Genomic DNA, 108,844 nt, shown 5'->3' with positions numbered 1-108,844 from the left:
GCTGGGTCCGGGTGTGCTCATCAGCAGCAGGACGGTCAGCACATAGGTTATCCAGGTCTCAATGCTCATTTTTTGCCCGGCGTCCCGTCGAATTTCTTCTCAATGTCGCTCCAGCAGTCGATGTAGTCATCCTGCAGTGGGGCCTCGGTCGCGGCAAAGGCGGTCAGGTGCTGCGGGAAGCGGGTTTCGAACATGAAGGACATGGTGTTCTCCAGCTTATCCGGCCCGAGGTTCGAATTTGCCGCTTTCTCAAAGGCTTCCTTATCCGGTCCGTGCGGAATCATCATGTTGTGCAGGCTCATGCCACCGGGGATAAAGCCCTGCGGTTTGGCATCGTACTGGCCGTAGATGTTGCCCATCAGCTCGGACATGATGTTCTTGTGGTACCAGGGCGGGCGGAACGTGTCCTCCATCACCATCCAGCGTTCGCGGAACAGGACAAAGTCGATATTTGCCGTCCCCGGCTGGCCTGAAGGCGCGGTCAGCACGGTAAAGATCGACGGATCAGGATGGTCGAACAGGATCGCGCCGACCGGACAATAAGTGCGCAGGTCGTATTTATAGGGTGTGTAGTTGCCATGCCATGCCACAACATCCAACGGGCTATGACCGATCTTCGTCGTGTGGAACTGCCCGCACCATTTTATCGTTACCGTCGAGGGCACCTCGCGGTCTTCAAACGCTGCCACCGGGGCCTTGAAATCACGCGGGTTGGCCATGCAGTTGGCCCCGATCGGCCCGCGCCCGGGCAGTTCGAATTTCTGCCCGTAATTCTCACAGACAAAGCCGCGCGCCGGGCCTTCCAGCACCTCCACCCGATAGAGCAGCCCACGCGGGATGATGGCGATTTCCTTGGGCTCCAGATCGATGATGCCCATTTCCGTGGCAAAGCGCAGACGGCCCTCCTGCGGCACCACCAGCAACTCGCTGTCAGCCGAGAAGAAATAGTCATCCACCATCGACTCGGTAACCAGATAGATATGGCTGGCCATGCCGACCTGCGTATTCACGTCTCCGGCGGTGGTCATGGTGCGCATACCGGTCAGCCAGGTCAGACCCTCATCCGAATGTGGCACCGGATCCCAGCGGTATTGTCCCAGCGAAATCACGTCCAGATCAACGCAAGGGGCCGATTTCCAATAGGGCAGGTCGATTTTCTCATACCGATGCGAATGCTTCACCGAAGGCCGGATGCGATAGCACCATGTACGTTCGGGAGGATTGGCGGTGAAGGCTGTGCCGCTCAGCTGTTCGCCGTAAAGGCCGTAGTTACATTTTTGCGGGCTGTTCATCCCTTGCGGCAGCGCGCCGGGCAGGGCTTCGGTCTCAAAGTCATTGCCAAAGCCGGGCATATAGCCGGGATGGGTGCCAACAGGCGTACTGGCCTGGGTCATCTTATGCGGATCGGTGGGGCGATTCATCGGACGCTCCTTCAAGTTGCTGCTTGTCGGATAATAGTTGATTTTGTAACTAACAAGAATGACCCAGCAGAATAATGACGAAAAAGATGAGTTTGATCTGCGAAATTTCCTGCCATTCCTGTTGAATCAGGCGGCCGAGGAAAGCTCGCTCGAGTTCCAGCGCGTCTATAAGAACCGCTATGGTATGCTGCGCACCGAATGGCGGGTGCTGTTTCACCTTGGCAATTATGGCGAGATGACCGCAAAGGAGATCGGGCTGCGGGCCAAAATCCACAAGACCAAGATCAGCCGCGCGGTGCGCAGATTGGAACAGCGCCGTTATCTGCAACGTTTGCGGGATGAGAACGACCGGCGGTCCGAGCAGCTGTCGCTGACACATTCGGGCCAGGCCGTGTATCGTGAGCTGCGCGACATAGCACGCGACTATGACGCAAAGCTGGCGGCGCGCTTCGCCACCGGCGAGGCGGCGCTTTTGCGGATGATGCTGCGCCGCTTGGCCGAGATGGATTGACGCACTGGTAATTTGAGGCCGCCGCGCCCAGATCAACAGCAGAACGGACACAGGAAGGTGAAATGACAGCCACGGACCCCAACGCGGCGAAATCCCATGCTTTGATCGACTGGCTTGTGACACGCGGCCTGGAAGGGGCGGACAAAGAAGCGCTGCTGGATGGCTATTGCAATCAACTGGTCGAGCTAGGCGTTCCGCTGATGCGGTTTCACGCGGCCCAACCGGCGTTGCATCCCGTCTATGGCGGCACCGGCTACAGCTGGTATCAAGGACGCGGCGGGGATTTTCAGACCTTTGAATACACCGAAGAGCCCAGCGAGGTCTGGAAGAGCAGCCCGCTCTTCGTCATCCTCAACGATGATGTCGACTCCGTCCGTGAACGATTGGTCGACCAGAATGAACCCAGCCGTTTTCCCCTGCTGAACGAACTGCGGGAACACGGCGCGACGGATTACTACGCCACCGGCGTCAGTTTTGATGTGCCAACCCATCGCGGTGCGCGAGATGCAAAAAGGGCCATAAACGGTGTGCTTATGTCTTGGGCCAGCAATGCGCCCGAGGGATTCCGCGACGATGATCTGGAGCTGATCAATAGCGCGCTGCCTCATTTAGGATTGGCGCTGAAGTCAGCTTCGAATGCGCGCGTATCGAAGGATCTGATGCGTGTCTATCTGGGGCGTGATGCCGGGCAGCGGGTCTTGTCTGGCGAGATCCGCCGGGGATCATTGCAGCAGATCGATGCGGTGATCTGGAACTTTGATCTTGAAGGCTTCACCAGCCTGTCCGAGGATTTGCCGGGCACCGAGGTCATCGACATGCTGAACGATTACCTCGCCGTGGTGGTGGAGGTGGTGCATCAATGCGATGGCAACATCCTGAAATTCATGGGCGACGGCGTGATGGCGATGTTTGACGTCGGCGAGATCGATGCCGATGCCCGCGCGGCGCTGGGTGCGGTGACCCTGTTACAGGACCGGATGGCCGAATTGAACGCGCAGCGCACATCCCATGGCCAGCCTGTGTCGAACTACACATTGGCCCTGCATTCGGGTGAGATCCTCTATGGCAATATCGGCTCTGACACCCGGCTGGATTTCACTGTAATCGGTCCTGCAGTCAACCAGACAGCACGGATCGCGGGGATGCATCGCTCACTGGGGCAGCGCATCCTGATCTCGGACGACGTCGCACGCGCGGCGCAGCCCTGCGAACAGGAACTGATTTCGGTCGGGCGTTACATGCTGCGCGGAGTGGCAGAGCCGAAAGAGCTGTTTACGGTGTATGGCGCAGGCGGCGGTGAGAGATAGCGCGATCTGTATCCGCAGAAGTGGGAACTGCCGAGTTTTCGCAATCTTATGACCGGGCAATCGGGACGCAGTATGCGCCAAAATGATCTAGAAATCGATCTCAACACCCGGCAGGTTCAGCTCTTTCATCATGTCGCGCAATTCCTGCCGCGCGGCGATGTTCGAGATGTTGAGCTGTTTGACCCCGATATCCTTGAGGTCCAGCAAGGTCAGGCCACGTGGGAACAGCTCGCGGAAAATGACCCGCTCGGAAAAGCCCGAGGCGATGCGGAAACCGATGCGCTGTGACAGCATCTCGATCGCGCGTTGCATCTTCTCCTTGTTGACCATGCGCTGGGTCCCGACCCGGTTGCGCACGACCACCCAGTCAATCGGCTTCAGCCCCGCCTGCGCGCGCAACTGGCGAGCATTCCAGACCATCTCGGAATAGACAGATGGTCCAAGGATTTTCTCGCCCTTGGAATCGATCCGCGCCAGCAGATCGAAATCGATGAAACTGTCGTTCAGCGGCGTGATCAGCGTATCGGCCAGCGAGTGCGCCACCTGACTCAGTCGCGTATGCGAGCCGGGGCAGTCGATCAGGATAAAATCGCTGTCGCTTTCCAGTTCCGCCACAGCGGCTGAGAGGCGATGGTCATAGATGTTCTCGCCCGGTTTCAACATGCTGGCGTCGATCTCGGGTAGATCGTGATGGCGCGGGCTGGGCAGGGACAACTCCGAGCCATTTAGGAAGTTCAGGCGGTTTTCAAAATAGCGCCCCAGACTGCGCTGGCGCAGGTCCAGATCCAGGGTGCTGACCTTGTGCCCCAGCCGCGCCAGAGCGGTGGCCACATGCATCGACACGGTCGATTTACCTGCGCCGCCCTTTTCGTTCCCGACCACAATGATATGTGCCATGCCTGTATTCCCAAGTCCCGCCGTGTTTGCCCACACGTTGTTGCCTGCCACTATATGTTGTGTGGACGGCGAAGGAAAGGACCTCGGGCGTCTCTGAGGGACAATATCAGAGACGATTTTGGAAAACCAAGCAGCGGGCGGGGCTTAGCGCGAACACTTGTCAAATTGCCCCCTCTGTTTCACTGTCCGGACATGGCAACCGCGATCGAGGACTGTCTTTGGATCACCTGTTTCTGAACGTCCTGAACGTGGTTTTGCCGGTGCTGATCTGCGCTGGAATCGGTTATGGGCTGGCCCTGATCAAAGCTCCGTTCGACAACAAAGTTATTGGCGGGATTGTCTCGAAGGTGGGATATCCGACGCTGATCATCTCTCATCTTTCGACCACAAAGATCGCGGTCGGGACTTTTCTGGACCTCATGACGGCGGCTGCTCTGGCCATCGCAGGCTTCGGCGTGATGGGGTTTGTGCTGCTCAAGCTGCTGCGGCTGCCGGTCCGCGCTTTTTTGACCCCGTTGATGCACGGCAATGTGGGCAACATAGGCTTACCGATCACCCTGTTGGCGCTGGGTGACGCGGGGATGGCCTACACAATGGCCTTTGTGGTGGTGGTCCTGATCAGTATTTTCACTGTTGGCATGTGGATACCGGCCGGGGAGTTTTCACCCAGGAAGCTTGCGACCTCTCCGATCATCTACGCGGTGGCCTTGTCTCTGGTGCTGATGGCGACGGGTCACAGCTTGCCGCAGCCGATTTCCAAGTCCTTTGACATTCTGGGCGGGCTTTCAATTCCGCTGATGTTGTTGACGCTTGGGCATACCCTGGCGACACTGCGCATCAAAAGCCTTGGCCGTGCCGTTCTGCTGACGGTTTTGCACCTAGGGCTGGCCATCGTCATCGCCAGCACATTGGTCTGGACGTTCGGATTTACCGGGGCGGAACGCGGGGCGGTCATTCTCTGTTGCCTGATGCCATCATCCGTGGCGACCTATCTGTTCATCGACCAGCACGTGCCTGAATATGCGCCGGATGTGGCCGGCTTTATACTGGTGTCGACACTGGCGACGATCCTGGTGCTGCCGCTGGCGTTGTCCTACTGGATTTGACGCCCTATGCCTGAACGTAGAAAAATGCTTTAATGCCCGTGTGTTAAATTGGCGGCGCGCTGCGATGGCGCGCGGCTTTCTGCAGGGGGGAGCAATGTCGACCAATCAACCCGATGGCGGATCTGTTGCGGGTGGCGCGCGCATGGTGCTGCTGATGACGGCCATTTGCATGATGGTTGTCGGGTTCAACACCACGGCCGTTGCAACCATCCTGCCCAATCTCAAGGCCGAGTTCGATCTGACCCCCTCGGGCCTGCAATGGGTGATGGCGGCCTATACGGTGGCCAGCGCGACGCTTGTGACCATCGTCAGCCGGTTGGGGGATATCACCGGCAAGATGGGCGTGTTTTTCTTTGGTATGATCGTCTTTGCTGTCGGATCGACCCTTGCCCTGATTTCGCAGGATGCGACGATGATCCTGATTGGGCGCGGTGCGCAAGGGGCAGGGGCTGCGGCGCTGTTCGGTACATCCCTGTCCATCCTGACCGCCGCCACGCCCGAGGACCAGCGTGCAAGCGTCACCGGTGCCTGGGGAGCGATTGTCGGCCTTGCCATCGGCGTCGGCCCCATCGTTGGCGGCGCCTTTGCGCATTATGTCAGTTGGAGAGCCGTGTTCGCCACGGATCTGGTGCTGCTCGCCATTGCCTTTGTGATCGGGCTGCAAGTCAGCAAACACAAATATGTCCCGGACATGCGTCAGGCCGATGCCAGATTCGACTATGCCGGGGCTATTGCCATGATCCTGCTTCTCGGCCCACTGTCCTTTGCACTCAGCAATGGGGAAAGCAGGGGGTGGGGGACGGCCCTGACATTGGTTCCGCTGGCTGTTTCGGCCTGCGCGGTGGTGGCGCTCGTCCTGACGTCCCGACGCAGCCGGGACCCGCTGATCGAGCTGCGATACTTCCGTCATCCTCGCTACTTCATGGCGGCGGCCGGAATGTTCTTCACCGGCTTCACGCTTTTTGCCTTCTTTGTCTACTTCAATGTCTTCGTCCAATCGCCCGATGCATTCGGATACTCCGCGATTGGCGCAGGCAGTGCGATCCTGCCGCTCAGTATCAGCATGTTCATCATATCCGTCACCGCGCCGCGATTCCTGGCGCCCTACAGCTTTCAATGGCCGGTCGCGCTGGGCATGGGGTTCATGGCCTGTGGATTTCTGCTGTTGATGACGACCACGAACACCACCAGCTATTCGGGGATATGGTGGAAACTGGTCATCGTCGGGATCGGTCTGGGGATCGGCTTTTCGCTGCTGCCCCGCCTCGGTCTGCGCCTGCTGCCCGAAGAACATGTCGGCCAGGGATCAGGCGTGATCAACGCATTCCTGTATTTCGGAGCGACCCTGGGCGCGGTTGTCGGAGGACTGGCCGAATCCATCACCATCCGCCGAGGGCTGTCCGAGGTCATCGATGCATTGCCCGCAGGGTCCACCCAACGTGCCGACCTAGCCCATGCTCTGACGCATGGCACTCCCAGTCAGGTTCAGCAACTGATCACGGGGCTGGACCCGGATAGCGGCGCACAGCTGGCCAAAGCATTGCGCGATCTTCAGGATAACGCCTTTGACAGCGCAATGCTGGTCGCTGCAATCGCGGCAATCGTGGCGATGCTGCTTGCGCTGATGTTGCTGAAGGGACCCGTCCCACCTGTTCACAGCGCGGTGGATCTGACCAGGGACTGACGGCCCAATGGTTCCCTTGTGACGACCGATCAATCGGCCTAAGCTTTTGCCATGTGTGGAAAATTTGCAGCCGGTCATCTGACGCAGCGGGAAATGCTGGCGATTATCGAATATTTTCTCTACGGCAAGGTCTCGCCTCATCTGCCCGAACAACTGCCTTCGGGCGGGTACAATGTGTCTCCCACCAATCGGGTTGGTATTGTCCGTTGGGACGGTGAGAGGGCTGAGTTGGCCACGGCGCGCTGGCAGATCAAGGACCCGCGCAGCAAGAAGCCGATGATCAATTCGAAGATCGAAAATGTTAGCTTCTGGCAGGAATATTGGAACAAGGGGCGCTGCCTTATCCCAGCGCTGGGCTATTATGAATGGCCCAAGGATCAAGGCCATGATTGCCCGCTCTACATCACGGTTCAGCGCAACGCCCCAGCAATGTTCTTTGCCGGGTTCTATCGAACCGTTGACGGCAGCCACAGCTGCACGATCCTGACCCGCACACCCAGCCCGCAGATCGCGCATATTCACAACCGAATGCCGGTGATCCTAACCCCGGATGAGATCGAAAACTGGCTTTCCGGCGTTACGACGGCGCAAGAGGCGCAGCAATCGTTGGGCACACATTACGAGGGCCGGTTTGAATATCACACCGTAAAACCCATCAAGCGCGGTGCCGAGGGCGAGGATATGATCGAGCCGTACACACCCCCTGTACAGACTAGGTTTGATTTCTGAGCCTGATGTAAAACGCGGCAGGCTAAAACAAAGAAGGCCGCCCAAAGGGACGGCCTTTCGCATGTCAAACGGCTTAGGCTTAGAAACCCAGACCTTCGTATTTCTTCTTGAACTTCGACACACGGCCGCCGGCGTCCATCAGACGCGCGCCGCCCCCGGTCCATGCGGGGTGCACGGAGGGGTCGATTTCCAGGGCCAGCTGGTCGCCCTCGGCGCCCCAGGTGGATTTCATCTGAACCACGGTGCCATCGGTCAGTTTGACGTCGATGACGTGATAATCGGGATGGATGTCTTTTTTCATCTTTCCGCTCCTTACGCCTCGGCGCCAGCCTTGGGCTTGTAGTTGGTGACCTCTGCGATACGTGCGGATTTACCACGACGGGTGCGCAGGTAGTACAGCTTGGCGCGACGGACGCGGCCACGGCGGACAACGGTGATGCTGTCGATGTTGGTCGAGTACAGCGGGAACACACGCTCCACGCCTTCGCCAAACGAAATTTTGCGGACGGTGAACGATCCGGCGATGCCTTCGCCGTTCTTGCGCGCGATGCAGACGCCTTCGTAGTTCTGCACACGGGTGCGCGACCCTTCGGTCACCTTATAGCCGACACGGATGGTGTCACCGGCTTTGAAGTCGGGGATGTCTTTCCCCAGGGCGGCAATTTGTTCCGCCTCAAGCTGTGCGATCAGGTCCATCGCATTAACTCCTATCTGCTCGTGGTTGGTCCACGAAGTTTGGGCACGGCCTGAGAGCTCTTGGTCTTCATCGGGTCCTGCGTACAGCCCGCCAGAGATCAGATCGAATGTTCCTTTGGTCCGGTCCGCCCTGACGCGCCTTGGCTGAAGAAAGCCGGGCGTCACGCCATGATGCAAACCAAAACACCGGAGTCGCGCAAAGCCACACCGGATTGCGGTGCTTTACGGGCTTTGAGGGCAGGGATCAAGCCTAAACTGCTATAATTCGCGACCTGTGGCGGTGGGTTTTTGCCGTCGCGCAAAAGTATCGTTGCCTTGTCCGCCCGATCAGGCATTTTGGAGGCAATTACAAGAGCAGATTTGAGATATTCCAGATGATGCGCAAAGCCCTCCTGCTGGCTGCCATAGCCCTTGCCGTTCTCTCCTGCGGTCGCCGCGGCCCCGCCCCCCAGACCGTCGAGCCTCAGGCCTTTGCGGACACGACGCCTCCTGCAGTGATCTTCCCTGCGTTCGGGGATGCCGACCCGCACCCGTGGGAAGGGCGGCATCCGGGGCATTATCCGGTGCATGGTCTGGACGTGTCGCGCTGGCAGGGTCCAATCGACTGGCGCACCGCCCGTGCTTCGGGCGTCAGCTTTGTCTTCATCAAGGCGACTGAAGGCGGGGACTTCACCGATCCGATGTTTGAAGAGCATCGGCGCGGGGCACAGGCGGCAGGTGTGCCGTGGGGCGCTTACCACTACTACTATTTTTGCCGTCCCGCGGCGGAACAAGCCCGGTGGTTCATCCGCAACGTGCCCAGAGGGGCCGACCTGCCGCATGTCCTCGATATGGAGTGGACGCCTCATTCCAAAACCTGCACCCTGCGCCCCGATGGCCGCACGGTGCGGTCCGAGGCGCAAAAGTTCCTCGATATCCTCGAACGTCACTATGGCCGCCGCCCGATCGTCTATACGACCGTGGATTTCTATCAGGACACCGATATCGGTCGCCTGCCCAAAACCGAGTTCTGGTTGCGCTCGGTCGCGGGCCATCCCCGCAACGTCTATCCGCGCGCAATCTGGCGGTTCTGGCAGTACACCGGCACCGGGCTGGTGCCGGGTGTGCAGGGCAAGGTGGACATCAACACCTTCAACGGCGCGCCTGAAATCTGGGCGCGGTGGAAGGCGGGGACACCTTAAGTTGTTGGCACGCCATAGGTTTCGATTGTGCCACCACTCACAAGGTGGTCAAGCCGACGCACACGCTCCTCTCCGACCGAATCTCGCAGCCAGAAACGCTCACCAGCAGTCAGGTCGCGGCGCTCGAACCCACGTTCGGTCATGCAGCGATCGACCTGATCAATTTCACCCTGACGGCGCAATTCATGCCGACCGGTATAGGCGGTAACTGAACCGACCAAAACCGATGACATCAGAATGAAAGCAGGGTATGCACCAATCACAGCAGCATTGCCGCCGATATCCGCTTCTGAGGCACAATACTCAACCGCCACCCGGGCCGAGTGCAGGTTATGCCCCGCCTGCGTGGGTACCGACATTTCAAGAGGTTTGGTCGTGCAGGCCGAAACCCCAAGCACAGCCAGACAAATGATTTTCTTAATCTAACAATCCGTGATACGGGGTTGGAAATTGATTTAAGCAACATCTTTTAGATGAGTATTTTTAAGTTTCATCAGCCACAAGATGTGTTCAAAGAAACCCCAAAGCTGCGACCTGCGGGCCACACTTTGTTCGTCAATCGGACGTTTCGTTCTGTGTCTTGCGATAGTTCTCCCACAAATCAGGCCGCCGCTCGCGGGTGATCTGTTCGGACATGTCGTGGCGCCATTCGGCGATACGGCCATGGTGGCCGGACATCAGGATATCCGGTATCGCGCGGCCTTTCCATTCGGCGGGACGGGTGTATTGCGGATGCTCCAGCAGGCCCGAGGAAAAACTTTCCTCCTCTGCTGACGCCTGATTGCCTAGAACGCCGGGGATCAGCCGTACCGTGGCGTCGATCAGGGCCTGCGCGGCGATCTCGCCCCCGGTCATGACAAAATCGCCCAAGCTGACTTCCTGCACGCCGTAGTGTTCCAGCACGCGCTCATCGACGCCCTCGAACCGACCGCAAAGCAGCGTCATGCCATCGCAGCGCGCCAGGTTCTGCATCATCCGCTGGTCCATCCGGCGGCCACGTGGGCTGAGGTAGATCAGCGGCCAGTTACCCTGGATACCCGCCATCGTGTGCTCGATGGCCTCGCCCAGTACATCGGCCCGCAAGACCATGCCCGCGCCTCCGCCCGCGGGGGTGTCATCGACATTGCGGTGCTTGCCGACGCCGAACTGACGCAGATCGACGGTTTCCAGCTGCCACAATCCTTCCTGCAGCGCCTTGCCCGTCAGGCTTTCACCCAGAACGCCGGGAAAGGCAGATGGGAACAGCGTGATGATCTTGGCTTTCCACACCCCATGCAGGTCTGGGCTGGGGTTCATCAGTTCGCGCGGCTTCAGGGTCGGGCGGATGGCTTTGCGGCCATGAGATTTTGCGGGCGTGTCTGTCATGATGTGCCGATCAGATCCGTTTGAACGCGTTCAACCAAAGCCGCCTTTTGATCGATCAGCGCCGTATCGTCCAGAGCGGATCGGTTCATTTCCAGCATCCGTGCCAGCACGTCTTCGGGCAAGCCGGTATTCGCGCGGGTTGGGCCAACCAGTTGCGCGGCCTCTGCTGCGGGCAGGTCCAGAAAATCGGCAAAGGGTGTTCCGGGGCCAAAGGGACGCGTGCGCAGATCCTCAAGCCATTGGCTGCGCACCTGAACCGAGGGCAACCGGCCCCTGATCTCTTCCGCGACGGATAGCGGGGACGCGACAGGTGCCATGCGATGGCGGAACGTGTCGAAATCCAGAACCATGCGCGTGCGATGCAGGTCATGAGCCCAGAGGCTACGTAGCCAGCTCTCACGCTGGCGCAGTGACAGGTAGAGCGTGATCTGAAGCTCTTCCTGTGCGAACCGTTCGCGGACCAGATCGATCAGACAGGTGGCCAGCTCCGGCGCTGCCTCATACCCGACGGCCAGATTGCGGCTGGGTCGCAGGCCCGAGAAATTCTCTTCGCTCAGCACCAGCCCGCGCTTGTGGCCGAAAGTCAGCGATTTCAGAAACTGCCGCATCTGATCGCTGAAATCGCTCAGCGCGCCGGGCGTGCCATAGAGCGAGTAGCGCGTTGCAGCCTCGGACAAGCCGGAATTCCGCGTGCGATAGGGCAGGACCAGTGCATGATGCGGCCAGATCAGCGCTCGGTTCTCAAACAGAAAGGATTGTGCCGCCGTCGTCCCGGTCTTGTGCAGACCCAGATGCAGCAGCACGCGGCGCATTACAGCAGGCCTTCGGGCGGATCGGCGATGATACGGCCCCTGTCCAGATCAACCGTGGGCACTGCCTCCAGCGTGAAGGGCAGCAGGACCGTGGCTTTCAGGCCAGGGCCGTGCAACTCCAGCAAATCCGCGGCACCGTGGTTCTGAACGGACTTGACCCGCCCCAGCAGGGTGCCGCCGGTATCATAGACCTCCAGCCCGATCAGGTCGGTGTGATAGAACTCATCATCCGGCAGAGACGGCAGCTGATCACGCCGCGCGTAAAGACGCAGGCCGTTGAGCGCATCCGCCTCCTCCTTGGTCTCGACCCCACCCAGCCGGGCGGAGAAACCGTTCTTGATCGGGCGGGTCAGAACGACCGGATAGCGTTCTTTTCCCTCTTCGTCGGTCAACGGCGAATAAGCCTCGATATCTTCGGGCACAGCGCAGAAGCTTTTCAGCCGCACCTCGCCGCGCACGCCATAGGATCCCGCAATGCTGCCGACGCAGATCAGATCACTCATTTGAGCCTTCCGTTACACATAGTCCGCCCCGCCATTGCCCGACCCCTTCGCAGGCCTCGCGCTGGTTCGAGCGTTCAAAGAACACGCCCACAATAAAGGCGATCATCAGCAGGATGGGAAGCCGTAACAATCCGAACATGTCTAGCGTACCTCGACGGGCAGGGTGTCGGTGCGGTCTTCCCAGCCGACCTGTTCCAGTTCCGGCGTGTCCGATACGGTCTCGGGCACGCCCACGCAGAAGTAGCCGATCAGACGCCAGGTTTCGGGCACATTCAGATCTCGGGCCATGCGGTCGGGTTCAAGGATCGACACCCAGCCCAGCCCCAGCCCTTCGGCGCGCAGTGCGAGCCAGAACAGGGTGATGGCCGAAACAACGGAATAACGCCGCATCTCGGGCATGGTGCCCGCGCCCAGTCCTTGCCCCTTGTCGGTGGCATCGTCGCAGAATACCGCCAGTTGCACCGGGGCCTCTTGCATGCCCGACAGTTTCAACTGGCTGTAGAGCCGAGCCTTTTCGCCGGAATAGCCCTCCAACGCCTCAGCATTCGCGCTTTGGAAATTCTTCAATGCCGCGTCCCGCGCGGCGTCACTTTTGACGCGGATCACGCGCCAGGGTTCGCTCAGCCCCACCGAGGGGGCCAGCCGAAACGCGTCGAGGCAGCGCGTCAGCACTGCCTCGTCTACCGCATCGGTGCGGAACCGGCGCACATCACGCCGGAGCCGCATCAACAGATCGAACTGCGTGCGAAAATCGTCGGTAAAAGCCTGATCCTGCACGCGTCCGCCTGCTTATTCTTCTGCAGCAGCTTCGGCAGCCTCAGCAGCCTTAGCAGCTTTCTCTTCCGCGCGCTCCTGAGCTTTCTTGCCCGGGGTACCCTTGTTGGGGTTGTTGCGCTCGGCCTTGTCGCGTGCGCCAGCTGCTTCCAGCATGCGTGCGATACGGTCGGTGGGTTGAGCGCCCTGATCCAGCCAGTACTGGATGCGCTCCATGTTCATTTTCACGCGCTCTTCGCTGTCTTTCGGCAGCAGCGGATTGTAGGTGCCCAGCTTTTCGATGAAACGGCCATCGCGCGGCATACGGCTGTCAGCCGCAACAATGCGATAGAAGGGACGCTTTTTCGAGCCGCCGCGGGCGAGACGAATTTTCATTGCCATGGTGGTATCTCCTTTAGATGGCGTTTACCGGGATCGTTTCCGGTTAATTCTGATGTTTCTTGTGGTGTCGGATGACTTCCTGAATGATGAAATTCAGAAAAGCCTTGGCGAAATCGGGGTCCAGATCGGCCTCTTTCGCCAGGTCTTCTAACCGTGCGATCTGCGCGGCCTCGCGCGAAGGATCGGACGGGGGAAGGTCGTGTGCGGCCTTGAGCTTGCCAACAGCCTGCGTGTGCTTGAACCGCTCGCCCAGCGTATAGACGAGGATCGCGTCCAGCCGGTCGATGCTTTCGCGGTGGTCCTTCAACAGCGCGGCAGCCTGTGTCACGGGGTTGGTCATTGGCCGGTCCTTTCGGTGGTCAGGTCGATCTGCGGATGGCGCCAGATCTGGGCGCGTTTGCCCAAAAGTTCAGCATTCTCAAGTTCCAGCGATGCGCCAAGCCGTTCGGCCAAAGCGCGTGAGCGGTCATTGGCATGGGCGATGTACGAAATCACACCGTTCAGACCCTGATGCCTTGCCGCGTAGTCACGCGCAGCCGCCGCAGCCTCAAAGCCCAGACCTTTGCCCTCGGACTCGGCCATCAGGGTCCAGCCCAGCTCGGGTTCGGCCCAGCCGGGCACGTAGATCATGCCGGCCCAGCCAGCAAACGCGCCGCTGGATTTCTCGGTCAGGTGCCAAAGGCCATAGCCCCGCAACGCCCAATGGCCCAGCCGGTTCGACAATGAGCTCCAGCACTCGAATTCGTTCTTGGGGCCGCCAACCATATGGCTGCGCTCGGTCGCGAAGAACGCGGTCATCGCGGGCAGGTCATCCAGTTGCGGCGCGCGCAGGATCAGACGCTCGGTCTCGACGGTGGGGATGGTGAAAGAGGTCACGCGTAGGCCTCCATTCCGCCATTCACAAGATCGGCAGGCGCCGGATGCCGCCAGATTTCGGTCTTGCCGAACTTGGGGTGTTCATAGTGATATTCGAACTGCGCCCCCAGACGTTTGGCCACAGCCTTGCTGGCGTGATTGTCGAGATCAATGAGCGAGATCGCAGTATCCCAGCCCAGCACATCATAGGCATGCGTGCGTGCGGCCAGCGCGGCCTCGGTCGCATAACCCTTGCCGGTGGCGTGGTTCATCAGCGTCCAGCCGACCTCAGGCTCAGGCCAGCCTTCGGGGAACCACAGGCCGATGCGACCGACATAAGCGCCGGTGTCTTTCTCATCGACGCTCCAGTACCCATAGCCGCGCAGCGCCCAATGGCCCAGCAGCGAGGCGACCACCCTCCAGACCTCATCCCGGCGCAATGGCCCGCCGACAAACCTTGCGGCATCGCTGGCGAAGAACGCGGTGTCAGCGTCCAGATCAACCTCGGACGGTGCACGCATAATCAGGCGCTCGGTCTCAAGAACGGGGATGGGCAGCGAGAAGCTCATGACCGCACCTCTCTGTAACGCCAGACATGCTGATCCGCTCCGATTGCGCGCTCAGCCACTGCGTCTCGCGATGCGCCCAGCCGTTCGGCCAGTGCGTTCGATCGGGTGTTGCTGGCAGACACGTAGCTTACGAACTGCCCCGATCCGAGGAGATTAACGCCGAAATCGCGCACGGCAGAACAAGCCTCAGTCGCGTATCCCTGCAAGCGGTGATCCGCGTCGATCATATAGCCAAGCTCGGGCTCGCGATCGTCCCATTCGAGGCCCAGAATGACGAAGCCAATGGCCCGATCATCTTCTTTCAGGGTGACGGCAAACAATCCATGCCCATGCAGAAGCCAACCGGACGTATAGTAAGAGAATTCGGTCCAGGCTTCCTGCTCGGTATCGCCAAAGCTGTCTTTGCAGATCGACGTCCATACCGGCAGATCGTCCAGTGTGGGTGCGCGCAGAACCAGCCGCCGGGTCTGAATGACCGGCAGGGCCGCGCGATACTGCGCCGCTGCCATCGCCGCCTTACCGGACGGGGGCTGGGTGCAGCGTGCTGGTGTCATTTTTTCTTTCCGAACCCGCTTAGACCCGGGGGCAGGGCCATGCCGCCGCCCAGTCCGGGCATGCCGCCGGGCATCTTGCCACCCATCGCTTTGGCGGCTTGTTCCAGCGCCTTGGGGTCCATGCCTGCGGCCATTTCCTCGGGCGAGGGGCCGCCTTTGCCGAACATGCCTTTCATGGCCTGTTTCAGCATCTTGCCTTTGCCCATCTTGCCCATTTTCTTCATCATGTCCGACATCTGCCGGTGCATCTTGAGCAGTTTGTTGAGGTCGCTGACCTCCATCCCCGAACCCGCGGCGATGCGCTTCTTGCGGCTCGCCTGCAACAGCTGCGGATTGGCGCGTTCGCGTTTGGTCATCGACTGGATCATGGCGATCTGCTGGCGCAGGATCTTGTCGTCCAGACCGGCCTGATCCATCTGCTTGGCCATTTTGCCCATGCCCGGCATCATGCCCATCATGCCCTGCATACCGCCCATCTGGATCATCTGTTCCAGCTGCATCTTCAGGTCGTTCATGTTGAACTGACCTTTGACCATGCGCTTCATCATGCGCTCGGTCTGTTCCATCTCCATCGTTTCCTGGGCCTTTTCGACCAGGGCAACGATGTCGCCCATGCCCAGAATACGTCCGGCAATCCGGTCCGGCTCGAAGGTTTCGAGGGCGTCCATCTTCTCGCCCATACCGACAAAGCGGATCGGCTTGCCGGTCACCGCGCGCATCGACAGGGCCGCACCGCCGCGCCCGTCACCGTCCATCCGGGTCAGAACCACGCCCGAGATACCGACCTTGGCGTCGAACTCCTCGGCGACCTCAACGGCGACCTGACCGGTCAGGCCGTCGACCACCAGCAGCGTTTCACGCGGGTCGACCACGTTGCGGACCTGCTCGACCTCGTCCATCAGGACTTCGTCGATATGCAGACGGCCCGCAGTGTCGAGCATGTAAACGTCATAACCACCCAGCGTCGCCTGCTGCTTGGCACGCCTGGCGATGTCGACCGGTGTCTGACCGGGAACGATCGGCAGCGTGTCAACACCAACCTGCGTGCCCAAAACAGCAAGCTGATCCATCGCAGCCGGGCGATAGACGTCGAGCGAGGCCATCAGGACCTTCTTGCCCTCTTTTTCTTTTAGGCGTTTGGCGAGTTTACCGGTGGTGGTGGTCTTACCCGAGCCTTGCAGACCGACCATCAGGATCGGGGCTGGCGGATTGTCGATCTTCAGCGCGCCGGGGTCTTCTTCGCCACGCAGGGTATCGACCAGAGCGTCGTGCACGATCTTGACGACCTGCTGGCCGGGCGTGATCGATTTGGTCACCGCCTGACCGGTCGCCTGTTCTTGTACTTTCTTGACGAATTCGCGCGCCACCGGCAGCGAGACGTCGGCCTCAAGCAGGGCAACCCGAACTTCACGCAGGGCGGTTTTGACGTCTTCTTCGGACAGCGCACCCTGTTTGGTCAGCCGGTCAAAGACGCCGGAAAGGCGTTCGGATAGATTTTCAAACATGCCTTCGGCCTCCTATGCCGGTTCTCGAATGGCGCTTCTCAGATAAGAAGCACCGGTTAAATACACAATTGCCCCCACGGGCGAAACTCGCTGGTGGGGGGCGATCCCTGAACGACTCAAGGGACCGGAAGGTCAGACGCTTCCGGATGTTTGGGGTCCTCTACGCCCAAGCGCCCCCTGAGTCAAGGCAAGCGCTTTGAGCAAAAAGCTATGTTGGGCTAACGTCCTCGCGTCGGGGTCAAGTTTGGAGATCAGTGATGAGTCAACCATTTCCCAGGCGCACCAAAGACTATGTTGGTGAAGTCACCAATACCGACATCTGGTCCAGCTTCGAAATCCGCCCGGATGACATCTTTGTCTGCACGCCGCCCAAGTGCGGCACCACGTGGACGCAAACCCTGGTCCGTATGCTGATCACCAAAACCGCAGATCCCGCGATCTACAACAATCGGGTCTCACCCTGGCTGGATTGCGGGTTCAGAGACCGCGAGGAGCAGGACACGCTATTAGCGGCGCAGACGCACAGGCGCTGCATCAAGACCCACACGCCGCTGGACGGGATCACCTATTCCTCGGACGCCACCTACCTTGTGGTGCATCGCCACCCGGTCGACGTGCATTTCTCGCTGCGCGCCCATGTGGCGAATATGAAAGACGACTGGCTGGACTACCTGTTCCCCGAGGATATGTCCGAAGCCTTCGCGATGTTCCTCGACCGACCCGCCTCATCCAAAGGCACCGATGATCTGACGCTGGCCTCGTTCGTCCATCATTATCGGTCGTTTCGGCAGTTCAGGCATCTGCCGAACATCCATTTCCTGCATTACGCCGAACTCAGCCGGGACTTGCCGGGGCAGGTGGCACGGCTCGCCGGGATTATGGGGACGGAGATTGAACCGGCGTTGATCGACGAGATAGCGCAGGCTGCAAGCTTTGGTTCGATGAAAGAGAACGCCAGACATGCGTCGCAACAACCCGGGTTCAAAAGCGCGTTTCAGGACTATGCGCAGTTCTTCGCCTCGGGGACCAGCAACAAGTGGCAGGGCAAGCTGACCGCAGATGATATGGCCCGATATGATACGCGCCTGTCCGAGATGGTCACCCTGGCTGAGCGGGCATGGCTGGAGCACGGACAAAACCCATGACTGTCAGGCCTGTTCCCGGGCTTCGTCCTGCTTACGCGCGGGCAGCCAGGCGTTGACCGCGTCAACCATTTGATGCGCGCCGCGCCCGTTCGAGAATGCCTCGACGATCGGATGCCGTCCGGCGCTCATGCCTTTGTCGAGTATCAAGACAGGACGATAGAGGGTCGATGTCCTCTTGTTGCTACGCGATGTGGTGCTTTCGATCTCTGCGTGCGACAGGTTTGAAAGCTTGTGCTCGACTGCGTCATAACCAAAGACCGATTGCCTGCGGATGAGGATGCTGTCCTTGTTGCGATCCAGAATGACTTGCACCCGGCGGACGAAGACACAGAACGCTCCGACACCCATTCCTCCGCCGAAAAGTGCGAAGAAGATACCGAACAAGATACTCTCACCACCCTCGCTGACCATGAACAGGCCAGCGCCGACGAAGGCCAGAATGAATAAGACCAGCGTGATGCCGATGAACCAGGGCGTATCTGACAGGATCAGCTGGTTCGGTGTATTTCGTGTAACTTTCATGGCGGCACGCTAGCACCGAACGCCGCACCTGTCGTGGCTTGAATTTGCACGGCCGTTGCGCGATGAGCGCGTCAGACAGGAGGTTCCCATGGACGCATCATCTGCCTTTCAGGATACATTGCCGCTCAGCTCGGATGCGCTCTTGGCGCGGCTGGACGATTGGGGGCTGCCCTATCGGTTGCACACCCATATCCCGCTGCGCACGGTGGAAGACGCCAAAGGGGTCGAGGACCAGTTCATGGTGCCGGGCGAAAACGCGTTGCGGCTCAAGAACCTTTACCTGCGCGACAAGAAGAAGCGGAACTATCTGGTGACTCTCGAACAAAGCCGCGAGATCGATCTCAAGGCGCTGGGCGCTGAGCTGGGGATCGGAAACCTGTCCTTTGGTTCGGCGGATCGCTTGTTTCAGAACCTCGGCATTCGCCCCGGCGCGGTCACTCCGCTGGCGATGATCAACGGGGTGCAGAATGACGTGCGCTTTTTCATGGATGCCACCGCGCAGCAGGCAGACATCATCTATATGCACCCTCTGGTGAATGACCGGACCGTCGCGCTGAGGCGCGATGATCTGATGTCATTCTTCGACAAGATCGGGTGTGAGGTGACTTGGCTGCCCTGATCACGCCTCAAGCGCTTCGTTCAGTGCGGCAGCGACATGGGCGGCAGACGGGTTGATGAACAAATGCCCATCCGCCTCGAACACCGGATCGTCCAGATTGTCGGGGAAGGCCAAAGGCAATTCGGTGCAGGCCAGCAGGACAGCCGTACCGGATGAGGCGTGTTTGTCGCAAAAGGCCAACAAGCGAGAGCGGGCGGTGCCGGACGCGCCGCCATAAAAATCGCTGTCGATCATCGCCTGCATCTCGGCAATCTCGGGCTCGGGCAGCCGGGGATTTGCGGTGACGCCTTCTTTGGCCAGTCGATCGGCATAATTGCTGGCCTGCATGGTGACCGTCGTGCCCAGAACCAGCGCCTTGGTCGCACCGGTTGAAGCGGTCGCGTCTGCAGTCGCATCGAAAATGCTGAGAATGGGCATCGAAACCCCCTCACGGATCGCGTGAAGGCGCGCATGGGGCGTGTTGGAGGCGATGATGCCGAAATCACATCCGGCGTTTTGCAAGGTCAACAGCGCATCGCGGAACACGGCGTCGAAGGCGGCCCAACTGACTTCATCTCCGGCCACACCTCGCAACGCACGGGTTTTGGCCTGCGTGACTGACTCGATGGTCATAGGCGGGATGGGCAGCGGCGACCCGTGGCCGCGATCTGCGAAATGCCGGCCTGCGCCCTCCGCGATGGCGCGGTAATAGTCGACGGTTGAGGCCCAACCCACGCCGCCCAGTATCCCGATCTTCTTCATGTGAAACGCCCAATCTGCTGATCTGCCTTAGCGCAGACTGGACGTTTCCGTCAGAAATGGCCAGAGGCTCAGGCCGCCAGTTCGGTGACAGCTTTCTGCGCGCTGGACAGCGCGGCCTCGGGATCCAGCGCCATACGGTCAGCCGCGATGACCTCGACATCGTGGATGCCGATGAAGCCCAGAACGTGGCGCGCATAAGTGGTGGCAAAGTCGATCTCGGAACCAACCGCCGTACCGCCCGAGGCAACAGCGAGGACGGCGCGTTTGCCTTCCAGCAGGCCTTTGGGGCCTTCCTCGGAATAGGCGAATGTCACACCGGCGCGGGCGACCAGATCGATCCAGGCCTTGAAGGCCGCTGGGACCGAGAAATTGTAGATCGGAAGGCCGATGACGATGGTGTCCGCGTTTTGCAGCTCGGTCACCAGTTCATCCGACAGGGCCAGCAGGTCTTGCTGCACCGCGTCGCGCTGATCTGCCGGGGTGAAATTGGCGGCAATCCAATCCTCGGTCAGCAGGGGCAGGGGGGTCGCAAGATCGCGACGGATGACGCGCCCGGCTCCAAGGTGGCGCACCACGCGGTCGGACAGGTCGCGGGTGGCGGATCCGGTGCGGCGGGCCGAGGCGTCGATATGCAGGATGGTCTTGGTCATTCGATGGGTCCTTTGTTGCAGGAATGCTTAACGTCATTCGAATATGAGCGTTGCATCCGCGAACAAAACTCAGATATACCCACAGATATTGTTGGAATTTGCACAGTGGAACAGATGCAATGGACAATTGGGATGAAGTGAGAACCGCCTATCAGGTGGCCCGTATGGGAACGGTCAGCGGTGCGGCGGATGTTCTGGGCGTTCACCACGCCACCGTGATCCGCCATATCGACGCGATTGAGGCACGGCTGGGCGTCAAACTGTTCCAGCGCCACGCGCGCGGCTACACGCCAACCGAGGCTGGTGAGGATCTGCTGCGCGTGGCTCAGGCGACCGAGGATCAGTTCAACCAACTGGTTGGCCGCATGAAAGGGCGCGGCGATGATGTCTCGGGCGAGCTGGTGGTGACGTCGCTGGCCTCGCTGGCCCCTTTGATCGTACCGACGCTCAGCGAATTCCAACGGACACATCCGGGTTTGATCGTGCGCTACCTGACCGGCGACCGGCTGTTCCGTCTCGAATATGGCGAAGCGCATGTGGCCATCCGCGCCGGGGCCGCGCCGGATCAGCCAGATAACGTGGTGCAGCCCTTTATCCCGCAAGAGATCGGCTTGTTTGCCAGCAAGACCTATATCGCCCGCCACGGCAAACCCACCGGTGTCGAGGATTTCGGCAACCACCACTTCGTCGGCAACGATGACGAAAACAGCCGCGCGCCGTTTTCCCGCTGGCTGCGCGCCAATGCGCCCGAGCAATCGATCACCTTCCGCTGCACCAACAACTTCTGCATGCGCGAAGCCGTTCTGGCCGGGGCCGGCATCGGTTTCATGGCCCGGTGGGAGGCCGCGCGCGACCCCGATCTGGTCGAGGTGATGGAGCCTCTGCCCGAGTGGTCGGGCAAGCTGTGGCTGGTGACCCATGTAGATCTGCATCGCACCACCAAGGTACAATCCTTCCTGTCTTTCCTGAAAGATCAGTCCAAGGGCTGGCTGCCGTGACACCGCAGGCACGCGGCCATCTGGCCATGCTGGTATTCTCGGCGCTGGTGGCGGGCAGCTTCTCGCTGGGCTCGATGGTAGCCAACGAGATTGCACCCTCGGCGATCACGGCGGCGCGCTTTGCAATTGCGGCGGTGGTGATCGGCGTCGCGGCGCTTGCCACGACGGGCATTTCGCGCAGCGCGGCACAGGCGCCCTGGCGCTATCTGGTGCTGGGCGCACTCTTTGGTAGTTATTTCGTTTTGATGTTCTATGGCTTGAAAACCGCACCGCCGGTCAGTGCGGCGGCGGTCTTTACGCTGACCCCGGTCATGTCGGCACTGGCCGGATGGGTGCTGCTGCGCCAGATCACCACCCCGCGCATGGCACTGGCCCTGTCGGTCGGCGCGGTCGGGGCGCTTTGGGTCATCTTCCGGGCCGATTGGCAGGCCTTTCAGGCTTTCGAGATCGGGGTCGGAGAAATCATCTATTTCTGGGGCTGCGCCGCGCATGCGATCTATACACCGATGGTGCGGCGACTGAACCGAGGTGAACCCGCGGTTGTCTTCGCCTTCGGCACGCTGCTGGCCGGGTGCCTGATCCTGACCCTGTGGGGCTGGTCCGATATCCGGGCCACCGATTGGGCGAACCTGCCGGGGATCGTCTGGCTGACTCTGATCTACATCTCGCTGTTTGCGACAGCCGCCAGCTTTGTTCTCGTGCAATTTGCGGCACTGTGCCTGCCCGCCGCCAAGGTCATGGCCTATACCTACCTGATCCCCAGCTGGGTGATCCTGTGGGAGATCTCGCTGGGCCGGCCTGCGCCGACCGCGCTGGTTCTGGTCGGCGCGGTCCTGACCGCCGTGGCCCTGTTGTTGCTGCTGAAGGGCGAGGACGCCCCGGCCAATACCGCCCCCATTCAGGAATAGCCCTCTCTGCCCGTATCTGATCCCTTTTGAGGCAGGTCAAAGCCATTACATTCGAATTTCTCTATGCATTGAGCAGAGGAGGAAGACGTAATGTTCAAACATATCATGATCCCGATTGACCTTCATATGCCGCCTGAGATCGAAAAGGCGGTTGCGGTCGCCTCGCAATTGGCCAAATGGCAGGGTGCCAGGATCACCATTGTCAGCGTGACCGGAACGCAGCCCGGCGACGTTGCCCTGAAGAAAGACACGATAGAGGAAAAGCTGAACGCCTGCGCCCGCGAAATCGCCGAACAAAGCGGGGCCGAGGTTCATACGCGCAATATCCATTCGGTCGATGTCGCGGTGGAAGTCGACGGAGACCTGACCCGGACCGCAGAAGAAATCGATGCCGATCTGATTGTCGTGGGAACCCACGCGCCGCGCATCACCGATTATCTGTTTTCCAGCCATGCCGGCTATCTGGCCAAACATGCCAGTATGTCTGTCTTTGTCGTGCGCTGACGCCTAGGGCTCTTCCGAGGGCAGTTCGACCTCAAGAAACCGCTCGAACGCATCCAGATTGACCGGTTCGAATTGTCCGAACCCCTGCATCCAGACCGAGGCGGCGCGCAGCGCATCGGGTTCCAGCTTGCACCATTTGACCCGCCCGCGTTTCTCCTGAGAAATCAGACCTGCCTTGGTCAGGATCACCAGATGTTTCGAAATCGCGGCCAGTGACATCTCGAACGGTTCAGCCACGTCGGTGACGGCCATGTCATCCTCAAGCAGCATCGCAAGGATGGTGCGTCGGGTCGGATCGGCAAGGGCCGCGAATACGGTGTCGAGATCACTGGGCATGGTCCCGCTGAACCATAGCCTTTGAGTTTGGTCAACCATTTGGTTGAATATGCGAATTCGCCCCGGTCTGCGTGCTGAGGTTGTCCCGAGCCTCTATCGGGCTTTGTGTGTGCAAGATTTTTAGCATAAAAATCTTATACTTAGCGGCGGCGAAGGTGCGACTTATACGCCGTTGACTCTGCGCGCGCACCGCCTTAGCACCTAGCCTCAAGACAGTGCGAGGAAACCGCCCGTGACCGATGACGACCAAAAGCAGCGTATGGCGCAGCTTGAGGCCAAGATCGAAGCGGCGAAAAAGGCGAAACAGCCTAAGCCCCGCGCAGATGCTGACGTATCCGGGGGCGAGCTTGCCTGGAGGATGGTCATCGAAATGGTATCCGGTCTGGGGATCGGATTTGGCATCGGATACGGGCTGGACAGCCTGCTCGGGACGATCCCGATCTTTCTGGTGCTATTCACATTGCTGGGCCTTGTCGCGGGCGTGAAGGTTATGCTCCACAGCGCGAAAGAGGTTCAAGAGAAACAAGCGGCCGCAAGCGCGACCGAGAAGGACGAGAGGGACTGAACGTGGCAACCGAGACCACCGCAGAAAAAGGCAGCAGCCTGGCTTTCCATCCGATGGACCAGTTCATCGTCAAGCCGCTCTTTGGCGACGGTGCGATTGCCTGGTACACGCCCACCAACGTGACCCTGTGGCTGTTCCTGGCGATTGCGGCGATCTTTGCCCTGCTGGTGCTCAGCACCTCGAAGCGCGCGATTGTTCCGACGCGGATGCAGTCGGTGGCCGAGCTGGCCTACGGTTTCATCTACAAGATGCTGGAAGACATCTGCGGTAAGGAAGGCGTTAAGTACTTCCCCTATGTCATGACCCTGTTCATGTTCATCGTCTGCGCGAACTTCTTGGGCATGCTGCCCATGTCCTTCACAACTACATCGCATTTCGCCGTGACCATCCCGCTGGCGCTGGCCGTGTTCCTGACCGTGACCGTATTGGGTTTCGTCAAGAACGGCGCAGGCTTTCTGGGCCTGTTCTGGGTCTCCAGCGCGCCTCTGGCGCTGCGTCCGGTTCTCGCGATAATCGAGCTGATCTCGTACTTCGTACGTCCCGTCAGCCACTCCATTCGTCTTGCCGGTAACGTCATGGCAGGCCACGCCGTGATCAAGGTGTTCGCAGGCTTTGCTGCGATTGCCGTGATCTCGCCCGTGTCCGTTCTGGCGATCACTGCAATGTATGGCCTCGAGGTCCTCGTGTCCTTCATCCAGGCCTACGTATTCACCATTCTGACCTGTGTTTATCTGAAAGATGCGCTGCATCCTTCGCACTAAGGTCCGATACCCCAACATCGAAACTTCCAATTCGTAAGGAGACACATCATGGAAGGCGATCTCGCACACATCGGCGCAGGCCTGGCAGCAATCGGTTCCGGCGCAGCCGCAATCGGGGTGGGCAACGTTGCAGGCAACTTCCTGGCCGGCGCCCTGCGCAACCCTTCGGCGGCTGCTTCGCAGACCGCAACCCTGTTCATCGGTATCGCGTTCGCAGAAGCGCTGGGCATCTTCGCATTCCTGGTCTCGCTGCTGCTGATGTTCGCCGTATAATCTGCGGAACCTGATCCTTACGCGCGGATGGGCCCAAGCCATAGCGGCCCATCTGTTGTAAAGACAACGTTTCGACGGAGGACATCATGGCGACTGAACCCATTGCTGAAGAAGTAGTAGGCACATGCGTTGATTCCAGCGGCTACGCCGTCGGGATGCCGCAGCTCTGCTTCGATTGGTTCCCCAACCAGATTTTCTGGCTGGTCATTACGCTGGTCGTCATCTTTCTGGTCCTGTCTCGCGTGGCTCTGCCCCGCATCGCGGCAATTCTGGCGGAACGTCAGGGGACCATTACAAATGACCTGGCTGCGGCCGAAGATCTGAAGGCCAAGGCGGTCGAGGCCGAAGAGGCCTATAACAAGGCGCTGGCCGATGCCCGTTCTGAGGCACAGCGTATCGCAGCGGAAGCCCGCGCCGAAATCCAGTCTGGTCTGGATGACGCGATTGCAAAGGCGGATGCGGAAATCGCTGCAAAAGCGGCTGAATCGGAAAAGGCAATTGCCGACATCCGTGCCGGTGCGCTGGAAAGCATTCAAGTGGTTGCCAAGGATACGGCGGCTGAACTGGTCACTGCACTGGGCGGCGAGGCGGATGCCAAAGCCATCGACAGTGCCATTGACGCGCAGATGAAAGGATAAGTGACATGCGAAACACTCTTGCCCTTATCCTGACCCTCGGCATCGCCAGCCCCGCGTTGGCCGCAAGCGGCCCGTTCTTCTCGCTTGCCAACACCGACTTTGTGGTCACTCTCGGCTTCATCGTCTTCATCGCGGTCCTGTTCTACTTCAAGGTCCCCGGCATGATCGGTGGTGCGCTGGACAACCGGGCCGACGGCATTCAGGCCGAACTGGACGAAGCTCGCGCCCTGCATGAAGAAGCACGCAGCCTGCTGGCCTCGTATGAGCGCAAGCAGCGCGAAGTTCAGGGTCAGGCCGATGCCATTGTCGCCGCCGCCAAAGAAGACGCGGTTCTGGCAGCTGAGCAGGCCAAGGTTGATCTGGAGAAGTCCATTGCACGCCGTCTGGCCGCTGCACAGGATCAGATCGCATCGGCTGAGGCGTCTGCCGTGAAGGAAGTTCGCGATCAGGCCATCACCGTTGCTGTTTCGGCAGCCAACGCCGTGCTGGCCAAGCAGATGACTGCCGCTCAGGCGAACAAGCTGATCGATGCGTCCATCGCGGATGTCGGTGAAAAGCTGCACTGATCGCCTGGATCATATGATTTGAAAAAAACCCGAGGGTCTCAGACGCTCGGGTTTTTTTGTTTGTTAACGTGTCGATCGTGAGTGATCAGACCTCGCCGGTCTCGTGCTTCAACCGCTGCTGTGCGATCTCTTCATTGTGCAGGGCCTTCTGCTGATCGGCCATGCAGCCTTTGACAAAGTTCAGATGATCCTCGACCGCCTGCCGGGCGCCCTTTGGGTCACGGTCCTGCAGGGCCGTGTTGATGGCACGGTGTTGATCCAAAATAGCTTCCCGAGTGGTGCGCTGATGGAACATGACCTGACGGTTGTAGAACACGCCCTGCCGCAGCAGATCAAACATCGAGCGCATCATGTGCAGCATCACCACGTTATGGCTGGCCTCAATGATCGCCATGTGGAACTGGGCGTCCAGATGTGCCTCTTCATCGGTAGCATTACGCGCATGGGCGGCTTCCATCTTGTCCAGAATGGTCTGCACCACTTTCAGGTCGCTGTCCGAACCCATCCGGGCGGCCCGCTCGGCCGCCAGCCCCTCCATATCACGCCGGAACGAGAGATAGTCGAACACCGCCTCATCATGATTTCCAAACAGCCGGATCAGCGCGGGAGAAAAGGCTGATCCCAGAACCTCGGCCACATAGATGCCCGATCCGGCCTTGGCGGTCAGCAACCCTTGCTCCTGCAGGTTTGATATCGCCTCGCGCAGCGACGGGCGCGACACGCCCATCCGTTCGGCCAGTTCCCGTTCCGAGGGCAGGCGTTCACCGGGGCGCAGAATGCCGCGCAGGATCAGCAGCTCGATCTGGCGCATGACGGCCAGCGACAGTTTTTCGGTCTGAACTTTGTGAAAGGGCATGAGATCTACACTGGAAATTGGTCAACTCACATGACCATGTCTGGGCCGGGTGTTCAAGCGGCTCACAGGGATTGAAACATTAGGTCAGCATTATTGACATAAGAGGTGTTTTGCCTAATCTTCACCACAAGGGCAGAGGAGGCCCGTAACGATGGATCAACTCTATGCCACCCGCGCATCCCGGATGAAGGCATCTGAAATCCGCGAGTTGCTGAAACTGCTGGGCGAGCCCGGTATCATCTCCTTCGCAGGCGGTATTCCTGATCCGGCCCTGTTTCCGGCAGAGGCTTTTGCTGAGGCGTTCCAAAATGCGCTCGGATCCGATCAGCGGGCACAGGCGCTGCAATATTCAGTCAGCGAAGGTTATGCGCCGCTACGCGACTGGCTGGTCGGCTACATGCGTGGGATCGGTGTGGACTGCGATATCGATAACATCCTGATCACCTCCGGCTCGCAGCAGGCGCTGGACTATCTGGGCAAACTGTTCCTGTCTCCGGGTGATACGGCTCTGGTCGGCTGGCCCACCTATCTGGGCGCGCTCAACGCTTTTGATGCTTACGAGCCGCGCTTTGATCGGCTCAGCATCAACGGTAATCGCAGCGCCGCCGAATATCGGGAAGCTGCCGAGGGCAGCCCGATCAAATTCGCCTATCTTTCTGCCGATTTCGCCAACCCGACGGGTGAGACGGTCGACCTGCGGGGCAGAGAGGCGCTGCTGGATCTGACCGAAGATCTGGGTTGTGCGATGATCGAAGACGGCGCCTATCAGGCGCTGCGCTATGACGGTGACCCGATCCCGCCAATTCTGGCTTTGGAGCAGGCCCGCAAAGGCTCGATTGAAAACTGCCGGACGATTTATTGCGGCAGTTACTCGAAAACCCTGTCGCCCGGGTTGCGCGTTGGTTGGGTGGTTGCCGCGAAACCGGTGATCTCGCAACTGGTGCTGCTGAAACAGGCCGCTGATCTGCATTCCTCGACCATCAACCAGATGGCCGTATGTCAGGTGGCACGGGACTGTTTCGACACGCATGTCCCCATGCTGCGCCGCACCTACGCTGCCCGCCGCGATGCGATGCTGGAGGCCCTGGCCCAGCATATGCCGGATGGCGTCGACTGGACCCGGCCCGAGGGTGGCATGTTCATCTGGGTTACCCTGCCCAAGGATGTGGACGGGGCTGACCTGTTGGCCCGCGCGCTTGAAACGGTCAAACTGGCCTTTGTCCCCGGGCAAGCCTTCTACCCCGACGACACTGGGGCCAACACGATCCGGCTGAGCTTTTCCAACTCGGATGAGGACACGATCCGCGAGGGCATCCGCCGTCTGGGCGAGGTGCTGCGCACCTGAGGCGGGAAAGGTTTCATTAACCATATTGCCGCTAAAACAGCGGCATGATCCGTCTGCTCGCCTTCCTGCTCCTTGCCGCTTGCTCGGGCGGCACGCCTTATTTTCGCGACCTGCCCGCAACGCGCGTCGCGGTGAATGGCAGCGTCTTCGACGTTCGCATCCGCAATGAGCTGGCGGAGGCCGTCCGCGTGAACCCGCAATACGCCCCGCGTCTGGGGCCGATCCGCGACCGGGCCGCGCTGGCCATGGCGCAGGTTTCAGGCTGCCCGCTCCTGGACGTTCTGGGCGACGCGGCGGTCACCGTGGGGGTGCTGGGCTGCGACCGCGAACTGGGGGAAAAGCTGGTTTTCGGGGCGCTCATGATGCGGTCTTATGAATGCGTCAATTATGGCTATTCCGGCGGCTACGGATATCAGGTTTTCGAATGCACACCTTACTGAGATGCGCGAAACCCTGCGTAGTTTTGCCAAGATATTGTGGATAACTCGACCAGATGTCCCATATCCTGCGCATTCACGTTGACACCTCCCCCATCCCTTGCGCAGACTTCCGAACCATAGGAATCATACCAAGAGCAGCCATTGCGCTTTAGCAAACTCAAACTGACCGGCTTCAAAAGCTTCGTTGACCCGACCGATCTGATCATCGCGGACGGGCTGACCGGAGTCGTCGGTCCCAATGGCTGCGGCAAATCCAACCTTCTGGAAGCGCTGCGCTGGGTGATGGGCGAAAACCGCCCCAAATCCATGCGCGGCGGCGCGATGGAAGATGTGATCTTTGCCGGTGCCGCCACCCGGCCCGCGCGCAATTTTGCCGAGGTGGTCCTGACCATGGACAACTCGGAACGTTTGGCGCCATCCGGCTTCAACGACAGCGACCAGTTGGAGATCGTCCGCCGCATCACTCGCGATGTCGGCAGCGCCTACAAGACCAACGGCAAGGACGTGCGCGCCCGTGATGTGCAGATGTTGTTCGCCGATGCCTCGACCGGCGCGCATTCGCCTGCGCTGGTGGGACAGAACCGCATTGCCGAACTGATCAATGCCAAGCCCCGCGCCCGCCGCCGTATTCTGGAAGAGGCTGCGGGCATCTCGGGCCTCTATCAGCGTCGCCACGAGGCTGAGCTGAAGCTGAAAGGCACCGAGGCCAACCTGACCCGCGTCGATGACGTGCTGGAACAATTAGGCGGGCAGTTGGCGCAACTCGCCCGTCAGGCCCGTCAGGCTGCCCGCTACCGCGAGATCGGGGAACAGCTGCGTCAAGCCGAAGGGATGCTGCTCTATCGCCGTTGGAAAGAGGCCGACATGGCCCGTCAGGCGGCCGAGGAAAAGCTACGCGACCGGATCACCGAAGCCTCGCGCGCCGAGGCCGCCGCACGCGAATCCGCTGCCAAACGGGCCGAGATCGAGGAAACCCTGCCGCCCCTGCGCGAGGAAGAGGCCATTGCCGCCGCAGTCCTGCAGCGCCAGCAGGTGCAGCGCGATCAGCTGTCGGATCAGGAAACCCGCGCGCGCCAGACCATCGAGACTCTGACCAACCGGATCCAGCAATTGGGCAACGACATCGAACGCGAATCCGGCCTGAACCGCGATGCGGGCGAGATGATCGAACGGCTGGAATGGGAGGCGCGCGAGCTGGCCAAAGCCGCTGAGGGTTATGACGAGAAGGTCGCTGAAGCTGCAGAAGTTGCGCGCGAGGCCGCGTCGGTGCTGCAGGATCGCGAAGATCACCTGTCGCAGGAAACCGAAGACATGGCCCGTCTGGTGGCCCGCCACCAATCGGCGCAACGACTGGTAGAAGACAGCCGCAAGACCCTGGCTCGGTCCGAGGGTGAAGAGGAAAGGGCCCGCGCCGCTGTGGACGAGGCGCGCAATGCGCTGGCCCGCGCCAGTGAGGCCTTTGAGACGGCGCAAGAGGGCGAGGAAGAAGCCCGCGAAGCCGCCGAGGCCGCCGAGGAAGCACTCGCTGCTGCAGATGAGCTGCGCAACGACACGCAGGCGCGTGAGGCTGAGGCGCGAGCAAAGCGCTCCGAGGCTGAAGGCGAGTTGGGCGCAATCCGCGCCGAAACCACAGCGCTTGCCAAGCTGGTGGAACGCGACACGGCTGAGGGCGGGCAGGTGCTCGACCTGCTGCGCGTGGCAGCGGGCTATGAAAAGGCACTGGGCGCGGCGTTGGCCGATGATCTGCGTGCGCCGCTGGTCGAAGGCGACGGGCCGTCGGGTTGGGTGCAGGTTGCTGGTTATGACAGTGACCAACCTTTGCCGGATGGGGCTGAACCGCTGGCCCTGCATGTCTCTGGCCCCGACCGCCTCAGCCGCCGCATTGCGCAGATCGGGTTGGTTGATGCGGATCAGGGCGCGCGTCTGCAGGCGTCGCTGAAACCGGGGCAACGACTGGTTTCGCGATCGGGTGATCTGTGGCGCTGGGACGGGTTCCGCGCCTGGGCCGAGGATGCGCCAAGCGCCGCCGCCCTGCGTCTGGAACAGCTCAACAAGCTGGAAGCGTTGAAGCAGGAACTCGCCCGTACCGAGGCACAAGCCGATGGCGCCCGCGCCGCGCATGAAACACTCTCGCAGCAACTGGCCGACGTCACCGAAGCCGACCGCCGCGCCCGCGAAGCCCGTCGCGCTGCCGATCAGCGCATGGCTGAAACCGCACGGATGCTCAGTCGGGCCGAGGCCGACCGCAATCTGGCGCAGGGCAAGCTGGAAACTCTGACCCTCGCCGTCGACCGCCACAAGGAAGACGCCATGTCCGCCCGCGCCCAGCTGCGTGAGGCAGAGGGCGCGTTGACCGGACTGGGCGACCTCGACAGCGCCCGCGCGCAGGTCGAAGACATCAAACAGACGGTCGAGGCAGCGCGGATCACCATGCTGACCCACCGCTCGACCCATGACGAGCTGCGCCGTGAAGGCGAGGCTCGGACCCGGCGTTCGCAAGAGGTCACCAAGGACCTCAGCGGTTGGCGGCACCGGTTGGAGACGGCGGAAAAGCGGATCTCCGAACTGGCCGAACGCAAGGAAAGCTCTGAGGATGAGCTCTCGGACGCCATGGCGGCCCCCGGCGAGATTGCCGAGGCGCGGGAAGAACTGAACGAGCTGATCGAAACCGCCGAGGCCCGCCGCGCCGAGGCCGCCGACAAGCTGGCCGAGGCCGAAACAGCGCAGCGCGAGGTCGTGCTGGCGGAACGCGAAGCGGAACGTCTGGCCTCGGAAGCCCGCGAAACCCGCGCAGCGGCCGAGGCGCGCTGTGATGCGGCCAAGGAAAGCGTGGTTGCGGCAGCTGAGCGGATTGCCGAGGATCAGCAACTGACGCCCAACCAGTTGCTGAACCAGCTCGACACCAACCCCGACCAGATGCCCGCCGCCGACGCGCTCGAGGCCGAGGTCAATCGCCACAAGCGCCAGCGCGACGCGATGGGCGCGGTGAACCTGCGGGCTGAAGAGGACAGCAAAGAAGTTCAGGAAGAGTTCGACACGCTGAACGGCGAAAAGGCAGATCTGGAAGAGGCCATCAAGGCCCTGCGCAGCGGCATCGCCAGCCTCAACCGCGAGGGTCGTGAACGCCTGCTGACCGCGTTTGAACAGGTGAACTCGAACTTCGCGATGCTGTTCAAGCACCTCTTTGGTGGCGGTGAGGCCAATCTGGTCATGGTCGAAAGCGACGATCCGCTGGATGCGGGCCTTGAGATCATGTGCCAGCCACCGGGCAAGAAACTCTCGACCCTCAGCCTGCTGTCGGGCGGGGAACAGACGCTGACGGCAACCGCGCTGATCTTTGGCGTCTTCCTCGCCAATCCCGCGCCGATCTGTGTGCTTGATGAGGTCGACGCACCGCTTGATGACGCCAACGTCACCCGCTTCTGCGACCTGCTGGACGAGATGTGCCGCCAGACCGACACCCGCTTCCTGATCATCACCCACCACGCGGTGACCATGGCGCGGATGGATCGTCTGTTCGGTGTGACCATGCAGGAACAGGGCGTCAGCCAACTGGTCTCGGTCGACCTGAAAAAGGCCGAACAGATGGTCGCCTGACCTTTCACCTCAACGTTATGAGCTGTTTTATCTGTCTTGGGTTAAGCTGGCTGCATGACCCGTTACCTCATCCTCGCCCTCATGACCGCTACGCCATTGGCGGCTGCCGAATGGTCCACCAAACCGGGCGACGTGCCCCTTAGCCCGCAAGAGCTGGAGGCGCTGGCCGGTCAGACACTGACCTTCTACGACGACGGTCAGTCCAGATTCTCGGCCGGGGGTGCCTATTCCTACACCTACGCCAGCGGAGAATCCGCCTTTGGAACCTATTCCATCGCCGAAGACGGCAGCGTCTGCATCGCCTATCGCAACGGATTCGGGCGGTGCGATCTTTATGTGCACAGCGGCGAGAGGCTGATCCTGATCGACGAGAAAGGAGATCGCTATCCGGTGCGGCCGGAATGAAGCGGAAATGCACCGTCAACCATTTCCTCCAATGCCCACTATGCCGAGAAAAATCTCGATTCCGATAATGCGTTGATTGACCGGAATGCGACTCGGTGAAAACGATCGATCCATACTCTGACGCAGCTGTCGCCATATTTCTGGTACCGTTCCGTGCTAACGATCAATTGTGATAAAACAGTCCGTTATCCGATCATCGAGGCTACGCGTCGCCAGCATACATATTTTGTGGGTCTGCGTCGGGCTGATATGGCCTGTACTATACCTATTCTCTATTCACCCGACTGATCATATCGGGGGAGTTTTCAAAGTGCTTTTTGCTCTTTGCGCTTTGGTAGGAGGGGCTTTTGCATTGAGCGAGGGACGAAGAACATGGCGTGTTTTAAACACACCGGGAGACTGGAAAGCCACAATAGGTGCTGGCAGGCTAAAGTGGGACGCAGCCATACCTTGTGAGAATTTACCTTTGGACATTGCACTTGGGGATATTGCAAAGGCATTAAGGCTGGAAACTCTCTGTACAGGCAAAGACAGCGATGGTGAGTACACCGAAACCAGGGAACGCTTCGAGCTTCATTTGACCGATGACCGAGTCCTGACCTTTGATCGCGAAGCAGCAGGCATCAACCCCCATCGGGTTTTTCTGGAACTTGCAAAGCATGGTATTCGTTATGAATTGTGGTCTCAGGATCGCACCAAGAGTAGCGTCAATACGTCCAAGATTTTTCAAAGCGTGTATTGAGCTACACCAACGTCAAAGCAGTCATTTAAAGCAATCGCCGCATTTGGAACTTTGGGCTTGATGCAGACACCGCGTCACAACCGCTCCAACAACTCCGCCGTCGGCCACGCATCCGCAGGCAGTCCTAGACGCTGTTGTTCGGCCTGCACCGCTGCCCGCGTCCCCGCGCCCAGAATGCCGTCGATCTTACCCACGTCATAGCCGCGCGCCTGCAGCTTGCTCTGCAGCTGTTTCATCTGCGCGCCTGACAGTCCCGGGGCAGGATTGCCTGCGTCATAGATCTGCGCACCCTCCAATCGCGTGCCGAAGTAGGCGGCGGTCAGGACGTAAACGAAGCTCTGGTTCCATTCGAAATAGACGTCGAAATTCGGATAGGCGAGAAAGGCAGGCCCCTTGTGCCCCTGCGGCAGAATCAACGAGGCAGGCAGGTTGGCCAGTGATCCGTTGCGCGCCTTGACGCCCATGGCCTGCCAGTCAGAGATCGACCGCGGTTTGCCCGGACCGGACAGCGACCAGTCTATCTGCGCGGGCACCGTCACCTCCTGCAGCCAGGGTTGACCCGGTTGCCAACCCAGATGCGACAGCATCTTGGCCCCGGACATCAGCGCGTCGGGGGCAGAAGTTTTCAGCGAGACCTGTCCATCCCCATCGCCGTCAACACCGTTGTCCAGAATGTCCTGCGGCAGCATCTGCACCATGCCGATCTCTCCGGCCCATGCGCCGGTGGTGCGGGCAGGGTCGAAATTGCCTTGGCTGTACAGTTGGATCGCCGCGAAAACCTGCGGGCGGAACAGCTCGGGTCGGCGGCAGTCATGGGCCAGCGTCACCAGCGCGTTGCGGGTGTTGAAATCACCCTGAAACGCGCCGTAATCGGTCTCGAAAGCCCAAAAAGCCAGCAGAACACCGCGTGAGATGCCGTATTCCTGCTCGATCCGGTCGAAAACCGCGTCGTATTTGCGCGACATCGCCTTGCCCCGGTCGATCCGGTTTTGCGAGATCAGGCGGCGTGAAAAATCGATGAACGGTTTCTGAAACACCCCCTGCGCCCGGTCGGCCTTCAGCACTGCGCCATCCTGCTGCACACCCTTGAAGAAGGCGTTGACGGTGGATGTTTCGAATCCGCGTTGCACCGCTTCGGATTTCAGGCCTTTCACGAAACCATTGAAGCCTCCTCCACATTGCGCGAAGGCGGGAGAGGTCAGCAGGGCGGTGGCCACGAGGGCAGAGAGAAAACGCATGCGGCGTCCTTCAAAAGATAAAGTTCAGCCCAACCCACACCGACACGACGCCAAGCGCAAGCCCCCAGACGCGCCACAGCATGTCACATGCGCGGAAAACCTCCGCCGCGCCGATCTCACGCGGGGCATTGCCGTTGACCCAGGCCAGATCGCGCATCTGCCCGTCATAGCTGCGCGGCCCGGCCAGCGCGACGTTCAGCGCGCGCGCCATCGCGGCCTCGGGCCAGCCCGCGTTGGGCGAGATATGGCGGCGTGCATCCTGCACCATCTCGCCCCACCGCGCCCATTGACCGGACAGCGCCACGATCATCAGGAATGTCAGCCGCGCCGGGATCAGGTTCAGCACATCATCCAGCCGCGCAGCCGCCCAGCCGAAAGCGCGGTATGTCTCGCTGCGATAACCGATCATGCTGTCGGCGGTGTTGACGGCCTTGTAGATCAGCAGCCCGGGCAAGCCTGCGACCAGAAACCAGAATGCCGGGGCAATCACTCCGTCGCTCAGGTTTTCGGCGGCACTTTCGGTGGCAGAGCGGGCGATCTGAGCCTCGGTCATATCCCGTGTGTCACGCGAGACGATCATCGCAACCTGCGTCCGCCCCTCGGCCAGCGAGGCGCGCAGGCCGTCGCCCACGGCGCACACATGCTCGACCAGAGATTTCTGGGCCAGCAGGATTGCGCAGATCACTATCTCGACGACGGGACCGAGCAGCGCGAGGCCCCGGCCCAGCAGGTAGGCCCCCATCACCAGCAACAGAACAACGGCAACGCCCTTGATCCGCCGGTGCGCGCCATGGTTCAGGCGTTTGTCCAGCCAGCCGATCACGTTGCCGATCATCACCGCCGGGTGGCGGATGCGTGACCACAGCCAATCGGGTTCGCCCAATGCGGCGTCCAGGCACAGCGCGCACACCAATACGAAGGCGGTGCTCACAGCGCCGCCTCCAACCGTGCCCAGCCATCCGCAGGCGGCAGCCCGAGGCGCAGGTAGGTGTCGGAGTAGGGGAAAATGCGGCTCCAGATATGCGCACGGGCCAGCCGATCCTGCCACGCAGCGGCGTCATCCACATCATAGAGGCGAAACAGGCTGGTGCCTCCGACCAGCCGCGCGCCATTGGCCGTGACAAGCTGGTCCAACCGCGCCGCTTCGTCAGCCAGACGAACGCGGGTGGCCTCGGCCCACATGGTATCGCGCAACGCCTGCGCGCCGATCCGCAGGGCAGGGCCGGACACCGCCCACGGGCCGGTCAGGTCATTCAACCGTGCGATCAGGTCCGGCTGACCGATGGCGAATCCCAGCCGCAGACCGGCCAGGCCCCAGAACTTGCCAAAGCTCTTCAGCACAACCACGCCGGGCCGCCCCGCGAGATGGATCAGCGACGCCTCCGGGGCGATATCGCAGAAGCTCTCATCGATAACGGTCAGAGGGGCATCGGCGTCAGCGTCCTGCCAGATACGCCCATCGGGGTTGTTGGGGTGGACGATCACGCGCGCGTCGGCTGGCCCGCTGTCCTGCACTGTCCAGCCCTGCGCGGCAAAGGCCGCCGCGTGTTCGTTGTAGGTTGGCTGGGTAATCTGCACACGGCCCGTTTCGGCCAACACAGGAATGCGCGCAATCACTGCCGAGGCTCCGGGGGCTGGCAAAATCGCCGCCCCGTCCGGCACGCCCCAGAAAGCGCGCGCCGCATCCGTCAGCTGCTCGAACGCACCATGGTCGGGCAGTTCCATCCAGTCCGAAGGCTGCAGACCGGATACTGCGTAAGGGTGCGGGTTGATCCCGGTTGACAGGTCGATCCAGTCGCCCCGCGCGCCACCATAGCGGGCCATGGCTCCGTCCAGCCCGCCGCCATGATCGCGTGCGGCCCGAGGGTTCAATCTGTCATCCTGTTCAGCCATCTGCCCCTGCCGGAATCGCCGTGTTGCGCTGCTTCAAGCGGATTTTTGCCGCTCACACAAGTGAATCCGCCGGATCACAGCCCTGTGCAGGCGTTGTTAACACTTTGTTAAGGAAATCGCGTGATCACGGACCATAGGGGTCGGCACCACTCACCCATATCACGTGCCGAGGTTGTTGCAAATGAAAGTACTGATTGTTGAGAGTAACCCCGACCTTGGTCGGGTCTGGCAACGGCATCTGCAAAGGCAGGGGGCCGAGGTCACTTTGGTCGAAACGCAAGAGGCCGCGATACTCGCGCTCTATGGCACCGACTTTGATATCATCGTGCTGGATCTGGTTCTGGAAACCGGCAGCGCGCTGGCGGTGGCGGACTTTGCCAGCTACCGCCGTCCTGACGCGCGGGTGATCTTTGTCACCAACACCACCTTCTTTTCGGACGGGTCCATCTTTGCCCACAGCGCCAATGCCTGCGCCTATGTCCAAAGCTCGACCCCGCCCGAGGATTTGGCGGCCATGGTGGAACACTACGCCGCCGGGCGCTGATCCCGCCCATGAGGTTCTGAATAATCCAGCACCGGGTTTACCGGAATGATCCGATGCGGATTGATGCTGTCATGGCTGTAGTGATAGTGGCGCACGATGTGGTTCATGTTCACCGTCTCCGCCACGCCGGGCCACTGATAAAGCTCCCGCGTGTAGGCCCAGAGGTTCGGGTAGTCCACCAGCCGCCGCTTGTTGCATTTGAAATGCAGGTGATAAACCGGATCGAACCGGATCAGCGTGGTGAACAGCCGCCAATCGGCCTCGGTCACGCGATCACCCATGAGATAGCGGTTCCGGGACAGACGATCCTCAAGCCAGTCCAGCGTGTCGAACAGCGGGCCGATAGCGGCGTCATATGCCTCTTGCGAGGTGGCGAAACCGCATTTGTAGACACCATTGTTGATGTCGGAATAGATGCGTGCGTTGACCTCTTCGATCTCGTCGCGCATCGCTGTAGGCCAGTAATCATCAGCGTTGCCGGTGATCCCGTCAAAAGCCGAGTTGAACATGCGGATGATTTCCGAGCTTTCGTTCGAAACGATGGTCTTCTCCACCTTATCCCACAGGATCGGCACGGTGACACGGCCAGAATAGTTGGCATCGGCGCGGGTATAGATCTGATGGGCGAAATCATGTCCGAACAGCTTGTCCCCCGTTGCGCCATACGCATCCGTCTCAAAGGTCCAGCCCTTGTCCAGCATGTCAGGATGCACGACCGAGACCGAGATGTGATCGCTCAGCCCCTTCAACTCACGAAAGATCAGCGTGCGATGCGCCCAGGGGCAGGCGTGCGAGACATAGAGGTGATAACGCCCGCTTTCCGCCTCGAACCCGCCGCGCCCCGAGGGGCCGGGCGCGCCATCGGCAGTGATCCAGTTGCGAAACTGTGCGGCTGAGCGTTTGAACGCCCCGCCGGTGGATTTGGTGTCATACCAGGTGTCATGCCATTCGCCGTCGACAAGCAGGCCCATCATCATTCCTCCGCATTGCGATTGAGGCAAAGATAGGCCGTCCCGTGCCGCGTTCCTATTTCACCATGCGCGCATCTGGCCTGCATGCGTGCACAGGCAGAGGCGGGACGACTGCGCAACAGATCACGAATCCTCTGCCCCAAGTGACGCAGTTCACTGGATTTTTACACAATCTGGTCCAGAATAGAGAGAGTTAAGGGGGGAAGTTTATTATGAGTACCTATGTTTCCAAGGAAATTCGCGCCGAATTGGACGCCGCCCGAATCGCTACGTTGAAGAAATCCAGCCGTTTGCGGGTGGAAGTGGGCGACAATACCTTCAAAATTCTGACATTGTGGAAGGATGGCTTCACGGTCGAGGCCGAAACCACGCCGCGTCTGCGCGGGCTGGTCGATATCTATGACGGGGCCAACCACCTCTACCAATGCTTGATCATCGCGGATGAGGAAGCGGCGGGTGAGATGCGCTATGAATTCAAGCGCAACACCGTGGCCGCCGATAAGGCACCGCTGGATTTCTACCGCGCGCCGGATGCGCCGATCGCATTGCTTGAATCCCGCGACTGAAGCGCAGCTCTTGACCCGTGGCACGAACACCCCGCCGCGCCTTCGGCGGTCCGGAAGCTTTGGTGCCACAGGATTCTCAGGTATCGGGTCGGACGGTTTATTCGGGGGCCGTCAGGGTCAGGTGCACGGGGGCCAGACCATCAATGCCGCCTTCGATTCGGTCTCCGACGACCACGGGCCCGACCCCGGCGGGTGTTCCGGTCAGAATCAGATCGCCGGGACGCAAATGATAGAAACCCGACAGATGGCAGATCAGTTCGTCGATCTTCCAGACCAGCTCTGACAAGGTGGCATCCTGTTTCATCTGCCCATTGACGCTCAGATAGATGCGCTTGTCACCCGATGGGCTCCAGTCATCGGCGCGGGTCAGCGGGGCAAAGACCGCGCCGTTTTCCACATCCTTGCCCAGATCCCAGGGGCGCTGTTTGTTGCGTTCGCGGATCTGCAAGTCGCGGCGCGTCATGTCCAGGGCACACCCATAGCCAAAGATCGCCGCGTGGGCCTGCGCGGCTGTGGCCTGGAAGACCGGCTTTCCGATTGCAACGGCCAGTTCCATTTCATGATGATAATTCTCGGTGCCCGCCGGATATGGCACATGTGCCCCGGTCAAAACCGCGTTAGGCGCTGATTTTGTGAAATAGAACGGAGCTTGCCGATCCACCTCATGCCCCATCTCGGCGGCATGGGCAGCATAATTGCGGCCCACGCAGAGAATTCGCCCTATCGGATAGGTCGCCTGTTCCCCCTGTACCGGGATGTCTGGGATGTCTGGAAGCGTAAAAAGGGGGTTGGGCATGATGGCCTCCGTTCAGTCTCAGACGGGATTTATTGCAAATCGCCAAAGGCAGCTTTCAACCGCGTGCAGGCTTCTTCCACCCGCGCACGTTGCGTGGCCAGATTGAAGCGCTCGAAGGTTTCTCCGCCGGTGCCGAAACCGGGGCCTGAGGATGTGGCGATCCGCGCGTCTTCGCGCAGGCGTTTCACGAATTCATCGTGATTCATCCCGGTGCCCGAGAAATCGACCCACGCCAGATAGGTTGCCTGCAAGGGCATCGACCACAGTCCCGGTATCTCGGCGATGGTGGCATCGAACAGTTTCCGGTTCGCATCCAGATGGGCGACCTGCGCGTCGACCCATTTAGCCCCTTCCGGCGAATAAGCGGCGGTGATCATCGCGACGCCCAAGGCGCTGGGGTCGTAATCCAGCGTGGTGATCCGGTGCCGCATCTCGGCCCGTAGCTTGGCATCCGGGATGATCATGTTGCCCGTACGCTGGCCCGCGATATTGAACGTCTTCGACGCAGCGGTCAGGGTCACGGTCCATGGGCGTGCATCCGGGGCAGCTACATCCATAGGCACGAAAGTATTGCCCGGGTAGACCAGATCATGGTGAATCTCGTCCGAAACAAGGATCAGCCCGTTACGCTCGGCAAACGCCGCCACCGCGCGCAGTTCCTCCGGCGTCCAGATCCGCCCCGAGGGGTTCTGTGGCGAGCACCACAGCAACAGCTTTTCCGACCCGTCCAGCCGCGACTGCGCATCGTCCAGATCAAGCGCGTAAGTTTCACCCTCACGCACCAACGGGCATTCGACCACACGGCGGCCGGATTTGTTCACCTTATGCGCAAACTCATGGTAAACGGGCGTGAAGATCACTACGCCATCATCGGGCTTGCTCCAGACATCCAGACATAGGGCAATCGCGTTGCCCAGTCCTTGCGATGTCAGAATCCAATCGGTGTCGATCTCCCAACTATGGCGAGTCTTCATCCACCACTGGACCGCATCCAGATATTCAGGATGCATCCACGAATAGCCAAATGCGCCGTGATCAGCCGCTTTCCGTACCGCCTCGATCACGCAAGGGGCCGTGGCATAGTCGGAATCTGCCGTCCACATGGCCAGCCCATCCTCGGGCGAGACGCCGTATAGCTTCTCCATCTTGTCCCATTTCGAGCTGTTGGTGCCCCGGCGGTCGATCAGGTCGTTGAAAGTCATGTCATCTCCATCTGTCGAGGCGAAAGCTAACCTCAAATCCGCCATGTGCAAGGGGGCCGTTGCGGTGGCGGGCGCGATGGCCTAAATCAGCCCCATGAAACGCAATATCCTGATCCATCCCGATCCCCGCCTGAAAAAGGTCTGCGCGCCGGTGGCCGACATTACCGACGATCTGCGCAAACTGGCCGATGACATGCTGGAGACGATGTATGACGCGCCCGGTATCGGCCTTGCTGCGCCTCAAATTGGCGTGCTGGACCGGCTGATCGTGGTGGACTGCGTCAAGGAAGAAGGCGAAGCGCCGCGCCCGCTGGTGATGTTCAACCCCGAGGTCATCGCCTCTTCGGACGAGACCAATGTCTACGAGGAAGGCTGCCTGTCGATCCCTGAGCAATATGCCGAGGTCACGCGCCCCAAGACCGTGGACGTGACGTGGCTGGACCGTGATGGCAATCTGCAGCAGGAAACCTTTGATGATCTCTGGGCGACTTGTGTGCAGCACGAGATCGACCACCTGAACGGCAAGCTGTTCATCGACTATCTCAAACCGCTCAAGCGCCAGATGATCACGCGCAAGATGCAGAAGCTCAAGCGTGAGAAGGCCCGTACATGACGGTACGGACCTGCCTGCCGTGGCCCGACAAACGCCTGCGCACCAAGGCCGAGGACGTCTCTGAGATCACCGACGAGATCCGCGCCATCTGGGATGACATGATCGATACGATGGAGGCGATGCCCGGCGTCGGCCTTGCCGCGCCTCAGATCGGAGTGATGCTGCGGTTGGCCGTCGTGGATGGCTCAACCGAGCGGGGCCGCGCGGTGCGTCTGGCCAACCCGGAAATCCTTCACAGTTCCATCGAGCTGCGCGAGCATGAAGAGGCCAGCCCGAACCTGCCCGGAGTCTCCGCCACGGTCAAACGCCCGCGCGCGGTGACGGTGAAATTCCTCAACGAACAGGGCCAGATCGACCGCCGCGATTTCGTCGGCATCGAGGCCACCAGCGTGCAGCATCAGATCGACCATCTGAACGGGCGGATGTATTTCGACCGGCTCAGCAAGGTCAAACGCGACATGCTGTTGCGCAAGGCAAAAAAACAGGGGTAGCGATGCGCGTCATCTTCATGGGAACCCCCGATTTCTCGGTCCCGGTGCTGGATGCGCTGGTCGAGGCCGGGCACGAGATCACCGCTGTCTATTGCCAGCCCCCGCGCCCCGCCGGTCGTGGCAAGAAAGACCGCCCAACCCCGGTGCATGCCCGCGCCGAGGCGCTGGGTCTGGAGGTGCGCCACCCGACCTCGCTGAAATCTTCCGAGGAACAGGCCACGTTTGCTGCGCTCAACGCCGATATCGCCGTGGTCGTCGCCTATGGCCTGATCCTGCCGCAACCTGTTCTGGATGCGCCGACCCATGGCTGCCTGAACATCCACGCCAGCCTGCTGCCCCGCTGGCGCGGTGCCGCGCCGATCCATCGTGCGATCATGGCGGGCGACGCCCAGACCGGCATTTGCATCATGCAGATGGAGGCCGGGCTGGACACGGGCCCCGTTCTGCTGCGCGAGGCCACTGATATCGGACCCGAGGAAACCACCGTGCAACTCCATGACCGCCTGTCGGGCATGGGTGCGGCGCTGATTGTTGAAGCACTGGAAAAGCTGCCCTCCCTGACCCCTGAGCCACAACCCGAAGAGGGCGTCACCTACGCCGCCAAGATCGACAAATCCGAGGCGCGGATCGACTGGTCCGCCCCCGCCGTCGAAGTTGATAGAAAAATTCGCGGCCTCTCTCCGTTCCCGGGCGCGTGGACCGAAATCGAAGGTGACCGGATCAAGCTCCTCGCTTCGCGGCTGGCTGAAGGGCAGGGAACCCCGGGCGAGGTGCTGGACGACCAGCTGCGCGTGGCCTGTGGCGAAGGCGCGGTGGAACTGCTGCGCTTGCAACGGGCGGGCAAAGGCGCGCAGGATAGGGAAACGTTTCTGCGGGGCTGGCCCATCCCGGTCGGCACCCGCCTGTCATCGGAGTAAAGCCAGATGTTCATGATCCTGATGGGCACCGTCGTGATCGCCGGGATTGTGGGCTACCTGTCGGAAAAGACCGGCTTCACCCATAACGGCTATCTGCAGTCGATCATCATCTGTGTCGGCGGGGCTTTTCTGTTCTATTTCGTCCGCATCATGTTCGGCATCAGCTTTGGCCCGCCCGGACTGGACGCGGTGCTGTCCTCGATCGGCGCGCTGATCATCGTCCCCACCCATTGGAGGAAGTGACATGCCCATCGTCGCCCTGATCATCATCGGAGCCGCCGCAGGCTTTCTCGCCACCCGCCTGATGCGGATCGAGGCCGATATCCCGACCACGATGTTCATCGGCATCATCGGCGCGCTGGTGGGCGGGTTGATCCTGCGCACGCTCATCACAGTGATGGGGTGGCTGTCGGGTTTTGTTGGGGCCGTGCTGGGCGCGCTCCTGGTGATCTGGCTCTGGCAGACATACCTGCGGCGCTAACGCGCCTCGCAGGTGGCAGTCGACCCCAGACGCGGAGCCTTGCGCGAGGTCATGTCGAACTGGTTTGCCTCGGCAGCGGTCATCCAGTGCATTTCGTCCTCCGAGGCCACATCCAACGTGAACCAGTAGAAACCGGGATCGACGCCGATATCCTTGAAATAGTCCAGATAGCGGTCATGTTCCGGGTGATCCTCGGGCAGATCTGCGGCTACATACCCGCCGCCGCCCCAGCTGTGAACACCCACGCAGGCGCCGGGTTCCAGCACCCGTCGATTGCCCGCCAGAAACAGATCTGTCCCGCCCGAGGCGACCAGCCCGTCCGACGGCACCACCGTATCGAACCCTTCCTCGCGCACGACACGGCTGAAGACCACGTTCGCGTCATCATCGACCGAGCCTTCGATATTCTGCAGCACCAGCGTCTTGATCCCGGGGTTTTCCGCGATCACATCTTCAAATGCGCTGAGCGTTGTGTGGTCGATTGTGCCGCTGGCAACGATCTGCTCTCCCTCGGTTGTGAAGCTGACCGGGTTATACGGGTCCGCGCAGGCTGCAAGTAACGACAATGCGGCGAACAGGTGGAAATATCTGAGAACCATCGCGTGTGTCCTTTACCTCATCGCCGGGGTGGTCGGGCCTTGTAAACCGGCAATTGCCAGCCAAACAACAGTGAACCGGCGCGCAGCGCCCAGCAAACCAATGCGCACAGACCCAGCGCAATCAGCCCCTCCAGCCCAATGCGGGTCGCCAACACTGCGGCCAGGGCCCCAGCAAAAGCGCAGGAGACATAGAGCTGGCCCTGTTTCAGCACCAGCGGCACCTCGTTGCAGACCACGTCGCGCATCAACCCGCCCAGACAGCCAGTAGTAACCCCCATCAACACGACGATGACACCGGACTGACCCAGCGACAGAGCCGCACCGGTACCGGCGGCCACTGCAATGGACAGGGCAAAACTGTCGAGCCAGACCAACCAGTTGTATCGGCTTTCCACCAGATGCGCGGTGAAGAACACCAGCACCGCCGCCCCGCAGGCGATCAGGATGTAATCGGGCTGACCGACCCAGAACACCGGATGCCGATTCAGCAGAAGGTCCCGCATGGTGCCACCGCCAACTGCCGTCAGGCAGGCGATGAAGGCGAACCCAACCAGATCCAGCTGCGCCCGGCTGGCGACCAGCGCCCCGGTCAGCGCAAAGACCAGAACCGAAGCATAGTCCAGCAGGGCAAGCCCGTTCACGCCTGCGCCTTCTTGGGTTTGAACGGGGCCATGCCCGCGCGGGCCAATTGGTCGGCCCGTTCGTTCTCGGGATGGCCCGCATGGCCTTTGACCCATTCCCAGGTCACCCGATGCCGCTCTTGCGCCTCATCCAGCCGCTGCCACAGGTCGACATTCTTGACCGGCTTCTTGTTCGAGGTCTTCCAGCCGTTCCGCTTCCACCCGAAAATCCACCCCGTAACACCGTTCTTCACATAGGCGCTGTCGGTGACGATGGTGATCTCCGAGGCGCGCTCCAGCGTCTCCAGAGCGCTGATTGCGGCCAGCAGTTCCATCCGGTTGTTGGTGGTCTCGGCTTCTCCGCCGTTCAGCTCGCGCTCTTTCAGAACGGTCTCACCGTCCATCGCGCGCAGCAGCACGCCCCAGCCGCCGGGGCCGGGATTGCCGGAGCAGGCTCCATCGGTATAGGCAAACAAATCAGGCATGGGCAAACACCAGAATGAACCCGTCATAAGATCCGGCCAGCCCCTTGCCCACACCCTGCACGGCACGATCAATGGCGAACCCGGCGGTGGTCAGAGCGTCTTCGATCTGGGCCTCGGTATAATAGGTGTAATAACGATCCAACTCGTCGCGATGTTCACCCGTGCCCAGTTTCATTCCCAGAAACAACTGGCCGCCGGGTTTCAGCGCACGGTGGATGGCGCTCAGATGACGCGGGAAATCCGCGCGCGGTGCGTGCAGCAGCGAAAAGCTGGCATAAACACCGTCATATTCCGCCACTTCGGTGACATCGTCGAACGTGCCCAGATGCGCGTCCACGCCGTTGCCGCGCGCGTGCTCGACAAAGGCGGGCGTGGCATCCAATGCCCGCACCTTCAGCCCTTGCCGCATCAGGAATGCGCTGTCCGATCCGGGGCCTGATCCCAGATCCAGCACATATCCACCTTCGCCAACGGCATCGGCAAAAGCCTGCCGCGCCTCAAGCTGCTCGGCGGGCAGGGGCATGCTCAGATAGTCCGACACCCGGTTGGTATAGGCATTGATTGTCCGGTCATCACTCATAGGTAAACTCCCACGGCAAGACAGGCGAGCACGATGGCGGTCAGCAAGATGCGCAGTCGCATCCACCAGACCGGGGTCAGTCGCCAGTAAGAAAACAGTGCGTCCAGCAAAAGCAAGCCCGCAAACCCGTACATCAGGTTGGTGCCCGCACTAACCGGGCCTCCGCCGGTCTTGAGGAAAGCCCAAAGCGCGGGCAGGACCGAGAGCGTATAACAGGTCGCGGCCTTGCTGCCCGAGGTCTTGGTGGCGAACCCCCACAGAACGCCGGACATGAAGCTCAGGATCACCGAGCCATAGAACAGCTGAACATATGGCCCCACGAACCGCGACCCCAGCGCCTGTCGGCCCCAATCGTTCAGGTCGCCATTCAGATAGGTCAGCGCCCCCCAGACAAACGGGATCAGCCCGGCCAAACCAAGAAACAGTGGCGCGCGGGGGATACCGCTCATGCTGGCTCCCGCAATACGCGGGGGACCTTGAACTCGACATTCTCGACGGCGGTCTCGACCAGTTCGACAGTGACCTCGTAGTGGTCGCGGAACGCATCGATCACCTCATTGACCAGCACCTCGGGGGCGGATGCCCCGGCGGTGATGGCAATGCTCGAAATCCCCTCCAGCGCCCGCCAGTCGATCTCGGTCGCGCGCTGTACCAGCTGCGCATACTCGCAGCCCGCGCGCGAGGCGACCTCGACCAGACGGCGCGAGTTCGACGAGTTCGGTGCGCCGACCACCAGCAACGCATCGGATTTCGGCGCAACCGCCTTCACCGCTTCCTGCCGGTTGGTGGTGGCATAGCAGATGTCTTCCTTATGCGGGCTGACGATGGCCGGGAAGCGCGCCTCAAGCGCAGCGATGATATCCTTGGTGTCGTCGACCGAAAGTGTCGTCTGGGTGACAAAGGCCAGCTTGTTGGCGTCGCGCACATTCACCTGTGCCACATCCTCGACCGTTTCGACCAGCAACACCTCACCCTCGGGCAGTTGCCCCATGGTGCCGACGGTTTCGGGGTGGCCCTTGTGGCCGATCATGATCATCTGCAGCCCGGCATCCGCATGGCGCTGCGCCTCGACATGCACCTTTGAGACCAGCGGGCAGGTGGCGTCGACATAGATCATTTCGCGCTGCTGAGCAGTGGCAGGCACCGACTTCGGCACCCCATGAGCCGAGAAAATCACCGGGCGGTCATCGGGGCACTCATCCAGCTCCTCGACAAACACCGCCCCCTTGGCGCGCAGACCGTCAACGACGAATTTGTTGTGCACGATTTCATGCCGCACATAGACCGGAGCCCCCCATTTCTGCAGGGCCATTTCCACGATCTTGATGGCGCGATCCACACCGGCGCAGAACCCGCGCGGGGCGGCCAGATACAATGTCAGCGGCGGCTTTTTCATTCGGCGTTCTCCTCGACCGAACACCTAGGTCTTTTCATTGCCATGGTCCAGACAGGAGCGCGTCATTTACCTGACATGAATCACTGTTAGCAAAGGGGTGTTTTCAGCACCTATCCCTTTAAAAGTGGTGCGGCCAGGGCTTCTGGCCCTGGCCGCACATAATCCGTCAAACCCCATGGGTGAGTGAGTGGTGGGGTTTGGTGGAGTTACTGACCGCCGGCAGCCGCAATGCTGCGCGGCTCGGTCGGCATTTCACGCGGAGGTCGGCCGATCACGTCGCGCAGGTCCTCCAGCTCGATGAAGTTGTCCGCCTGGCGGCGCAGCTCGTCTGAAATCATCGGTGGTTGGCTGCGAATGGTCGAGACGACCGAAACGCGTACGCCCTGACGTTGCAGGCTGGCAATCAGCGGGCGGAAATCCCCATCGCCCGAGAACAGCACGATATGATCCACGCGCGGTGCCAGTTCCATGGCATCGACCGTCAGTTCGATATCCATATTTCCTTTGACTTTCCGACGCCCCATGCTGTCGGTGTATTCCTTGGCCGGTTTGGTGACCATGGTGAAGCCGTTATAGTGCAGCCAGTCCACCAGGGGCCGGATCGGGGAATACTCGTCGTTTTCCAGTAGCGCTGTGTAGTAGAAAGCTCTAAGCAGTTTGCCTCTGCGCATGAATTCCTGACGCAGCAACTTGTAGTCGATGTCAAAACCCAGTGCCTTTGCGGCTGCATAAAGATTCGAGCCGTCGATGAACAGCGCTAGCCGTTCGTCCTTGTAAAACATAAAAATGGTCCTTCCGGTATAAGCCACCGCACCGTGAGCTCCGTGAGTGTAAATTAATTGGTCAGTGCAATGGTGCGCTTAAAATAGGCCTTTTGGCTTACATCGCAAGTATTCTCTGGTCCGAATGTGGGGTCCGAAGTGGTCAAATCATTGTCAAAAGCAGTCATCGCGCTGGGTGCAAATCTCACTCTGAGTGATAATGAGCCCGAGGTGACACTCAAGCAGTCTTTGCGCGCAATGGTTAACGTAGGGTTAATGATTCGCGCCCAAAGCCGGTTTTTTGCCACCCCCTGCTTTCCGGCGGGGGCAGGGCCGGATTATGTCAACGCTGCGGTTCTGATCGAAACGGACCTCACGCCGCAGGCGGTTCTGGACCTGCTGCACCGTATCGAACATGAGTTTGGCCGCGCCCGCGAACAGCGCTGGGGGATGCGCACGCTGGACCTCGATCTGGTCTGCTGGGGAGATCTGGTGTTGCCCGATCAGGCCGAATATCACCGCTGGCTGACCCTGCCGCCCGAGGATCAGGCCAAATCCGCGCCGGATCAGCTGATCCTGCCGCATCCCCGCCTGCAGGACCGCGCTTTTGTGCTTGTTCCGATGGCGGATGTTGCTCCCGATTGGTGCCATCCCGTGCTGGGCCGGACCGTGACGCAGATGGTTGCCGCCTTGCCGCCCGGGGATGTGGCCGAGGTCAAGCCTCTGTGATCCTCGCATTTGCGGCATTTCCTGCTTGTCAAGGCGGGGATTCGCGCTTAGATAAACCCCTTCCTGCCACGGATTCATTTACGGAGAGCGCCCCATGGCCCGCGTTACGGTCGAAGATTGTGTAGACAAGGTCCCGAACCGGTTCGAACTGGTGATGCTTGCAGCCCACCGGGCGCGCGAGATTTCTGCCGGTGGCCCGATCACCGTTGACCGCGACAACGACAAGAACCCCGTTGTCTCGCTGCGCGAAATCGCCGACGAAACCCAGAGCGCCGATGAATTGCGCGAGCGTCTGATCGAGGCCAACCAGACTCAGATCGAGGTTGATGAGCCCGAAGAAGATCAGATGGCGCTGCTGATGGGTGCGGAATCCGACAAGCCCGCGGATGACGACATGTCCGAAGAAAAGCTCCTGCGCGCTCTGATGGAGGCTCAGGGCCAGGGGTAAATCCCAGCGACAAAGGTGCGGACCGGATGATTTCAGCAGAAGACCTGATTGCGCTGGTCCGCAATTACAATCCCAAGACAAATGCTGAACGCATCGCTCGGGCCTATGAGTTCGGGATGCAGATGCATGAGGGGCAGTTCCGCCATTCCGGCGAGCCCTATTTCTCGCACCCCGTTGCCGTTGCCGCCATCCTGACCGAACAGCGTCTGGATGATGCGACCATCATCACGGCCCTGCTGCACGACACGATCGAGGACACTAAGGCCAGCTATGGCAAGGTCTCCGAACTGTTCGGGGAAGAGGTCGCCAAGCTGGTCGATGGCGTCACCAAGCTGACCAACCTTCAGCTGTCCAGCCGCGAAACCAAACAGGCCGAGAATTTCCGCAAACTTTTCATGGCGATGTCCAAGGACCTGCGGGTTATTCTGGTCAAGCTCGCCGACCGTCTGCACAACATGCGCACGATCAAGGCGATGCGCCCCGAAAAGCAGGTACAAAAAGCGCGCGAGACGATGGATATCTACGCGCCGCTCGCAGGCCGCATGGGTATGCAGTGGATGCGCGAGGAGTTAGAAGACCTCGCCTTCCGCGTCCTGAACCCCGAAGGCCGCCAATCGATCATCCGGCGCTTTATCACCCTGCAACGTGAAACCGGCGATGTGATCCATCGCATCACCGGCGACATGCGCCACGAATTGGAAAAAGCCGGGATCGAGGCCGAAGTATTCGGCCGCGCCAAAAAGCCTTATTCGATCTGGCGCAAGATGCAGGAGAAGGATCAGGGCTTCTCGCGCCTTTCCGACATCTACGGATTCCGCATCATCACCCGGACCGAGGAAGACTGCTATCGCACCCTCGGCGCGATCCACCAGCGTTGGCGCGCGGTGCCCGGGCGGTTCAAGGACTACATCAGCCAGCCGAAATCGAACGGATACCGCTCGATCCACACCACTGTATCGGGCCGCGACGGCAAACGGGTCGAGGTTCAGATCCGCACCCGTCAGATGCATGACGTGGCCGAAACCGGCGTTGCGGCGCATTGGTCCTATCGTGACGGTGTGCGTTCGGAAAACCCGTTTGCGGTCGATCCGGCCAAGTGGATTTCCAACCTGACCGAGCAATTCGACAGCGAGGATGATCACGAGGATTTCCTCGAAGCCGTCAAGCTCGAGATGTACTCGGACCAGGTTTTCTGCTTCACCCCCAAAGGCGATGTGGTGAAACTGCCGCGCGGGGCAACGCCGATTGATTTCGCCTACGCGATCCACACCCGCATCGGCCATGCCTGCGTCGGCGCCAAGGTCGATACGATCCGCGTGCCGCTGTGGACGCGCCTCAAGAACGGGCAGTCGGTGGACATCATCACCGCCGACGGCCAGATGCCCCAAGTCACATGGCTGGAGATTGCGGTCACCGGCAAGGCGCGCACCGCCATCCGCCGGGCCCTGCGCGAGGTGGACCGCGAACGCTTTATCAAGCTGGGCAAGGAACTCGCCCGCGCCGGGTTCGAAAATCTCGGTCGCAAGGCCACCGACAAGGCGCTGGACACCGCCGCCAAACACCTGCGCCTGAAAGATCGTCATGAATTGCTGGCCCGGCTGGGCAGCGCCGAGCTTACGGCCCATGAGGTGGTCGAGGCGGTCTATCCCGAACTGACCAAGGATGACGGAGATGCGATCTCTCCCCGTCGTGCGGTGATCGGGCTTGAACCGGGTCAGAAATTCGACCGTGCACCCTGTTGCCAGCCGCTGCCGGGTGAGCGGATCGTCGGCATCACCTTTCGCGGCAAGGGCGTTGTGGTGCATGCCATCGACTGTGATCGTCTGTCTGAATATGAAAACGAACCCGACCGCTGGGTCGATCTGCACTGGCATTCGGGCACCCACCCGGCGGTCTATGGCGCGACGCTCGATCTGACCATCGGCAACGATGCCGGGGTGCTGGGGCGCATTTGCACATTGATCGGCGAGAAAAAGGCCAATATCTCGAACCTCGAATTCGTCGACCGCAAACCGGATTTTTACCGCCTGATGATCAATGTCGAACTGCGTGACCTTGAACAGCTGCATTCGCTGATGCTGATGCTTGAGGCCGAAAGCGATGTTGCCGCGGTCGAACGGTATCGGGAAAGCGCGAAACCCGCTGTCGCGGCTGGCTGAGAAGGGGTGATCACGAGTGGTTTTCAAGCGCCGAGATCGCCGCTCAGCCGTTCAGATTGCGTCAGAGTTCGTCTATCCGCGCGGTGGATGGACCCGCGCCTTTCACTATGTCAAACACCGGGTCCGCCGCCTGCCTGACAGCCCCGAACGCATCGCGCGCGGCATCGGGGCAGGGGTGTTCGCCTCGTTCACGCCTTTCTACGGCTTGCATTTCCTGGTCGCCGCAGTCCTGGCCCGCCTGCTGAACGGCAATATTCTGGCCGCGCTCAGCGGCACGTTCTTCGGCAATCCCCTGACCTATGTGCCGATTGCGGTCATCAGCCTGCAAACCGGGCATTTCATGCTGGGCACCAAGTTCCGCAAGCATGACACGGACGGGCTGATGGGGAAGTTTGCCGATGCGATGGGCGATCTCAAGGACAATTGCATCGCCATGTTCACGGATCGTGAAGCCGACTGGCACGGGCTCAGCCGGTTCTATGACGATGTGTTCTTTCCCTACATGATCGGCGGCGTCATTCCGGGCATCGTGGCCGGGGTGATCTGCGCCTATCTCAGCCTGCCGCTGATCCGCACCTATCAGCAGCGCCGCCGTGCCAAGATCAAGGCGAAGTTTGAACAAATCAAACGCCTTGCACAGGCAGAGGCTGACGTTCTTCCAACAAAACCACTAGGCTCGACCTCAGGGACAATGAAGGATTCGAAAGATGTCTGACAACCATTTGCGTCTGGGCGTGAATATCGACCACGTGGCCACCATCCGCAACGCCCGTGGCGGGGCATACCCTGATCCGATCCGCGCCGCGAAACTGGCCGAAGAGGCTGGGGCCGACGGCATCACCGCCCACCTGCGCGAAGACCGGCGCCATATCTTGGACGCCGATATCGAAGGGCTGATGGAGGCGCTGACCGTGCCGCTCAACTTCGAGATGGCCGCGACAGACGAGATGCAGAAAATCGCCCTGCGTCACAAGCCGCACGCCGTCTGCATCGTCCCCGAAAAGCGCGAGGAACGCACCACCGAAGGCGGGCTCGAGGTTGCGCGCGAGGAAAACAAGCTGGCGCATTTCATTGCACCCCTGCGCGATGTGGGCTGCCGCGTCTCGATCTTCATCGCCGCCGACCGACGCCAGATCGACGCCGCTCACCGCATCGGGGCCGAGGTGATCGAGCTGCACACCGGCGCCTATTGCGACTTCCATGCCGAGGGCAAACTGGATGATGCCGCGCGCGAACTGGAAGCCCTGCGCGAGATGTCCGCCTATGCCCATTCGCTTGGGTTGGAAGTCCACGCCGGCCATGGTCTGACCTACGACACCGTGCAACCGGTGGCGGCCTTCCCCGAAGTGCGCGAGTTGAACATCGGCCACTTCCTCATCGGCGAAGCCATCTTCCGCGGCCTCACCCCAGCGGTCCACGAAATGCGCCGCCTGATGGATGAGGCGCGGGAATGATCGACCTTACTTCACTGGCTATCACAGCACTTGCTTTTTTCGTCGTCGCAGTCTCACCCGGCCCTGCAAATATTTCCAACGCCGCGGTGGCGATGAGCTTCGGGCGTAAGACCAGCCTTATCTATGGCCTGGGCCTGTCCTGCGGTCTGGTATTCTGGGGGCTGGTTGCTGCAAGCGGAATGGGCGCGGTTCTGCAAAGCTCGCTTTATGTTCTGATGATGCTCAAGGTGCTGGGTGGGTTGTATCTATTGTGGCTTGCATGGCAGTCGGGACGCTCTGCGCTGCAATCTGACGCGGCCAGAGTTTCCATCCCCGCCAAGGGCAAATGGTTCTGGCGCGGGCTTTTCCTCAACCTCTCCAACCCGAAATCGGTTGTCGCATGGATGGCGGCCTTGTCAGTAGGCCTCGGGCCTGAGGATGGGCTGCTCTCGGTCGTCGTCGCGACGCTGATTTGCATGCTTGCAGGTTTTCTCAACAATTTCCTCTATTCGATGTTGTTCTCGATAAGCGGCATGATGGCCGGATATCGCCGCTTCCGTCGTTGGATCGACGGAGTTGTCGCCGGGTTGTTCGCCGTTGCGGGTCTGGGATTGATCAGATCGGCCTTCACGCGATGATCACCACTGGTTTTATAGCAATCTGGATCGCCTGGTTGATGGCCGGAGGGTCACCGGGCCCCGCCACCATGGGCATCGCCGGAACCGCCATGAACGAGGGCCGTACTGCCGGTCTGGCCTTTGCGCTGGGCATCTGCGCGGGCTCTGCTGCGTGGGGCATAGCCGCAGCGTTGGGGCTGTCGGCGATCATGCTGGCCAATGTCTGGGTGTTCGAGGTGATCCGCTATATCGGCGTCGCTTATCTGGGTTGGCTGGCGTTCAAGGCCCTGCGTCGTGCGCTGTCCTCGGATGAGGTCGCGCTTGGCAAGCCGGTTACCGGTTCCTTGCCCACGATCTTTGCCAAAGGCGCAGCCATCCACCTGACCAACCCGAAGGCGATCCTCAGCTGGGGGTCGATCTATGCCATCGTCGCCCCCAACGATGCCAGCCTTGCCATGCTGCTGGGCTATTTCGCCATGCTCTATGCGGGCTCATTGTTGGTCTTCATCGGCTACGCCTTCCTGTTTTCGTCTGCGCGGATGGTCAACGCCTATCGCCGCGCCCGCCGCTGGTTCGATTTTGCCTTCGCCGGTTTCTTCGGCGTGGCCAGCTACAAAATTTTCACGGTGAGGTTGTCATGAAGGCAATTACATATCGCGGCTTTGGTCCCGCATCCGACGTTCTCGAACTAACCGACATGCCCACGCCCGACCCCGCTCCGGGCGAGGTGTTGGTGCGCGTCCATGCCAGCGGTATCAACCCCTCTGACGTCAAGCTGCGCGGCGGTGCGCGTCCGGGCGCGGTGATGCAATTCCCGGTGATCACCCCCCACTCGGACGGGGCAGGGGTGATCGAGGCGGTTGGCGAAGGTGTCGATCCGGCCCGCGTGGGTGAGCGTGTGTGGATCTGGAACGGCCAATGGCAACGCGCATTTGGCACCGGGGCCGAATATATCGCGCTCCCCTCCGATCAGGCGGTGCATCTGCCCGACACCACCAGCTTTGCCGAAGGTGCCTGTTTCGGCATCCCCGCCATGACCGCGTGGTATGCGCTTTTCGCCGATGGCCCGATCACCGATCAGACCGTGCTTGTCACCGGAGGTGCTGGCACCGTCGGGCGCTACGCCTGCCAGATGGCTGCGCTGGGCGGGGCACGGGTGATCACTACCGTCAGTTCTGACGAGAAAGCCGCCCATTCTGGCGCTTCCGAATGGATCAACTACCGCACCCAAGACGTGACCGAGGCGGTGATGGACCTGACGGATGGTGCCGGCGTCGACCGCATCGTCGAGGTTGATTTCGCCGCCAACCAGACGGCCTCGCTTGCGATGATCCGCCCTTGTGGCACGATCGCCAGCTATGCCTCGGCCTCACAAATGAAGCCCGAGTTGGATTTCTACGGCTTCATGTTCAAGAACATCCGTCTGCATATGCTGATCGTCTATCAGTTGGACGCCATTGCCCGCCGCCGCGGCGAGGCACAATTGGGCGCATGGTTGGAGCAGGGCGCATTAACCCACGCCGTCGTCCCGGGCGGAGGATTGGCGGATGCGGCCAAAGCCCACGCAATGGTCGAGGCCGGGCAAAAGCTCGGCACCGTGGTGCTGGAGGTCTGATACTATTGACCAATTGGCAGGGCCAGGAACCAGTCGGCGACCCGATCTGGCCAATCGCTCTGCCGCCCGTGACCATGTGGGCCAAGCGACAGAACGACTGATCCGGCTGTGCAGTTGGACCAGTGCTTGTCCCAGTTTGGCCCTTCGGTTTTTACCTTGTTTGCCATCTGCCCGCAGCCGTTTGTGCGGTTCAGAATGCCGACGGATTTCATGACGCTGCCTTGCTCGAAATGCAGGCCGCCAAAGACTGCCTCGCGCCCTTCGAAGGGGACGGTGCGATCCGCAAAGCCATGGCTGTGATGCATATGCACGGGGCCGCTGCAGCGCCGCCACATCGGTTCCCAGAACGCGCCAGAGGCCGAGGCGTAGGCGGCCGCAAACTCGTGATCGGTGCAAGCCTTGTCCCATACCATAGACCCGCCGCGCGAATAACCTGCCAACAGGATTCTGCCCGGATCGAGATTAAACCGTGCCAGAGCATCTTCTTTGATCTTTTGCAGAGCAATCAAATCATCCCTAGGCCAGCGGTGCCCATCGTGCACACCCCAATCCAGGATTTTTGGATTGCCGACATCAACCTGTCCGTCGGGGGCGATGAATGCGATGCCACGGCTGGTAAAGGCATCGACCAGTGCGGCGCGATTGACGGCTGCGTTTGCCGTCGCTGCATAGCCGTGCAAGAAGATGACACTCGGCGCGTTCTCGGGATTTTCAGGTAAAACCACCCGATAGCTCAGCGCGTCGACGCGGCAGGGATCTGCCTCGGAGCCACAAGGCTGAGGCTCGGCCAGCACAGGGACAACTGGGCCAATGGTGAGTGCAAGGATTGAAATGAACGCCTTTCTCAACATGGCCAGCTCCACCAGACTACACAAAACAGGTCGACTGTAGCACATGACCCGCGATCTGCTTGCCATTGGGTCTCATTTAAAGTTGATTGGCACCACCTTAGACTTGAGAAACGCATGATCCTGGGCATCGGCACCGACCTCGCCAATATTGACCGCATTCAAGGCACGCTCGACCGCTTCGGCGACCGGTTTCGCAACCGCGTCTTTACCGAAACCGAACAGCGAAAGGCCGAACGCCGCCACGACACCGCAGGCACCTACGCCAAGCGCTGGGCCGCGAAGGAGGCGTGTTCCAAGGCGCTGGGCACCGGCTTGCGCATGGGCATCGCGTGGAAGGATATGGCGGTGACCAATCTGCGCACCGGCCAACCCGTCATGCATGTCACCGGCTGGGCCGCCGAACGCCTGAACGAGATGACCCCCGAAGGTCATGAGGCAATCATCCACGTCACCCTGACCGACGATCACCCCTGGGCGCAGGCCTTTGTGGTGATCGAGGCCCGCCCGCTTCACGAAGCGCCCGCGCAGCCTTGACTTGCCCCCAACCGACCCGCATGTAGCACCCCAACCACGCACAGACTGGAGAGAGCAGTATGGCCGAGGAAGCCAAATCCGGAAACGCCGTCTGGGAGACGATCAAAACCATCGTCTACGCCCTGCTGATCGCGGGCGTTTTCCGCACCCTGTTCTTTCAGCCGTTCTGGATTCCGTCCGGCTCGATGAAGCAGACCCTGCTGATCGGGGATTTCCTGTTCGTCAACAAGATGGCCTATGGCTATTCCTACGCGTCCTGCCCCAGCCTGATCATCCCCAGCGTCGGACTGAACATCGACGCAGAAGATATCTGCGGCTGGATGAAAGGCGACAACACCCGCATTCTGGGCGGCGAGCCTGAACGCGGCGACGTCATCGTTTTCCGCCACCCGGTCACGGGCCGCGACTATATCAAGCGCCTGATCGGCATGCCGGGTGACCGGGTTCAGGTGCGTCAGGGCCAGATCATCCTGAATGGCACCCCTGTGCCGCAACAACCCGATGGCGTCTTTAGTGAATTGGCCGAACCACAAGGCCCGCAAGGCCTGCGCCCGCGCTGCGAAAACGGCCCCGTAGGCTTTGGTGGAGAATGCGAAAAGACCCGCCTGATCGAAACCCTGCCCAATGACGTGTCATACGAAGTACTGAACATCGGCAATCAGGGGTCCGACAATACCGGCATCTACACCGTGCCCGAAGGTCACTATTTCTTCATGGGCGACAACCGCGACAACTCGGCCGACAGCCGCCTGCCGCAATCTGCTGGCGGGGTCGGTTACGTCCCATACGAAAACCTGATCGGTCGCGCCGACCGCATCATGTTCTCCTCTGCAGGCCGGTCGATGCTGTTCTTCTGGACATGGCGCGGTGATCGCTTCTTCAAGGCGGTCAATTGAAGTTATCGGCCGATATAAAGGCATTCCAGCAGCGATTGGGGTACGAATTCTCCGACCCCGAACTGCTGGTGCGCGCGCTGACCCACGGGTCGGTGTCTTCGCCCACGCGCCCTGACAATCAGCGGCTCGAATTTCTGGGTGATCGCGTACTGGGCCTTGTCATGGCCACGGCCCTGCTCGAAGCCGACAAGAAGGCCTCCGAAGGCCAACTTGCCCCCCGTTTCAACGCGCTGGTCCGCAAAGAGGCCTGCGCCGATGTCGCCCGCCAGATCGACCTCGGAGCAGTTCTGAAACTGGGCCGGTCCGAGATGCTGTCTGGAGGCCGCCGCAAACAGGCTCTGCTGGGCGACGCGATGGAAGCGGTCATCGCCGCCATCTACCGCGACGCAGGCTTCGAGGCGGCCCGAGACGTCATCCTCGCCCTCTGGGGCGACCGCATCCACAAGGTCGAGGCCGACGCGCGCGACGCCAAAACCGCTCTACAGGAATGGGCGCAAGCACGCGGCCAGAAACCGCCTGCTTATGTTGAGGTCAAACGCACCGGCCCCGACCACGCCCCCATCTTCACCATCGCCGCCCGCCTGCAGGACGGCACCGAAGCGCAAGCCACCGCAGGCTCTAAACGTCAGGCTGAACAGGCGGCGGCCAAAGCACTTCTGGATTCGCTGACGCAATAGCAACACCATCCACCCCGGCACCGGATCCCTCCTTCATTTGGCCAAGAATATCTCAGGGGGTTTGGGGGGCTGGCCCCCCAATCGATCGGGTTGGCGCAGCCAGTTCGATCTTCAAGCAACCCGAAGAAATCCGGTCAGACCCGTTTTCTGGCGTTCAATCACATGACAATGAAACGCCCAGCCACCGGGATTGTCCGCGACCAGGCCGATCTCGACCGTCTTACCCTTCGACGGCAACATCGTATCCGTCATCAGGTCAAGCACTCCCGCAGCAGTTTCGCTGCCCGGGAGAAACCCGTGACGTCTCACGTCTTGCCTCACTGAAAGGATGATCGCTTGGCTGGCTTTGGCGCGGCGCACCACCTTGACCCAATCCACAGGCCGGGTCGCAATGCGACAAATCCCTCTGGCCCGCCCGGGCATTCTGCTATAGGGGTGCGCACTTGCAAACAGGATCGCAGAACACATGACCACACGCGCCGGATTTATCGCCCTGATCGGAGAGCCCAACGCAGGCAAATCCACCCTTCTGAACCGCATGGTCGGGGCCAAGGTTTCGATCGTGACCCACAAGGTGCAAACCACCCGTGCCCGCATCCGGGGCGTGGCGATGGAAGGTGACGCGCAACTAGTCTTTGTCGACACCCCGGGCCTCTTCAAACCCCGCCGCCGTTTGGACCGTGCGATGGTCGCCGCCGCTTGGGGCGGGGCGGCTGATGCGGATGTGGTCGTGCTGATGGTCGAGGCCCATCGCGGCATCACCGAAGGGGTCGAACGCATCCTCGAAGGGCTCGAAGAGATCGGGCAGGGCCGCACCATCGCGCTGGCGATCAACAAGATCGACAAGGTTCCGTCTGAGAAGCTGCTGGCCCTCACCAGCGACCTGAACGCACGCTATCCCTTTGCCGAAACCTTCATGATCTCGGCCGAAAAAGGCCACGGCGTCGACGATCTGCGCAAATGGCTCGCCTCGGAACTGCCAGAAGGCCCATGGCTTTATCCCGAAGACCAGATCGCCGATCTGCCGATGCGCATGATCGCCGCCGAGATGACGCGCGAAAAGCTGACCCTGCGCCTGCATCAGGAACTGCCCTATCAGCTGACGGTCGAGACCGAGAACTGGGAAGAGCGCAAAGACGGCTCGGCCAAGATCGATCAGGTCATCTACGTTATGCGTGACGGCCACAAAGGCATCGTGTTGGGCAAACGGGGCGAGACCATCAAGGCCGTCAGTCAGGCGGCGCGGGCCGAACTCGAAGAGTTCCTCGACCGCAAGATCCACCTGTTCCTGCAGGTGAAAGTCCGGCCCAACTGGCTGGAGGAATCCGAGCGTTACTCGGAAATGGGTCTGGATTTCAAAGACGGCAACGCATGACTGAGGCCAAGAATTTTCGCCGAAAATTCTTATGTCCAGCGGCGAGGTCCGCGCGATGACCCGGCTGACTGCGGAATTTTGGGTTCATGCCTATCTCGCTCGGCTTCGGTTTCAGGAAATCCCGGCCTTCGTCGTGGTCCATGGCGATGACACTGCGGGCGCGGTGCTGGTCAAACTCAATACGCTCGACGGTCAGGCAATAGCATTCCAACGCAGTTTCGACCTGATGAGCGGCGAACGAAAATGGGTGGAACTCTCCAGCGGCCCCGAGGCTGATGTGGATGCCGCCGTTACCAGACAACGCAGCTTTGACCCTGATCTCTGGGTAGTTGAGGTCGAAGATCGTCAGGGGCGGCACTTGCTGGGTGAAGAAGGGCTTGAATAAACCCCGCTGGATGGGCCTTTGACGCGCGGATCAAAGCGGCTATTTTGATGCTGAACCCGGGCGGTCAGTACCGGCCTGACCTTAGTATGGCGCAAGACGATGAGGTATTTGTGTGGCTGAAACGATTGCTGAGAAACTGGAAAAATCGGAACTTGGCCACTGGATGCAGCGGTTCGAGGGTTTCATGGTCTTTGTCGGCGTCGTCGGTCCATTCGCCACGCTTCCGCAGCTGATCAAGCTCTACTTTACCCACTCGCAACACGCGACGGGTCAGTCGCTGCTCTCGTGGTCGCTCTATGCCGCACTGTCGTTTCTGTGGTTCGCCTATGGGTTGGTGGTGGGAAAGTTGCCCATCTATGTGGGCAACGGGATCTCGATGGTGCTGAACCTGCTGATGGTCATCGGAATTCTGATCCACGCAGGTATGACGTTCTGAAGAACAGCTTCACCCTTCGTCGCCGAGATAGACAAAACTCATCTTGTTGCCATCCGGGTCGCGCGCATAGGCTCCAAAGAAGTTCGGGCCATATTGGGGGCGATCGCCCGGATCACCTTCATTCGTTCCGCCATTGGCGAGCGCCGCCGCATGCGCTTCTCGCACTTCCGCTTCGCTTTGACACAACAGGCCAACCATATTGCCGTTCCCGACGGTCGCCGCTTCTTTGTCAAACGGCGTTGCAACCCACATCGATCCGCCGTCGCGCAGCCCATAACAGACAGCGTGCGGCATGTATTCGGCGATAACTTTCCCACCAATCCGGGGCACAACCGCGTCATAGTAAGTGCGTGCTTTGGCGACGTCGTTTGAACCGATCATGACATAGTTGAGTGACATTTCTGAAATCCCATTGATAAGAACATAAAGTGAACATTAACAGCTGAAGCACAGAACCGCAACGTGTTTAAAAGATCTTCCACAAAGCTGACCTGACCCGTTTGTACCTTGCACCTGTAACGGCCATAAGATTTCCTGCGGACATATCTGGGACTGAACGAGGCCAAGCTTGGACTGGCGTGATCACGGCATACTTCTGACCTCTCGCCGCCATGGTGAGACGGCGGCGATTATCGAGGTCTTCACCGAAGCCCACGGTCGTCACGCGGGTGTCGTGCGCGGGGGAACCAGCCGTAAGATTGCACCGATTCTGCAACCCGGCGCGCAGCTGGACGTGCTCTGGCGCGCGCGGCTTGAGGAACATCTGGGCACCTTTCAGGTCGAACCCCTGCGCTCGCGCGCAGCGGCTGCGTTTTCGGGGCGGCTGGCGCTGGCGGGGCTGAACGCGGTGGTGGCGCTTCTGTCTTTCTGCCTGCCCGAACGCGAACCGCACCCCGCGATCTACAAGCAAACCGAACAGCTGATGGATTTGCTGGGGCAGGATGAGGTTTGGCCACTGGCCTATCTGCGCTGGGAACTGGCCCTGCTGGAAGAGCTGGGCTTTGGCCTCGACCTTTCAAGCTGCGCGGTGACGGGCGCGACCGAGGGGCTGGTCTATGTCTCTCCGAAAACGGGCCGCGCTGTCAGTGCGGCGGGGGCAGGGGAGTGGGCAGACAAGCTGCTGCCGTTGCCACCCTGTTTGCGCGGCGAAGGCGCTGCGCCGGATGACGAGATTGCCGACGCGCTGCGCACGACCGGGTATTTTCTGGAAAACCATCTGGCCCCGTCGCTGGGCCACACTCCGCTGCCAGAGGCACGCGCGCGCTTTGTGGCGCAGTTTACTCGACGGCTTTGAACACCATCTCGTGCCCGTCCTCGTTGCGCAGGATCAGCACATCGCCGGACACTTCGGATTGCGTCATCGCCATCAGCGCGGCGAAATAGAACCCTTCGGCCTCAAGCCCGGCACAAGCCGCACGGGTGGCGGCCAGATCAGCGATCTCGAACCACGGATACGGCGCGTTCAGCTTGCCCGAATAGGTGTTGCAGGGGGCGTTGCCCTCGATCCGCCCTTCCTCGGGAAAGCGCAGCAGGGCGCTGGCCTCAAAAGGCTGTCCGTCGATCTCCTGCAGCGCCCATGTCTGATCCGCCGCGCCATAGGCGGCAAGCGTCTCATCCTCTTTACATTGGAACAAGGTCAGCAAGGGCAGGAGCAAGGTCAGACGTAACATCGCAGTATCCTGTCAGTAGGGGTTCACGCCGCTGATCAGCTCTTCGCGCACCTCAAGGCGGGGTCGCCAATTGTATTTGGTATCCTCGCGCACCTGATCCCAGTACAGCACTCCGCTGTTGCGCCACGGGTCGAGGATGATGCCTTCATACATCGAATCTCCCTTGGCACTGATCAGGGCTGAATGGTGGATGATCCGGAACGCGGTTGGCGGAGAGGTAGCCCAGTGCAGGTCCAGTGTCTGAAAGTTCTCTTGCTTCAGGCGTGTGGTCATGGCCTGCGCCCAGTCGTTACACAGGCCTTTTTCACGAAACCCGTTGATGATCTTCGCGTTGTGAATGATGGCCGAATCGGTGACGTTCCATTCCTGTTTCAGCTGGCTGGAATAGGCATAGGATATCTCGGCCGCACGCCGCGCCTCAGCCGGGTCGACCTTGGGGTCAAGCTGCTGGATTGCCTGTGCCAGCTGGTCCACGTCATCGGACCCGGTGCTCGGTGCCATGGCGCATCCGGCAAGGGTCAGGCAGGTGGCCAAAACTGCGATGATGATCTTCACGCTCGATTCTCCTCTGACCAGCTTGGGCGCTGGGTTTGGTTGACGCCCTTTACCTGATTTCTGCACCCGATCCGAGGGGGAAGTTCGGCTCATGCGACCGCAAAACCAAGTTGTACAACTCGGAAGAATGCCGCTTGGGGGCCTGTACAACACGGAAGAAAAAGAAAACCCGGCGCGAGGCCGGGTTCAGTTGGGGAAACCGCGTCGGATAGGGCGTCAGCCCAGCAATCGACGCGCGATGACTTGCGCCTGAATTTCTGCGGCGCCTTCAAAGATGTTCAGGATACGTGCGTCACATAGCACGCGGCTGATCTTGTACTCCAGCGCAAAGCCGTTGCCGCCATGGATCTGCAACCCGTTATCTGCAGCCGCCCAGGCAACCCGAGCGCCCAGCAACTTGGCCATCCCGGCCTCAAGATCACAGCGCTGGCCGTGGTCTTTTTCCCATGCAGAATAATAGGTTAACTGTCGGGCGATCATGATCTCGACCGCCATCATCGCCAGCTTGCCCGAGACCCGGGGGAAGTTGATCAGCGATTTGCCGAACTGCTTGCGGTCTTGCGCGTATTGCATGGCAATGTCCAAAGCGCTCTGCGCCACGCCGATGGCGCGGGCAGCCGTTTGGATGCGGGCAGACTCGAAGGTTTCCATTAACTGCTTGAAACCTTTGCCTTCTTCGCCGCCCAGCAGGTTTTCACCCTTCACTTCGAAGCCGTCAAATCCCAGCTCGTATTCCTTCATGCCACGATAACCCAACACCTCAATCTCACCACCAGTCATGCCGGGCGTGGGGAAGGGGTTCTCGTCGGTTCCAGGTGTCTTTTCAGCCAGGAACATGGACAGCCCACGGTGATCGGTACTGTCGGGATTAGTCCGCGCCAACAAGGTCATCACATGGGTGCGCGCCGCGTGCGTGATCCATGTTTTATTGCCTGTTATCTTATAGTTACCGTCTTCGTCCTTGACGGCCCGCGTGCGCAGGCTGCCCAGATCCGAGCCTGTGTTGGGCTCAGTGAAAACGGCAGTCGGTAGAATTTCGGCGCTGGCCAGCTTGGGCAGCCAGTTGGCCTTTTGCTCATCCGTGCCACCCGCGATAATCAACTCTGCAGCAATCTCAGAGCGGGTGCCCAGAGAGCCCACACCGATATAGCCGCGCGACAGTTCCTCGGACACCACGCACATTGAGGCTTTGGACAGGCCAAACCCACCGAATTCCTCGGGGATGGTCAGGCCGAACACGCCCATTTCGGCAAGTTCTTCGATGATCTCGATCGGGATCAGCTCGTCCTTCAGATGCCAGTCATGAGCATTTGGCTCAACCTTTTCAACGGCATAGCGGCGGAACTGGTCGCGGATCATTTCTAGTTCTTCGTCCAGACCCGAAGCGCCAAACATGGTGGCGCCGGACTGGTCCTGCATCAGCTCAACCAGACGGATGCGGGCGGCCTGAGAATTGGCCTGCGCCATCAGGGTCTGCACTTCGCTGCACTGGAAGCCCGACAATGCGTCCCAGCCGAGGCCAAGGTCTTGCAAACGCACAACTTCCCCTTGGTTCATCGGGATACCACCGGCGATCTGGTGCAGATATTCGCCGAATGCGATCTGGTGCAGCAATTGCTCCATCTCGCCGAATTTGCCTTCGGCCTGAAGCGCTTCGGCCCAGCGTTGCATCTGCTGCAGCGACTGGTGATAGGTCGCCAGCCATGCCAGCCCATGCGCAGCCGTCTGGTGTGCTTCGATCAACGCGCCCGAGATGCGGCCTTCGCTGGTCACCATCGCGCGCACGGAAACGAGCGCTTTGTCGAACACCGTTTCAACAGCGGGTAATGCAGCCGCGCTGAGTGTCAGAAGGTCGGGCAAAACCGCTGGCTGCGTCATGTTCGTCATATCCTGTCCGTCATGGGCCATGAATCACGTCCTCTGCTGGGTCGTCTGGTCATATCATGCTGCACGTGCAGCGCAACAAAAATACGCAAATAGCCGGTGAAAAGTTCAAATATTTCTCAGTTAATTTTGCAATGCAGAAAAATCTTGGGCTGATATGAAGGGCCGATGGAACTGTTTTCGCTGATGTCCCCGCAGGAATTTTACCTTGCTTTGGTCGTGGCTTTCGTCGCTGGCTGGGTCAAAGGCATGGTTGGCTTTGCCATGCCGATGGTGCTGGTGTCGGGGCTCAGCATGATGCTGCCGCCCGAACTGGCGCTGGCGGGTCTGATCCTGCCCACGTTGGTGACCAACGGGGTGCAAGCCCTGCGCGAAGGTGTACCTGCCGCTGTGGCATCGGTCCGAAAATTCAGGGTGTTTCTCGGCGTCGGGCTGGTGTGCCTTCTGGCCAGTGCTCAGCTGATCAACCTACTGTCTCCCAAGGCTTTTCTGCTGATCCTCGGCGCGCCGGTCTCGTTCTTCGCCCTAGTGCAACTGCTTGGTCTGAAGCTGACGCTGCAGGGACCTTCCCTGCGGGTTGAAGCCATGGTCGGCGCAGTGGCTGGCGCCGTCGGTGGCATCTCAGGCGTGTGGGGGCCGCCAACCGTGGCCTATCTGACGGCGCTGAATACGCCGAAAAAGGATCAGATGCGGGTTCAGGGTGTGATCTATGGTTTGGGAGCCGTGGCGCTTGTCGTGGCGCATCTGGGTTCAGGAATTCTGCGGACCGAGACGGCGGTGTTTTCTGCGTTGCTGATTGTACCGGCACTGGCCGGAATGCGCGGCGGCCAGTTTCTGCAGGACCGCATTGATCAGGCGCAATTCCGACGGCTCACATTGCTGGTTCTGCTGATTGCCGGGATGAACCTGCTGAGGCGCGGCATTATGGGTTAGCTGCGTCTCTCGGCAAAACGGAAAGCGAAGTGTAGGCCCAGCATCAGGAAGAACAAGCCCGAGATATCTCCGATCAGATAAGCGATGTATTCGGCGGTGGCGCTGCCGAACGCCATGTTGGTTAGGCCCGAGACCAGAAATGAAGTCACGACACCGATGCCCATGATGCACGACCAGCACGGGCTCCGGTCTGCGCGGGGGAACAGATCCCATCCCAGCGCTTTGCAGGCATAGAATGCTGCCGGAACCGTGGTGACCGCTATGGCGATTGCCAGCAGTCTGCTGGGCATGAAGACATCCCAGCCGCCGATCATGGCAAAGACGATGAAGACGCCGGGCAGCAGTGCGAAGATCGCGCGCCAGCCCAATAACCATGCTGCCAATACACGAACGCCATGTGGCAGGAACAGCAGGCTGGCGTGGCTGGGATATTCTGGAAAGAACACGTTTTGCAGGGGCATCAGAACCTCGAATGTGAGAAACGATGCCGCCACATAGGCCAAAGAGGCAAAAAATGTGTCAGAGGCCCATCTGCGCACGGGGTTCAGCCGTTGTCGACAGGTGGGCGAAAATCACCTGGGCGCATGAACCAGATACCGCCCGCGGTTGGCGCTGCCGCTTTGGGACAGATAGCCTTTCTGCACCAGCGATTTCAGTGCGCGGAAGAAAGTCGGGCGCGAGACGCTCTGGACCAGGGTATGCTCGATCAGACCAAACGTACGCACCTCTTTGTCGTCTTTTGACAGCTCTTCCGCAGCATAATAAATGTCACGCTCGACCGGAGATAGCTCTTCGAGCCCAAGGGTGCGTTCCATACTCTGCATCAATTTGCGTAATTCGGTGAGCTTTGAAATTTCGGTCATGGTCTACCTGTCATGTTCTGCATCGGACTGAGTATTGTGAAAGGGTCGAGCCCTTTTGTTATTGTCGGTCCGACACCATCCCCAAGTGGATTTAATCGTTACTTTGTCGGGTCGCCCAAGCGCTGGTGTGAGTGAGGACGCTCGGATCAACCGGTTTTCTGATGATAGGCTGGGATAGCTCAAGTTGAGCTTACAGGCAATGCACTTGTCCGTGTGCATGCGGTTTCCGCAACGTAAGCATGCAGTGAATTGGGGGCCGGAACAGCCCCCAATTTCAATCAGCCGATGGCCACGGCTTTGATGTCTTCGTCGATGAAAGGCAGATACTGTTCAAAGTTTTCTGCAAACATCTGCACCAGCTTGTCGGCCTGCTTGTCGAAGGCCGCCTGATCGTCCCAGGTGCGGCGCGGATCCAGCAGAACCTCGGGCACGCCAGGCACCGAGACGGGCACGTCGAAGCCGAAATTGGCATCCTTGCGGTATTCCGCATCAGCCAGCGATCCCTCGAGCGCGGCGGTCAGCAGCGCACGGGTGGCCTTGATCGGCATCCGGCTGCCTACGCCATAGGCACCGCCGGTCCAGCCGGTATTGACCAGCCAGCAGGTGGCGCCGTGCTGGGCGATTTTGTCGCGCAGCAGGTTGCCGTAAGCCTCGGGGCGGCGGGGCATGAAAGGTGCTCCGAAACAGGTCGAGAAGGTGGGCTGTGGCTCAGTGACACCACGCTCGGTTCCCGCAACCTTCGAGGTGAAGCCCGACAGGAAGTGGTACATCGCTTGCGCCGGTGTCAGTCGCGCGATCGGAGGCAGAACGCCGAACGCGTCACAGGTTAGCATGATGATGTTCTTCGGATGCCCACCCAGTGCGCTTTTGGACGCGTTCGAGATGTATTCCAACGGATAGGCGCAGCGCATATTTGCGGTCAGCGAATCGTCGTCGAAATCCAGTTCCTTGGTTTCGGGATCGAAGACCATGTTCTCGATCACGGTGCCGAATTTGCTGGTTGTCGCATAGATTTCCGGCTCGGCCTCGGCATTCAGGTTGATGGTCTTGGCATAGCAGCCGCCCTCAAAATTGAAGGTGCCGCGATCCGACCAGCCATGTTCGTCATCGCCGATCAGCACGCGGGCCGGGTCGGCGGAAAGGGTGGTTTTACCTGTGCCCGACAGGCCGAAGAAGACGGCAGTGTCGACCGGGTTGCCGACCGCGTGGTTGGCCGAACAGTGCATCGGCATCACGCCTTTCTCGGGCAGCATGTAGTTCAGCAGGGTGAAGACGGATTTCTTGTTCTCACCCGCATACTCGGTGCCGCCGATCAGGATCAGTTTGCGGTCGAAGTTCAGCGCGATCACTGTTTCGCTGCGGCAGTTATGCTTGGCCGGGTCGGCCTGGAAGCTGGGGCAGTTGATGATGGTGAAATCTGCGGTGAAATCGTCCAAGTCCTCACGATCCGGACGACGCAGCAGGTGACGGATGAACAGGTTGTGCCAGGCCAGCTCAGTCACCATGCGCACATTGATCGAATAGCTTGGGTCGGCCCCGCCGACGAGGTCCTGCACGAAATAGTCGCGGCCTTTCATATGGGCCAGCATGTCTTCGTAGAGCGCGTCAAAGCCTTCGGGGCTCATGGCGGCGTTGTTTTCCCACCAGATGCTGTCGGCCACGCTGTCGGTCTTGACGACATGCTTGTCCTTGGGCGAACGGCCGGTGAATTTGCCGGTGGTCACCAGAAAGGCGCCGCCGTTGCCAAGGGTGCCTTCGCCGCGCTTCAGCGCTTCTTCGATCAGCGCCGGTTCCATGAAGTTGTAATAGACATTGCCCAGACCCTCGATGCCCTGATCCTCGAGGCGGAATTGCGGGTTAACCCGTCCAGATGTCATGTGTGTCTTCTCCTGTGGCGGCGCGGAGGCATTCGGGCCAATTGCGCCATTGGGGCAGATGCCGATCTAAGACCGGCGGTCAGGCGGGTCTTATCATGGTCGTTCAAGGCATGAACAGGTGGGTTTGACGCAGTTAGCGCAACCAAGTAAAAGTTTAGCGCAACCAAGTATTTCGTGATGAATATGCGGGCTGTTTTCTGGGAAACGATACGGCTTTTTTGTCGCAACTGTGTGGCAACTATCTCACGATTCGCAGATACAGTTTGATTCGCGGCCTTAAAAAAGACAAAAATACCCTACTAATAAGCGGAATACCGCGTATGTGAGCAGGAATGAGGGGCCAACCCGATGTCAAAGATTGCACTGGTGGATGATGACAGAAACATTCTGACGTCCGTATCCATGACACTCGAAGCTGAAGGCTTCGAAGTCGAAACTTATAATGATGGTCAGGCTGCGCTGGACGCATTCAACAAGAAATTGCCGGATATGGCTGTGCTGGACATCAAGATGCCGCGCATGGATGGCATGGATCTGTTGCAGCGCTTGCGGCAGAAGACCCAGATGCCGGTCATTTTCCTGACTTCAAAGGATGATGAGATTGACGAGGTTCTGGGCCTGCGCATGGGCGCCGACGACTACGTCAAGAAACCGTTTTCGCAGCGCCTGTTGGTTGAACGGATCCGCGCGCTGCTGCGCCGTCAGGAAGCGATCGAAGGCGACGCTGGCAGTGTGGCCACAGGTGATACCAAAGTGATGGAGCGGGGCGATCTGCGGATGGACCCTCTACGCCACGCAGTCAGCTGGAAAGGCAATGACGTCTCGTTGACCGTGACCGAGTTCCTGTTGCTGCAAGCCTTGGCGCAGCGTCCGGGTTTTGTCAAAAGCCGCGATCAGCTGATGGATGTGGCCTATGACGATCAGGTTTATGTAGATGACCGGACGATCGACAGCCACATCAAACGCCTGCGTAAAAAGATGCGGGCCGCAGACTCTGAATTCTCGGCCATCGAAACGCTCTATGGTATCGGATATCGGTACAACGAAGAATAGGCGCGGCCGTTTTTAAGGGGTAAAAGGGTCTCGTGCGCGATACTGAACACGCCAATCAAGTGCGCGACGCGGACGTCGTTCTTGGGGATGATTGGGTCATCCCCCTGGACCCCGAGTCTGCCGAGCTGCGGGCCAAACGCTCGCGCCGCAACCTGTTCAGCCTGCGCCATTCAGCACTGGCGCGCCGGATCATTACATTCAACCTAGTGGCTTTGGTCATTTTGGTTGCCGGGCTTCTCTATCTCGACGACTCGCGCAAGCAGCGTGTGCAGCAAACGGCGCGCAATCTGGTTGGCGATGCACAGCTTGTCAGCAACGTGTTTGAAACCCAGCTGCGTCAGCCCGCCCCCGCAGGCGCAGCTGCGCTGGATGTGCGGGACACGCTGGCCGGCCTCAGCCTACCGGAAGGTGGCGAGGTCTTTGTCTATGACGGCACCGGCACGCTGATCGGATGGACGCGGGGCGCCTCAGCTTCTACCGAATTGCCCAGCCTGTTGCGCCAGAATGCAGACAACGCGACCGGAGGCACACTGATCAGCGATGCGTTGAATGCGGTCTGGAACGGCATCTCAGCGGTTTTCAGCAGTTCTGCTGACGTCGATCTGCCCACTTTGGCACAGCGTGTACAAGAGATGATTCCGCAGGCGCTTGATGGCGGGATGCAGGTTCAGGCTGTTAAGGATGGCGTCGGCCAGACCGTGATCGTCGCGGTCGCCCCGATTCTGTTGGATGATGCGCCTGTGGGTGCGGTTGCCATGGCAGGCCCTGCAGGTGAAATTGATGCTTTGGCCCGCAAGGAGCAAGAGCGCATCCTGCAGATGTTCGTCGTGGCCCTGCTGGTGTCCATTGGTCTCAGCCTCGTTCTTGCTTCGACGATCGCCAACCCGCTTGCCGATCTGGCGGCAGCAGCCGAGATGGGCAAGGATCGCGGCACCGGCGTCAATCCGGGACGGATTCGCATACCCGATCTCAGCGCACGTCCGGATGAGATCGGCCGCCTCAGCCAGGCGCTGCGCGGTATGGTCACCGCGCTATATAATCGCATCGATGCGAACGAGCAGTTCGCCGCAGATGTGGCGCATGAGATCAAGAACCCTCTGGCCAGTTTGCAATCCGCTGTCGGCACCATGCGCATGGTCAAGCGCGATGATCAGCGCGAAAAGCTGCTGGGCGTGATCGAGCATGACGTGCGGCGGCTGGATCGTCTGGTAAGTGACATCTCGAACGCATCACGGCTGGATGCAGAGCTGGTAAAGGAAGAGGAACAGCCCTTCGATCTGCTGAAACTGCTGAACAATATCGGCCAGTATCTTGGGGAAGAGGCGCGCACCAAAGGTATCGACTATATCACGGATCTGCCGTCCGATCCGATCGTGGTCAACGGGCTTGAAGCGCGTTTGGCTCAGGTCTTCGTCAACCTGATCACCAACGCCATTTCCTTCTGCGAGGACCAGGACGCGATCCGCGTTTGGGTGCGCCGCCGTGATAACCGCGTGCTTGTTGTGGTCGAAGACACCGGCCCGGGTATTCCGGATCAGGCCCTTACCAAGATTTTCAAACGTTTCTATTCGCAACGCCCGGAAGAGCATTTCGGCAACAACTCGGGCCTTGGTCTGGCTATCTCGAAGCAGATCGTCGAGGCTCATGGCGGTGTGATCTGGGCCGAGAACATTCGCCCGACCGAGGCGGACGCCACCTCCGAACCGCTGGGCGCGCGGTTTGTGGTCGGGCTGCCCGTCTAGGTCATGGGCGGCGGGCTATTTACCGACATCGCAGAGCAAGAAAGCGCATGCATCCATGCCTCTTGCGTGGCCGTAGGGGATGCGGGCTTGCTGATCGTGGGCGCGTCAGGTGCGGGGAAATCGGCACTGGCCTTGCAGATGATGGCCTTGGGCGCGCAGCTTGTGGCCGATGATCGCACTGAACTGACCATGCAAGGTGCACAGGTCATGGCCACCGCCGTCCCGCATCTAAGCGGACTGATCGAAGCGCGTGGAGTGGGCCTGCTACAGGCCGAAGCTGTCAGGTCTGTCCCGCTGTCATATGTGATTGATCTGGATCGGGCTGAGCCGGCGCGCCTGCCTGAACCGACCAACGTGAGAATACTAAAGCAAACTGTTCCCTTGCTTCGCGCCGCCACCGTGCCCAATTTACCGGCAGCATTACTGCAGCTTCTGAAAATGGGACGCGTGAGCCCCGAATGGCCGAACACATGACCGCTCAACGCCGCACCGTATTGGTAACAGGACCTTCTGGCGCGGGCCGTTCGACCGCTATTCACGTCCTTGAAGACCTCGGTTTCGAGGCGATCGACAATCTGCCGATGGGTCTACTGTCGCGGCTCATGGACGGCTCAGACCCGGGCAGCCCGATGGCGCTGGGTATCGATGCGCGCAACCGCGATTTCTCGACAATCGGTTTCATCGAACTGGCTGCGAAACTGGGGCGAATGGAGCAGGTGGACCTGACCATTCTCTATCTGGATTGCAGTGACGAAGTGTTGTTGAGACGCTTCTCGGAGACCCGTCGTCGCCACCCGGTCGCCAGTGATGCAAGCCCGGAAACCGGCGTGCGCCAGGAAAAGGAATTGCTGGCGCCGATCCGAGAGATTGCTGATACCCTGATCGACACCACCGCCCTGAACGTCCACCAGCTGCGCGAAGAAGTTGAGCGTTGGTTCGCCCCCGAAGGCGGGCGTCATCTGGCGGTTTCAATCGAATCCTTTTCTTACAAGCGTGGCCTGCCGCGCGGTCTGGACATGGTGTTTGATTGCCGGTTTCTGGCCAATCCCTATTGGCAACCGGAATTGCGTTCCGCAGATGGTCGAAACCCGGATGTCGCGACCTATGTTCAGTCGGATATGAACTATAGCGCTTTCTTTGACCGGGTTGTCGACCTGCTGATCGAATTGCTCCCTGCGTTCCGGGCCGAGGGCAAAACGCATTTGTCGGTGGCCTTCGGTTGTACGGGCGGCCAGCATCGGTCGGTCGCGGTTGCGGAAGCTGTTGCAAAGGCCCTTGCAGAAGCGGGCCAGCAGGTGTCAATTAGGCACCGCGAAATGGAGCGTCGTTCTTTGAATGTGAGGCCGGGTTGATCGGGATCGTAATTGTTGCACATGGGGGGTTGGCGCAGGAATATCTGTCCGCCACGCAGCATGTGGTTGGTAAACAGCCCGGATTGATCGCCATTCCGATTGAGGCTGACCATGACCGCGAAGAAAAACAGGCTGAAATCTGTCGTGCCGCCGATACTGTCGATCAGGGCGATGGCGTGGTCGTCGTAACCGATCTGTTTGGTGGCAGCCCGTCGAATCTCAGCCTACGAGCCTGTGCGCCGCAGGATCGGCGAATCCTGTACGGCGCCAACCTGCCCATGCTGATCAAACTGGCCAAAAGCCGCCACCTACCGCTGGCCGAAGCGGTGCGTTTGGCGTTGGAAGCTGGACGAAAATACATCAATGCGCAAAATGTGACGCTGGATTGATACCGGATACATTCATATGACGAACAAGAGTTTGAAAATCATAAATGAAAAGGGCCTGCATGCCCGCGCCTCTGCCAAGCTGGTCGAGGTGGTTGAAGGCTTTGATGCACGTGCCGAGGTGTCTCGCGACGGGCTTTCTGCCTCGGGCGACAGTATCATGGGCCTTTTGATGTTGGCAGCGTCGCGCGGAACCACTATTGACGTCGAGACGTCCGGCCCGGATGCTGAGGCGTTGGCAGAAGCTTTGGAAACTCTGGTGAACGATAAGTTCGGCGAAGGGTTCTGACGGCTACGACACCAAGGACGGAAAGACCAGGCAATTGGCGGAAACCACGCACGATACCAAGACAGGTCCTGTAGTAGATCACGACACTGATCAAGGTGAGATTTACGACCGCAGAACCCTGACCTACGCCAACTCGTTTGACGATGCCTGGACGTCTACGGCCATTCGCGCCATTGAATGGTGCACGGGCAAACTGACCATCCTGCGCATGGTCAACAAGTTCGAAAAGCAAAATGAGCATTATCGCGGCCAGAAATTCTGGGGCGGCGCGCTCAAGACCATGGGTATCGATCTGACGACTCCGGCCGAGCAGATCGCCCGCATCCCGAAAGATGGTCCAGTGGTGGTTGTTGCCAACCATCCGCACGGCATGGTCGACGGTATGATCTTCGCCGAACTCATCGGTCGGGTCCGTAGTGACTATCGCATCCTGACCCGCTCGGTCCTGACCGGCCTGGATGAGGCCGCGACCTCGTTCATGATCCCGGTGCCGTTCCCGCACGATCCCGAGGCTCAGGCCAAAATGCTCGAGATGCGCAGCAAGGCGATGAAACATCTGGCCGACGGCGGCGTTGTGGCGCTGTTCCCGTCGGGCGTGGTGATGTCGTCCGATGATTGGTTCGGCCCGGCAATCGAGCGGGAATGGAACGTCTTCACAGCAAAAATGATCCGCCGCTCGGGCGCCAAGGTGGTCCCGATCTTCTTCCCCGGCAGTAACTCGCGCTGGTATCAAGTCGCCAATCAGATTTCGCCGATCCTGCGCCAAGGTCTGCTGCTGCATGAAATCGTCCGTTCCTGCAACAAACCCCAGTCCCCGGTGATCGGCGACCCGATTTCAGACGAAGACATGGCGCTGCTGGAACGTGACCCGCGTGGCTTCATGGCGTGGCTCCGCGATCACACACTCGCCCTCGGCAAGCGCTGATCCTCTCTTCATCTGGCCAAAAGTATCCCGGGAGTGAATTGAGCCACAGGCTCAAGAGAGGGCTGGCCCTCTCAATCTCTATCGTGTCGGTACCGGAACCTCACCGCGATAATCATAAAACCCGCGCTCGGTTTTGCGCCCCAGCCATCCGGCCTCGACATATTTCGTCAGCAACGGGCAAGGGCGGTACTTGGTGTCCGCCAACCCGTCATGCAGCACGTTCATAATCGCCAGGCAGGTGTCCAGCCCAATGAAATCCGCCAGTTCCAGCGGCCCCATCGGATGGTTGGCCCCCAACTTCATGGACTGATCGATAGACTGCACATTCCCAACGCCTTCATAGAGCGTGTAAACCGCCTCATTAATCATCGGCATCAGGATACGGTTGACGATAAAGGCAGGGAAATCCTCTGCACTGGCCGAGGTTTTGCCCAGCCGGTCTACGACTGCCTTACAGGCCTTGAACGTCTCTTCATCCGTGGCAATGCCCCGGATCAGTTCGACCAACTGCATGACTGGGACAGGATTCATGAAATGGAACCCCATGAATCGCTCCGGCCGGTCTGTGCGGCTGGCCAGACGCGTGATCGAGATGGACGAGGTGTTTGAAGTCAGTATCGTATGCGGCTGCAGATGCGGCAGCAGATCTTCGAAAATGGCTTGTTTGACCGTTTCCCGTTCGGTCGCGGCCTCGATCACCAGATCGGTCTGTCCGATATCGGGCAGGTTCAGTGTTGTCGTAATCCGGCCCATTGCAGCCTGAAGCGCCTCATCGGAGATCTTCCCGCGCGAGGCTTGCCGCGCCAGATTGGCCTCGATCGTCGCCAGTGCGCTGTCCAGAGCGTCCTGGCTGATGTCATTAAGCAGAACATCATACTCCGCCAGGGCCATCACATGAGCGATACCGTTGCCCATTTGACCGGCGCCGATCACTCCGACTGATTTTACATCCATGTTCTGGTGCCTTTGCTCGCAGGTTATGGCGACATTATCGGCAGTTCCGGGTGGGCGGCAAGGGGATCGGACAGGTCAAATTCGCTTCAAATGCGCGCATTAGGGCTTTCTCAACACCTGCGGCGGCAAGATGGTAACCGGGTGAAAATTTGGGTGAGTGAGATGAGCTATCAACCGATCGGCGTGAGGGATCCCGCTGAACTTACGTGCAGTTATACGGCGTCGAAACTGCGGTTCCGAGGCCCCAAACGGGCTTTGGACCGGCCTTATGTCGCTTGTATCGGGGGAAAAGAGACTTTCGGTCGATTCGTGGATCGCCCCTATCCGACGATTCTGCAGCAGCGCCTTGGTCGCCGCTGCATCAATTTCGGCAGCCTTTATTGCGGGGCCGAAACCTTATTGCGGGACAGGAGCCTGATAAGCCTCGCCAACGCGTCAGAGCTGTGTGTGTTGCAAGCGCCCGATTTGACGGGCCACACCAATCGCTTCTATCGCGTGCATCCACGCCGCAATGACCGTTTTGTTGCCCCGACGCCAGAGCTGGTGCGGCTTTATCCCGAAGAAGATTTTACGGATATCCACTTTGTGGGTCATTTGCTCGCGCGACTTCAAGCGCATCCTGATTCGCGCTTCGACATCGTCGCGGATGGATTGCGTCAGAGCTGGCTCAGTCATCTGCAAACGGTCTTGAAGGGGTTCGCTTCACCTGTGGTGCTGTTGGCGCTTGAGGTAGATGAAGGCGACAGTGGTCACAACTGTCATGAACGCCTCAAAATCGAGGCAATGATGCTTGGCGCATTGAGTTCATTCTGCGCGGAAGTGGTGCAAATACATGCTCAGGTTTCGGGGGTTTCCGATGATCTTGAGGATGCGTTGTTCGGCACGCTACAGCAGCCTATGGCCGAGCACATGATCGGCCCGGCGACACACCGGCGAATTGCCGAGGTGTTGTCCTCCTCCATTCAGAATGCCGACCTATAACAAAAAAAGGCCCGCCATTGGCGGGCCTCGTAAGATTTTCGACGAAAAATCTTCTCCTAAACTCAGCCGAGTTTCTCGGTCAGTTCCGGCACTGCCTGGAACAGGTCAGCAACCAGACCGAAATCGGCAACCTGAAAGATCGGCGCTTCTTCGTCTTTGTTGATCGCGACGATGATTTTCGAGTCTTTCATACCCGCAAGGTGCTGGATCGCACCCGAGATGCCGACAGCGACATACAGATCCGGTGCAACAACCTTACCGGTCTGACCCACCTGCCAGTCGTTCGGGGCATAACCCGAGTCGACTGCGGCACGCGATGCGCCTACGGCGGCACCCAGCTTGTCGGCCAGGGTCTCTATCAGTTTGAAGTCCTCTTCCGAACCGACACCACGACCGCCCGAGACAACAACGCCAGCCGAAGTCAGTTCCGGACGGTCGCTTTCGGCAACCTTGTCCTCAACCCACTCGGACAGCCCGGGGTTCTCACCGACCGAGATGGTCTCGACAGCAGCCGAACCACCTTCACCCGCAGCATCGAAGCTGGCAGTACGGATGGTGACGACTTTCTTGGCGTCGTTCGATTTCACGGTCTGGATCGCGTTGCCCGCATAGATCGGGCGCTCGAAGGTCGAACCGTCAACCACGCCGGACGCATCCGAGATCACCATCACGTCCAGCAGCGCGGCTACGCGCGGCATCACATTCTTGGCGTCGGTGGTCGCAGGGGCAACGATGTGCTCGTACCCATCGGCCAGACCTACGATCAGGGCTGCGGTCGATTCCGCCAGGCGGTGACCCAGCGAGGCATCTTCGGCAACCAGCACTTTGGACACACCGTCAATTTTCGCAGCAGCTTCACCTGCAGCAGCGGCAGAGCCGCCGGCGGCCAGAACGGTGATGTCACCCAGCGATTTGGTGGCGGCAACGGTTTTGGCGGTGGCGTCGAAGCTCAGTTCGCCATTGTTGACTTCGGCAAGCAGAAGTACAGCCATTACACAGCCCCCGCTTCTTTGAGTTTCTCGACCAGCTCGTCAACCGAGCCGACCACGATGCCCGCAGCGCGCGCCGGGGGTTCATCGGTCTTGACGATTTCCAGGCGTGGAGTGACGTCGACGCCGTAATCGGCGGCGGTTTTCTCGTCCAGCGGCTTTTTCTTTGCCTTCATGATGTTGGGCAGCGACGCATAGCGCGGCTCGTTCAGGCGCAGGTCAACGGTCACGATGGTTGGCATCTTGACGCTGATTGTCTGCAGGCCGCCATCCACCTCGCGGGTGATCTTTGCGGTGTCGCCTTCGATGTCCAGCTCGGACGCGAAGGTGCCCTGCGACCAACCCAGCAGAGCCGACAGCATCTGGCCGGTGGCGTTCATGTCGTTGTCGATCGCCTGCTTGCCTGCCAGAACGATGCCCGGCTGCTCTTCCTCGACCACTTTGGCCAGGATCTTGGCGACGGCCAGCGGTTCGATATCGGTGTGAACATCATCGGCTGCAACAACCAGAATCGCGCGGTCAGCACCCATGGCGAGCGCGGTACGCAGGGTTTCCTGCGCCTGCTTGACGCCGATCGAAACAGCAACGACCTCGTCGGCCTTGCCCGCTTCTTTCAGGCGGATCGCCTCCTCTACTGCAATCTCGTCGAACGGGTTCATCGACATTTTGACATTGGCGAGATCAACACCGCTGCCGTCCGCTTTGACGCGAACTTTCACGTTGTAGTCGATCACGCGCTTGACAGGCACAAGTACCTTCATTTTTGCGTATGCTCCTTACAAAAACGGCAAGCCGCGCAGCGACTCCACCAATGCTCTCGCGGCCTAGATAGCGGGTCGCGATGTCCGGCAACAGAGCAAAATCGTCACGTCATGGGTTCGAGACGTCGCGTTTTGTCATTTTTTCGACAAGAAACGAAATTTAATTTCCCCGCGACGGGTGCGCTCAGCGGTTCGCGCCCGGAATCCAGAGCACATCGTCACGCCCGCCGTCGTTGGCGCAGCGCGCGGCGACAAAGAACCAGTCGCTGAGGCGGTTGAGGTATTTGACCGCAACCTCGTTCACCGGTTCCATATTGGTCAGTTCAACCGCCAGCCGTTCAGCCCGGCGCGAGACAGTGCGGCACACGTGCAAATGCGCGGCCAGACGCGAGCCGCCGGGCAGGATGAAACTGCGCAAGGGCTCAAGCGTTTCGTTCATCGCATCGATCTCGGCCTCAAGCCGATCGATCTGGGCGGCGATGATGCGAAGGGGCGGGTAGTCGGCCTCGGCGTCCTTGTCCATGTCGGGGCGGCAGAAATCGGCGCCCAGATCGAACAGGTCATTCTGAATGCGGGACAGAGCGGCCTCGACCTCACCCTCGGCTTCGGTGCGTGCCACGCCGACGAAGGAATTCAGCTCATCCACGGTGCCATAAGCCGCAACACGCCCGGAATACTTGGCAACCCGTTCCCCGTTGCCGAGTGCGGTTTTGCCGTCATCACCGGTGCGAGTATAAATTTTGTTGAGTACGACCATCTCTTAGCCTCCTTGTCCGCGCAGGTAGACGTAGAGCACGATCAACACCACGGCAATGAACTGAAACAGGATACGCAGCCGCATCATTTTGTTGCTTTTCATCGCAGCATCTTTGCCGGGTTTTCCAAAATTGGCGATGCCCATAACCAGCACGGCGACCACCGCCGCCATGGCCAGAAGCAGTACGACCATCAACAGGTCCATAAGATCACCGTCCGTGTTTTGTTTCGTTGCGCCTGATCTAGCCTCATCGCTCGCAAAAGCGAACGGGTAATTTCGCCTCAGATGTCCGATAGGATGCGGTCGATTGTGCGCGTCGGCAGGATACGGCGCAGATAGCCAGCGATATAGGTAGGTGTGGTGACATAGTACCGGGTGCGCGGGCGTTTGGCTTCAACCGCATGGGCCAGCTTGGTGGTCACGGCCGAGGCGGGTAGTTCGAACTTGTCGGGCCCCGAGGATTCGTAAAGCCGTTTGAGCAGCGATTCCTCGTATCGTTTGCGCAAAGCCGACTTTTCCCAATCGATAAAACGTTCGAAGACCGGAATGGCGTTTTGGCGGATTTTCGAGGTGATCGGGCCGGGTTCGATCAGGATGACTTTGATGTCTGTATCGCGCAACTCCAGCCGAAGCGTATCCGAAAGCCCTTCAATCGCGTATTTGGTGGCGACATAAGCCCCACGCCATGGAAACGCGACGAGTCCCAGAACGGATGAATTCTGAACGATTCTGCCATGACCTTGCGCGCGCATGACCGGAATCACCTGGCGGGTCAGTTCATGCCATCCGAAGACATTGGTTTCGAAAATCTGCCTCAGACCGTCGGTCGGTACATCTTCAACCGCGCCGGGCAAACCATGTGCACCGTTGTTGAACAGCGCATCCAGGGTGCCGCCTGTCTCCTCGAGCACCTGACGCAGGCCCGAGGTGATGGTTTCGGCATTCGTATAATCGATCAGGGGGCTGTCGAAACCCTGCGCGCGCAACCTGTCACAGTCGCGCTGCTGTCGGCATGAGGCAAAGACACGCCAGCCCCGTGCACGCATCCCATGCGCCGAGTCCAGTCCTATTCCGGATGAGCAGCCTGTGATCAGAATCGATTTCTGCATATCGTCCCCGCCTGTGTACCTCGCCCATAGCTACGGCGTGGTTCTGGTCAGGACAATGACACAGTTGCGTCAGTTTGTTGGCTTTCGAACCAGCGATGAGGCGATCCACCCGACCCGTTGTTCGGGCAGCAGGCGCAGGCGTAACCAGCCGGTGCCCGATTCGCCCAGAACCTCGACCCGTTGACCGATTACCCCTTTGGCGATGATCGGATAGATCGTGCCGGGGCCATCGCGCATGTTCACACGGGTACCTGCGATTTCACGGATGTCTTTTTCGGGTTCAATGATTTGCGATTCAGGGGTGACGTCGTCCTGCACCTCGGTCGAGGCCTGCTGCAGCCCGGCGAGCCCATCTTCCAGCGAGGCCAGAGTGAAGCTTGCGCCCTGATCGTCAAACGCGGTGGGTTGATCCAGCGGATCGGCTGCGACTTGTGTCAGAACGACGATAGGGTCGCCCTCGGACTGGGGTTCTGGCTGAACCCGTGCCTGAACCGCGCGGGAGGCGACATTGGTGACCAGCTCTTCGGCTTGGGCCGTTTGCGATGGTGTGGGTGTTGACGCGATACGAACGGGCTGTTCGGCGCGAGTGCCGCGCGGCTCGAATTCCGGTCCACCACTCATCACGTAGAAGCTCCAACCGAGAGCGGCGAAAGTGATAATAATAACGCGCGTCATGGCGCACCCCCTGGCAATCGTAACAACAATAAAAGGCAGCAGTCTTAATGTTTGAGAGGTTACCATAAATCGGGCGTTGTGTCGAAAAATGGGGGAAATCCGATACTTGCCTCCCCCTGTTGCAAAAAGCCCGACTTGCCCCCAGTAAAATATCTGCCGATTGCTTTACCCGCGCGCGCTTGCGTCGTATCACATCATGTATGAACGACACGATCGACGACCCCAATATGGAGGCCCCCGAAGGTGGGGGCGAGATAGCCGAACCGCTGCGCCGCGCGATTGGCGAACGCTATCTGACCTATGCATTGTCCACCATCATGCACCGGGCTCTGCCCGATGCACGGGACGGGTTGAAGCCGGTTCACCGGCGAATCCTCTACGCGATGCGCGAGCTACGACTCAGTGCAACCGGCGGGTTTAGGAAGTCGGCGAAAATTTCCGGCGACGTGATGGGCAACTACCACCCTCATGGCGACGCTGCGATCTATGACGCGATGGCGCGTCTGGCGCAGGACTTCAACGTCCGGTATCCGCTGGTCGACGGGCAAGGGAACTTCGGCAACATCGACGGCGATAACCCGGCGGCCTCGCGTTACACCGAGGCGCGGATGACCATCGTGGCCGAAGCGCTGCTTGAGGGTCTGAACGAGGATGCCGTCGATTTCCGCGACAACTATGATGGCACGCTGACCGAACCGGTCGTGCTGCCCGCGCAGTTCCCTAACCTGCTGGCCAACGGTGCAAGCGGTATCGCGGTGGGCATGGCGACGAATATCCCGCCGCATAATATTTCCGAGCTTTGCGACGCCTGTCTGCATCTGATCAAAACGCCGGATGCGCGCGATGATACGCTATTGAATTACGTTCCCGGTCCGGACTTCCCGACCGGCGGCGTGATCGTTGAGCCGCCCGAGAACATCGCACAAGCCTATCGCACCGGGCGCGGGTCCTTCCGCCTGCGCTGCAAGTTCGAGGTCGAGGACCTGGGCCGTGGCCAATGGCAGATCGTGGTTACCGAGATTCCATACCAGGTTCAGAAATCGAAGCTGATCGAAAAGATCGCGGAACTGATCCAGACCAAGAAAATCCCGATCCTCGCCGATGTACGCGACGAATCCGCTGATGATATCCGCCTGATCCTTGAGCCGCGCTCCAAGAACGTGGACCCTGAGGTGCTGATGGGCATGCTCTATCGCAACTCGGACCTTGAGGTGCGGTTCAGCCTGAACATGAACGTGCTGATCGATGGCGTGACACCCAAGGTCTGCTCAATGAAGGAAGTGCTGCGCGCTTTCCTCGATCATCGGCAAGAGGTGCTGATCCGCCGCTCACGCCATCGTTTGGGCAAGATCGACCATCGTTTGGAGGTCTTGGAGGGCTTTATCGTCGCCTTCCTCAACCTCGACCGTGTGATCGACATCATCCGCTACGACGACGACCCCAAAGCCGCGCTGATGCGCGAAGATTGGGGCATCGATCACGTCCGCGCCACGGACGAGTCCGACTATGTCTCGCCCAAACCGGGCGAGGGCGAACTGTCCGAGGTTCAGGTCGACGCTATCCTCAACATGCGCCTGCGCAGTCTGCGCCGTCTGGAAGAGATGGAACTGGTGCGCGAGCGCGACGAGCTGATGCTGGAACGCGCCAATCTCGAAGACCTGCTGGCCGATCCCGCGCTGCAATGGGCCAAGATCGCCGAGCAGTTGAAAGAGACCAAGAAGACCTTCGGCAAAGACTACGAAGGCGGCGCGCGTCGCACGCAATTTGCTGAAGCTGGACAGGTCGAGGAAGTGCCGCTTGAGGCGATGATCGACAAGGAGCCAATCACGGTCGTCTGCTCACAGATGGGATGGATTCGCGCCATGACCGGCCATATCGACCTGAAACGTGAGTTGAAGTTCAAGGACGGCGACGGTCCGCGGTTCATCTTCCATGCGGAGACGACCGACCGCCTGCTGGTCTTTGCCTCCAACGGACGCATCTATACGGTCAGCGCCGCCAACCTGCCTGGTGGGCGGGGCATGGGTGAACCGCTGCGCTTGATGGTTGATCTGCCGAACGAGGCACAGATCATCGACATCCTGATCCACAAGCCGGGGCGCAAGCTGCTGGTGGCCTCGGATGCGGGCAACGGCTTCATGGTGCCCGAGGATGACGTGCTGGCCCAAACCCGAAACGGCAAGCAGGTACTGAACGTCAAAGGCGACGAGACGGCAATGATCTGTAAGCCGGTCGAGGGCGACCATGTGGCCGTGGTGTCCCAGAACGGCAAATTCCTGGTCTTCCCGACCGAGGAACTGCCCGAGATGACCCGAGGTAAAGGCGTCCGCTTGCAGAAATACAATATGGCGCGGGGGCGGCAGGGCACGCTGGAACTGGATGGCGGCCTGTCCGATATCACCACTTTCAACTGGGAAGAGGGCCTGAAATGGTCCATGGGCGGCGACAAGACCCGGCACGAGGCCGATATGTCCCAATGGCTGGCCAAGCGTGCAGGCGTCGGTAAAAAACCGCCCTACGGCTTCCCGCGGAATTATAAGTTCTCGTGATCTGCGCGCCCGTTTGGTGAAATTATGCCGATACGGCTTGGCACAACCCGTGTCGGTGCGCTACATCCAAAGAAAACAGGCCTATCGAGACGAGAAACATGCTGCGCATTCTGACACTGATCACCGGGCTGGCCCTGATGGGCGCATGCACCCAGACACAGGTTTACGAAGAACCCGAGTCGCTGGGCGAATTCAAACTTCGCGTAAATTACGCATTTGCCGAGAAGGCCAAGCAGGGGCCGATTTCCCGGGATGCGACGCCCAAGGAATGGGAAGATGCCATCCAAAATGCGGTTGATATCCGGCTTGGCCGCTATGAGGGAACCCAGGAATACGATATCGGTATCAGCCTCGAAGGCTACATGCTGGCACCTCCGGGCGTGCCCGTCATCTACAATCCCAAAAGCACAGCGATCGTTCTGGTCAACGTCTATGACGTCGAGAAGAAAGAGTTCCTTGCCAAAGGTAAGCAGTTCCAGGTGCTTGAAGATACCACTGGTGAAAGTGCCTTGGCCGGGTCGGGAAATGCACGAACCCGAGAAGAGCAGATGAACGGCCTGGCCCTGAAAGTTGCCGACCGGGTTGAGGAATGGCTGGCCGAAGAACACAAGGGCGATGGTTGGTTCGACAAGCGGCCCGGCTTGATCCAGCCACTCGAATCCGAGCAGGTCACGCAAAATCCGGCGTCCTGATCCGCTTTTCCCTCAGGATGTGCTTGATTTTCGTCCCTGAACCAAATATCTCGCGCGCGCAGATGTAACCACGGGACCGAGGGTCCCCAAAACGCAAAAGGGCGCCTGAGGAATGGCAAAGGAAAAGTTTGAGCGTACAAAACCGCACGTCAACATCGGCACGATTGGCCACGTTGACCACGGCAAGACCACGCTGACCGCAGCAATCACCAAGTATTTCGGTGACTTCAAAGCGTATGACCAGATTGACGGCGCGCCGGAAGAAAAGGCTCGTGGCATCACCATCTCGACCGCCCACGTGGAATACGAGACCGACAACCGCCACTACGCGCATGTCGACTGCCCCGGCCACGCTGACTACGTCAAGAACATGATCACCGGTGCCGCTCAGATGGACGGCGCGATCCTGGTTGTGAACGCAGCTGACGGCCCGATGCCGCAGACCCGCGAGCACATCCTGCTGGGCCGCCAGGTTGGCATCCCGAAGATGGTCGTGTTCATGAACAAAGTTGACCAGGTTGACGACGAAGAGCTGCTGGAACTGGTTGAGATGGAAGTTCGCGAACTGCTGTCCAGCTACGACTACCCCGGTGATGATGTTCCGATTATCGCAGGTTCGGCTCTGGCCGCGATGGAAGGCAACAACGCTGAAATCGGTGAAGAGAAGATCAAGGAACTGATGGCGGCTGTTGATGACTACATCGACACCCCTGAGCGTGAAGTCGACAAGCCGTTCCTGATGCCGGTTGAAGACGTGTTCTCGATCTCGGGTCGTGGTACCGTTGTGACCGGCCGTGTTGAGCGTGGCGTGATCAACGTTGGCGACGAGATCGAAATCGTCGGCATCCGCGACACTCAGAAAACCACCTGTACCGGTGTTGAAATGTTCCGCAAGCTGCTGGATCGCGGTGAAGCGGGCGACAACATCGGCGCCCTGCTGCGCGGTATCGACCGTGACGGCGTTGAGCGTGGTCAGGTTCTGTGTAAGCCGGGTTCGGTTACACCGCACACCAAGTTCGAAGCCGAAGCCTACATCCTGACCAAGGAAGAAGGCGGTCGTCATACTCCGTTCTTCGCGAACTACCGTCCGCAGTTCTACTTCCGGACCACTGACGTGACCGGCACCGTGACCTTGGCGGCTGGCACCGAGATGGTTATGCCCGGCGACAACGTCGGCTTCACCGTCGAGCTGATCGCACCGATCGCGATGGAAGACGGCCTGCGCTTCGCCATCCGCGAAGGTGGTCGTACCGTCGGCGCCGGCGTTGTGTCGAAAATCATCGAGTAAGCCGGCTTTGCCGACTGGTGGGCGGCAGTTGCTCTGAAAGAGCAATGAGAGCCCACTCGGTTGAACTAAAGAAGGTCGCTCCAAATCGGGGCGGCCTTTTTTATTTGATAATCCTTTCGGCGCGGCGTGAGATTATTCGTCGAATAATCTCGGACCCAACCTGGGAACTGAAGAAAGCCATCCAATAGGGGCGGCCCTTTCAATAGAGGAGCGTTCGCGTATCGTTTATTGATCGCTGATTGTGCAATCTTAATCTGTTGCCCACATCTTCCAAAACCTGAACACCCACCTGTGTTTCGAAACAAGAAACGCGGAGCGCGCGTTTAGCGAACCGCAAATACCACGGGGAGATGTTCATGTTTGGTTTTGAATTTCTGAACTACGGAGCACAAATCCTTCACAGCAAGGATCTGGACGATATGCGCGCCGCTATTCTGAGCGATGATGAACAAGAACTAGATTGTAAAGTGAGCGACTTTTGCCGCGAACGTAAGCGCTTTGGACGCGCGCGGGCTGACTGCCCTCAGCGACTGACTGGTTAACTCCAGGACGGATACGTTCAGACCTGCGGTACCCACGGCTCACGGTCGACCATGCGATCTGCCTCGGCCGTGATGTCATTCATATGCTGCTCAAGGCTCACGCGCAGCGCTTCGATCTGCTCTTCACTCGCTTTTCGCGGAACCGGGTCGGTCCATTCGCGGCACAGGAATACGCCTTCGTTGCGCCAGGGGCGCGGCATCAGAAGGCGATCCCAGGTTCCGGCTTCGCGCCCATATCGTGCGGAATAGGTGATGCCAAAAACTCGCTTGCCTGACGTGCGGGCCCAGACCAGTGGGACAGTGGACGATACCCGTTCGGGGCCGCGGGGGCCGTCGGCGGCGATACCGATTGAGATGCCCTGTTTCATCTTGCCCAACACCTCGCGCGACAGGGCGACATGGCGCTTGCGGCTGGACATGGCGATGGTGTCCATACCAAACAGTTTCTGCACACGCCCCACCATGCTGCCCGCACGCGCTGCTGAGGTGATCGAGCAGATACGGCCCTTGTCCAGAGGGAAGAAGTAAGGTGATTGCGCCAGGCGCTGGTGCCAGAGCACCACGATGACCGGTTCGCCTTGCTCGGCCAGTTGGTCCAGCTCTTCGTAACCGATGCGTTGCCAGCGTGTGGTGCGATGGACCAGACGGATATAGCTTGCGATCCGTCGCGCGACCCAGTTCAGTACGGCTTCGCTGTCGGCAATTTTCTTGCGGATGCTCAAGGCTGTGGTCCTCCTGACTGGCCGAGCTTTGTCTTAAAGAACTGCACGCCGGGCGCAACTTTTTTGTCAGCGGGTAAACTGGGCGTAAAAGTAAAAAAGCCTCTTGAGTCCTCTGCTTCACTGGCATATCTGATGGCGCAGCCTAGGGGTATAGCTCAGTTGGTAGAGCGACGGTCTCCAAAACCGTAGGTCGCGGGTTCGAACCCTGCTGCCCCTGCCATTTCCCACATCAATGACAAAAAACCGCCGCATGGCTGCGCCATATCCAAGTTGCCAGTATATGCAATTTACTTGACGTATCGGGACAGAAAGAAAAAGCTTGAACAAGGCTGCGGGACACGCCATCAGAAGAATCCACCTAACGTATTAGAGTCGCTGGGCTTTTGTCGAAGGTGGGGAACCTGACCGGGTAGGGGAACCCGGAGGCGAGCGGGGACACGGGGAAAAATGACTGATCTCGACGTATACCTTGAGGAAATAGGGCTGTCGAAATACGCGCCCGTTTTCGCGTCGAACGAAGTCACGCGTGCTGATCTGGCGCATTTGTCGGAACATGATCTGATTGATCTGGGCTTGCCGCTTGGCCCACGGCGCCGCTTGATGGCAGCGTTGGGGCGCGCGCGCGACAACAACCCTGCGCCAGTTCAGGGCACCGGTAAGATTGTAGCCGAGAGACGGCAGCTGACTGTTATGTTTGTCGACCTTGTGGGCTCGACTGCTCTGTCCGAACGTCTGGATCCGGAAGATCTGGGCGAATTGCTGCGCCGTTTCAAAGAGATCTGTTCTACGTCAGTTGCTCGATTTGGTGGGCATATAGCCAGCTTCATGGGTGACGGGGCGATGATTTACTTCGGCTACCCCCACGCGCTTGAAGATGCTGCGGCGCGCTCGGTTCATGCGGGCCTTGATATTCTGGGCGAACTGGGGCGGATTGAAGGTCAGGAGCAGCTCAAGGCGCGGATCGGTGTGTCGACCGGACTGGTGGTTGTGGGCGAGATTCATGGTGAAGGGCTCAAGGAACATGACGTGGTCATGGGGCGTACACCCAACCTGGCAGCGCGTTTGCAGGGGCTGGCCGAGCCGAATACGCTGATCATCAGCCCATCGACGCGTCGACTGATCGGCAACGCTTTTGACCTGCAGGATCAGGGCTCATTTGCCCTCAAGGGTTTTTCAGAGAAGATTCAGGCATGGATTGTTACGGGACAGGCCCGGATTGAGCGGCGTTTCGACATCATGCCCGATGCCGGTGCCAGCCGGTTGGTGGGCCGTCAGGCCGAGTTCCGCAAGCTCAATGACAAATGGAATGAGGCTCGTCAGGGGGCCGGCCAGACGGTACTGATTACCGGCGAGGCGGGCATTGGAAAATCCCGCCTGATCGAAGGGCTTAGCCAGCAGGCGCAAGCGCAGGAGACGCTGCGTCTGAACTTTCAGTGTTCGCCCTTCCACGCCAACTCGGCGCTTTACCCGATTATTCAGCATCTTGAACGTGCGGCAGGATTTGCGACAACGGACAGTAATGAGGAAAAGCTTGCAAAGCTTGCCCACATTCTGCGTCATCACTCGCCCGAGCATCAGCGTCTGATCGCGGATCTGTTGAGCGTCGATGCGGACGAGATGTTGGGGCCGCTTGATCTGCCGCCACAGATCAAGCTGGAGCGCACGCTTGAGGCCGTGACCGAGCAGCTGGCCGCATTGGCGCGTGAAAAACCGGTATTGCTGCTGTTTGAGGATGCGCATTGGGTGGATCCGACGACATTGACCCTGACCGACCGTGTGATCGAGCAGATCAGAGAGCTGCCGGTGTTGATCGTCGTCACGGCACGGCCCGGTTTTGATCCCGGATGGGGGCTGCATCACAATACCCTCCATGTGCCTCTCAAGCGCCTGACCAACCGGGATGTGGCCGAGATCGTGACTGAAGTTGCGGGTGGCAACGTGGTGCCTGCCGAGGTCTGCGATCTGATCGCGGCCAAGACTGATGGTATTCCGCTTTATGTGCAAGAGGTTACGCGTGGCTTGCTGGAATCCGGTCAGCTACGGCTGACGGATCAAGGATATGCCTTGCGCGGGCCGCTGCCATCGCTTTCGGTGCCCAGCACGCTGAAGGATTCGCTGATGGAACGTCTGGACCGGCTAGGCATGGCGAAAGAAGTGGCGCAGACCGGGGCGGTGTTCGGACGGCAGTTCTCGATCGCACTGCTGGCATCGGTGTCAATCCTGTCACCTACGGTTCTGCAAGCGGGTCTGGACCAGTTGTCTTCGGCGGGAATTATCCTGCAAGCGCCGGACGCGACCGAGGACGAGTTCATTTTTCGCCACGCGCTGATCCGGGATATGGCCTATGACAGCCTGCTGCGCACGGAACGGCAGGTGCTGCATGACCGCGCGGCGGGTGCTTTACTGGAAAACCAGCCGCAGCTGGCGCAGACCCAACCCGAAGTTCTGGCACAGCACTATTCTCTGGCCCAGCGCACAGACGAAGCTGTGTTGCATTGGCAAAGCGCAGGGCGTCGCGCCATCGAACGCTCGGCTTTGGCCGAAGCCTTGACACATTTGTCGACGGCGCTGGATCAGTTGTCGAAAGTGCCCAAAAGTCGCGAACGAGACGTGCAGGAGATCGATATTCAGATCCTGCGCGCAGGTGTTCTGCGATCGACCAGCGGTATTTCCGGTGATGCTACGGGCGAGGCCTATGGCCGCCTGCGCGAGCTCTGCCACCGTGCCGAGCAGACTGAGCGGCTGTTCCCTGTTCTCAACGGTCTATACGCCTTTCATCTGGTGCGCGCCGAATACCGGCTGGCGCAGGAGGTGGCGGCGCAAATCCTTGATCTGGCGGCGGAGAGCGGCAAGACCGAACACCGCATGGTCGGGCACCGCGCCATGGGGGCGGTACAGTTGCATCTGGGAAACCTGACCGAGGCGCAAACACATCTGGAACAGGCCTGGGCGCTGTATGATTTTGATCAGCATAGCCAACTGGCCTATGTTTATGGCACTGATCATGCGGCGATCACCTCGGCGTTTCTGGGAACGTGCTATTGCCTGATGGGGCGCCATCAGGAGGCGTTGCAGGTGCAGCAGACGGCGTTGGATTGGGCCAAAGAGCTTAAGCATGCGCATAGCGTGGCACAGATTCTGGTTTACATGTGCAAGGTCCATCTGCTGGTACGTGATATTCCCGCATTGCTACAAGACGTCGAGGCCCTGTCGACCTTGGCCGAGGAGCATTCGCTGCAGTTTCTGGGAACCATTGCGCGTCTGTGGCGAAGTTGGGCTCGGGCGGTGACAAGCTTTGACCCCGAGCATATCGATGACCTGCGTCAGGCTTCGGAAGACTGGTGGTCGGTCGGGGCTGGCAACTACAAAAGTTTCTTCCCCTCATTGATTGCGGAGATCGAAATCAGTGCCGGTGATCTGGCCGCCGCACAACAAACCATGGCGCAAGCCACACAGGCTTTGCACAAGACCGAAGAGAAATGGGCCGAGGCCGAGCAATTGCGGATCGAGGCCGAACTGGTTGCGAAAACCGGAGGTGACCCCGAACCCTTGCTGCTACGTGCAATCGAAACGGCCCAGCGACAAGGCGCTCGGCTGTATGAATTGCGCGCAGCTGTTGCTTTGACGCAGTGGCGGCAGCGCAGAGGCGAGCCCGCGGGTGGGGTGCTTGATGCGGCGCTGTCGCATTTCGGGCAAAGCGCGGCGGATCAATCAGACTTGCAAGACGCGCGGGCTTTGATGGACACAACCACTTGACCGAAGGGGTCCATTGCTGCCAGCTTGGGCCTCGGCAGATATGGGATGATACCGAAATTTTATCATAGTTGCGTGGGGATATCCGTTTCCACGCCGCCGGTTCATTTGGTGTGAGGAGACCCGATGAAAAAGATCAGCAAAACCCTTCTGGCTAAGGATATCGTGGCGCAAAGCCGTACCGATCTGGCGCTGCGGCAATATCACTCGATCACGCCCGAGCAGATACGCGACTTTGAGAAGAAGCTGATTGGAACGGTCACCCTGCCCACCGACGCTGATTACAACAATGACCGACAGGTCTGGAATCCGGCTTTTCAGGACTATCCCGAGATCATCGTTTATTGCGAGACCATTCAGGACGTGCGCACCAGTCTTGCTTTCGCACGTGAGCATGATCTGTGGGTGGTGGCGCGGTCCGGGCGGCACAGTACGGCGGGGTATTCGGTTAACAATCAGATGGTGCTGGACACCAGCAGGATCCGCTATGTGACCGTCGATCCGGATGTTCCGATGGCCTATGTGGGGCCTGGCACGCCGTTCAAGATGCTGAACTCGGTTCTGAATTCCTATCACCTGCATGTGCCCGGCGGGGCGTGTCAGGATGTCTGTGTAGCGGGTTTCATGATGGGCGGAGGTTATGGTTTTACATCGCGCCGGTTCGGGATGGCTTGTGACAACGTCTTGGGCGTCACCGTGATGCTGTGGGACGGCAGCATCGTGGTTGCCGACCAGGATACGAACCCCGATCTGTTCTGGGCAATCCGGGGCGGGACGGGCAACAACTTCGGCATCCTGCTGGAGATACGGTATCAGCTTCACCCGCTCTACAAGGTCTGGGGTTGTCATATCACCTGGCCGCTGGGCAAAGCCGCCAAGGCGCTGGAGTTCCTGCAAGCCAACTATATGAGCACTTGCGAGGATGACAGGTTCGGCGCCTATATCTTTCTGGCCTATCAGGGGGATAAGAAGGTGCTGCTGCTGTCTGCGCTTTATGATGGGACGACCGAAGAGGGAAACGCATTCGTTCAGCCCTTGCTCAGCGATGAGATCGGCGGCGAGATGGATGAGGGTGACCAGAATTATGGCACCTATCAGGAAATCAACTCGTGGCTTTACGACGACAAGTACGACATTCCCGTGGTACCCGATCAGGCCCGTGAGGACAAACAGGCCGGATACATCAAACGCCAGCTCAACGCGGCTGAATGGCAGCGCGTTGTGGATTACCTCGACAGCACGCCGAATGCCTATGGCGCGGTTGCGATCGAACCCTATGGCGGTGCGATCAACCGGATGCCGCTGGGCAAAGAGGGCAATGCCTTCATCCACCGTGATGTGTCGCTGAACTTTTACGTCGATGTGTTCTGGGTATCAGAAGAGGAAAAAGAGATCGTCGTGCCCTGGCTCGACGGGTTCATGAAGCTGATGACCGAAGAAGGCTATTTCATCGACCGGGTCTATCAGAACTATCCGCGTCGGACACAGTTGAACTATCGCTGGCAATATTGGGGGGAGTATTTCAACTCACTTCTATTCGTGAAGCAGAAGTTCGATCCGAAGAATTTCTTCCACTACCAGCAGAGCATTTCTCCGGTGCCCGACGATGCGCCGCCGGAAATCATCCGGGACACGTCCAAGTCGATCTTCGATGACTGGACGATAACTTATGAGACATATTCGAACCCCTGAAAGCAGGGGCTGCCATGGCCAAACGGGGAGGGCCCAGCATGGATACGATTCAGGAGATTTTCTTTCTGCCACCCATTGCGGTTGCCCGTTTGGGGCCGGGTGAGACACCGCTGGAAAGCTATGAATGGCAGCAGGACATGGATGCCCATGGCAACAACAAGACGGTCATCCGGTCGAACATAACCCTGCGCGAAGTCGAAGATGGCAGTGTAACTGCCTACCTGCCCGATCCCGATACGATCCGCTTTCGCGACGAAGGCGGTGCGCTGCGTCCGGTCGCTCCGTTCTTCGAACTATGGGCGAAGATGCATGACGCCGAAACGGGAGAGGAATATGAGACACCGGTGACGCTGGACCTGCTCGACGATCAGGGCCTGTCGCTGCAGAACGTGCGATATTCCGTCACCGTCGGGAACACGAAGGCCGAGCGCCGGACCGGCGATGCGGCTTGCGGGTTTCGCGCGCGGGTCGAGATTGCGGGGCAGGATTTCACCCCGAAACCGCTGCTGGCTTTCAGCCCGTATACCTCTGAGCAGCAACCGATGGTGTATGAACACAACCCGATCCCTCTGGGCTCGATCCGTGTGATGCATCCGGTTCACGGTCAGGATGAACCGGTTGAAGGAGAGTTCATCGACCGCAGCATCCTGCGCCTGCGGTTCATGCCCCCTAAGGGTGAGGTCTATGGCCCGCCGGATGCGGCCTATGGCCCGGCGACGCTGGCGGTGCCGGGGTACCAGAACGACCCGCCTAAATCGGAATATGGGCGCATCCACGAAATCGTGCCCGAACAGAACCGTATTCTGAACCCCGACACGCCATGGTCGAAATGGATCATGATGTCCGGCACCTCGGACGATCCCGAGCCGCATGACAGCTATGATGGCGCGCGCGTCGGCAATGACCAATCCTGGGGCGTGGCTGATGACACCAGCGATGGCGTGATAGAGGCGACTTTGGCCGTGCGCGGCGAACGTCTGACCGCGCGGGCGCAGATCATGACCGGTCCGCCCGATTTTGCGCCTGATGCGCGACCTTTCTACAGCCTTGAGGATGATCTGGCCGACCGCGATCTGTCGCTGATTTCGGTGACCAAAGACAATTACCGGCAGGCCAAGACCGAAGTGGTCGACATCTTCCGCCGCGCGTTTGAGACCAACAGCCTGATCAATCTCGACGATATTCGGGCGCAGGGTCTGAAGGACAATGCCAAGCTGCAGGCCAAGACCGGGATACCCGTGACGCCGGGTCTGCCGTCGACCGATGCGAAATCCATGACGGAAGAGGACGCGAGGCCGCCCGACAAGATCGACGAACTGATCCGGCCGCAGCCGATCTCGGTCTTTTCAAATTCAGTACCCAATGACCGGCTGCCCTATACGGTGGCCACAAAATTCGTGCATGAACAGTTGATTGACGAGGCCAACCTGCTGGATTTCCTGCGACGCCGCCCGGATTTCGTGAAAACGCTGCTGCGCCCGCCCTATGGCATCCTGACCGAGCTTGAGACCGACCCGAACCCGGATCAGGCCCCGAACCCAGATTTCCGCGATCCGCGCATCATCCGCGACTCGATGCATGACGCTCGGATGCCGCCCTATATGCGCGATTCTAACTACTACCCGCTGTCTCTGTCGCGCAGGCAGTATCATCTGGTGATCTCGTTCATCGACTATCTGGTTGCACAGGAATCGGAGGCTCAGAATGTCTGATCAACCCGGCCAAATCCGCGTCAAACCCCGCAATCTGACTGCCCGCGTGGCCTATAAGGTTCCGGGCAACCCCGACAACACGCGACTGGACGGATCGGTGGGCAATTGCTTTCCCGGTTTGGAAATGGATGTGCGTAACCTCGACCGCCGGTTCTTTCCCGGTCTGGTGTTCAACGCGGTGCGCGTGCCGCTAAACCCCGTGCCTGAGGCGCCGAAGAACTCGCAGGGCTTCCATCTGGTCTTCGTCGATTACTTCTATGACCCAATGCTGCCCGACAACAGCCCCGAAGACTGGGTGCAGACCTTGCTCGAGGCTTATAGCGGCGACATCGGCGCAGAGCTTAGCCAGGGGCGCTGGTTCCTGTCCTGGGTCGAACAAAGCGGCAAGCGTATTACTTTCAAGGACGAAGATGGTAAGCCCTATGACGGGCTGATGATCTGGCGGTTCATCCGCAGTCTGGAACACGGTGATGACAAACCGGTTAGCATCGCGTTGGAGCGCCGTGATCACGAAGGTGAAGTGGATGCGGAGCAGGTTGTCCTGCACGGTTTTCGCCGCCAGTACCGGACCGAGGCGGGCGCGTTCAATGAAGCCTATGATCCCGGTGAACTGACGCAGAGCCTGTGCAACCCGTGGTCCCATGATTTCCGCGATTGCGGCTGCCACTACTGGCCCTCAAACCACCCCGATGTGGTGATGGCTGAGGTGGCGCACGACGATCAGCTGCCCTCGGGCCAGTCGAAGAACCCGATTGAGGCCGAGACATATCTAGATTGGCTGCGCTCGGATAAGTCTCCGTCCGGCAATGTCGCCGCGCTGAATACAGTGGAACAGAACCGCCCCTATCAGATCGACCACTATCAGGTGAACCAGATGTGGAGCGAGTTGCCCATCGTGGTCGAAGGCCGCGAAACGGGCGAAGTTTATGAGGTTGATCCTGAGTTACCGGGTGTTGAGCCCTATGACTCACCTGAGGAGATGATCAAAGACCTCAAGACCCGTCTGGCTGCGATGGAGATGACGCTGAGCCTGCAATATCTCTATGCCTATTTCTCGCTGGCCGACCCTGAGACGGCGGACACCAAGAAATGGCCGACGTTGAAGGATGACTTGATCTTTGCCCGCCGTTCGGTTCTGGAGGTCGCGATTGGCGAGATGACCCATATGCGCTGGGCGAACCAATTGCTGTGGGAGCTTGAGCCTGAGGGCTATGAACCGATCTTGACCCCGTCTGAAACCCTGCCAGCGGGTAAAGGTAAGACGCAGCCCCGCGCGCTGCGGCCTTTGACCGCCGAGGCGCTTGCGGATTTCATCGAGATTGAGCGTCCCGGCGGCTTTATCGACCGCGCTTATGCGCAATGTGTGGCAACGTTGGAGCAAGAGGACTTGTTCCCTGAACGTCGTCTTTATGCGCTGGCGGTGCGGATCGATACGGACGGAGATGAGCATTTTCTGCGCTTCAGTCAGATGAAGGATGTTCTGGCCAAGTATGACACAGGCGAGGGCACACCGGCCTATCTGCGCCAGATCGAGGTCGGAACCGAAGCAGAGGCCAAAACGGCACTGGATCTGTACGCCAAGGTCAAGGACGGGCTTGCCAAGGCATATACGCTTGAAGCCGAAGGGAAGCTGGAAGAGTCTCAGACCTATATCCAGCAAGTGCGCGACGACATGAAGCTGTTCCGGGTCGAGGGCGAAGCACTGGCCGCCAAAGGGATCGGCATTCCGTTCTGGACGGAGGGCAAGGCGTGATCTCACCCGCCGCGCAGGTGCATTTTTTTGACAGCGGGCATGGGGATCACATGCTGGCCGTCGATGGCTCGCGCGTATTCGATGTGCCGGCGGGAACGGCGGGCCGGTTCGCGGCGATGGACAAGACTGGCCAGAGCGCTTTCCTTAGTGCAATGGGTCTGGATGGTGCGCCGTTCATCGACGACACGCCACCTCAGGGCATGCCGGTGCGGTCGCTGTCGCTGGCCGTGGCGCAGAAATGCAATCTGGCCTGCACCTATTGCTATGCGGCGGGCGGAGAGTTTGGCGGCCCCGCGCGGAATATGGATTGGGAAGTCGCGAAAGCCTCGGTCGACCGGCTGGTGGCCGAAGCCGAACCCGGCGTGCGGATCAACCTCGCCTATCTGGGCGGCGAGCCCCTTATCAACCGCGATCTGGTGCAGCGTACTACGGAATATGCGGTGGAGCAGGCGCAGGCAGATGGGCTGAGTGTTGGCTTCTCGATCACCACCAATGGCACCTTGCTGCGCCCCGAGGATGCGGCGTTTTTTGAAGCACATGGATTTGCCGTCACGATCAGTCTGGATGGCGTGGGCAAGGTTCATGACAAGCTGCGTCCCAATCGTGGTGGGCGGGGCAGCTTCGATACGATTTTGAAGCGGGTTGAGCCGCTGCTGGCCGCGCAACGTCGCATGCAGGTCGGCGCACGGGTCACGGTGACACCGCAGAATATGAATCTGCCCGAAACACTTGAACGCTTCGTTGGTATGGGCTTCCATTCCATCGGCTTCTCGCCAATGCTGGCGTCGCCCAATGGCCAGCATGAGCTGGACCGGAACGATCTGGACGAAATGCTGACCCAGATGATCCGCTGTGGTGAGGTGTTTGAGGCGGCGGTGATCCAGGGACGGCGCTATCCATTCTCGAACATGGCGGCGGCGATGCAGGAAATCCATCGCGGCACGCACCGCCCCTATGCCTGCGGCGCGGGCGGTGGCTACTTTGGCGTGTCTGCCGATGGCGGTCTGTTCGCCTGCCACCGTTTTGTCGAAGACGAGGCCGGGGCGATGGGCGACGTCTACGACGGCCCTGACTTGCGGCGGGAAAACTGGCTGGCAGATCGACACGTACACACTCAGTCCCCCTGCAACACCTGCTGGGCGCGCTATCTGTGCGGCGGCGGCTGTCATCACGAGGTCATCCATCGCGGGCGCCCCGCCTGCGATTACATTCGGGGTTGGCTACATTATTGCCTGCAGGCATATGCCCGCCTGTCCGAGATGAGACCAGACTATTTCGGCACACCCGCGCGGGCGGCCTCTGCCTGATCAGATGGTGATAGAGACCGAAATCTGCGTGATCGGTGGCGGCCCGGCAGGTAGCGCTGCTGCACTAAGGCTGGCTCAGCTGGGTCGCCGCGTTTGCCTGATCGAGCGACAACCTTTCCCGCGTCAGCATGTTGGCGAGTCTCTGCCCCCCTCGATCTGGCCGATCCTGAACCTGCTGGGGGTCGAAGAAGCCGTTACGCAGGCCGGGTTTCTGCGCGCCAACGGTTCGGTCTTGCATTGGGCCGGGACGTTCGAGCGTCGGGGCGTCGATGGTGATTACCCCGGCCTTCTTGTAGATCGGGGCCAGTTCGACGCTGTGCTGTTACGTGCTGCGCAGGCGGCGGGTGTTCAGATCGTTCAGCCTGCCCGTGCATACCGCCCGGTGCGAGGGCGCTCTGGCTGGGAAGTGCCGGTCCGCACCGACGCGGGTACCTTTCAGATCCGGGCGCAGATTCTTCTGGACGCCGCAGGACGGCAAGCCGGGTTGAGTCGCCGGTTTCGCAATGCCTCGCGGCCATTATTGGCGCTCTATGCCTATTGGCAGGTGTCGCCGGGCTTCGGTCCACAAGCGCGGATTGAGGCTGGGTCTTCACACTGGTATTGGGGGGCTCTTTTGCCCGGCGGGCTGGTCAATGCGATGGTCTTTGTTGATCCCGATACCTGCAACGGGCTGTCGCCTGCAGATCGGCGCGACCTGTATCTGAATCTGCTGGCACAATCGACGCTGCTATCGCCCTGTCTGGAACAGCGCCGGATCGGACCGGTGCGGCGGGCCGATGCAATCAGCCGGGTTGAGGCAACGCCTCCGACGCGCGACCTGCTAAGGGTTGGAGAGGCCAGCTTTTCGGTCGACGCTCTGTCGTCGCAGGGGGTGCAACTTGCGATGGGGCAGGCGGTGCAAGCCGCGGCAGTGGTAAATACGGTTCTGGAGACGCCTCCGTACGGCGAACTGGCCTTGTCCTTCTATGCTGACCGCCAGATCGAACGGGTGCAGGCCCACGCCGCGCTATCTGCTGATTTCTATGCCCGGCAAAACACTATCGATCCCGCGCCTTTCTGGGCTGAGCGCGCGCAACCGCTGGACTGGTTAAAGCCGCCCCAGTCGGACCCGAACCCCGAGATGTTACGCGACGATCAGATCTTGACCCTGTCCCCGCAGGCAAAGCTGATCACGTCCGGCGTACAGACCGCCTCTCGTATCGAGCTTGGTGTTGTCGTCACTCACCCGAACCTCCCACGGCCGGTTGCAAATCTGGAAGGCGTATCCCTCGGCCCACTGCTAAAGCGACTGGATGGCTCGGCGACCGCAGTGGATATCGCTGCCCGTTGGTCGGGCGTCCTCGATGCCCAGCGTGCGCTGCGCCTTCTGCGCTGGCTCTGGTATCATCGCATTCTGATCCCTGCCGCTGATCGGATGTAATCACGGTTTCCTCTGCGCGCCGAATGGCATAAGGTTCGCCGCAACGCCAACCGCCAAGATACAAGAGGTCGCATGTCGCGTTTTGATGGGTATTTCCTGCGGCAATTGCTGGTGCTGTTTGGCTTTTTCACATTGGTGCTTGTAGGAGTCTTCTGGATCACCCGCTCGGTCAGCCTGTTTGATCGTGTGATCAGCGGCGGCCAATCGGCGCTGGTGTTTCTGGAATTCACGGCCCTGACCCTGCCGACGCTGATCCGGACGGTGATGCCGATGGCCGTGTTTGCTGCGGCTGTCTACGCAACCAATCGTCTGAGCCGCGAGAGCGAGATGACGGTCATGCTGGCCACCGGCTCCAGCCCATGGCGGTTGGCGCGGGCGGTTTTGATGTTTGGCTTCTGCGCGGGGCTCATGATGGCTGTGATCAGCGTGTTTCTGCGGCCGGCCTCGGTCGAGCAGTTGGAACAGCGGCAGGCTGAAGTCGCGGGCGACGTGACCGCGCAACTGCTGAACGAAGGTGAGTTTCTGCACCCCGCGAAAGGTGTGACCGTCTATATCGGGGATATCGAACTGGACGGCACCCTGCACGAGGTCTTCGTCTCGGATCGTCGGGACGAGGCCAATCCGGTGAGTTATTCCAGCACCACGGCCTATCTGGTTAATCAAAGCACAGGTATCCATCTGGTGATGCTCGATGGCGTGGCGCTCAGATATGATCAACAGGGCAACACGCTGTCATCGACCCTGTTTCAGGATGCTACCTATGACATCTCGGAGCTGACCAGAAATACCGATAGCAGTCTGCGCAGCCGCGAGGCGATTCCGACAATTGAATTGCTGCAGGATATCGAAGCCGTCGCCAAATCAGACGAACATTCCGTGGGCCAGCTGGTCGAAGAACTGCATCAGCGGTTTTCTTGGGTGGCCATATGCATAGCCGTTGCGCTGGTGGGGTATTCGGCGCTGATGCTGGGCAGCTTCTCGCGCTTTGGTCTCTGGCCGCAGATTTTCGGAGCCTTCACAATCCTCGTGCTGCTTGAAGGGGTGCGAGGTTTTGTTGCGCCAGTCGTGATCGGCAATCCTCAGCTCTGGTTTCTACTCTATGTGCCTGCGCTGATCGGCGTCGTTTTATCTATCCTGTTTCTATCTGTCGCGGGGCGTCCTCTGTTCAGACGAGCCAACCGTGGCGGTACGCCTGATCCTGCAACGGCCTGACGTCTGCGGGTTTATCGCGTTAATGCACTACTCACCTGAATGAGCTGATACGGACCAAGTGATTGTCCCATTGGCAATCCGGGTTTGCCGTGATCGAGACGGTTTCGTGCAGACGCCCGAACGATCCTGTGCCGGTTGAGAAGACCAACCCTTCGGTGCCGGTGCTGAGGCCGCAGACATCTTCCAGCATATGTGTACCCGTCAGCGCGCCGCTGCTGACGTCGAAGCGATGCAACGTGTTGCCACGCGGGCAAGTGATGGCAACCGTCTGCCCATCCGCAGAAAAGGCGATGCTGCCAGCGTAGCCTTGCAATGCGCTTTGCAGGGCCCCGGGTGCGGAGATCAGACGCGGTGTCTCGCCACGGCGGTGGAGCCCCAACAGCGGAGGGTGCCGTGTCAGGCTGCCTTGCCATTGCATTGCGAACCCGACAAGCCCGTCGGCACGTACCGCCAAGTGGCGGATCGAGTTCTTATACAGGGTCTGCGGCAACGCCACCTGCTCCAGTATCGCACCCGACAGATCGGTATAGGTGAGGTTGGGTCGCATCATGGGCAGGTTCAGCTTGCTGCGGCCTGTATCCGGGTGGGTCTCGATCCCGCCATTGGCAATTGCCAAAACCTCTCCATCCGGCATCAGGCGCATGTCATGGGGGCCTGTGCCGCCAGAAGGGAACTCACCCAGCCGGGCAAAGCTGTTGGCATCCCAGACGCCGATCACGCCTTCTGCCGCGTCATAGTTATTCTCGGTGGTATAGAACCGGCTACCATCTGCTGAGAATGTGCCGTGACCGTAGAAATGGCGCCCTGTCGGAGCTTCAAGTTTTTTGATCAGCGCTCCAGTCGTGCAATCGATCACAAGGGCGAAGGTGCCGGGGCGACGGGCAAACGCGACGGCTTGAGCTTTGAACGGATGGGCAGCGGCGGCATGTCCGCGTGCGGGCAGAGGCACGGAAAACCGGATTGCCCCCTGACCATCCAAACCAGCCAGCCGATATGATCCATTCGGAAATAGCCCCGCGGCAAGAAACTCAGGGGCGCCGACAGCGGCCCAGCTACGCATGGGCGCTAGGCTGGAGGCGGCAAGCCCGGCCAGAAAGGTGCGGCGCGTGGCCATGACTCAGTCTCCGTCCAATGAGTTGAAACCGGCGTTGATGCCAAGCGTTGGGCCAAGTTCGGTCGCGGTGATGGCGCGGATATCGTCAATCGACTGTTTGAGCGCCTCGACGCGGAGTCGGCCCTGCGGATCGGCGACTCCGGCAAATGCCGGGTCGTCCAGCGCTTGTGCCCGGTCAATGGCCCTGGAAAACGCAGCGTCCAGATCGCTGGCGATTTCGGGGTGGTCAAAGGACAGTCGCGCAGCCAGATCACGCAGGGCGACCAGAGAGAGCTCCACATGACGCAACGAGCGTTCGGACCGGCGTGCCTCGGCCCGGTTGGGGCGGGGGCGGTCAAAGGTGCCAAGCGGGCGACCAAGGCGCGTATCCGAGGTGAACTGCAGCCCGACGCTCAGAGCTTTGAACAGCTCCTGCATGGCTTCATCGCCCGAGCGATAGGGGCTGTTTCCGCCCGGTTGTGTCAGATGCGGGGCGTAGCCCTGCCAATCAGTGTTGATCGCACCAGCATTGCGGTCGATATCGGTGGCGATGGCCCGGATCAACGCACAGCGATACGCAGCACTGCCCTGTTCCCCCATAGCCGGGTCATAAAGCATCCGTTCCAGCGCGAAGAATCCCCGCCCGGCGATCGAGGTCTCGGCAAAGGCTTCGGGGTCGTTGATGGTTGCGTCCTCGGCAGCGATCAATCCGGAAAGGGCCTTTGGGGTGAACCGCTTGGTGTCCGGCCAGAAGGCTAAAGCAAAGGCGCGGTCGTCGACCTCGGTTGGACCAAAGCGCAGGTGACTTGCGGAAACCCAGGCGTCGAAAGCGGCGTTAAAGGCGGTGCGTAGTTCGGCAGAACCGGGAGTGCAATCTGCCTGTGCCGCGTGTGACAGCCCCCCGGTCGCTTCGGACAAATCGGCGAAGCGCGGCAGGATGTGATTTTCAGTCACGTCGATAAGGATTGGGGCGCGGTCTTGCGCGTAAACCGCGAATGGCAGCAGGACACTGATAAGAGCGAGGGTGCGCATATCAGAGACTTTCCAGAAAACGGATCAAGGCGTCGCGGTCGGGCTTGGGCATTGAAACCACGGTATCGCGGGCAGCCTGCGCCTCGCCCTCGTGCCACAGGATCGCTTCGATCAATGACCTTGCGCGCCCGTCATGCAGAAATTGGGTATGGCCTGAAACACGCTCAGTCAGGCCTATGCCCCACAAAGGCGGTGTGCGCCATTCCTGACCCGTGGCGCGTGCCTCGGGGCGATTGTCGGCCAGACCTTCGCCCATGTCGTGCAGCAGCAGGTCGGTATAGGGCCAGATCAGTTGAAAGCTGTGCTCGGGTCGGTCGGGCATCCGATGTGTGACATACGCGGGCGTATGGCATGACGCACAGCCTGAGATATGAAAGACTTCTTTCCCGCGCAGAACCTGAGGATCATCGATATCGCGCCGACCAGGGACACCCAGATTGCGGCTGTAGAAGGCGACGAGATCCATACCAACTTGATCGATCTCATACGCACGTGCGTCGCCATCCCCATGCGGAGCATCGACGCAATTAATCTGCGCAGTTGTGCAATCGCCATGAGGCGCGGGGAACAGAGGGCTTGAGATGCCGATATCCCCGGCAAATGCAGCCGCCGATTGCTCCATAACCGTGGGCATCCCGGCCTTATGGCCAAAACGGCCCATCATGGGGGCGTCAAATTCGGCCGACCAGATGATGTTGGGGCGTCCCGAGATACCATCGCCGTTTGCATCCTCGGGATCGGCATTGGCCAGCAGGTCCTCGACCGGGATCGCTTCGAGCAGCCCCAATCCGATCATCTGCGGGGCGACCCGAGGGCTGAGCATCGCCTCGGGGTGCAAGGGGCCATAACCCAGATCAGCGGCAGCGTAAGTCGGTTTGCGAAGCGAGGCAGTCTCACCATCCGACAACGCCACCTCGATTTCTTCGTAAGTGATGTCCAGCCGATACTCCGCCGGATGCCCGGCCAGTGCGAAATCCTGCATCTGCCCGCCATAGTTCGGTTCGGGCAGGGTGGCGATATAATCGGCGATCTCGGCGGGGGCGTCTTCTGGCGGACCCGGGATCGAAACCCGTAGGAACATCGACACGGCGTTGTCGTCGGACCCGTTCGGCGTATGCCCACGCCCGTCCTTGATATGGCAACGCTGACAGGACCGTGCGTTATACAAGGGACCCAAACCATCCGAGGCGAGGGTCGAGGAAGGCGCGGAGACCCAGACTTTCTTGAACAGACCGTTGCCAACTTTGAAGTTCAGCTCTTGCTCAAAACTGATATTGGCCGAAGGTTGAGAGAACGCATCCGCATCTGTGCGCACGCGAACTGTGGCGGCCCCTGCGGACAGCTCTTCGAACCGCTGAGGCACGCTGAAATCCTCGGGCGCTGCGGTCGCGGCTCTGATCCGCGTAGTTTCTTCTGCGGTTCTGGGCAGGGTGTTCAGGTGGTGATCCTTCAGCTGAGACGTCGTGGTGTCAGCGGAAAGGGAGGGGGTGGCCACGAACATGGCCACCGATATCAGGGCAAGCTTACTCGCCTTCGTCCATCTTGGATGCGTTGAGTTGCGCATAATTGGCTTCGCCAATCCTTTCATACAGGTCGAGCTGCGTTTCGAGGAAGTCGATATGCCCTTCCTCGTCGCTGATCAGTTCTTCAAACAGGCCCATGGACACGTAATCCCCGGCCTCGCGGCAATACTCGCGCGCTTCGACATAAAGCGTCCGTGCGTCATGTTCGGCGGCCAGATCACACTCCAGCGTTTCTTTCGGGGTCTGCCCGATACGCAGAGGGTCCAGTTTCTGCAGGTTGGGATGACCTTCCAGAAAGATGATGCGTTCAATCAGCTTGTCGGCGTGGCCCATCTCTTCGATGGATTCCTCACGACTTTTCTTGGCCATGTGGCCAAGACCCCAATCCTCCTGCAGGCGGTAGTGCAACCAGTACTGGCTGACCGCAGTCAGTTCATGCCGCAGAGATTTGTTGAGATATTCGATGACCTTGGGATCGCCTTTCATGTGCTTTCTCCTGTGATGCTCCGGACCGTAATGTACGGAGCTGCATGGGGACTTTCAGATTATCGTCTGCGCGCATTGTGTCTAGGAAAAGAGGCATGCACCCGCCACAATCCGCTGATTTTCCAAGGGCATGATAGATCTTGCCCGGGGTAATGATGGTCTGCGGGTCTGCTGTCCGCATCCAGTCGATTGCGGCGCGGATATCGTGGTCTGTGATATTAGTGCAGTGACATACAATCATGGCGACTCAGCCTGCTCATAGATATCTTAGTTAAATAGTTGGTTATTTGATTGGCGTCCAGCGATAAGGCCCAAATCTTCGTGATTGGCAGAACCGGGCGCGTATGAAACGCGCCCGGTCAGGGGGCCTAGTGAAAGACTGCCTTCGGGTTATCCAGACTGTCGGAGCCTTCGAACTCGATCTGGTTCAGTTCCAACGTAGTCACGATGCGTTCGATGGTCTTGGTCTGATCAACCAGTCCGTCGACACCACCCATGATCAGCGCTTCTCCGCCTGCGTTGCCGCGTTCGAGCATTTGGTCATAGGCAAAGCCAGCTTCGGCGGCCGTTTTGATGCGGCCCAGAGCCTGCATGGTATTTGCCAGCTTGGTTTTCATCTCCATGTCCAGCGCCGGATCGGCTGCTGTCACCAGATCCGACAACGACGCGCCCGAGACCGGAGTTCCGTCGATACGGGTATAGCTACCAAGATAGACGTTCTGGATGCCCAGTCCATCGTAGTAGTGGCTGTTATGAGTGTTATCGGCAAAACAATCATGCTCTTCTTCAGGGTCGTTCAGCATCAGACCGAGACGCATCCGTTCGCCTGCCTGTTCTCCGTATGATAGCGAGCCCATACCGGTCAGGATCGCACTGACGCCTGCGGTTTCATCCGTGGTCAGGGCAGCACGAGCATCTCCACCTTCGGCCCACTGGGCGGTCATCCATTCCAGATCGCTGATTAGCAGGTCTGTGGCAGCGCTCAGGTACTGAGCGCGGCGGTCGCAATTGCCGTTGGTGCAGTTATCGCCCTGAACATAATCTGAGTAAGGGCGATTGCCCGCGCCAGCGTCGTGGCCGTTCAGGTCCTGGCCCCATAGCAGGAATTCGATTGCGTGATAGCCGGTGGCGACATTTGCCTCGATCCCGTCGGCTTCGTGTAGCGTGTCGGACAGCAATTCGGGCGTAATCTGGCTGGCATCAATGGTCTCGCCTGACAGATCGAAGCTGGGGTTGGCGATGACGTTCAGCACCGAGAATTCGTTCTCATCGCTGGAACCACCGTAAGAGGCGTCGACGTAGTCGATCAGACCTTCGTCCAGTGGCCATGCATTCACCTTGCCTTCCCAGTCATCGACGATGGCATTGCCAAAGCGATAAACCTCGGTCTGCTGATACGGCACGCGTGCCGCGATCCAGGCGGCACGGGCAGCGTTCAGGGTGGCGTCTGACGGGTCGGCGATCAGTGCGTTCACCGCTGTTTGCAATGTCTTTGCCGCGATCAGGCTGTCTTCGTATTTTGCTTCGGCGATGTTGGCATAAGTGCTCAGAACATCTGCTTTGGACGGCGCTTCGGCCAGAGCAGCGCTTGCGATGCACAAGGTCAGGGCGCTGGTCGCGGCGAATGGTTTGGTCATGGGGCTTGGTCTCTCTGAAAAATCGGTTGGTAGTCCCGTGCCCTGGCGGGTGGGTGGGTTATTTCTTGATAGAATTAGTCAACAATGTCAACCTGAGTTTTATTGTCGGATATTTCGCCATAATTGCCCCGCCATAAATGGGGAGGGCAGGGAACTGGCGTCATTATTGCGTGGCAGTACAAATCGACTAAAATGTGCTAAATATTTTAGATGGTGATTGTTATGAAGTGCGTGGTTGTTTTTCTGTTTCTCCTTCCCGTCGCGTTGATGGCCCAAGAAGCTCAGTCGTCAAATGCGCACGCGCATGGCGTCGGGCGCTTGGAAATGACGATATCGGAAACTGAGATTGCTTTGACACTGCAGGTTCCCGGCAATGATATTGTTGGGTTTGAACGCCCCGCCGAGAATGAAGAGGATCGGGCGCGTGTCGCAGATGCGATTTCGGACCTGTCACAACCCCTTAACCTGTTCGAGCTTTCGCCTGAGGCGAGCTGCATGACGGCCTCGGCAAATGTGGCGCTGGTGGGTGATGCGTTCGGTCAAGAGGAGGCGTCGGAAAATGGTGCAGCGCAGCACAATGAATTCCATGCCGACTATTTGCTGCAATGCGAGGAAATGACGGCGATTACAACCATCCGGTTTGCCTATTTTGAGCGGTTCACAGAGGCCCGGCGGCTGACGGTTAAGCTATCCTCATCCAAAGGCACGCAGGATATCCTGGTGGAACGCGAGGCACCTCTGCTGACCTTGCCGTAGGCATCTCCGTCTCAGTTCATAGCAATACACAATCTCTCACGAAGTCGAGACCTGAGGGAAAGAAGGTTGCCTCGTGCACTTGGCGTAAGGCAGGTTTGTTGCGTCGTCCCGCCGGTACGTATCGCTGATCCCTGGTCCGTGGACGCTGAATTGATTTGAGACATGAGTTATGAACCTGCGCGATCTTCAATACGTCATTGCCGTGGCCGAGCATCGGAACTTTACGCGCGCCTCACAGGCGGTGGCGGTCAGCCAGCCGGCGCTGTCAAACCAGATCAAAAAGCTTGAGGCAGAGCTGGGCGTTGCGATCTTCGAACGTGGCAAGGATGGTGTCCTTCTGACCGGGTTCGGTCAGGAATTGCTTACTCATGCCAAGCAGGTCATTGAGATCGTGGATGGCATCGGCGATCTGGCGCGACGGCACCAGACGACTGAATTGCCCGCAATCCGTTTGGGAATGACACCGACCCTGGCCGCCTACCTGTCGCGTTACTTCCGCCAGCTGTTCGCCCAAGCCGTCCCGGATCGCAAGATCATCATTGTCGAGGAATATCCCGTCGCCCTGGCCAAGATGGTCGAGGATCGATCGGTCGATATGGCCTTTATTGCACGCAAGAGCTTTGATCAGATCTATCGTGGCTCGACCCGCCCGATGGATTTTACCTCGCTCTGGCTTGAGCCGCTGTATCTCGGCTTGCGCAAGGGCCATCCGCTTGGCCGCAAGTCCAGTATCTGGGCGCATGAAGTGCCTGCTGATCAACTGATCCGGTTTCCGATTTCGTTCGGCTATGATCTTGAGCAGGATCTGCCTGAACCTTCGGAAACAGTCGCTGAGGAAACCGGCATCGACGTCACGACCGCCCGGTTCGAAACCGTGTGCCGCTATGTGGCGCAAAGCGACGCCTGCACGATGGTCAACGCAATAGCCGCCGAGCAGTTTAAACGCGATGGATTCGGCCTGACTTTTCTGCCCTTCGACGACAAGGGCAATATGCGTGAACTGGGTGCATTGACCCGGCCGCAATACCCCAACCCGGAAATCGTCGAGATGATGGGCAAACGGATCCATCTGGACCCGCCTCAGGGAACGGTAGCATCGCGGAATGCGAATCTGGTTAAAAAGCCGGTTCCATCTGACAACTGAGGCACGAGTCTTGGTTCCTGGCGCTGCCAGCCACCCCTGATCACATCAGCCAATCGTCACAAACCGCCATCACATGGCCCTACATATTCGTGAAATCATGGCACTGAATAATGTCGAATGATCGGCGACTATCATACAACCATCAGAAATTTAACAAGTAAATTCCTACAGGCCTCGCGACTTATGTGACTATTCGCGCAGGTTATGCACCTCATTCAAAGGAAGAATTTCAAAAGCTCAGGGTGACTCGCAACTGATGAGACAGCGGGCAGACGGCCTTGGTTCGATGTCCGTCCGATTTGTACTCATGCATGGAGATTCCCAATGCTTTCCGACTTTCTCGCAAGCCTGCGCGCCAGATTGCTGACGACCTCGTCACTGGCCCAGGAAACCGCCCGCGACGGCCAAACACTGACCAACGGGTTTTTTCAATCTACTGTCGTCGACAACACTCCGGCGTTTCTGCTGGACAACGATTTTGCGCGTCTTCTGAATTTCGGCCAGATCACCACCAACAATGCCGCTGCTGCAGTGGCTGTTGAAGGTGAGAATGCACAGGTGTTCAACTTCCGCACCGGTAGCATCGAGGCAAACTCGGGCCCCGAGGTGCTGGCCACGGGTATTCAGGTTTCGGGCAGCGCTGATATCCGCAACTTTGGTGAGATCGCGGGCGAATTTAACGGCGTGCAGTTCGCGGGTGCGGGCAGCTCGGGCCGTCTGGACAACTTCCGGGGCGGAGTGATCTCATCCGACAGCCGCGTGGTTGATATTCAGGGCGAAGGCGTCAGCGTTCGCAACTTTGGCGACATCATCGGTACAGGTGATCAGCGCAACGGCACAATCTATACAAACTCGACCGCCGAAGATGTCAGCATCAGCAACTTTACCGGTGGTACGATCGACGCAGGCGAAGGCAACTTTGGCGCCGGTATTTCGTTGCAGGTGGGTGACGAAGTTGGCGACCGGGTATCGAACACCCTGTTCAACGGCTTTGGTGCGACCATTCAGGGCCGTGGCCAAGAGGCGTCTAACACCCCGGGCGCAGGGGACGGTATCCGCATCAACAACGGTGCCGAGGGCACGATCTCGGAAACCGATATCGTCAATAGCGGCCTGATCTCTTCTGAAAGCAATCAGGGCACTGCAGGTGGTATCCGCATCGCCGACGGCGCAGCGGCCGAAGGCCGCATCGTGAACACCTCGACCGGTGTGATCGAAGGTGCGCGGAATGGTCTTTATATCGGCAATGCCGAGCATGATTTGGACGTTCTGAACTTCGGCACCATCCAGTCCGGCAGCCGCGCGGTCAACATCGACGGCACTGGCGTGGATCTGGTCAACGGTGGCGTCATTCTGGGCACTGACGATCAACGGAACGGTACGGTCTATGCCGATGGCACCGCGGATGATTTCTCGGTTCGCAACCTGGCCAATGGCGTGATTGACGCCGGTGAGCACAACCAGGGCTCGGGCTTTGGGGCTGAGATCGGCGGGGCCGAAGATGGCGTCAACACATTCACGCTGGAAAACGATGGTATCATCATCGGCCGTGGCAACGCCGCTGCCAATGTCGGTCTGGCCGGTGACGGTGTGCGGATCGGCAATGTCGGCAATACCGGAACAACCGATGCCACCATCACCAACACGGGCACGATCCTGTCGGAAGGGGACAATGGAACCGTTGCCGGCGTGCGTGTCGTCAATAACGTGAACTTCAAGGGTACGCTGACCAACTCGGGCTTGATCGCAGGTGTGCAGAACGGCGTTTACTTCGGGACCGGCGATCACACCGGTGGCCTGTTCCTGAACACAGGCATTGTGACTTCGGACAGCCGAGCGCTGAATATCGATGGCAATGGTCTGGAAGTTCGCAACGAAAACGACATCCTCGGTACGGGCGATCAGCGCAACGGTACTGTCTACGCCGATGCCACCGCTGACAACTATACCTTCACCAACACCGGTCTGGTGGATGCGGGTTTTGGCAATAACGGCTCAGCCGTGGCGCTGCAAACCGGTGACGTGGACGGAGACGTGGTTTCGGCGGCGATCTTCAACGAAGGCACTTTCAAAGGTCGCGGCGACGCAACCGAAGGCAATCAGGTCGGCGATGGTTTGCGTCTGTTCAGCAATGTCGAAGATGCAAGCTTTGCCGGTCTGGTTCAGAACGAAGGCCTGATCGCAGGATCGGAAGACAGCGACGCAGCTGCAGGTATCCGCATCGATGGTGGTCTGAACATTCTGGGTGCCATCATCAACGAAGGTGAAATCTCGGGTCAGGTCAACGCGATTGACGCGACCGAGGCAGGCTCAGTGACATTCGTTAACGATGACGAAGGTGTAGTAAATGGTAACGTGTTACTGGGTGCCGGAGACGACATCGTTGTAGACTTCGGTCGGATCAACGGTGTCGTCGACGGAGGAGCAGGGGATGACGTTCTGATCGCCGGTCAGGGTAACAACGTGATCGTCGGCGGCCTTGGAAACGACTTCATCGAAGGTGGTGAAGGCTTTGACACAGCCGATTTCTCGGATCTGGATGTGTCCGTCAAAGTCAGCCTTGATGCCAACGGCAACGGAACCGCCGTGCGCGACACCGGCTTCAACGTGAGTGTTGTCAATCAGGCCGTGACCGCGCCCGGTCAGTTCGGGTCGGCCATTGCGGACGGTGCCGCGTTTGTGGAACAGGCTGCGGCAAACAACCTGTACTACAACATCCACACCTCCGATTTCCCGGCTGGTGAAATCCGTGGCCAGTTGCTGGTTGATAGCGACGAAACCGTGGACGGTATCCGTACCATCAAGCTGAGCGGTCCGCTGGACGCCGCGCAGGAGCCCGGGCCGCTGTCGGATAGCGAAGCCACCGGTTTTGCCACGGCAGTTGTTGTGCAGAACCTGCACACCGGCGAGGTGAGCTATTCCAGTGAGTTGAGCGTCACTGGCCTGAACGAAGCCGATCTGCAAACCCCGATCCCGGGTGTTGTTTCGGCGATCCACCTGCACAATG

124 protein-coding genes and 1 tRNA gene (2 of these 125 only partly in view) are annotated in these 108,844 nt (G+C 59.7%); 67 read left to right on the top strand and 58 right to left on the bottom strand.

Going from position 1 to position 108,844, the window contains the following annotated elements; translation table 11 throughout:
* Together ACR3EM_RS11075 and hmgA are read right to left on the bottom strand one after the other, a co-directional pair.
* Positions 1 to 69, bottom strand: partial view of a LysE family translocator gene (locus ACR3EM_RS11075; protein WP_480470751.1) — the 5' portion only. 555 nt of this gene lie to the left of the window's left edge; only the first 69 of its 624 coding nucleotides appear in the window; it begins with the start codon at positions 67 to 69; the stop codon falls past the left edge of the window.
* The gene (hmgA, locus tag ACR3EM_RS11070; protein ID WP_480470750.1) at positions 66 to 1,421 is read right to left on the bottom strand and encodes a homogentisate 1,2-dioxygenase; all 1,356 of its coding nucleotides are present in this window, start codon (positions 1,419 to 1,421) and stop codon (positions 66 to 68) included. Before hmgA ends, ACR3EM_RS11075 begins: the two co-directional genes overlap by 4 nt.
* 58 nt (positions 1,422 to 1,479) lie before the next feature.
* On the opposite strand from hmgA, the gene ACR3EM_RS11065 reads away from it, so the two are divergent.
* Positions 1,480 to 1,932: a MarR family winged helix-turn-helix transcriptional regulator gene (locus ACR3EM_RS11065; protein WP_480470749.1), complete on the top strand. Its 453-nt coding sequence runs from the start codon at positions 1,480 to 1,482 to the stop codon at positions 1,930 to 1,932.
* Positions 1,933 to 1,994: 62 nt separating this feature from the next.
* Positions 1,995 to 3,239, top strand: a complete 1,245-nt coding sequence (locus ACR3EM_RS11060) for an adenylate/guanylate cyclase domain-containing protein (protein ID WP_480470748.1) — start codon at positions 1,995 to 1,997, stop codon at positions 3,237 to 3,239.
* A gap of 87 nt (positions 3,240 to 3,326) precedes the next feature.
* Here ACR3EM_RS11060 and ACR3EM_RS11055 read toward each other — a convergent pair whose 3' ends face one another.
* Complete coding sequence (locus ACR3EM_RS11055) at positions 3,327 to 4,136, bottom strand: division plane positioning ATPase MipZ (RefSeq protein ID WP_480470747.1); 810 nt, start codon at positions 4,134 to 4,136, stop codon at positions 3,327 to 3,329.
* A gap of 218 nt (positions 4,137 to 4,354) precedes the next feature.
* Between ACR3EM_RS11055 and ACR3EM_RS11050 the strand changes: the two genes are divergently transcribed.
* The 3 genes from ACR3EM_RS11050 (at position 4,355) to ACR3EM_RS11040 (ending at position 7,655) form a co-directional block, all read left to right on the top strand.
* Positions 4,355 to 5,242 carry an AEC family transporter gene (locus ACR3EM_RS11050; protein ID WP_480470746.1) on the top strand — a complete coding sequence of 296 codons (888 nt, stop codon included), beginning with the start codon at positions 4,355 to 4,357 and terminating at the stop codon, positions 5,240 to 5,242.
* Positions 5,243 to 5,336: 94 nt separating this feature from the next.
* Positions 5,337 to 6,926, top strand: coding sequence for an MFS transporter (locus tag ACR3EM_RS11045; RefSeq protein ID WP_480470745.1), 1,590 nt, complete (start codon positions 5,337 to 5,339; stop codon positions 6,924 to 6,926).
* 51 nt (positions 6,927 to 6,977) lie between these two features.
* Positions 6,978 to 7,655, top strand: coding sequence for an SOS response-associated peptidase (locus ACR3EM_RS11040; RefSeq protein WP_480470744.1), 678 nt, complete (start codon positions 6,978 to 6,980; stop codon positions 7,653 to 7,655).
* Between the two features lie 79 nt (positions 7,656 to 7,734).
* Here the strand turns inward: ACR3EM_RS11040 and rpmE are convergent, their stop codons facing one another.
* Together rpmE and rplS are read right to left on the bottom strand one after the other, a co-directional pair.
* Positions 7,735 to 7,956 carry a 50S ribosomal protein L31 gene (gene rpmE, locus ACR3EM_RS11035; protein ID WP_420586214.1) on the bottom strand — a complete coding sequence of 74 codons (222 nt, stop codon included), beginning with the start codon at positions 7,954 to 7,956 and terminating at the stop codon, positions 7,735 to 7,737.
* An 11-nt stretch (positions 7,957 to 7,967) separates the two neighbouring features.
* Complete coding sequence (rplS, locus tag ACR3EM_RS11030) at positions 7,968 to 8,351, bottom strand: 50S ribosomal protein L19 (RefSeq protein WP_170575547.1); 384 nt, start codon at positions 8,349 to 8,351, stop codon at positions 7,968 to 7,970.
* 377 nt (positions 8,352 to 8,728) lie between these two features.
* Here rplS and ACR3EM_RS11025 point away from each other — a divergent pair, with 377 nt between their 5' ends.
* Positions 8,729 to 9,532, top strand: a complete 804-nt coding sequence (locus tag ACR3EM_RS11025; protein WP_480470743.1) for a glycoside hydrolase family 25 protein — start codon at positions 8,729 to 8,731, stop codon at positions 9,530 to 9,532.
* On the opposite strand, the gene ACR3EM_RS11020 is transcribed toward ACR3EM_RS11025, so the two are convergent.
* From ACR3EM_RS11020 to ffh, 12 genes are all read right to left on the bottom strand, one after another.
* Positions 9,529 to 9,891 carry a hypothetical protein gene (locus ACR3EM_RS11020; RefSeq protein WP_480470742.1) on the bottom strand — a complete coding sequence of 121 codons (363 nt, stop codon included), beginning with the start codon at positions 9,889 to 9,891 and terminating at the stop codon, positions 9,529 to 9,531. The two genes, ACR3EM_RS11025 and ACR3EM_RS11020, sit on opposite strands and share 4 nt — an antisense overlap.
* A 196-nt stretch (positions 9,892 to 10,087) precedes the next feature.
* Positions 10,088 to 10,897 (bottom strand): tRNA (guanosine(37)-N1)-methyltransferase TrmD, encoded by an 810-nt coding sequence (gene trmD / locus ACR3EM_RS11015; RefSeq protein ID WP_480470741.1) that lies wholly within the window; start codon positions 10,895 to 10,897, stop codon positions 10,088 to 10,090.
* Positions 10,894 to 11,709: a hypothetical protein gene (locus ACR3EM_RS11010; RefSeq protein WP_480470740.1), complete on the bottom strand. Its 816-nt coding sequence runs from the start codon at positions 11,707 to 11,709 to the stop codon at positions 10,894 to 10,896. Before ACR3EM_RS11010 ends, trmD begins: the two co-directional genes overlap by 4 nt.
* Positions 11,709 to 12,212, bottom strand: a complete 504-nt coding sequence (rimM, locus tag ACR3EM_RS11005) for a ribosome maturation factor RimM (RefSeq protein WP_480470739.1) — start codon at positions 12,210 to 12,212, stop codon at positions 11,709 to 11,711. The genes ACR3EM_RS11010 and rimM overlap by 1 nt, the downstream gene beginning before the upstream one ends.
* A complete protein-coding gene (locus ACR3EM_RS11000; RefSeq protein WP_480470738.1) occupies positions 12,205 to 12,351 on the bottom strand; it encodes a hypothetical protein in 147 nt (48 codons plus the stop codon). Before ACR3EM_RS11000 ends, rimM begins: the two co-directional genes overlap by 8 nt.
* A 2-nt stretch (positions 12,352 to 12,353) precedes the next feature.
* Positions 12,354 to 12,989, bottom strand: a complete 636-nt coding sequence (bluB, locus tag ACR3EM_RS10995; protein ID WP_480470737.1) for a 5,6-dimethylbenzimidazole synthase — start codon at positions 12,987 to 12,989, stop codon at positions 12,354 to 12,356.
* 12 nt (positions 12,990 to 13,001) lie between these two features.
* Entirely contained in the window at positions 13,002 to 13,367 is a 366-nt protein-coding gene (gene rpsP / locus ACR3EM_RS10990) for a 30S ribosomal protein S16 (protein ID WP_480470736.1), read from the bottom strand.
* 43 nt (positions 13,368 to 13,410) lie between these two features.
* Positions 13,411 to 13,707: a chorismate mutase gene (locus ACR3EM_RS10985; RefSeq protein ID WP_039541590.1), complete on the bottom strand. Its 297-nt coding sequence runs from the start codon at positions 13,705 to 13,707 to the stop codon at positions 13,411 to 13,413.
* Positions 13,704 to 14,243, bottom strand: coding sequence for a GNAT family N-acetyltransferase (locus tag ACR3EM_RS10980; RefSeq protein WP_480470735.1), 540 nt, complete (start codon positions 14,241 to 14,243; stop codon positions 13,704 to 13,706). The genes ACR3EM_RS10985 and ACR3EM_RS10980 overlap by 4 nt, the downstream gene beginning before the upstream one ends.
* The gene (locus tag ACR3EM_RS10975) at positions 14,240 to 14,791 is read right to left on the bottom strand and encodes a GNAT family N-acetyltransferase (RefSeq protein ID WP_480470734.1); all 552 of its coding nucleotides are present in this window, start codon (positions 14,789 to 14,791) and stop codon (positions 14,240 to 14,242) included. The genes ACR3EM_RS10980 and ACR3EM_RS10975 overlap by 4 nt, the downstream gene beginning before the upstream one ends.
* On the bottom strand, positions 14,788 to 15,345 hold the full coding sequence (locus tag ACR3EM_RS10970) for a GNAT family N-acetyltransferase (RefSeq protein ID WP_480470733.1): 558 nt from the start codon (positions 15,343 to 15,345) through the stop codon (positions 14,788 to 14,790). The genes ACR3EM_RS10975 and ACR3EM_RS10970 overlap by 4 nt, the downstream gene beginning before the upstream one ends.
* Positions 15,342 to 16,850 (bottom strand): signal recognition particle protein, encoded by a 1,509-nt coding sequence (ffh, locus tag ACR3EM_RS10965; RefSeq protein WP_480470732.1) that lies wholly within the window; start codon positions 16,848 to 16,850, stop codon positions 15,342 to 15,344. The genes ACR3EM_RS10970 and ffh overlap by 4 nt, the downstream gene beginning before the upstream one ends.
* A 257-nt stretch (positions 16,851 to 17,107) precedes the next feature.
* On the opposite strand from ffh, the gene ACR3EM_RS10960 reads away from it, so the two are divergent.
* Complete coding sequence (locus ACR3EM_RS10960; RefSeq protein WP_480470731.1) at positions 17,108 to 17,995, top strand: sulfotransferase domain-containing protein; 888 nt, start codon at positions 17,108 to 17,110, stop codon at positions 17,993 to 17,995.
* A 3-nt stretch (positions 17,996 to 17,998) separates the two neighbouring features.
* Here the strand turns inward: ACR3EM_RS10960 and ACR3EM_RS10955 are convergent, their stop codons facing one another.
* The gene (locus ACR3EM_RS10955) at positions 17,999 to 18,517 is read right to left on the bottom strand and encodes a hypothetical protein (protein WP_480470730.1); all 519 of its coding nucleotides are present in this window, start codon (positions 18,515 to 18,517) and stop codon (positions 17,999 to 18,001) included.
* A gap of 88 nt (positions 18,518 to 18,605) precedes the next feature.
* Between ACR3EM_RS10955 and ACR3EM_RS10950 the strand changes: the two genes are divergently transcribed.
* Positions 18,606 to 19,136: a prolyl-tRNA synthetase associated domain-containing protein gene (locus tag ACR3EM_RS10950; RefSeq protein ID WP_480470729.1), complete on the top strand. Its 531-nt coding sequence runs from the start codon at positions 18,606 to 18,608 to the stop codon at positions 19,134 to 19,136.
* Here ACR3EM_RS10950 and ACR3EM_RS10945 read toward each other — a convergent pair whose 3' ends face one another.
* On the bottom strand, positions 19,137 to 19,877 hold the full coding sequence (locus ACR3EM_RS10945) for an aspartate/glutamate racemase family protein (protein WP_480470728.1): 741 nt from the start codon (positions 19,875 to 19,877) through the stop codon (positions 19,137 to 19,139). It lies immediately after the preceding gene.
* A 68-nt stretch (positions 19,878 to 19,945) separates the two neighbouring features.
* Positions 19,946 to 20,527, bottom strand: a complete 582-nt coding sequence (locus ACR3EM_RS10940) for an FMN-dependent NADH-azoreductase (RefSeq protein ID WP_480470727.1) — start codon at positions 20,525 to 20,527, stop codon at positions 19,946 to 19,948.
* 119 nt (positions 20,528 to 20,646) lie between these two features.
* Between ACR3EM_RS10940 and ACR3EM_RS10935 the strand changes: the two genes are divergently transcribed.
* The 3 genes from ACR3EM_RS10935 (at position 20,647) to ACR3EM_RS10925 (ending at position 22,937) form a co-directional block, all read left to right on the top strand.
* Entirely contained in the window at positions 20,647 to 21,525 is an 879-nt protein-coding gene (locus ACR3EM_RS10935) for a LysR family transcriptional regulator (RefSeq protein WP_480470726.1), read from the top strand.
* Positions 21,522 to 22,433, top strand: coding sequence for a DMT family transporter (locus tag ACR3EM_RS10930; protein ID WP_480470725.1), 912 nt, complete (start codon positions 21,522 to 21,524; stop codon positions 22,431 to 22,433). The genes ACR3EM_RS10935 and ACR3EM_RS10930 overlap by 4 nt, the downstream gene beginning before the upstream one ends.
* Positions 22,434 to 22,523: 90 nt before the next feature.
* On the top strand, positions 22,524 to 22,937 hold the full coding sequence (locus tag ACR3EM_RS10925; RefSeq protein WP_480470724.1) for a universal stress protein: 414 nt from the start codon (positions 22,524 to 22,526) through the stop codon (positions 22,935 to 22,937).
* A 3-nt stretch (positions 22,938 to 22,940) separates the two neighbouring features.
* On the opposite strand, the gene ACR3EM_RS10920 is transcribed toward ACR3EM_RS10925, so the two are convergent.
* The gene (locus tag ACR3EM_RS10920) at positions 22,941 to 23,273 is read right to left on the bottom strand and encodes an ArsR/SmtB family transcription factor (RefSeq protein WP_480470723.1); all 333 of its coding nucleotides are present in this window, start codon (positions 23,271 to 23,273) and stop codon (positions 22,941 to 22,943) included.
* 232 nt (positions 23,274 to 23,505) lie between these two features.
* Between ACR3EM_RS10920 and ACR3EM_RS10915 the strand changes: the two genes are divergently transcribed.
* The 5 genes from ACR3EM_RS10915 to ACR3EM_RS10895 all read left to right on the top strand — a co-directional run bounded on the left by ACR3EM_RS10915 (position 23,506) and on the right by ACR3EM_RS10895 (position 26,076).
* A complete protein-coding gene (locus tag ACR3EM_RS10915; RefSeq protein ID WP_480470722.1) occupies positions 23,506 to 23,838 on the top strand; it encodes an AtpZ/AtpI family protein in 333 nt (110 codons plus the stop codon).
* Positions 23,839 to 23,840: 2 nt separating this feature from the next.
* Entirely contained in the window at positions 23,841 to 24,599 is a 759-nt protein-coding gene (locus tag ACR3EM_RS10910) for a F0F1 ATP synthase subunit A (RefSeq protein ID WP_480470721.1), read from the top strand.
* A 48-nt stretch (positions 24,600 to 24,647) separates the two neighbouring features.
* Positions 24,648 to 24,872: a F0F1 ATP synthase subunit C gene (locus ACR3EM_RS10905; protein ID WP_005981269.1), complete on the top strand. Its 225-nt coding sequence runs from the start codon at positions 24,648 to 24,650 to the stop codon at positions 24,870 to 24,872.
* Between the two features lie 86 nt (positions 24,873 to 24,958).
* The gene (locus tag ACR3EM_RS10900; RefSeq protein ID WP_480470720.1) at positions 24,959 to 25,510 is read left to right on the top strand and encodes a F0F1 ATP synthase subunit B'; all 552 of its coding nucleotides are present in this window, start codon (positions 24,959 to 24,961) and stop codon (positions 25,508 to 25,510) included.
* A 5-nt stretch (positions 25,511 to 25,515) separates the two neighbouring features.
* A complete protein-coding gene (locus ACR3EM_RS10895; RefSeq protein WP_480470719.1) occupies positions 25,516 to 26,076 on the top strand; it encodes a F0F1 ATP synthase subunit B in 561 nt (186 codons plus the stop codon).
* An 85-nt stretch (positions 26,077 to 26,161) separates the two neighbouring features.
* Here the strand turns inward: ACR3EM_RS10895 and ACR3EM_RS10890 are convergent, their stop codons facing one another.
* Complete coding sequence (locus ACR3EM_RS10890; protein WP_480470718.1) at positions 26,162 to 26,932, bottom strand: FadR/GntR family transcriptional regulator; 771 nt, start codon at positions 26,930 to 26,932, stop codon at positions 26,162 to 26,164.
* 151 nt (positions 26,933 to 27,083) lie between these two features.
* On the opposite strand from ACR3EM_RS10890, the gene ACR3EM_RS10885 reads away from it, so the two are divergent.
* The 5 genes from ACR3EM_RS10885 (at position 27,084) to ACR3EM_RS10865 (ending at position 33,461) form a co-directional block, all read left to right on the top strand.
* Complete coding sequence (locus tag ACR3EM_RS10885) at positions 27,084 to 28,277, top strand: aminotransferase-like domain-containing protein (protein WP_480470717.1); 1,194 nt, start codon at positions 27,084 to 27,086, stop codon at positions 28,275 to 28,277.
* A gap of 44 nt (positions 28,278 to 28,321) precedes the next feature.
* On the top strand, positions 28,322 to 28,717 hold the full coding sequence (locus tag ACR3EM_RS10880; RefSeq protein ID WP_480470716.1) for a hypothetical protein: 396 nt from the start codon (positions 28,322 to 28,324) through the stop codon (positions 28,715 to 28,717).
* A gap of 141 nt (positions 28,718 to 28,858) precedes the next feature.
* Entirely contained in the window at positions 28,859 to 32,314 is a 3,456-nt protein-coding gene (locus tag ACR3EM_RS10875; RefSeq protein ID WP_480470715.1) for a chromosome segregation SMC family protein, read from the top strand.
* 54 nt (positions 32,315 to 32,368) lie between these two features.
* A complete protein-coding gene (locus ACR3EM_RS10870) occupies positions 32,369 to 32,719 on the top strand; it encodes a hypothetical protein (RefSeq protein WP_480470714.1) in 351 nt (116 codons plus the stop codon).
* A 310-nt stretch (positions 32,720 to 33,029) separates the two neighbouring features.
* A complete protein-coding gene (locus ACR3EM_RS10865; protein WP_480470713.1) occupies positions 33,030 to 33,461 on the top strand; it encodes a hypothetical protein in 432 nt (143 codons plus the stop codon).
* A 74-nt stretch (positions 33,462 to 33,535) separates the two neighbouring features.
* Here ACR3EM_RS10865 and ACR3EM_RS10860 read toward each other — a convergent pair whose 3' ends face one another.
* From ACR3EM_RS10860 to cobD, 3 genes are read right to left on the bottom strand one after another with little or no spacing between them, the layout of a single operon-like run.
* The gene (locus tag ACR3EM_RS10860; protein WP_480470712.1) at positions 33,536 to 34,699 is read right to left on the bottom strand and encodes a lytic murein transglycosylase; all 1,164 of its coding nucleotides are present in this window, start codon (positions 34,697 to 34,699) and stop codon (positions 33,536 to 33,538) included.
* Between the two features lie 10 nt (positions 34,700 to 34,709).
* Positions 34,710 to 35,630, bottom strand: coding sequence for an adenosylcobinamide-phosphate synthase CbiB (cbiB, locus tag ACR3EM_RS10855; protein WP_480470711.1), 921 nt, complete (start codon positions 35,628 to 35,630; stop codon positions 34,710 to 34,712).
* Positions 35,627 to 36,592 carry a threonine-phosphate decarboxylase CobD gene (gene cobD / locus ACR3EM_RS10850; RefSeq protein WP_480470710.1) on the bottom strand — a complete coding sequence of 322 codons (966 nt, stop codon included), beginning with the start codon at positions 36,590 to 36,592 and terminating at the stop codon, positions 35,627 to 35,629. Before cobD ends, cbiB begins: the two co-directional genes overlap by 4 nt.
* Positions 36,593 to 36,773: 181 nt before the next feature.
* On the opposite strand from cobD, the gene ACR3EM_RS10845 reads away from it, so the two are divergent.
* The gene (locus ACR3EM_RS10845) at positions 36,774 to 37,136 is read left to right on the top strand and encodes a response regulator transcription factor (protein ID WP_480470709.1); all 363 of its coding nucleotides are present in this window, start codon (positions 36,774 to 36,776) and stop codon (positions 37,134 to 37,136) included.
* Here the strand turns inward: ACR3EM_RS10845 and ACR3EM_RS10840 are convergent.
* Complete coding sequence (locus ACR3EM_RS10840; RefSeq protein WP_480470708.1) at positions 37,118 to 38,107, bottom strand: glutathione S-transferase family protein; 990 nt, start codon at positions 38,105 to 38,107, stop codon at positions 37,118 to 37,120. The genes ACR3EM_RS10845 and ACR3EM_RS10840 overlap by 19 nt on opposite strands.
* Positions 38,108 to 38,319: 212 nt before the next feature.
* Between ACR3EM_RS10840 and ACR3EM_RS10835 the strand changes: the two genes are divergently transcribed.
* Positions 38,320 to 38,673 (top strand): hypothetical protein, encoded by a 354-nt coding sequence (locus tag ACR3EM_RS10835; protein WP_480470707.1) that lies wholly within the window; start codon positions 38,320 to 38,322, stop codon positions 38,671 to 38,673.
* 97 nt (positions 38,674 to 38,770) lie between these two features.
* Here the strand turns inward: ACR3EM_RS10835 and ACR3EM_RS10830 are convergent, their stop codons facing one another.
* Both ACR3EM_RS10830 and ACR3EM_RS10825 read right to left on the bottom strand, forming a co-directional pair.
* Positions 38,771 to 39,469 (bottom strand): fumarylacetoacetate hydrolase family protein, encoded by a 699-nt coding sequence (locus ACR3EM_RS10830; RefSeq protein ID WP_480470706.1) that lies wholly within the window; start codon positions 39,467 to 39,469, stop codon positions 38,771 to 38,773.
* A 29-nt stretch (positions 39,470 to 39,498) separates the two neighbouring features.
* Entirely contained in the window at positions 39,499 to 40,671 is a 1,173-nt protein-coding gene (locus ACR3EM_RS10825; protein WP_480470705.1) for a MalY/PatB family protein, read from the bottom strand.
* 94 nt (positions 40,672 to 40,765) lie between these two features.
* Here ACR3EM_RS10825 and def (ACR3EM_RS10820) point away from each other — a divergent pair, with 94 nt between their 5' ends.
* Genes def (ACR3EM_RS10820) through ACR3EM_RS10800 form a run of 5 tightly spaced genes read left to right on the top strand, consistent with a single transcriptional unit; the run spans position 40,766 to position 43,173 of the window.
* The gene (gene def, locus ACR3EM_RS10820; RefSeq protein ID WP_170392632.1) at positions 40,766 to 41,284 is read left to right on the top strand and encodes a peptide deformylase; all 519 of its coding nucleotides are present in this window, start codon (positions 40,766 to 40,768) and stop codon (positions 41,282 to 41,284) included.
* The gene (gene def, locus ACR3EM_RS10815; protein ID WP_480470704.1) at positions 41,281 to 41,775 is read left to right on the top strand and encodes a peptide deformylase; all 495 of its coding nucleotides are present in this window, start codon (positions 41,281 to 41,283) and stop codon (positions 41,773 to 41,775) included. Before def (ACR3EM_RS10820) ends, def (ACR3EM_RS10815) begins: the two co-directional genes overlap by 4 nt.
* Positions 41,776 to 41,777: 2 nt before the next feature.
* A complete protein-coding gene (gene fmt, locus ACR3EM_RS10810; RefSeq protein ID WP_480470703.1) occupies positions 41,778 to 42,692 on the top strand; it encodes a methionyl-tRNA formyltransferase in 915 nt (304 codons plus the stop codon).
* Positions 42,693 to 42,698: 6 nt separating this feature from the next.
* Positions 42,699 to 42,935 carry a hypothetical protein gene (locus tag ACR3EM_RS10805; RefSeq protein ID WP_039541692.1) on the top strand — a complete coding sequence of 79 codons (237 nt, stop codon included), beginning with the start codon at positions 42,699 to 42,701 and terminating at the stop codon, positions 42,933 to 42,935.
* Between the two features lies 1 nt (position 42,936).
* The gene (locus ACR3EM_RS10800) at positions 42,937 to 43,173 is read left to right on the top strand and encodes a GlsB/YeaQ/YmgE family stress response membrane protein (RefSeq protein WP_480470702.1); all 237 of its coding nucleotides are present in this window, start codon (positions 42,937 to 42,939) and stop codon (positions 43,171 to 43,173) included.
* Here ACR3EM_RS10800 and ACR3EM_RS10795 read toward each other — a convergent pair.
* From ACR3EM_RS10795 to ACR3EM_RS10765, 7 genes are all read right to left on the bottom strand, one after another.
* A complete protein-coding gene (locus ACR3EM_RS10795) occupies positions 43,170 to 43,772 on the bottom strand; it encodes a COG3904 family protein (protein ID WP_480470701.1) in 603 nt (200 codons plus the stop codon). The two genes, ACR3EM_RS10800 and ACR3EM_RS10795, sit on opposite strands and share 4 nt — an antisense overlap.
* Positions 43,773 to 43,789: 17 nt before the next feature.
* Positions 43,790 to 44,413 carry a trimeric intracellular cation channel family protein gene (locus ACR3EM_RS10790; RefSeq protein WP_480470700.1) on the bottom strand — a complete coding sequence of 208 codons (624 nt, stop codon included), beginning with the start codon at positions 44,411 to 44,413 and terminating at the stop codon, positions 43,790 to 43,792.
* Positions 44,410 to 44,877, bottom strand: coding sequence for a ribonuclease HI (rnhA, locus tag ACR3EM_RS10785; protein ID WP_480470699.1), 468 nt, complete (start codon positions 44,875 to 44,877; stop codon positions 44,410 to 44,412). The genes ACR3EM_RS10790 and rnhA overlap by 4 nt, the downstream gene beginning before the upstream one ends.
* Positions 44,870 to 45,457: a class I SAM-dependent methyltransferase gene (locus ACR3EM_RS10780; RefSeq protein ID WP_480470698.1), complete on the bottom strand. Its 588-nt coding sequence runs from the start codon at positions 45,455 to 45,457 to the stop codon at positions 44,870 to 44,872. Before ACR3EM_RS10780 ends, rnhA begins: the two co-directional genes overlap by 8 nt.
* Positions 45,454 to 45,906, bottom strand: a complete 453-nt coding sequence (locus tag ACR3EM_RS10775) for a DUF3429 domain-containing protein (protein ID WP_480470697.1) — start codon at positions 45,904 to 45,906, stop codon at positions 45,454 to 45,456. Before ACR3EM_RS10775 ends, ACR3EM_RS10780 begins: the two co-directional genes overlap by 4 nt.
* Positions 45,903 to 46,853 (bottom strand): 4-hydroxy-3-methylbut-2-enyl diphosphate reductase, encoded by a 951-nt coding sequence (gene ispH, locus ACR3EM_RS10770; RefSeq protein ID WP_480470696.1) that lies wholly within the window; start codon positions 46,851 to 46,853, stop codon positions 45,903 to 45,905. The genes ACR3EM_RS10775 and ispH overlap by 4 nt, the downstream gene beginning before the upstream one ends.
* A 206-nt stretch (positions 46,854 to 47,059) precedes the next feature.
* Complete coding sequence (locus tag ACR3EM_RS10765; RefSeq protein WP_480470695.1) at positions 47,060 to 47,635, bottom strand: LabA-like NYN domain-containing protein; 576 nt, start codon at positions 47,633 to 47,635, stop codon at positions 47,060 to 47,062.
* Positions 47,636 to 47,761: 126 nt separating this feature from the next.
* On the opposite strand from ACR3EM_RS10765, the gene folK reads away from it, so the two are divergent.
* The 8 genes from folK to ACR3EM_RS10725 all read left to right on the top strand — a co-directional run bounded on the left by folK (position 47,762) and on the right by ACR3EM_RS10725 (position 54,615).
* A complete protein-coding gene (gene folK / locus ACR3EM_RS10760) occupies positions 47,762 to 48,343 on the top strand; it encodes a 2-amino-4-hydroxy-6-hydroxymethyldihydropteridine diphosphokinase (RefSeq protein ID WP_480470694.1) in 582 nt (193 codons plus the stop codon).
* Positions 48,344 to 48,437: 94 nt separating this feature from the next.
* The gene (gene rpoZ / locus ACR3EM_RS10755) at positions 48,438 to 48,791 is read left to right on the top strand and encodes a DNA-directed RNA polymerase subunit omega (protein WP_010437681.1); all 354 of its coding nucleotides are present in this window, start codon (positions 48,438 to 48,440) and stop codon (positions 48,789 to 48,791) included.
* Between the two features lie 26 nt (positions 48,792 to 48,817).
* Complete coding sequence (locus ACR3EM_RS10750) at positions 48,818 to 50,950, top strand: RelA/SpoT family protein (RefSeq protein WP_480470693.1); 2,133 nt, start codon at positions 48,818 to 48,820, stop codon at positions 50,948 to 50,950.
* Between the two features lie 16 nt (positions 50,951 to 50,966).
* Complete coding sequence (locus tag ACR3EM_RS10745; RefSeq protein ID WP_480470692.1) at positions 50,967 to 51,665, top strand: DUF2062 domain-containing protein; 699 nt, start codon at positions 50,967 to 50,969, stop codon at positions 51,663 to 51,665.
* A complete protein-coding gene (locus tag ACR3EM_RS10740) occupies positions 51,658 to 52,404 on the top strand; it encodes a pyridoxine 5'-phosphate synthase (protein WP_480470691.1) in 747 nt (248 codons plus the stop codon). The genes ACR3EM_RS10745 and ACR3EM_RS10740 overlap by 8 nt, the downstream gene beginning before the upstream one ends.
* Positions 52,401 to 53,021: a LysE family translocator gene (locus tag ACR3EM_RS10735; protein ID WP_480470690.1), complete on the top strand. Its 621-nt coding sequence runs from the start codon at positions 52,401 to 52,403 to the stop codon at positions 53,019 to 53,021. Before ACR3EM_RS10740 ends, ACR3EM_RS10735 begins: the two co-directional genes overlap by 4 nt.
* The gene (locus ACR3EM_RS10730; protein WP_480470689.1) at positions 53,018 to 53,641 is read left to right on the top strand and encodes a LysE family translocator; all 624 of its coding nucleotides are present in this window, start codon (positions 53,018 to 53,020) and stop codon (positions 53,639 to 53,641) included. The genes ACR3EM_RS10735 and ACR3EM_RS10730 overlap by 4 nt, the downstream gene beginning before the upstream one ends.
* Positions 53,638 to 54,615 (top strand): NADPH:quinone reductase, encoded by a 978-nt coding sequence (locus ACR3EM_RS10725; protein ID WP_480470688.1) that lies wholly within the window; start codon positions 53,638 to 53,640, stop codon positions 54,613 to 54,615. The genes ACR3EM_RS10730 and ACR3EM_RS10725 overlap by 4 nt, the downstream gene beginning before the upstream one ends.
* Positions 54,616 to 54,617: 2 nt before the next feature.
* Here ACR3EM_RS10725 and ACR3EM_RS10720 read toward each other — a convergent pair whose 3' ends face one another.
* Complete coding sequence (locus ACR3EM_RS10720) at positions 54,618 to 55,466, bottom strand: alpha/beta hydrolase family protein (RefSeq protein ID WP_480470687.1); 849 nt, start codon at positions 55,464 to 55,466, stop codon at positions 54,618 to 54,620.
* A gap of 114 nt (positions 55,467 to 55,580) precedes the next feature.
* On the opposite strand from ACR3EM_RS10720, the gene acpS reads away from it, so the two are divergent.
* Genes acpS through rnc form a run of 3 tightly spaced genes read left to right on the top strand, consistent with a single transcriptional unit; the run spans position 55,581 to position 57,573 of the window.
* Entirely contained in the window at positions 55,581 to 56,000 is a 420-nt protein-coding gene (gene acpS, locus ACR3EM_RS10715) for a holo-ACP synthase (protein ID WP_480470686.1), read from the top strand.
* 59 nt (positions 56,001 to 56,059) lie between these two features.
* Positions 56,060 to 56,896, top strand: coding sequence for a signal peptidase I (gene lepB / locus ACR3EM_RS10710; protein WP_480470685.1), 837 nt, complete (start codon positions 56,060 to 56,062; stop codon positions 56,894 to 56,896).
* The gene (gene rnc / locus ACR3EM_RS10705; RefSeq protein ID WP_480470684.1) at positions 56,893 to 57,573 is read left to right on the top strand and encodes a ribonuclease III; all 681 of its coding nucleotides are present in this window, start codon (positions 56,893 to 56,895) and stop codon (positions 57,571 to 57,573) included. The genes lepB and rnc overlap by 4 nt, the downstream gene beginning before the upstream one ends.
* 111 nt (positions 57,574 to 57,684) lie before the next feature.
* Here rnc and ACR3EM_RS10700 read toward each other — a convergent pair whose 3' ends face one another.
* Positions 57,685 to 57,825, bottom strand: a complete 141-nt coding sequence (locus ACR3EM_RS10700) for a multicopper oxidase domain-containing protein (protein ID WP_480470683.1) — start codon at positions 57,823 to 57,825, stop codon at positions 57,685 to 57,687.
* Between the two features lie 214 nt (positions 57,826 to 58,039).
* Between ACR3EM_RS10700 and era the strand changes: the two genes are divergently transcribed.
* From era to ACR3EM_RS10685, 3 genes are all read left to right on the top strand, one after another.
* A complete protein-coding gene (gene era / locus ACR3EM_RS10695) occupies positions 58,040 to 58,948 on the top strand; it encodes a GTPase Era (RefSeq protein ID WP_480470682.1) in 909 nt (302 codons plus the stop codon).
* A 55-nt stretch (positions 58,949 to 59,003) separates the two neighbouring features.
* Positions 59,004 to 59,333, top strand: a complete 330-nt coding sequence (locus ACR3EM_RS10690; protein ID WP_480471918.1) for a DUF1491 family protein — start codon at positions 59,004 to 59,006, stop codon at positions 59,331 to 59,333.
* A 112-nt stretch (positions 59,334 to 59,445) separates the two neighbouring features.
* Positions 59,446 to 59,769, top strand: coding sequence for a SemiSWEET transporter (locus tag ACR3EM_RS10685; RefSeq protein ID WP_480470681.1), 324 nt, complete (start codon positions 59,446 to 59,448; stop codon positions 59,767 to 59,769).
* A gap of 9 nt (positions 59,770 to 59,778) precedes the next feature.
* Here the strand turns inward: ACR3EM_RS10685 and ACR3EM_RS10680 are convergent, their stop codons facing one another.
* The gene (locus ACR3EM_RS10680; RefSeq protein ID WP_480470680.1) at positions 59,779 to 60,168 is read right to left on the bottom strand and encodes a VOC family protein; all 390 of its coding nucleotides are present in this window, start codon (positions 60,166 to 60,168) and stop codon (positions 59,779 to 59,781) included.
* Between the two features lie 169 nt (positions 60,169 to 60,337).
* Here ACR3EM_RS10680 and recO point away from each other — a divergent pair, with 169 nt between their 5' ends.
* Complete coding sequence (gene recO / locus ACR3EM_RS10675) at positions 60,338 to 61,063, top strand: DNA repair protein RecO (protein WP_480470679.1); 726 nt, start codon at positions 60,338 to 60,340, stop codon at positions 61,061 to 61,063.
* On the opposite strand, the gene ACR3EM_RS10670 is transcribed toward recO, so the two are convergent.
* The 3 genes from ACR3EM_RS10670 to ACR3EM_RS10660 form a co-directional block, all read right to left on the bottom strand.
* Positions 61,047 to 61,439: an META domain-containing protein gene (locus tag ACR3EM_RS10670; RefSeq protein ID WP_480470678.1), complete on the bottom strand. Its 393-nt coding sequence runs from the start codon at positions 61,437 to 61,439 to the stop codon at positions 61,047 to 61,049. The two genes, recO and ACR3EM_RS10670, sit on opposite strands and share 17 nt — an antisense overlap.
* Before the next feature lie 12 nt (positions 61,440 to 61,451).
* A complete protein-coding gene (locus tag ACR3EM_RS10665; protein ID WP_480470677.1) occupies positions 61,452 to 61,994 on the bottom strand; it encodes a hypothetical protein in 543 nt (180 codons plus the stop codon).
* A 216-nt stretch (positions 61,995 to 62,210) separates the two neighbouring features.
* Positions 62,211 to 63,902, bottom strand: a complete 1,692-nt coding sequence (locus tag ACR3EM_RS10660) for an acyl-CoA dehydrogenase family protein (protein ID WP_480470676.1) — start codon at positions 63,900 to 63,902, stop codon at positions 62,211 to 62,213.
* Positions 63,903 to 64,046: 144 nt separating this feature from the next.
* On the opposite strand from ACR3EM_RS10660, the gene ACR3EM_RS10655 reads away from it, so the two are divergent.
* Positions 64,047 to 64,811, top strand: coding sequence for a sulfite exporter TauE/SafE family protein (locus tag ACR3EM_RS10655; protein WP_480470675.1), 765 nt, complete (start codon positions 64,047 to 64,049; stop codon positions 64,809 to 64,811).
* Here the strand turns inward: ACR3EM_RS10655 and ACR3EM_RS10650 are convergent.
* The 3 genes from ACR3EM_RS10650 to ACR3EM_RS10640 all read right to left on the bottom strand — a co-directional run bounded on the left by ACR3EM_RS10650 (position 64,808) and on the right by ACR3EM_RS10640 (position 67,551).
* Positions 64,808 to 65,305 (bottom strand): hypothetical protein, encoded by a 498-nt coding sequence (locus ACR3EM_RS10650; RefSeq protein WP_480470674.1) that lies wholly within the window; start codon positions 65,303 to 65,305, stop codon positions 64,808 to 64,810. The genes ACR3EM_RS10655 and ACR3EM_RS10650 overlap by 4 nt on opposite strands.
* Before the next feature lie 78 nt (positions 65,306 to 65,383).
* Positions 65,384 to 65,626: a hypothetical protein gene (locus ACR3EM_RS10645; RefSeq protein ID WP_480470673.1), complete on the bottom strand. Its 243-nt coding sequence runs from the start codon at positions 65,624 to 65,626 to the stop codon at positions 65,384 to 65,386.
* Between the two features lie 326 nt (positions 65,627 to 65,952).
* Complete coding sequence (locus tag ACR3EM_RS10640) at positions 65,953 to 67,551, bottom strand: phosphoenolpyruvate carboxykinase (protein ID WP_480470672.1); 1,599 nt, start codon at positions 67,549 to 67,551, stop codon at positions 65,953 to 65,955.
* A 348-nt stretch (positions 67,552 to 67,899) separates the two neighbouring features.
* On the opposite strand from ACR3EM_RS10640, the gene ACR3EM_RS10635 reads away from it, so the two are divergent.
* The 7 genes from ACR3EM_RS10635 to ACR3EM_RS10605 are packed head-to-tail and all read left to right on the top strand — an operon-like array spanning position 67,900 to position 73,298.
* Positions 67,900 to 68,604 carry a response regulator transcription factor gene (locus ACR3EM_RS10635; protein WP_480470671.1) on the top strand — a complete coding sequence of 235 codons (705 nt, stop codon included), beginning with the start codon at positions 67,900 to 67,902 and terminating at the stop codon, positions 68,602 to 68,604.
* 32 nt (positions 68,605 to 68,636) lie between these two features.
* Positions 68,637 to 70,346, top strand: coding sequence for an ATP-binding protein (locus ACR3EM_RS10630; protein WP_480470670.1), 1,710 nt, complete (start codon positions 68,637 to 68,639; stop codon positions 70,344 to 70,346).
* A 3-nt stretch (positions 70,347 to 70,349) separates the two neighbouring features.
* On the top strand, positions 70,350 to 70,820 hold the full coding sequence (locus tag ACR3EM_RS10625; RefSeq protein WP_480470669.1) for an HPr kinase/phosphorylase: 471 nt from the start codon (positions 70,350 to 70,352) through the stop codon (positions 70,818 to 70,820).
* Complete coding sequence (rapZ, locus tag ACR3EM_RS10620; RefSeq protein ID WP_480470668.1) at positions 70,805 to 71,698, top strand: RNase adapter RapZ; 894 nt, start codon at positions 70,805 to 70,807, stop codon at positions 71,696 to 71,698. The genes ACR3EM_RS10625 and rapZ overlap by 16 nt, the downstream gene beginning before the upstream one ends.
* Positions 71,695 to 72,087 (top strand): PTS sugar transporter subunit IIA, encoded by a 393-nt coding sequence (locus tag ACR3EM_RS10615; RefSeq protein ID WP_480470667.1) that lies wholly within the window; start codon positions 71,695 to 71,697, stop codon positions 72,085 to 72,087. Before rapZ ends, ACR3EM_RS10615 begins: the two co-directional genes overlap by 4 nt.
* Before the next feature lie 16 nt (positions 72,088 to 72,103).
* Positions 72,104 to 72,373 (top strand): HPr family phosphocarrier protein, encoded by a 270-nt coding sequence (locus ACR3EM_RS10610; protein ID WP_039541855.1) that lies wholly within the window; start codon positions 72,104 to 72,106, stop codon positions 72,371 to 72,373.
* 34 nt (positions 72,374 to 72,407) lie between these two features.
* A complete protein-coding gene (locus tag ACR3EM_RS10605) occupies positions 72,408 to 73,298 on the top strand; it encodes a lysophospholipid acyltransferase family protein (RefSeq protein ID WP_480470666.1) in 891 nt (296 codons plus the stop codon).
* Positions 73,299 to 73,376: 78 nt separating this feature from the next.
* Here ACR3EM_RS10605 and ACR3EM_RS10600 read toward each other — a convergent pair whose 3' ends face one another.
* A complete protein-coding gene (locus ACR3EM_RS10600; protein ID WP_480470665.1) occupies positions 73,377 to 74,252 on the bottom strand; it encodes a 3-hydroxybutyryl-CoA dehydrogenase in 876 nt (291 codons plus the stop codon).
* 6 nt (positions 74,253 to 74,258) lie between these two features.
* On the opposite strand from ACR3EM_RS10600, the gene ACR3EM_RS10595 reads away from it, so the two are divergent.
* Positions 74,259 to 75,233, top strand: a complete 975-nt coding sequence (locus ACR3EM_RS10595; protein ID WP_480470664.1) for a DUF6473 family protein — start codon at positions 74,259 to 74,261, stop codon at positions 75,231 to 75,233.
* Positions 75,234 to 75,295: 62 nt separating this feature from the next.
* On the opposite strand, the gene ACR3EM_RS10590 is transcribed toward ACR3EM_RS10595, so the two are convergent.
* The 6 genes from ACR3EM_RS10590 to ACR3EM_RS10565 all read right to left on the bottom strand — a co-directional run bounded on the left by ACR3EM_RS10590 (position 75,296) and on the right by ACR3EM_RS10565 (position 79,524).
* Positions 75,296 to 76,225 carry an electron transfer flavoprotein subunit alpha/FixB family protein gene (locus tag ACR3EM_RS10590; protein WP_480470663.1) on the bottom strand — a complete coding sequence of 310 codons (930 nt, stop codon included), beginning with the start codon at positions 76,223 to 76,225 and terminating at the stop codon, positions 75,296 to 75,298.
* Positions 76,225 to 76,983: an electron transfer flavoprotein subunit beta/FixA family protein gene (locus ACR3EM_RS10585; RefSeq protein WP_170673809.1), complete on the bottom strand. Its 759-nt coding sequence runs from the start codon at positions 76,981 to 76,983 to the stop codon at positions 76,225 to 76,227. The genes ACR3EM_RS10590 and ACR3EM_RS10585 overlap by 1 nt, the downstream gene beginning before the upstream one ends.
* A 184-nt stretch (positions 76,984 to 77,167) precedes the next feature.
* Positions 77,168 to 77,740: a cob(I)yrinic acid a,c-diamide adenosyltransferase gene (locus tag ACR3EM_RS10580; RefSeq protein WP_480470662.1), complete on the bottom strand. Its 573-nt coding sequence runs from the start codon at positions 77,738 to 77,740 to the stop codon at positions 77,168 to 77,170.
* Positions 77,741 to 77,743: 3 nt separating this feature from the next.
* A complete protein-coding gene (locus ACR3EM_RS10575) occupies positions 77,744 to 77,944 on the bottom strand; it encodes a twin transmembrane helix small protein (RefSeq protein ID WP_480470661.1) in 201 nt (66 codons plus the stop codon).
* A gap of 77 nt (positions 77,945 to 78,021) precedes the next feature.
* Positions 78,022 to 78,849, bottom strand: coding sequence for an SDR family NAD(P)-dependent oxidoreductase (locus ACR3EM_RS10570; RefSeq protein WP_480470660.1), 828 nt, complete (start codon positions 78,847 to 78,849; stop codon positions 78,022 to 78,024).
* 69 nt (positions 78,850 to 78,918) lie between these two features.
* A complete protein-coding gene (locus ACR3EM_RS10565; protein WP_480470659.1) occupies positions 78,919 to 79,524 on the bottom strand; it encodes an SH3 domain-containing protein in 606 nt (201 codons plus the stop codon).
* Positions 79,525 to 79,724: 200 nt separating this feature from the next.
* Here ACR3EM_RS10565 and parC point away from each other — a divergent pair, with 200 nt between their 5' ends.
* The 4 genes from parC (at position 79,725) to ACR3EM_RS10545 (ending at position 84,595) form a co-directional block, all read left to right on the top strand.
* On the top strand, positions 79,725 to 82,073 hold the full coding sequence (parC, locus tag ACR3EM_RS10560; protein ID WP_480470658.1) for a DNA topoisomerase IV subunit A: 2,349 nt from the start codon (positions 79,725 to 79,727) through the stop codon (positions 82,071 to 82,073).
* A 98-nt stretch (positions 82,074 to 82,171) separates the two neighbouring features.
* Positions 82,172 to 82,765 (top strand): hypothetical protein, encoded by a 594-nt coding sequence (locus tag ACR3EM_RS10555; RefSeq protein ID WP_480470657.1) that lies wholly within the window; start codon positions 82,172 to 82,174, stop codon positions 82,763 to 82,765.
* Positions 82,766 to 82,877: 112 nt separating this feature from the next.
* Positions 82,878 to 84,053, top strand: coding sequence for an elongation factor Tu (gene tuf / locus ACR3EM_RS10550; RefSeq protein ID WP_480470656.1), 1,176 nt, complete (start codon positions 82,878 to 82,880; stop codon positions 84,051 to 84,053).
* A 356-nt stretch (positions 84,054 to 84,409) separates the two neighbouring features.
* A complete protein-coding gene (locus ACR3EM_RS10545) occupies positions 84,410 to 84,595 on the top strand; it encodes a hypothetical protein (protein WP_480470655.1) in 186 nt (61 codons plus the stop codon).
* Between the two features lie 17 nt (positions 84,596 to 84,612).
* On the opposite strand, the gene ACR3EM_RS10540 is transcribed toward ACR3EM_RS10545, so the two are convergent.
* Entirely contained in the window at positions 84,613 to 85,317 is a 705-nt protein-coding gene (locus tag ACR3EM_RS10540) for a lysophospholipid acyltransferase family protein (RefSeq protein ID WP_480470654.1), read from the bottom strand.
* Between the two features lie 144 nt (positions 85,318 to 85,461).
* Here ACR3EM_RS10540 and ACR3EM_RS10535 point away from each other — a divergent pair.
* The 8 genes from ACR3EM_RS10535 (at position 85,462) to lptF (ending at position 98,166) form a co-directional block, all read left to right on the top strand.
* A tRNA-Trp gene (locus ACR3EM_RS10535) sits at positions 85,462 to 85,537 on the top strand.
* Positions 85,538 to 85,764: 227 nt separating this feature from the next.
* Positions 85,765 to 89,073 carry an adenylate/guanylate cyclase domain-containing protein gene (locus ACR3EM_RS10530; protein ID WP_480470653.1) on the top strand — a complete coding sequence of 1,103 codons (3,309 nt, stop codon included), beginning with the start codon at positions 85,765 to 85,767 and terminating at the stop codon, positions 89,071 to 89,073.
* A gap of 123 nt (positions 89,074 to 89,196) precedes the next feature.
* Positions 89,197 to 90,762 (top strand): FAD-binding oxidoreductase, encoded by a 1,566-nt coding sequence (locus tag ACR3EM_RS10525; RefSeq protein WP_480470652.1) that lies wholly within the window; start codon positions 89,197 to 89,199, stop codon positions 90,760 to 90,762.
* Positions 90,763 to 90,800: 38 nt separating this feature from the next.
* Positions 90,801 to 92,474: a hypothetical protein gene (locus ACR3EM_RS10520; protein WP_480470651.1), complete on the top strand. Its 1,674-nt coding sequence runs from the start codon at positions 90,801 to 90,803 to the stop codon at positions 92,472 to 92,474.
* Positions 92,467 to 94,227, top strand: a complete 1,761-nt coding sequence (locus ACR3EM_RS10515) for a ferritin-like domain-containing protein (protein ID WP_480470650.1) — start codon at positions 92,467 to 92,469, stop codon at positions 94,225 to 94,227. Before ACR3EM_RS10520 ends, ACR3EM_RS10515 begins: the two co-directional genes overlap by 8 nt.
* The gene (locus tag ACR3EM_RS10510) at positions 94,224 to 95,534 is read left to right on the top strand and encodes a radical SAM protein (protein ID WP_480470649.1); all 1,311 of its coding nucleotides are present in this window, start codon (positions 94,224 to 94,226) and stop codon (positions 95,532 to 95,534) included. Before ACR3EM_RS10515 ends, ACR3EM_RS10510 begins: the two co-directional genes overlap by 4 nt.
* Positions 95,535 to 95,538: 4 nt before the next feature.
* On the top strand, positions 95,539 to 96,954 hold the full coding sequence (qhpG, locus tag ACR3EM_RS10505) for a flavin-dependent monooxygenase QhpG (protein WP_480470648.1): 1,416 nt from the start codon (positions 95,539 to 95,541) through the stop codon (positions 96,952 to 96,954).
* A 72-nt stretch (positions 96,955 to 97,026) separates the two neighbouring features.
* Positions 97,027 to 98,166 (top strand): LPS export ABC transporter permease LptF, encoded by a 1,140-nt coding sequence (gene lptF, locus ACR3EM_RS10500; RefSeq protein ID WP_480470647.1) that lies wholly within the window; start codon positions 97,027 to 97,029, stop codon positions 98,164 to 98,166.
* Positions 98,167 to 98,197: 31 nt separating this feature from the next.
* Here the strand turns inward: lptF and ACR3EM_RS10495 are convergent, their stop codons facing one another.
* From ACR3EM_RS10495 to ACR3EM_RS10470, 6 genes are all read right to left on the bottom strand, one after another.
* Positions 98,198 to 99,280, bottom strand: coding sequence for a DUF1513 domain-containing protein (locus ACR3EM_RS10495; RefSeq protein WP_480470646.1), 1,083 nt, complete (start codon positions 99,278 to 99,280; stop codon positions 98,198 to 98,200).
* Positions 99,281 to 99,283: 3 nt separating this feature from the next.
* On the bottom strand, positions 99,284 to 100,291 hold the full coding sequence (locus ACR3EM_RS10490) for an imelysin family protein (RefSeq protein ID WP_480470645.1): 1,008 nt from the start codon (positions 100,289 to 100,291) through the stop codon (positions 99,284 to 99,286).
* Between the two features lies 1 nt (position 100,292).
* Positions 100,293 to 101,792: a di-heme oxidoreductase family protein gene (locus ACR3EM_RS10485; protein WP_480470644.1), complete on the bottom strand. Its 1,500-nt coding sequence runs from the start codon at positions 101,790 to 101,792 to the stop codon at positions 100,293 to 100,295.
* 22 nt (positions 101,793 to 101,814) lie between these two features.
* The gene (gene bfr / locus ACR3EM_RS10480; RefSeq protein WP_480470643.1) at positions 101,815 to 102,300 is read right to left on the bottom strand and encodes a bacterioferritin; all 486 of its coding nucleotides are present in this window, start codon (positions 102,298 to 102,300) and stop codon (positions 101,815 to 101,817) included.
* Positions 102,248 to 102,541 carry a (2Fe-2S)-binding protein gene (locus tag ACR3EM_RS10475; protein WP_480470642.1) on the bottom strand — a complete coding sequence of 98 codons (294 nt, stop codon included), beginning with the start codon at positions 102,539 to 102,541 and terminating at the stop codon, positions 102,248 to 102,250. Before ACR3EM_RS10475 ends, bfr begins: the two co-directional genes overlap by 53 nt.
* 127 nt (positions 102,542 to 102,668) lie before the next feature.
* Positions 102,669 to 103,937, bottom strand: coding sequence for an imelysin family protein (locus tag ACR3EM_RS10470; protein ID WP_480470641.1), 1,269 nt, complete (start codon positions 103,935 to 103,937; stop codon positions 102,669 to 102,671).
* Positions 103,938 to 104,147: 210 nt separating this feature from the next.
* Here ACR3EM_RS10470 and ACR3EM_RS10465 point away from each other — a divergent pair, with 210 nt between their 5' ends.
* The 3 genes from ACR3EM_RS10465 to ACR3EM_RS10455 all read left to right on the top strand — a co-directional run.
* Positions 104,148 to 104,693, top strand: a complete 546-nt coding sequence (locus tag ACR3EM_RS10465) for a ZrgA family zinc uptake protein (protein WP_480470640.1) — start codon at positions 104,148 to 104,150, stop codon at positions 104,691 to 104,693.
* A gap of 169 nt (positions 104,694 to 104,862) precedes the next feature.
* Entirely contained in the window at positions 104,863 to 105,837 is a 975-nt protein-coding gene (locus ACR3EM_RS10460; RefSeq protein ID WP_480470639.1) for a LysR family transcriptional regulator, read from the top strand.
* 324 nt (positions 105,838 to 106,161) lie between these two features.
* Positions 106,162 to 108,844: the 5' portion of a CHRD domain-containing protein gene (locus ACR3EM_RS10455; RefSeq protein WP_480470638.1), read on the top strand. Its footprint extends 953 nt past the window's final position; only the first 2,683 of its 3,636 coding nucleotides appear in the window; its start codon is at positions 106,162 to 106,164; the stop codon falls past the right edge of the window.

The organism is Ruegeria sp. AH3, assembly GCF_056536265.1.
This window is presented reverse-complemented; position numbering and strand designations above follow the sequence as displayed.

What these genes read in the sequence shown, in the direction of transcription:
- hmgA (WP_480470750.1), bottom strand. Translation starts at nt 1,421, where the DNA reads ATGAATCGCCCCACCGATCCGCATAAGATGACCCAGGCCAGTACGCCT.
- ACR3EM_RS11065 (WP_480470749.1), top strand. Translation starts at nt 1,480, where the DNA reads ATGACCCAGCAGAATAATGACGAAAAAGATGAGTTTGATCTGCGAAAT.
- ACR3EM_RS11060 (WP_480470748.1), top strand. Translation starts at nt 1,995, where the DNA reads ATGACAGCCACGGACCCCAACGCGGCGAAATCCCATGCTTTGATCGAC.
- ACR3EM_RS11055 (WP_480470747.1), bottom strand. Translation starts at nt 4,136, where the DNA reads ATGGCACATATCATTGTGGTCGGGAACGAAAAGGGCGGCGCAGGTAAA.
- ACR3EM_RS11045 (WP_480470745.1), top strand. Translation starts at nt 5,337, where the DNA reads ATGTCGACCAATCAACCCGATGGCGGATCTGTTGCGGGTGGCGCGCGC.
- ACR3EM_RS11040 (WP_480470744.1), top strand. Translation starts at nt 6,978, where the DNA reads ATGTGTGGAAAATTTGCAGCCGGTCATCTGACGCAGCGGGAAATGCTG.
- rpmE (WP_420586214.1), bottom strand. Translation starts at nt 7,956, where the DNA reads ATGAAAAAAGACATCCATCCCGATTATCACGTCATCGACGTCAAACTG.
- rplS (WP_170575547.1), bottom strand. Translation starts at nt 8,351, where the DNA reads ATGGACCTGATCGCACAGCTTGAGGCGGAACAAATTGCCGCCCTGGGG.
- ACR3EM_RS11025 (WP_480470743.1), top strand. Translation starts at nt 8,729, where the DNA reads ATGCGCAAAGCCCTCCTGCTGGCTGCCATAGCCCTTGCCGTTCTCTCC.
- ACR3EM_RS11020 (WP_480470742.1), bottom strand. Translation starts at nt 9,891, where the DNA reads ATGTCGGTACCCACGCAGGCGGGGCATAACCTGCACTCGGCCCGGGTG.
- trmD (WP_480470741.1), bottom strand. Translation starts at nt 10,897, where the DNA reads ATGACAGACACGCCCGCAAAATCTCATGGCCGCAAAGCCATCCGCCCG.
- ACR3EM_RS11010 (WP_480470740.1), bottom strand. Translation starts at nt 11,709, where the DNA reads ATGCGCCGCGTGCTGCTGCATCTGGGTCTGCACAAGACCGGGACGACG.
- rimM (WP_480470739.1), bottom strand. Translation starts at nt 12,212, where the DNA reads ATGAGTGATCTGATCTGCGTCGGCAGCATTGCGGGATCCTATGGCGTG.
- ACR3EM_RS11000 (WP_480470738.1), bottom strand. Translation starts at nt 12,351, where the DNA reads ATGTTCGGATTGTTACGGCTTCCCATCCTGCTGATGATCGCCTTTATT.
- rpsP (WP_480470736.1), bottom strand. Translation starts at nt 13,367, where the DNA reads ATGGCAATGAAAATTCGTCTCGCCCGCGGCGGCTCGAAAAAGCGTCCC.
- ACR3EM_RS10985 (WP_039541590.1), bottom strand. Translation starts at nt 13,707, where the DNA reads ATGACCAACCCCGTGACACAGGCTGCCGCGCTGTTGAAGGACCACCGC.
- ACR3EM_RS10975 (WP_480470734.1), bottom strand. Translation starts at nt 14,791, where the DNA reads ATGAGCTTCTCGCTGCCCATCCCCGTTCTTGAGACCGAGCGCCTGATT.
- ACR3EM_RS10970 (WP_480470733.1), bottom strand. Translation starts at nt 15,345, where the DNA reads ATGACACCAGCACGCTGCACCCAGCCCCCGTCCGGTAAGGCGGCGATG.
- ffh (WP_480470732.1), bottom strand. Translation starts at nt 16,850, where the DNA reads ATGTTTGAAAATCTATCCGAACGCCTTTCCGGCGTCTTTGACCGGCTG.
- ACR3EM_RS10960 (WP_480470731.1), top strand. Translation starts at nt 17,108, where the DNA reads ATGAGTCAACCATTTCCCAGGCGCACCAAAGACTATGTTGGTGAAGTC.
- ACR3EM_RS10955 (WP_480470730.1), bottom strand. Translation starts at nt 18,517, where the DNA reads ATGAAAGTTACACGAAATACACCGAACCAGCTGATCCTGTCAGATACG.
- ACR3EM_RS10950 (WP_480470729.1), top strand. Translation starts at nt 18,606, where the DNA reads ATGGACGCATCATCTGCCTTTCAGGATACATTGCCGCTCAGCTCGGAT.
- ACR3EM_RS10945 (WP_480470728.1), bottom strand. Translation starts at nt 19,877, where the DNA reads ATGAAGAAGATCGGGATACTGGGCGGCGTGGGTTGGGCCTCAACCGTC.
- ACR3EM_RS10940 (WP_480470727.1), bottom strand. Translation starts at nt 20,527, where the DNA reads ATGACCAAGACCATCCTGCATATCGACGCCTCGGCCCGCCGCACCGGA.
- ACR3EM_RS10935 (WP_480470726.1), top strand. Translation starts at nt 20,647, where the DNA reads ATGGACAATTGGGATGAAGTGAGAACCGCCTATCAGGTGGCCCGTATG.
- ACR3EM_RS10925 (WP_480470724.1), top strand. Translation starts at nt 22,524, where the DNA reads ATGTTCAAACATATCATGATCCCGATTGACCTTCATATGCCGCCTGAG.
- ACR3EM_RS10920 (WP_480470723.1), bottom strand. Translation starts at nt 23,273, where the DNA reads ATGCCCAGTGATCTCGACACCGTATTCGCGGCCCTTGCCGATCCGACC.
- ACR3EM_RS10905 (WP_005981269.1), top strand. Translation starts at nt 24,648, where the DNA reads ATGGAAGGCGATCTCGCACACATCGGCGCAGGCCTGGCAGCAATCGGT.
- ACR3EM_RS10900 (WP_480470720.1), top strand. Translation starts at nt 24,959, where the DNA reads ATGGCGACTGAACCCATTGCTGAAGAAGTAGTAGGCACATGCGTTGAT.
- ACR3EM_RS10895 (WP_480470719.1), top strand. Translation starts at nt 25,516, where the DNA reads ATGCGAAACACTCTTGCCCTTATCCTGACCCTCGGCATCGCCAGCCCC.
- ACR3EM_RS10890 (WP_480470718.1), bottom strand. Translation starts at nt 26,932, where the DNA reads ATGCCCTTTCACAAAGTTCAGACCGAAAAACTGTCGCTGGCCGTCATG.
- ACR3EM_RS10885 (WP_480470717.1), top strand. Translation starts at nt 27,084, where the DNA reads ATGGATCAACTCTATGCCACCCGCGCATCCCGGATGAAGGCATCTGAA.
- ACR3EM_RS10880 (WP_480470716.1), top strand. Translation starts at nt 28,322, where the DNA reads ATGATCCGTCTGCTCGCCTTCCTGCTCCTTGCCGCTTGCTCGGGCGGC.
- ACR3EM_RS10870 (WP_480470714.1), top strand. Translation starts at nt 32,369, where the DNA reads ATGACCCGTTACCTCATCCTCGCCCTCATGACCGCTACGCCATTGGCG.
- ACR3EM_RS10860 (WP_480470712.1), bottom strand. Translation starts at nt 34,699, where the DNA reads ATGCGTTTTCTCTCTGCCCTCGTGGCCACCGCCCTGCTGACCTCTCCC.
- cobD (WP_480470710.1), bottom strand. Translation starts at nt 36,592, where the DNA reads ATGGCTGAACAGGATGACAGATTGAACCCTCGGGCCGCACGCGATCAT.
- ACR3EM_RS10845 (WP_480470709.1), top strand. Translation starts at nt 36,774, where the DNA reads ATGAAAGTACTGATTGTTGAGAGTAACCCCGACCTTGGTCGGGTCTGG.
- ACR3EM_RS10840 (WP_480470708.1), bottom strand. Translation starts at nt 38,107, where the DNA reads ATGGGCCTGCTTGTCGACGGCGAATGGCATGACACCTGGTATGACACC.
- ACR3EM_RS10835 (WP_480470707.1), top strand. Translation starts at nt 38,320, where the DNA reads ATGAGTACCTATGTTTCCAAGGAAATTCGCGCCGAATTGGACGCCGCC.
- ACR3EM_RS10830 (WP_480470706.1), bottom strand. Translation starts at nt 39,469, where the DNA reads ATGCCCAACCCCCTTTTTACGCTTCCAGACATCCCAGACATCCCGGTA.
- ACR3EM_RS10825 (WP_480470705.1), bottom strand. Translation starts at nt 40,671, where the DNA reads ATGACTTTCAACGACCTGATCGACCGCCGGGGCACCAACAGCTCGAAA.
- def (WP_170392632.1), top strand. Translation starts at nt 40,766, where the DNA reads ATGAAACGCAATATCCTGATCCATCCCGATCCCCGCCTGAAAAAGGTC.
- def (WP_480470704.1), top strand. Translation starts at nt 41,281, where the DNA reads ATGACGGTACGGACCTGCCTGCCGTGGCCCGACAAACGCCTGCGCACC.
- fmt (WP_480470703.1), top strand. Translation starts at nt 41,778, where the DNA reads ATGCGCGTCATCTTCATGGGAACCCCCGATTTCTCGGTCCCGGTGCTG.
- ACR3EM_RS10805 (WP_039541692.1), top strand. Translation starts at nt 42,699, where the DNA reads ATGTTCATGATCCTGATGGGCACCGTCGTGATCGCCGGGATTGTGGGC.
- ACR3EM_RS10800 (WP_480470702.1), top strand. Translation starts at nt 42,937, where the DNA reads ATGCCCATCGTCGCCCTGATCATCATCGGAGCCGCCGCAGGCTTTCTC.
- ACR3EM_RS10795 (WP_480470701.1), bottom strand. Translation starts at nt 43,772, where the DNA reads ATGGTTCTCAGATATTTCCACCTGTTCGCCGCATTGTCGTTACTTGCA.
- rnhA (WP_480470699.1), bottom strand. Translation starts at nt 44,877, where the DNA reads ATGCCTGATTTGTTTGCCTATACCGATGGAGCCTGCTCCGGCAATCCC.
- ACR3EM_RS10780 (WP_480470698.1), bottom strand. Translation starts at nt 45,457, where the DNA reads ATGAGTGATGACCGGACAATCAATGCCTATACCAACCGGGTGTCGGAC.
- ACR3EM_RS10775 (WP_480470697.1), bottom strand. Translation starts at nt 45,906, where the DNA reads ATGAGCGGTATCCCCCGCGCGCCACTGTTTCTTGGTTTGGCCGGGCTG.
- ispH (WP_480470696.1), bottom strand. Translation starts at nt 46,853, where the DNA reads ATGAAAAAGCCGCCGCTGACATTGTATCTGGCCGCCCCGCGCGGGTTC.
- ACR3EM_RS10765 (WP_480470695.1), bottom strand. Translation starts at nt 47,635, where the DNA reads ATGTTTTACAAGGACGAACGGCTAGCGCTGTTCATCGACGGCTCGAAT.
- rpoZ (WP_010437681.1), top strand. Translation starts at nt 48,438, where the DNA reads ATGGCCCGCGTTACGGTCGAAGATTGTGTAGACAAGGTCCCGAACCGG.
- ACR3EM_RS10750 (WP_480470693.1), top strand. Translation starts at nt 48,818, where the DNA reads ATGATTTCAGCAGAAGACCTGATTGCGCTGGTCCGCAATTACAATCCC.
- ACR3EM_RS10740 (WP_480470691.1), top strand. Translation starts at nt 51,658, where the DNA reads ATGTCTGACAACCATTTGCGTCTGGGCGTGAATATCGACCACGTGGCC.
- ACR3EM_RS10735 (WP_480470690.1), top strand. Translation starts at nt 52,401, where the DNA reads ATGATCGACCTTACTTCACTGGCTATCACAGCACTTGCTTTTTTCGTC.
- ACR3EM_RS10730 (WP_480470689.1), top strand. Translation starts at nt 53,018, where the DNA reads ATGATCACCACTGGTTTTATAGCAATCTGGATCGCCTGGTTGATGGCC.
- ACR3EM_RS10725 (WP_480470688.1), top strand. Translation starts at nt 53,638, where the DNA reads ATGAAGGCAATTACATATCGCGGCTTTGGTCCCGCATCCGACGTTCTC.
- ACR3EM_RS10720 (WP_480470687.1), bottom strand. Translation starts at nt 55,466, where the DNA reads ATGTTGAGAAAGGCGTTCATTTCAATCCTTGCACTCACCATTGGCCCA.
- acpS (WP_480470686.1), top strand. Translation starts at nt 55,581, where the DNA reads ATGATCCTGGGCATCGGCACCGACCTCGCCAATATTGACCGCATTCAA.
- lepB (WP_480470685.1), top strand. Translation starts at nt 56,060, where the DNA reads ATGGCCGAGGAAGCCAAATCCGGAAACGCCGTCTGGGAGACGATCAAA.
- ACR3EM_RS10700 (WP_480470683.1), bottom strand. Translation starts at nt 57,825, where the DNA reads ATGACGGATACGATGTTGCCGTCGAAGGGTAAGACGGTCGAGATCGGC.
- era (WP_480470682.1), top strand. Translation starts at nt 58,040, where the DNA reads ATGACCACACGCGCCGGATTTATCGCCCTGATCGGAGAGCCCAACGCA.
- ACR3EM_RS10690 (WP_480471918.1), top strand. Translation starts at nt 59,004, where the DNA reads ATGACCCGGCTGACTGCGGAATTTTGGGTTCATGCCTATCTCGCTCGG.
- ACR3EM_RS10680 (WP_480470680.1), bottom strand. Translation starts at nt 60,168, where the DNA reads ATGTCACTCAACTATGTCATGATCGGTTCAAACGACGTCGCCAAAGCA.
- ACR3EM_RS10670 (WP_480470678.1), bottom strand. Translation starts at nt 61,439, where the DNA reads ATGTTACGTCTGACCTTGCTCCTGCCCTTGCTGACCTTGTTCCAATGT.
- ACR3EM_RS10660 (WP_480470676.1), bottom strand. Translation starts at nt 63,902, where the DNA reads ATGGCCCATGACGGACAGGATATGACGAACATGACGCAGCCAGCGGTT.
- ACR3EM_RS10655 (WP_480470675.1), top strand. Translation starts at nt 64,047, where the DNA reads ATGGAACTGTTTTCGCTGATGTCCCCGCAGGAATTTTACCTTGCTTTG.
- ACR3EM_RS10645 (WP_480470673.1), bottom strand. Translation starts at nt 65,626, where the DNA reads ATGGAACGCACCCTTGGGCTCGAAGAGCTATCTCCGGTCGAGCGTGAC.
- ACR3EM_RS10640 (WP_480470672.1), bottom strand. Translation starts at nt 67,551, where the DNA reads ATGACATCTGGACGGGTTAACCCGCAATTCCGCCTCGAGGATCAGGGC.
- ACR3EM_RS10635 (WP_480470671.1), top strand. Translation starts at nt 67,900, where the DNA reads ATGTCAAAGATTGCACTGGTGGATGATGACAGAAACATTCTGACGTCC.
- ACR3EM_RS10625 (WP_480470669.1), top strand. Translation starts at nt 70,350, where the DNA reads ATGGGCGGCGGGCTATTTACCGACATCGCAGAGCAAGAAAGCGCATGC.
- rapZ (WP_480470668.1), top strand. Translation starts at nt 70,805, where the DNA reads ATGGCCGAACACATGACCGCTCAACGCCGCACCGTATTGGTAACAGGA.
- ACR3EM_RS10610 (WP_039541855.1), top strand. Translation starts at nt 72,104, where the DNA reads ATGACGAACAAGAGTTTGAAAATCATAAATGAAAAGGGCCTGCATGCC.
- ACR3EM_RS10600 (WP_480470665.1), bottom strand. Translation starts at nt 74,252, where the DNA reads ATGGATGTAAAATCAGTCGGAGTGATCGGCGCCGGTCAAATGGGCAAC.
- ACR3EM_RS10590 (WP_480470663.1), bottom strand. Translation starts at nt 76,225, where the DNA reads ATGGCTGTACTTCTGCTTGCCGAAGTCAACAATGGCGAACTGAGCTTC.
- ACR3EM_RS10585 (WP_170673809.1), bottom strand. Translation starts at nt 76,983, where the DNA reads ATGAAGGTACTTGTGCCTGTCAAGCGCGTGATCGACTACAACGTGAAA.
- ACR3EM_RS10580 (WP_480470662.1), bottom strand. Translation starts at nt 77,740, where the DNA reads ATGGTCGTACTCAACAAAATTTATACTCGCACCGGTGATGACGGCAAA.
- ACR3EM_RS10575 (WP_480470661.1), bottom strand. Translation starts at nt 77,944, where the DNA reads ATGGACCTGTTGATGGTCGTACTGCTTCTGGCCATGGCGGCGGTGGTC.
- ACR3EM_RS10570 (WP_480470660.1), bottom strand. Translation starts at nt 78,849, where the DNA reads ATGCAGAAATCGATTCTGATCACAGGCTGCTCATCCGGAATAGGACTG.
- ACR3EM_RS10565 (WP_480470659.1), bottom strand. Translation starts at nt 79,524, where the DNA reads ATGACGCGCGTTATTATTATCACTTTCGCCGCTCTCGGTTGGAGCTTC.
- parC (WP_480470658.1), top strand. Translation starts at nt 79,725, where the DNA reads ATGAACGACACGATCGACGACCCCAATATGGAGGCCCCCGAAGGTGGG.
- ACR3EM_RS10555 (WP_480470657.1), top strand. Translation starts at nt 82,172, where the DNA reads ATGCTGCGCATTCTGACACTGATCACCGGGCTGGCCCTGATGGGCGCA.
- tuf (WP_480470656.1), top strand. Translation starts at nt 82,878, where the DNA reads ATGGCAAAGGAAAAGTTTGAGCGTACAAAACCGCACGTCAACATCGGC.
- ACR3EM_RS10545 (WP_480470655.1), top strand. Translation starts at nt 84,410, where the DNA reads ATGTTTGGTTTTGAATTTCTGAACTACGGAGCACAAATCCTTCACAGC.
- ACR3EM_RS10530 (WP_480470653.1), top strand. Translation starts at nt 85,765, where the DNA reads ATGACTGATCTCGACGTATACCTTGAGGAAATAGGGCTGTCGAAATAC.
- ACR3EM_RS10525 (WP_480470652.1), top strand. Translation starts at nt 89,197, where the DNA reads ATGAAAAAGATCAGCAAAACCCTTCTGGCTAAGGATATCGTGGCGCAA.
- ACR3EM_RS10520 (WP_480470651.1), top strand. Translation starts at nt 90,801, where the DNA reads ATGGATACGATTCAGGAGATTTTCTTTCTGCCACCCATTGCGGTTGCC.
- ACR3EM_RS10515 (WP_480470650.1), top strand. Translation starts at nt 92,467, where the DNA reads ATGTCTGATCAACCCGGCCAAATCCGCGTCAAACCCCGCAATCTGACT.
- qhpG (WP_480470648.1), top strand. Translation starts at nt 95,539, where the DNA reads ATGGTGATAGAGACCGAAATCTGCGTGATCGGTGGCGGCCCGGCAGGT.
- lptF (WP_480470647.1), top strand. Translation starts at nt 97,027, where the DNA reads ATGTCGCGTTTTGATGGGTATTTCCTGCGGCAATTGCTGGTGCTGTTT.
- ACR3EM_RS10495 (WP_480470646.1), bottom strand. Translation starts at nt 99,280, where the DNA reads ATGGCCACGCGCCGCACCTTTCTGGCCGGGCTTGCCGCCTCCAGCCTA.
- ACR3EM_RS10490 (WP_480470645.1), bottom strand. Translation starts at nt 100,291, where the DNA reads ATGCGCACCCTCGCTCTTATCAGTGTCCTGCTGCCATTCGCGGTTTAC.
- ACR3EM_RS10485 (WP_480470644.1), bottom strand. Translation starts at nt 101,792, where the DNA reads ATGTTCGTGGCCACCCCCTCCCTTTCCGCTGACACCACGACGTCTCAG.
- bfr (WP_480470643.1), bottom strand. Translation starts at nt 102,300, where the DNA reads ATGAAAGGCGATCCCAAGGTCATCGAATATCTCAACAAATCTCTGCGG.
- ACR3EM_RS10475 (WP_480470642.1), bottom strand. Translation starts at nt 102,541, where the DNA reads ATGATTGTATGTCACTGCACTAATATCACAGACCACGATATCCGCGCC.
- ACR3EM_RS10470 (WP_480470641.1), bottom strand. Translation starts at nt 103,937, where the DNA reads ATGACCAAACCATTCGCCGCGACCAGCGCCCTGACCTTGTGCATCGCA.
- ACR3EM_RS10465 (WP_480470640.1), top strand. Translation starts at nt 104,148, where the DNA reads ATGGTGATTGTTATGAAGTGCGTGGTTGTTTTTCTGTTTCTCCTTCCC.
- ACR3EM_RS10460 (WP_480470639.1), top strand. Translation starts at nt 104,863, where the DNA reads ATGAACCTGCGCGATCTTCAATACGTCATTGCCGTGGCCGAGCATCGG.